General features: G+C 41.0%; 122 protein-coding genes, 2 tRNA genes and 3 pseudogenes (2 of these 127 cut by a window edge). 93 read left to right on the top strand and 34 right to left on the bottom strand.

The genetic code is table 11. The features are described 5' to 3' along the window. A protein-coding gene (locus tag OFO12_RS02105) for a saccharopine dehydrogenase family protein (protein WP_270869285.1) crosses the window boundary here: on the top strand, positions 1-963 show its 3' portion. Its footprint begins 252 nt before the window's first position; the window shows 963 of its 1,215 coding nt (coding positions 253-1,215); its start codon lies beyond the left edge, outside the window; its stop codon occupies positions 961-963. A 56-nt stretch (positions 964-1,019) separates the two neighbouring features. Here the strand turns inward: OFO12_RS02105 and nuoN are convergent, their stop codons facing one another. Genes nuoN through OFO12_RS02035 form a run of 14 tightly spaced genes read right to left on the bottom strand, consistent with a single transcriptional unit; the run spans position 1,020 to position 14,494 of the window. Continuing rightward, a complete protein-coding gene (nuoN, locus tag OFO12_RS02100) occupies positions 1,020-2,501 on the bottom strand; it encodes an NADH-quinone oxidoreductase subunit NuoN (RefSeq protein ID WP_270869284.1) in 1,482 nt (493 codons plus the stop codon). Beyond that, entirely contained in the window at positions 2,491-4,014 is a 1,524-nt protein-coding gene (locus OFO12_RS02095; protein WP_270869283.1) for an NADH-quinone oxidoreductase subunit M, read from the bottom strand. The genes nuoN and OFO12_RS02095 overlap by 11 nt, the downstream gene beginning before the upstream one ends. A gap of 8 nt (positions 4,015-4,022) precedes the next feature. Further along, complete coding sequence (gene nuoL, locus OFO12_RS02090) at positions 4,023-5,870, bottom strand: NADH-quinone oxidoreductase subunit L (protein WP_270869282.1); 1,848 nt, start codon at positions 5,868-5,870, stop codon at positions 4,023-4,025. Continuing rightward, positions 5,863-6,183, bottom strand: coding sequence for an NADH-quinone oxidoreductase subunit NuoK (gene nuoK, locus OFO12_RS02085; protein WP_270858447.1), 321 nt, complete (start codon positions 6,181-6,183; stop codon positions 5,863-5,865). Before nuoK ends, nuoL begins: the two co-directional genes overlap by 8 nt. Continuing rightward, a complete protein-coding gene (locus tag OFO12_RS02080; RefSeq protein WP_270869281.1) occupies positions 6,180-6,719 on the bottom strand; it encodes an NADH-quinone oxidoreductase subunit J in 540 nt (179 codons plus the stop codon). The genes nuoK and OFO12_RS02080 overlap by 4 nt, the downstream gene beginning before the upstream one ends. Beyond that, on the bottom strand, positions 6,716-7,327 hold the full coding sequence (nuoI, locus tag OFO12_RS02075) for an NADH-quinone oxidoreductase subunit NuoI (protein ID WP_270869280.1): 612 nt from the start codon (positions 7,325-7,327) through the stop codon (positions 6,716-6,718). Before nuoI ends, OFO12_RS02080 begins: the two co-directional genes overlap by 4 nt. 8 nt (positions 7,328-7,335) lie before the next feature. Continuing rightward, positions 7,336-8,331 carry an NADH-quinone oxidoreductase subunit NuoH gene (nuoH, locus tag OFO12_RS02070; RefSeq protein WP_270869279.1) on the bottom strand — a complete coding sequence of 332 codons (996 nt, stop codon included), beginning with the start codon at positions 8,329-8,331 and terminating at the stop codon, positions 7,336-7,338. Then, a complete protein-coding gene (locus tag OFO12_RS02065; protein ID WP_270869278.1) occupies positions 8,324-10,660 on the bottom strand; it encodes an NADH-quinone oxidoreductase subunit G in 2,337 nt (778 codons plus the stop codon). Before OFO12_RS02065 ends, nuoH begins: the two co-directional genes overlap by 8 nt. After that, positions 10,660-11,367, bottom strand: coding sequence for a hypothetical protein (locus OFO12_RS02060; RefSeq protein WP_270869277.1), 708 nt, complete (start codon positions 11,365-11,367; stop codon positions 10,660-10,662). Before OFO12_RS02060 ends, OFO12_RS02065 begins: the two co-directional genes overlap by 1 nt. Then, positions 11,364-11,594, bottom strand: coding sequence for an NADH-ubiquinone oxidoreductase subunit E family protein (locus tag OFO12_RS02055; protein WP_270858441.1), 231 nt, complete (start codon positions 11,592-11,594; stop codon positions 11,364-11,366). The genes OFO12_RS02060 and OFO12_RS02055 overlap by 4 nt, the downstream gene beginning before the upstream one ends. Continuing rightward, complete coding sequence (gene nuoD, locus OFO12_RS02050; RefSeq protein ID WP_270869276.1) at positions 11,591-12,817, bottom strand: NADH dehydrogenase (quinone) subunit D; 1,227 nt, start codon at positions 12,815-12,817, stop codon at positions 11,591-11,593. The genes OFO12_RS02055 and nuoD overlap by 4 nt, the downstream gene beginning before the upstream one ends. Continuing rightward, positions 12,817-13,614: an NADH-quinone oxidoreductase subunit C gene (locus OFO12_RS02045; protein ID WP_270869275.1), complete on the bottom strand. Its 798-nt coding sequence runs from the start codon at positions 13,612-13,614 to the stop codon at positions 12,817-12,819. The genes nuoD and OFO12_RS02045 overlap by 1 nt, the downstream gene beginning before the upstream one ends. Further along, complete coding sequence (locus OFO12_RS02040) at positions 13,614-14,123, bottom strand: NuoB/complex I 20 kDa subunit family protein (protein WP_270869274.1); 510 nt, start codon at positions 14,121-14,123, stop codon at positions 13,614-13,616. The genes OFO12_RS02045 and OFO12_RS02040 overlap by 1 nt, the downstream gene beginning before the upstream one ends. Continuing rightward, a complete protein-coding gene (locus OFO12_RS02035; RefSeq protein ID WP_270864801.1) occupies positions 14,105-14,494 on the bottom strand; it encodes an NAD(P)H-quinone oxidoreductase subunit 3 in 390 nt (129 codons plus the stop codon). The genes OFO12_RS02040 and OFO12_RS02035 overlap by 19 nt, the downstream gene beginning before the upstream one ends. Positions 14,495-14,701: 207 nt before the next feature. On the opposite strand from OFO12_RS02035, the gene OFO12_RS02030 reads away from it, so the two are divergent. Further along, positions 14,702-16,264, top strand: coding sequence for an inorganic phosphate transporter (locus OFO12_RS02030; RefSeq protein ID WP_270869273.1), 1,563 nt, complete (start codon positions 14,702-14,704; stop codon positions 16,262-16,264). 574 nt (positions 16,265-16,838) lie between these two features. Here the strand turns inward: OFO12_RS02030 and miaA are convergent. Beyond that, the gene (gene miaA, locus OFO12_RS02025) at positions 16,839-17,717 is read right to left on the bottom strand and encodes a tRNA (adenosine(37)-N6)-dimethylallyltransferase MiaA (RefSeq protein WP_270869402.1); all 879 of its coding nucleotides are present in this window, start codon (positions 17,715-17,717) and stop codon (positions 16,839-16,841) included. 127 nt (positions 17,718-17,844) lie between these two features. On the opposite strand from miaA, the gene mqnP reads away from it, so the two are divergent. The 18 genes from mqnP to trxB all read left to right on the top strand — a co-directional run bounded on the left by mqnP (position 17,845) and on the right by trxB (position 30,527). Further along, entirely contained in the window at positions 17,845-18,714 is an 870-nt protein-coding gene (gene mqnP / locus OFO12_RS02020) for a menaquinone biosynthesis prenyltransferase MqnP (protein ID WP_270869272.1), read from the top strand. Between the two features lie 9 nt (positions 18,715-18,723). Then, positions 18,724-19,083: a hypothetical protein gene (locus OFO12_RS02015; protein WP_270864803.1), complete on the top strand. Its 360-nt coding sequence runs from the start codon at positions 18,724-18,726 to the stop codon at positions 19,081-19,083. 82 nt (positions 19,084-19,165) lie between these two features. Continuing rightward, positions 19,166-20,131: a GTP 3',8-cyclase MoaA gene (gene moaA, locus OFO12_RS02010; protein WP_270869271.1), complete on the top strand. Its 966-nt coding sequence runs from the start codon at positions 19,166-19,168 to the stop codon at positions 20,129-20,131. Positions 20,132-20,133: 2 nt separating this feature from the next. After that, positions 20,134-20,883, top strand: a complete 750-nt coding sequence (locus OFO12_RS02005; protein WP_270869401.1) for a 7-carboxy-7-deazaguanine synthase QueE — start codon at positions 20,134-20,136, stop codon at positions 20,881-20,883. Further along, the gene (locus tag OFO12_RS02000) at positions 20,880-21,461 is read left to right on the top strand and encodes a 6-pyruvoyl trahydropterin synthase family protein (protein ID WP_270869270.1); all 582 of its coding nucleotides are present in this window, start codon (positions 20,880-20,882) and stop codon (positions 21,459-21,461) included. The genes OFO12_RS02005 and OFO12_RS02000 overlap by 4 nt, the downstream gene beginning before the upstream one ends. Continuing rightward, positions 21,461-21,646: a hypothetical protein gene (locus tag OFO12_RS01995; RefSeq protein ID WP_270858431.1), complete on the top strand. Its 186-nt coding sequence runs from the start codon at positions 21,461-21,463 to the stop codon at positions 21,644-21,646. The genes OFO12_RS02000 and OFO12_RS01995 overlap by 1 nt, the downstream gene beginning before the upstream one ends. Further along, positions 21,646-22,143: a hypothetical protein gene (locus tag OFO12_RS01990; RefSeq protein ID WP_270869269.1), complete on the top strand. Its 498-nt coding sequence runs from the start codon at positions 21,646-21,648 to the stop codon at positions 22,141-22,143. Before OFO12_RS01995 ends, OFO12_RS01990 begins: the two co-directional genes overlap by 1 nt. After that, positions 22,143-22,799: a 16S rRNA (uracil(1498)-N(3))-methyltransferase gene (locus OFO12_RS01985; RefSeq protein WP_270869268.1), complete on the top strand. Its 657-nt coding sequence runs from the start codon at positions 22,143-22,145 to the stop codon at positions 22,797-22,799. The genes OFO12_RS01990 and OFO12_RS01985 overlap by 1 nt, the downstream gene beginning before the upstream one ends. A 71-nt stretch (positions 22,800-22,870) precedes the next feature. Next, the gene (gene rpmE / locus OFO12_RS01980) at positions 22,871-23,071 is read left to right on the top strand and encodes a 50S ribosomal protein L31 (RefSeq protein WP_270858428.1); all 201 of its coding nucleotides are present in this window, start codon (positions 22,871-22,873) and stop codon (positions 23,069-23,071) included. After that, positions 23,072-23,887 (top strand): 16S rRNA (cytidine(1402)-2'-O)-methyltransferase, encoded by an 816-nt coding sequence (gene rsmI, locus OFO12_RS01975; protein WP_270869267.1) that lies wholly within the window; start codon positions 23,072-23,074, stop codon positions 23,885-23,887. Positions 23,888-23,922: 35 nt separating this feature from the next. Continuing rightward, positions 23,923-24,603, top strand: coding sequence for a 23S rRNA (guanosine(2251)-2'-O)-methyltransferase RlmB (gene rlmB, locus OFO12_RS01970; protein ID WP_270864809.1), 681 nt, complete (start codon positions 23,923-23,925; stop codon positions 24,601-24,603). Continuing rightward, positions 24,596-25,546 (top strand): hypothetical protein, encoded by a 951-nt coding sequence (locus OFO12_RS01965; protein WP_270869266.1) that lies wholly within the window; start codon positions 24,596-24,598, stop codon positions 25,544-25,546. The genes rlmB and OFO12_RS01965 overlap by 8 nt, the downstream gene beginning before the upstream one ends. Continuing rightward, positions 25,540-26,295, top strand: a complete 756-nt coding sequence (locus tag OFO12_RS01960) for a hypothetical protein (protein ID WP_270865859.1) — start codon at positions 25,540-25,542, stop codon at positions 26,293-26,295. The genes OFO12_RS01965 and OFO12_RS01960 overlap by 7 nt, the downstream gene beginning before the upstream one ends. A 1-nt stretch (position 26,296) precedes the next feature. Beyond that, on the top strand, positions 26,297-27,508 hold the full coding sequence (locus OFO12_RS01955; protein WP_270862213.1) for an LL-diaminopimelate aminotransferase: 1,212 nt from the start codon (positions 26,297-26,299) through the stop codon (positions 27,506-27,508). Continuing rightward, a complete protein-coding gene (locus OFO12_RS01950) occupies positions 27,505-28,770 on the top strand; it encodes a homoserine dehydrogenase (RefSeq protein WP_270869265.1) in 1,266 nt (421 codons plus the stop codon). Before OFO12_RS01955 ends, OFO12_RS01950 begins: the two co-directional genes overlap by 4 nt. Then, positions 28,770-29,108, top strand: a complete 339-nt coding sequence (locus tag OFO12_RS01945; RefSeq protein WP_270864814.1) for a YraN family protein — start codon at positions 28,770-28,772, stop codon at positions 29,106-29,108. The genes OFO12_RS01950 and OFO12_RS01945 overlap by 1 nt, the downstream gene beginning before the upstream one ends. Before the next feature lie 78 nt (positions 29,109-29,186). Beyond that, positions 29,187-29,504 carry a thioredoxin gene (gene trxA, locus OFO12_RS01940; protein WP_270862210.1) on the top strand — a complete coding sequence of 106 codons (318 nt, stop codon included), beginning with the start codon at positions 29,187-29,189 and terminating at the stop codon, positions 29,502-29,504. A gap of 81 nt (positions 29,505-29,585) precedes the next feature. Next, positions 29,586-30,527 (top strand): thioredoxin-disulfide reductase, encoded by a 942-nt coding sequence (trxB, locus tag OFO12_RS01935; protein ID WP_270862209.1) that lies wholly within the window; start codon positions 29,586-29,588, stop codon positions 30,525-30,527. Positions 30,528-30,704: 177 nt separating this feature from the next. Here the strand turns inward: trxB and OFO12_RS01930 are convergent. The 4 genes from OFO12_RS01930 to OFO12_RS01915 all read right to left on the bottom strand — a co-directional run bounded on the left by OFO12_RS01930 (position 30,705) and on the right by OFO12_RS01915 (position 34,637). Further along, positions 30,705-30,802: transfer RNA gene (locus OFO12_RS01930), tRNA-Sec, on the bottom strand. A 38-nt stretch (positions 30,803-30,840) separates the two neighbouring features. Next, entirely contained in the window at positions 30,841-33,333 is a 2,493-nt protein-coding gene (locus OFO12_RS01925) for an efflux RND transporter permease subunit (protein ID WP_270869264.1), read from the bottom strand. A gap of 3 nt (positions 33,334-33,336) precedes the next feature. Further along, entirely contained in the window at positions 33,337-33,924 is a 588-nt protein-coding gene (locus tag OFO12_RS01920; protein WP_270869263.1) for a Tgt2/MlaC family protein, read from the bottom strand. Positions 33,925-33,926: 2 nt separating this feature from the next. Continuing rightward, positions 33,927-34,637, bottom strand: coding sequence for an MlaA family lipoprotein (locus tag OFO12_RS01915; RefSeq protein ID WP_270865865.1), 711 nt, complete (start codon positions 34,635-34,637; stop codon positions 33,927-33,929). 186 nt (positions 34,638-34,823) lie between these two features. On the opposite strand from OFO12_RS01915, the gene OFO12_RS01910 reads away from it, so the two are divergent. From OFO12_RS01910 to OFO12_RS01810, 22 genes and pseudogenes are all read left to right on the top strand, one after another. Beyond that, positions 34,824-35,600: a TOBE domain-containing protein gene (locus OFO12_RS01910; RefSeq protein WP_270869262.1), complete on the top strand. Its 777-nt coding sequence runs from the start codon at positions 34,824-34,826 to the stop codon at positions 35,598-35,600. 52 nt (positions 35,601-35,652) lie between these two features. Then, the gene (gene modA, locus OFO12_RS01905) at positions 35,653-36,420 is read left to right on the top strand and encodes a molybdate ABC transporter substrate-binding protein (RefSeq protein WP_270869261.1); all 768 of its coding nucleotides are present in this window, start codon (positions 35,653-35,655) and stop codon (positions 36,418-36,420) included. Then, complete coding sequence (locus tag OFO12_RS01900; RefSeq protein ID WP_270869260.1) at positions 36,417-36,800, top strand: hypothetical protein; 384 nt, start codon at positions 36,417-36,419, stop codon at positions 36,798-36,800. Before modA ends, OFO12_RS01900 begins: the two co-directional genes overlap by 4 nt. Then, positions 36,793-37,656 carry an ABC transporter ATP-binding protein gene (locus OFO12_RS01895; RefSeq protein ID WP_270869259.1) on the top strand — a complete coding sequence of 288 codons (864 nt, stop codon included), beginning with the start codon at positions 36,793-36,795 and terminating at the stop codon, positions 37,654-37,656. Before OFO12_RS01900 ends, OFO12_RS01895 begins: the two co-directional genes overlap by 8 nt. Continuing rightward, entirely contained in the window at positions 37,649-38,338 is a 690-nt protein-coding gene (modB, locus tag OFO12_RS01890; RefSeq protein WP_270869258.1) for a molybdate ABC transporter permease subunit, read from the top strand. The genes OFO12_RS01895 and modB overlap by 8 nt, the downstream gene beginning before the upstream one ends. A gap of 49 nt (positions 38,339-38,387) precedes the next feature. Further along, complete coding sequence (locus OFO12_RS01885; RefSeq protein WP_270869257.1) at positions 38,388-42,509, top strand: sensor domain-containing diguanylate cyclase; 4,122 nt, start codon at positions 38,388-38,390, stop codon at positions 42,507-42,509. Further along, complete coding sequence (locus OFO12_RS01880) at positions 42,506-43,363, top strand: ATP phosphoribosyltransferase regulatory subunit (protein WP_270869256.1); 858 nt, start codon at positions 42,506-42,508, stop codon at positions 43,361-43,363. Before OFO12_RS01885 ends, OFO12_RS01880 begins: the two co-directional genes overlap by 4 nt. Positions 43,364-43,365: 2 nt before the next feature. Further along, positions 43,366-44,614: pseudogene (locus tag OFO12_RS01875) on the top strand (adenylosuccinate synthase). Between the two features lie 12 nt (positions 44,615-44,626). Then, on the top strand, positions 44,627-45,178 hold the full coding sequence (locus OFO12_RS01870) for a DUF507 family protein (protein ID WP_270858407.1): 552 nt from the start codon (positions 44,627-44,629) through the stop codon (positions 45,176-45,178). Beyond that, positions 45,175-46,293, top strand: a complete 1,119-nt coding sequence (gene carA, locus OFO12_RS01865; RefSeq protein WP_270858406.1) for a glutamine-hydrolyzing carbamoyl-phosphate synthase small subunit — start codon at positions 45,175-45,177, stop codon at positions 46,291-46,293. Before OFO12_RS01870 ends, carA begins: the two co-directional genes overlap by 4 nt. After that, complete coding sequence (locus OFO12_RS01860; RefSeq protein ID WP_270869255.1) at positions 46,290-46,952, top strand: sulfite exporter TauE/SafE family protein; 663 nt, start codon at positions 46,290-46,292, stop codon at positions 46,950-46,952. Before carA ends, OFO12_RS01860 begins: the two co-directional genes overlap by 4 nt. 65 nt (positions 46,953-47,017) lie before the next feature. Beyond that, positions 47,018-47,365, top strand: a pseudogene (locus tag OFO12_RS08065) (response regulator transcription factor); the annotation flags it as partial. Between the two features lie 90 nt (positions 47,366-47,455). Continuing rightward, positions 47,456-47,704, top strand: a pseudogene (locus tag OFO12_RS08060) (helix-turn-helix domain-containing protein); the annotation flags it as partial. 182 nt (positions 47,705-47,886) lie between these two features. Then, a complete protein-coding gene (gene ccoN, locus OFO12_RS01850; RefSeq protein WP_442867883.1) occupies positions 47,887-49,338 on the top strand; it encodes a cytochrome-c oxidase, cbb3-type subunit I in 1,452 nt (483 codons plus the stop codon). A 10-nt stretch (positions 49,339-49,348) separates the two neighbouring features. Then, positions 49,349-50,041, top strand: coding sequence for a cytochrome-c oxidase, cbb3-type subunit II (gene ccoO, locus OFO12_RS01845; RefSeq protein WP_270858402.1), 693 nt, complete (start codon positions 49,349-49,351; stop codon positions 50,039-50,041). A gap of 9 nt (positions 50,042-50,050) precedes the next feature. Continuing rightward, positions 50,051-50,269, top strand: coding sequence for a cytochrome c oxidase, cbb3-type, CcoQ subunit (locus tag OFO12_RS01840; protein ID WP_270858401.1), 219 nt, complete (start codon positions 50,051-50,053; stop codon positions 50,267-50,269). A 1-nt stretch (position 50,270) separates the two neighbouring features. Beyond that, complete coding sequence (locus tag OFO12_RS01835) at positions 50,271-51,122, top strand: c-type cytochrome (protein WP_270869254.1); 852 nt, start codon at positions 50,271-50,273, stop codon at positions 51,120-51,122. 10 nt (positions 51,123-51,132) lie between these two features. Further along, positions 51,133-51,354, top strand: a complete 222-nt coding sequence (locus OFO12_RS01830; RefSeq protein ID WP_270862192.1) for a DUF4006 family protein — start codon at positions 51,133-51,135, stop codon at positions 51,352-51,354. A 103-nt stretch (positions 51,355-51,457) separates the two neighbouring features. Next, positions 51,458-52,057, top strand: coding sequence for a TPM domain-containing protein (locus OFO12_RS01825; protein WP_270869253.1), 600 nt, complete (start codon positions 51,458-51,460; stop codon positions 52,055-52,057). Beyond that, positions 52,044-52,580, top strand: coding sequence for a 4-hydroxy-3-methylbut-2-en-1-yl diphosphate synthase (locus OFO12_RS01820; RefSeq protein WP_270869252.1), 537 nt, complete (start codon positions 52,044-52,046; stop codon positions 52,578-52,580). Before OFO12_RS01825 ends, OFO12_RS01820 begins: the two co-directional genes overlap by 14 nt. After that, positions 52,561-54,951 carry a PD-(D/E)XK nuclease family protein gene (locus OFO12_RS01815; RefSeq protein ID WP_270869251.1) on the top strand — a complete coding sequence of 797 codons (2,391 nt, stop codon included), beginning with the start codon at positions 52,561-52,563 and terminating at the stop codon, positions 54,949-54,951. The genes OFO12_RS01820 and OFO12_RS01815 overlap by 20 nt, the downstream gene beginning before the upstream one ends. Continuing rightward, complete coding sequence (locus OFO12_RS01810) at positions 54,944-57,874, top strand: RecB-like helicase (protein WP_270869250.1); 2,931 nt, start codon at positions 54,944-54,946, stop codon at positions 57,872-57,874. Before OFO12_RS01815 ends, OFO12_RS01810 begins: the two co-directional genes overlap by 8 nt. 28 nt (positions 57,875-57,902) lie before the next feature. On the opposite strand, the gene OFO12_RS01805 is transcribed toward OFO12_RS01810, so the two are convergent. The 4 genes from OFO12_RS01805 to OFO12_RS01790 all read right to left on the bottom strand — a co-directional run bounded on the left by OFO12_RS01805 (position 57,903) and on the right by OFO12_RS01790 (position 62,542). Continuing rightward, a complete protein-coding gene (locus OFO12_RS01805) occupies positions 57,903-58,523 on the bottom strand; it encodes a LutC/YkgG family protein (protein ID WP_270858394.1) in 621 nt (206 codons plus the stop codon). Next, the gene (locus tag OFO12_RS01800; RefSeq protein ID WP_270858393.1) at positions 58,516-59,943 is read right to left on the bottom strand and encodes a LutB/LldF family L-lactate oxidation iron-sulfur protein; all 1,428 of its coding nucleotides are present in this window, start codon (positions 59,941-59,943) and stop codon (positions 58,516-58,518) included. Before OFO12_RS01800 ends, OFO12_RS01805 begins: the two co-directional genes overlap by 8 nt. Beyond that, a complete protein-coding gene (locus OFO12_RS01795) occupies positions 59,940-60,677 on the bottom strand; it encodes a (Fe-S)-binding protein (RefSeq protein WP_270858392.1) in 738 nt (245 codons plus the stop codon). The genes OFO12_RS01800 and OFO12_RS01795 overlap by 4 nt, the downstream gene beginning before the upstream one ends. 236 nt (positions 60,678-60,913) lie before the next feature. Further along, the gene (locus tag OFO12_RS01790; RefSeq protein WP_270869400.1) at positions 60,914-62,542 is read right to left on the bottom strand and encodes an L-lactate permease; all 1,629 of its coding nucleotides are present in this window, start codon (positions 62,540-62,542) and stop codon (positions 60,914-60,916) included. A 316-nt stretch (positions 62,543-62,858) separates the two neighbouring features. Here OFO12_RS01790 and rplM point away from each other — a divergent pair, with 316 nt between their 5' ends. The 6 genes from rplM to OFO12_RS01760 all read left to right on the top strand — a co-directional run bounded on the left by rplM (position 62,859) and on the right by OFO12_RS01760 (position 66,327). Further along, the gene (gene rplM / locus OFO12_RS01785; protein WP_270858390.1) at positions 62,859-63,284 is read left to right on the top strand and encodes a 50S ribosomal protein L13; all 426 of its coding nucleotides are present in this window, start codon (positions 62,859-62,861) and stop codon (positions 63,282-63,284) included. A 2-nt stretch (positions 63,285-63,286) separates the two neighbouring features. Continuing rightward, a complete protein-coding gene (rpsI, locus tag OFO12_RS01780) occupies positions 63,287-63,676 on the top strand; it encodes a 30S ribosomal protein S9 (RefSeq protein WP_270858389.1) in 390 nt (129 codons plus the stop codon). A 118-nt stretch (positions 63,677-63,794) separates the two neighbouring features. Continuing rightward, complete coding sequence (locus OFO12_RS01775) at positions 63,795-64,796, top strand: OmpA family protein (RefSeq protein WP_270865880.1); 1,002 nt, start codon at positions 63,795-63,797, stop codon at positions 64,794-64,796. Positions 64,797-64,849: 53 nt separating this feature from the next. Further along, positions 64,850-65,500 carry an HAD family hydrolase gene (locus OFO12_RS01770; RefSeq protein ID WP_270858387.1) on the top strand — a complete coding sequence of 217 codons (651 nt, stop codon included), beginning with the start codon at positions 64,850-64,852 and terminating at the stop codon, positions 65,498-65,500. 7 nt (positions 65,501-65,507) lie between these two features. Continuing rightward, positions 65,508-65,581, top strand: a tRNA-Gln gene (locus tag OFO12_RS01765). Between the two features lie 152 nt (positions 65,582-65,733). Continuing rightward, a complete protein-coding gene (locus OFO12_RS01760; protein ID WP_270862183.1) occupies positions 65,734-66,327 on the top strand; it encodes a hypothetical protein in 594 nt (197 codons plus the stop codon). Between the two features lie 545 nt (positions 66,328-66,872). On the opposite strand, the gene OFO12_RS01755 is transcribed toward OFO12_RS01760, so the two are convergent. Both OFO12_RS01755 and OFO12_RS01750 read right to left on the bottom strand, forming a co-directional pair. Continuing rightward, positions 66,873-67,334, bottom strand: a complete 462-nt coding sequence (locus tag OFO12_RS01755) for a DUF411 domain-containing protein (protein WP_270858385.1) — start codon at positions 67,332-67,334, stop codon at positions 66,873-66,875. 91 nt (positions 67,335-67,425) lie between these two features. Continuing rightward, the gene (locus OFO12_RS01750; RefSeq protein ID WP_270869249.1) at positions 67,426-67,860 is read right to left on the bottom strand and encodes a hypothetical protein; all 435 of its coding nucleotides are present in this window, start codon (positions 67,858-67,860) and stop codon (positions 67,426-67,428) included. Positions 67,861-68,066: 206 nt separating this feature from the next. Between OFO12_RS01750 and rplU the strand changes: the two genes are divergently transcribed. The 25 genes from rplU to OFO12_RS01625 all read left to right on the top strand — a co-directional run bounded on the left by rplU (position 68,067) and on the right by OFO12_RS01625 (position 87,332). Then, complete coding sequence (rplU, locus tag OFO12_RS01745) at positions 68,067-68,375, top strand: 50S ribosomal protein L21 (protein ID WP_270858383.1); 309 nt, start codon at positions 68,067-68,069, stop codon at positions 68,373-68,375. Positions 68,376-68,385: 10 nt separating this feature from the next. Then, positions 68,386-68,643 carry a 50S ribosomal protein L27 gene (gene rpmA, locus OFO12_RS01740; RefSeq protein ID WP_270858382.1) on the top strand — a complete coding sequence of 86 codons (258 nt, stop codon included), beginning with the start codon at positions 68,386-68,388 and terminating at the stop codon, positions 68,641-68,643. A gap of 101 nt (positions 68,644-68,744) precedes the next feature. Next, positions 68,745-69,791 carry a GTPase ObgE gene (obgE, locus tag OFO12_RS01735; RefSeq protein WP_270869248.1) on the top strand — a complete coding sequence of 349 codons (1,047 nt, stop codon included), beginning with the start codon at positions 68,745-68,747 and terminating at the stop codon, positions 69,789-69,791. Further along, complete coding sequence (fmt, locus tag OFO12_RS01730; protein WP_270869247.1) at positions 69,788-70,708, top strand: methionyl-tRNA formyltransferase; 921 nt, start codon at positions 69,788-69,790, stop codon at positions 70,706-70,708. The genes obgE and fmt overlap by 4 nt, the downstream gene beginning before the upstream one ends. Continuing rightward, complete coding sequence (locus OFO12_RS01725; protein WP_270869246.1) at positions 70,699-71,334, top strand: biotin--[acetyl-CoA-carboxylase] ligase; 636 nt, start codon at positions 70,699-70,701, stop codon at positions 71,332-71,334. The genes fmt and OFO12_RS01725 overlap by 10 nt, the downstream gene beginning before the upstream one ends. Further along, on the top strand, positions 71,331-72,113 hold the full coding sequence (locus OFO12_RS01720) for a ParA family protein (RefSeq protein WP_270858378.1): 783 nt from the start codon (positions 71,331-71,333) through the stop codon (positions 72,111-72,113). The genes OFO12_RS01725 and OFO12_RS01720 overlap by 4 nt, the downstream gene beginning before the upstream one ends. Continuing rightward, positions 72,110-72,976: a ParB/RepB/Spo0J family partition protein gene (locus OFO12_RS01715; protein WP_270864843.1), complete on the top strand. Its 867-nt coding sequence runs from the start codon at positions 72,110-72,112 to the stop codon at positions 72,974-72,976. The genes OFO12_RS01720 and OFO12_RS01715 overlap by 4 nt, the downstream gene beginning before the upstream one ends. Positions 72,977-73,047: 71 nt before the next feature. Next, on the top strand, positions 73,048-73,470 hold the full coding sequence (locus OFO12_RS01710) for a F0F1 ATP synthase subunit B family protein (protein ID WP_270869245.1): 423 nt from the start codon (positions 73,048-73,050) through the stop codon (positions 73,468-73,470). 9 nt (positions 73,471-73,479) lie between these two features. Further along, entirely contained in the window at positions 73,480-73,992 is a 513-nt protein-coding gene (locus OFO12_RS01705) for a F0F1 ATP synthase subunit B (RefSeq protein ID WP_270858375.1), read from the top strand. Beyond that, positions 73,992-74,522, top strand: coding sequence for a F0F1 ATP synthase subunit delta (locus OFO12_RS01700; RefSeq protein WP_270858374.1), 531 nt, complete (start codon positions 73,992-73,994; stop codon positions 74,520-74,522). The genes OFO12_RS01705 and OFO12_RS01700 overlap by 1 nt, the downstream gene beginning before the upstream one ends. A 13-nt stretch (positions 74,523-74,535) precedes the next feature. After that, positions 74,536-76,050 (top strand): F0F1 ATP synthase subunit alpha, encoded by a 1,515-nt coding sequence (gene atpA, locus OFO12_RS01695; protein ID WP_270869244.1) that lies wholly within the window; start codon positions 74,536-74,538, stop codon positions 76,048-76,050. Between the two features lie 12 nt (positions 76,051-76,062). Then, a complete protein-coding gene (atpG, locus tag OFO12_RS01690) occupies positions 76,063-76,974 on the top strand; it encodes an ATP synthase F1 subunit gamma (protein ID WP_270858372.1) in 912 nt (303 codons plus the stop codon). Positions 76,975-76,992: 18 nt separating this feature from the next. Then, on the top strand, positions 76,993-78,390 hold the full coding sequence (atpD, locus tag OFO12_RS01685) for a F0F1 ATP synthase subunit beta (RefSeq protein ID WP_270858371.1): 1,398 nt from the start codon (positions 76,993-76,995) through the stop codon (positions 78,388-78,390). Between the two features lie 9 nt (positions 78,391-78,399). Continuing rightward, positions 78,400-78,804 carry an ATP synthase F1 subunit epsilon gene (gene atpC / locus OFO12_RS01680; RefSeq protein WP_270858370.1) on the top strand — a complete coding sequence of 135 codons (405 nt, stop codon included), beginning with the start codon at positions 78,400-78,402 and terminating at the stop codon, positions 78,802-78,804. 2 nt (positions 78,805-78,806) lie between these two features. Next, the gene (locus OFO12_RS01675; protein ID WP_270862173.1) at positions 78,807-79,373 is read left to right on the top strand and encodes a MotA/TolQ/ExbB proton channel family protein; all 567 of its coding nucleotides are present in this window, start codon (positions 78,807-78,809) and stop codon (positions 79,371-79,373) included. Positions 79,374-79,379: 6 nt separating this feature from the next. Beyond that, positions 79,380-79,778, top strand: a complete 399-nt coding sequence (locus OFO12_RS01670; RefSeq protein WP_270858368.1) for an ExbD/TolR family protein — start codon at positions 79,380-79,382, stop codon at positions 79,776-79,778. Next, a complete protein-coding gene (locus OFO12_RS01665) occupies positions 79,771-80,703 on the top strand; it encodes a TonB C-terminal domain-containing protein (protein WP_270869243.1) in 933 nt (310 codons plus the stop codon). Before OFO12_RS01670 ends, OFO12_RS01665 begins: the two co-directional genes overlap by 8 nt. Before the next feature lie 53 nt (positions 80,704-80,756). Then, positions 80,757-82,004 (top strand): Tol-Pal system protein TolB, encoded by a 1,248-nt coding sequence (tolB, locus tag OFO12_RS01660; RefSeq protein WP_270869242.1) that lies wholly within the window; start codon positions 80,757-80,759, stop codon positions 82,002-82,004. A gap of 51 nt (positions 82,005-82,055) precedes the next feature. Further along, positions 82,056-82,526 carry an OmpA family protein gene (locus OFO12_RS01655; RefSeq protein ID WP_270858365.1) on the top strand — a complete coding sequence of 157 codons (471 nt, stop codon included), beginning with the start codon at positions 82,056-82,058 and terminating at the stop codon, positions 82,524-82,526. Between the two features lies 1 nt (position 82,527). Beyond that, positions 82,528-83,358 carry a hypothetical protein gene (locus OFO12_RS01650; RefSeq protein ID WP_270869241.1) on the top strand — a complete coding sequence of 277 codons (831 nt, stop codon included), beginning with the start codon at positions 82,528-82,530 and terminating at the stop codon, positions 83,356-83,358. Positions 83,359-83,396: 38 nt separating this feature from the next. Then, positions 83,397-84,029, top strand: a complete 633-nt coding sequence (locus tag OFO12_RS01645) for an FKBP-type peptidyl-prolyl cis-trans isomerase (protein ID WP_270858363.1) — start codon at positions 83,397-83,399, stop codon at positions 84,027-84,029. 3 nt (positions 84,030-84,032) lie between these two features. Further along, positions 84,033-84,962 (top strand): ACP S-malonyltransferase, encoded by a 930-nt coding sequence (fabD, locus tag OFO12_RS01640; protein ID WP_270869240.1) that lies wholly within the window; start codon positions 84,033-84,035, stop codon positions 84,960-84,962. Continuing rightward, a complete protein-coding gene (locus tag OFO12_RS01635; RefSeq protein ID WP_270869239.1) occupies positions 84,959-85,642 on the top strand; it encodes a 5'-methylthioadenosine/adenosylhomocysteine nucleosidase in 684 nt (227 codons plus the stop codon). Before fabD ends, OFO12_RS01635 begins: the two co-directional genes overlap by 4 nt. Continuing rightward, positions 85,639-86,388 carry an ATP-binding protein gene (locus OFO12_RS01630; protein WP_270865892.1) on the top strand — a complete coding sequence of 250 codons (750 nt, stop codon included), beginning with the start codon at positions 85,639-85,641 and terminating at the stop codon, positions 86,386-86,388. The genes OFO12_RS01635 and OFO12_RS01630 overlap by 4 nt, the downstream gene beginning before the upstream one ends. Positions 86,389-86,486: 98 nt before the next feature. After that, positions 86,487-87,332 (top strand): thiamine-phosphate kinase, encoded by an 846-nt coding sequence (locus OFO12_RS01625; RefSeq protein ID WP_270869238.1) that lies wholly within the window; start codon positions 86,487-86,489, stop codon positions 87,330-87,332. A 235-nt stretch (positions 87,333-87,567) separates the two neighbouring features. Here the strand turns inward: OFO12_RS01625 and OFO12_RS01620 are convergent, their stop codons facing one another. From OFO12_RS01620 to OFO12_RS01600, 5 genes are all read right to left on the bottom strand, one after another. Further along, positions 87,568-88,497, bottom strand: a complete 930-nt coding sequence (locus tag OFO12_RS01620) for a hypothetical protein (protein WP_270869237.1) — start codon at positions 88,495-88,497, stop codon at positions 87,568-87,570. Between the two features lie 359 nt (positions 88,498-88,856). After that, positions 88,857-89,642 carry a DUF817 domain-containing protein gene (locus OFO12_RS01615; RefSeq protein WP_270869236.1) on the bottom strand — a complete coding sequence of 262 codons (786 nt, stop codon included), beginning with the start codon at positions 89,640-89,642 and terminating at the stop codon, positions 88,857-88,859. Next, positions 89,639-90,292 carry a tRNA threonylcarbamoyladenosine dehydratase gene (locus OFO12_RS01610; RefSeq protein ID WP_270869399.1) on the bottom strand — a complete coding sequence of 218 codons (654 nt, stop codon included), beginning with the start codon at positions 90,290-90,292 and terminating at the stop codon, positions 89,639-89,641. The genes OFO12_RS01615 and OFO12_RS01610 overlap by 4 nt, the downstream gene beginning before the upstream one ends. Next, complete coding sequence (gene surE, locus OFO12_RS01605) at positions 90,289-91,062, bottom strand: 5'/3'-nucleotidase SurE (RefSeq protein WP_270869235.1); 774 nt, start codon at positions 91,060-91,062, stop codon at positions 90,289-90,291. Before surE ends, OFO12_RS01610 begins: the two co-directional genes overlap by 4 nt. Then, a complete protein-coding gene (locus OFO12_RS01600; protein ID WP_270869234.1) occupies positions 91,062-91,544 on the bottom strand; it encodes a hypothetical protein in 483 nt (160 codons plus the stop codon). The genes surE and OFO12_RS01600 overlap by 1 nt, the downstream gene beginning before the upstream one ends. Positions 91,545-91,628: 84 nt before the next feature. Between OFO12_RS01600 and lpxB the strand changes: the two genes are divergently transcribed. The 19 genes from lpxB to serC all read left to right on the top strand — a co-directional run bounded on the left by lpxB (position 91,629) and on the right by serC (position 110,346). After that, the gene (gene lpxB, locus OFO12_RS01595; RefSeq protein ID WP_270869233.1) at positions 91,629-92,759 is read left to right on the top strand and encodes a lipid-A-disaccharide synthase; all 1,131 of its coding nucleotides are present in this window, start codon (positions 91,629-91,631) and stop codon (positions 92,757-92,759) included. A 32-nt stretch (positions 92,760-92,791) separates the two neighbouring features. Beyond that, positions 92,792-93,274 carry a transcription elongation factor GreA gene (greA, locus tag OFO12_RS01590; protein ID WP_270859711.1) on the top strand — a complete coding sequence of 161 codons (483 nt, stop codon included), beginning with the start codon at positions 92,792-92,794 and terminating at the stop codon, positions 93,272-93,274. A 9-nt stretch (positions 93,275-93,283) separates the two neighbouring features. After that, positions 93,284-94,291 (top strand): N-acetyl-gamma-glutamyl-phosphate reductase, encoded by a 1,008-nt coding sequence (gene argC, locus OFO12_RS01585; RefSeq protein ID WP_270869232.1) that lies wholly within the window; start codon positions 93,284-93,286, stop codon positions 94,289-94,291. Positions 94,292-94,294: 3 nt separating this feature from the next. Continuing rightward, complete coding sequence (locus tag OFO12_RS01580; protein ID WP_270869231.1) at positions 94,295-95,011, top strand: UDP-2,3-diacylglucosamine diphosphatase; 717 nt, start codon at positions 94,295-94,297, stop codon at positions 95,009-95,011. A 39-nt stretch (positions 95,012-95,050) separates the two neighbouring features. Then, a complete protein-coding gene (serB, locus tag OFO12_RS01575) occupies positions 95,051-95,674 on the top strand; it encodes a phosphoserine phosphatase SerB (RefSeq protein WP_270868836.1) in 624 nt (207 codons plus the stop codon). Further along, positions 95,667-96,677 (top strand): transaldolase, encoded by a 1,011-nt coding sequence (locus tag OFO12_RS01570; RefSeq protein WP_270869230.1) that lies wholly within the window; start codon positions 95,667-95,669, stop codon positions 96,675-96,677. The genes serB and OFO12_RS01570 overlap by 8 nt, the downstream gene beginning before the upstream one ends. Beyond that, positions 96,677-97,897, top strand: a complete 1,221-nt coding sequence (locus tag OFO12_RS01565) for a type IV pilus twitching motility protein PilT (RefSeq protein ID WP_270869229.1) — start codon at positions 96,677-96,679, stop codon at positions 97,895-97,897. Before OFO12_RS01570 ends, OFO12_RS01565 begins: the two co-directional genes overlap by 1 nt. A 103-nt stretch (positions 97,898-98,000) precedes the next feature. Next, positions 98,001-98,537: a 50S ribosomal protein L25/general stress protein Ctc gene (locus OFO12_RS01560; protein WP_270865240.1), complete on the top strand. Its 537-nt coding sequence runs from the start codon at positions 98,001-98,003 to the stop codon at positions 98,535-98,537. A gap of 7 nt (positions 98,538-98,544) precedes the next feature. Beyond that, the gene (pth, locus tag OFO12_RS01555) at positions 98,545-99,102 is read left to right on the top strand and encodes an aminoacyl-tRNA hydrolase (protein ID WP_270869228.1); all 558 of its coding nucleotides are present in this window, start codon (positions 98,545-98,547) and stop codon (positions 99,100-99,102) included. Next, a complete protein-coding gene (locus OFO12_RS01550) occupies positions 99,099-100,145 on the top strand; it encodes an LptF/LptG family permease (protein ID WP_270859695.1) in 1,047 nt (348 codons plus the stop codon). Before pth ends, OFO12_RS01550 begins: the two co-directional genes overlap by 4 nt. A gap of 47 nt (positions 100,146-100,192) precedes the next feature. Further along, complete coding sequence (lysA, locus tag OFO12_RS01545) at positions 100,193-101,398, top strand: diaminopimelate decarboxylase (protein WP_270866703.1); 1,206 nt, start codon at positions 100,193-100,195, stop codon at positions 101,396-101,398. Beyond that, positions 101,398-102,474 carry a prephenate dehydratase gene (gene pheA, locus OFO12_RS01540; protein WP_270869227.1) on the top strand — a complete coding sequence of 359 codons (1,077 nt, stop codon included), beginning with the start codon at positions 101,398-101,400 and terminating at the stop codon, positions 102,472-102,474. Before lysA ends, pheA begins: the two co-directional genes overlap by 1 nt. Then, entirely contained in the window at positions 102,474-103,574 is a 1,101-nt protein-coding gene (gene hisC, locus OFO12_RS01535) for a histidinol-phosphate transaminase (RefSeq protein ID WP_270869226.1), read from the top strand. The genes pheA and hisC overlap by 1 nt, the downstream gene beginning before the upstream one ends. Continuing rightward, complete coding sequence (gene dxs, locus OFO12_RS01530; RefSeq protein WP_270869225.1) at positions 103,574-105,424, top strand: 1-deoxy-D-xylulose-5-phosphate synthase; 1,851 nt, start codon at positions 103,574-103,576, stop codon at positions 105,422-105,424. Before hisC ends, dxs begins: the two co-directional genes overlap by 1 nt. Positions 105,425-105,479: 55 nt before the next feature. Beyond that, entirely contained in the window at positions 105,480-105,890 is a 411-nt protein-coding gene (locus tag OFO12_RS01525) for a Fur family transcriptional regulator (protein WP_270859690.1), read from the top strand. Positions 105,891-105,938: 48 nt separating this feature from the next. Next, positions 105,939-107,357: a CYTH and CHAD domain-containing protein gene (locus tag OFO12_RS01520; RefSeq protein WP_270869224.1), complete on the top strand. Its 1,419-nt coding sequence runs from the start codon at positions 105,939-105,941 to the stop codon at positions 107,355-107,357. Positions 107,358-107,365: 8 nt separating this feature from the next. Continuing rightward, positions 107,366-108,082 carry a bifunctional demethylmenaquinone methyltransferase/2-methoxy-6-polyprenyl-1,4-benzoquinol methylase UbiE gene (gene ubiE / locus OFO12_RS01515; RefSeq protein ID WP_270869223.1) on the top strand — a complete coding sequence of 239 codons (717 nt, stop codon included), beginning with the start codon at positions 107,366-107,368 and terminating at the stop codon, positions 108,080-108,082. Then, positions 108,075-109,244: an exodeoxyribonuclease VII large subunit gene (xseA, locus tag OFO12_RS01510; RefSeq protein WP_270869222.1), complete on the top strand. Its 1,170-nt coding sequence runs from the start codon at positions 108,075-108,077 to the stop codon at positions 109,242-109,244. The genes ubiE and xseA overlap by 8 nt, the downstream gene beginning before the upstream one ends. A 16-nt stretch (positions 109,245-109,260) precedes the next feature. Beyond that, complete coding sequence (gene serC / locus OFO12_RS01505; protein ID WP_270869221.1) at positions 109,261-110,346, top strand: phosphoserine transaminase; 1,086 nt, start codon at positions 109,261-109,263, stop codon at positions 110,344-110,346. 274 nt (positions 110,347-110,620) lie between these two features. Here the strand turns inward: serC and OFO12_RS01500 are convergent, their stop codons facing one another. The 4 genes from OFO12_RS01500 to OFO12_RS01485 form a co-directional block, all read right to left on the bottom strand. Further along, positions 110,621-110,794 (bottom strand): hypothetical protein, encoded by a 174-nt coding sequence (locus OFO12_RS01500; RefSeq protein ID WP_270869220.1) that lies wholly within the window; start codon positions 110,792-110,794, stop codon positions 110,621-110,623. A 19-nt stretch (positions 110,795-110,813) separates the two neighbouring features. Next, positions 110,814-111,407 carry a hypothetical protein gene (locus OFO12_RS01495; RefSeq protein WP_270869219.1) on the bottom strand — a complete coding sequence of 198 codons (594 nt, stop codon included), beginning with the start codon at positions 111,405-111,407 and terminating at the stop codon, positions 110,814-110,816. 8 nt (positions 111,408-111,415) lie between these two features. After that, entirely contained in the window at positions 111,416-112,033 is a 618-nt protein-coding gene (locus OFO12_RS01490) for a hypothetical protein (protein WP_270869218.1), read from the bottom strand. Positions 112,034-112,498: 465 nt separating this feature from the next. Further along, positions 112,499-113,077: a PAS domain-containing protein gene (locus OFO12_RS01485; RefSeq protein ID WP_270869217.1), complete on the bottom strand. Its 579-nt coding sequence runs from the start codon at positions 113,075-113,077 to the stop codon at positions 112,499-112,501. Between the two features lie 148 nt (positions 113,078-113,225). On the opposite strand from OFO12_RS01485, the gene OFO12_RS01480 reads away from it, so the two are divergent. After that, positions 113,226-114,246, top strand: partial view of a hypothetical protein gene (locus OFO12_RS01480; protein ID WP_270869216.1) — the 5' portion only. It continues 887 nt past the right edge of the window; the window shows 1,021 of its 1,908 coding nt (coding positions 1-1,021); it begins with the start codon at positions 113,226-113,228; its stop codon lies off the right edge, out of view.

The raw sequence follows: 114,246 nt of genomic DNA, 5'->3' as shown, positions 1-114,246 counted from the left end.
TTGCCGTATCAGGATCTCACACTAATGGACGCTTGTTTGAAAGCGGGAATCCCATATATCGATACCGCAAACTACGAGCACCCGGACACCGCACACTTTGAATACAAACTTCAATGGGCGAAAAATGACGATTTTAAAAACGCAGGAATTCCCGCACTTCTTGGAAGCGGATTTGATCCGGGCGTTACAAATGTATTTTGCGCTTATGCACAGCAAAATTTATTTGATGAAATAAACGAGATTGATATACTTGATTGCAACGCAGGAGACCACGGATACGCGTTTGCGACAAATTTTAACCCAGAAATTAATTTGCGTGAAGTCTCAGCCAATGGCAGATACTGGGAAAATGGCTCGTGGATCACCACAAAACCGCTTGAAATAATGATGAAATGGGACTATCCGAAAGTCGGCGTGAAAGATAGCTATTTGCTTTATCACGAAGAAATGGAAAGTTTGGTTAAAAATATCAAAGGCTTAAAGCGAATTCGCTTTTTTATGACCTTTGGGCAAAGTTATCTTACGCACATGCGTTGCCTAGAAAATGTCGGTATGCTTCGCATTGACGAAGTCGAGCATAACGGCGTGAAAATCGTGCCGATTCAATTTTTAAAGACGCTTTTGCCTGACCCGGCAAGTTTAGGACCACGCACCAAAGGCAAAACAAATATCGGCTGCGTTATTAAAGGCGTCAAAGACGGAAAGCCACGCAAAGTTTATATCTACAATGTCTGCGACCACGAAGAGTGCTACGCAGAGACTGGCGCACAGGCTGTTAGCTATACCACAGGCGTGCCTGCGATGATAGGCTCGATGATGATAGCAACTGGCAAATGGAGCGGAAAAGGCGTATTTAATATGGAAGAATTTGATGCCAAACCATTTATGGACGAGCTAAATCGCCAAGGCTTACCATGGGAAATCATCGAAATGAATCCAAACGAAACTAGGGTGGCAGAGTAAAATTTGCCCGTAAATACACTAAATTTTGGCTCAAATTTGAGCCAAAATTTTAAAATTTAAAGCAAAACCTTACCCATACTACTACTTATAAAATCCACAAGAAACGGCATTATAGCGCACAAAACCGCACACAAAGCCACGGCGAAATTTATCGGCGCGCTACTTTGGCGCAGTGCGGCGCGAAATTTGGCCGAGCGAAAGTCCGCTTCGCACAAAAACATACACACGATTAAACGCAGATAATAATACAGCGCAATCGCGCTATTTACCGCCATTATCACAGCCAAGCCGTAAAATTCGCCCCTAATAGCAGAGCCAAGCAAATATAATTTGCCCCAAAATAGTCCAAACGGCGGAATCCCAGCGAGGCTAAGCATAAAAATAGCCAGAGCAATCGCGCGCAGTGGAAATGTGTGGATAAGGCCATTAAATTTCTCGTATGGATACTCGAAACGCGCCCAAATTTCGCTACCGACGCCGTGCAAATCCCTTTTTTCTCTCGCGCTCCAAAGCACGGCAAATGCGCCTAAATTCGCCATTGCGTATAAAACCCAATAAACAAAAAGGCTTAAATTTGCTTCCGTCGTGCCGATAACTATGGCACAAAGCCCAAATCCAGCGTGGCTAATCGCGCTGTAAGAGAGCATGCGTTTGACATCGTGCTGGACTAGTGCCATGACATTTGCTACGCTCATTGTAAGCACGGCGATTGCGTATAAAACCGAGTTAAGCCACGCTACGCCTATGTTTTGCAATGCTTCAAAAAGTCTAATGGCCACAATGAAGGCCGCGATTTTAGGCGCGACGGACATAAAGCCACTAAGGGCTGAGCTAGCGCCCTCGTAAGCGTCCATAATCCATGCGTGAAATGGGATAAACGATAGCTTGAAGCCGATAGAAGCTATCATAAATGCACTTGCGCCAAACAGAGCCGCGCTCGTGCTAAGGCCTGAATTTTGCGCAATCATAGCGATTTGCGAAATTTCAAACGAGCCTGTGATTAAGAAAAATAGCGCCGCGCCAAATGCGTAAAACGCTGAACCCAGCGCGCCCATTACGAAGTATTTGAGCGCAGCCTCAGCAGAGCGCGCGCGGTTGTGCATGGCAATGAGTGTATAAAGTGCCAGCGATGAGGTCTCTAATCCAACGAAAATCATCATTAAATTTTCGCTTGATACCATAAATTCATACCCTAAAATCATAAAAAGAAAAATGGCGAAAAACTCCGCCACGCTGTATTCGTGCGCGCTTTTTGCGCCCAAAGATAGCCAGATATAAAACACGCTACAACCCAAAATTATGAGGGTTGCAAGAATTGCTAGATTATCAACTAGCATAATATCGAAAAAGCCTCTTGCGCCGCCGCTGTATCCAAAAACGAAGCCAAAGTCCAAAATAAGGGCTAAAAGTGTGATTATGGCGTAGAAGTTTTGGGGTAATTTGCGCCCAAAAAGGCAAAGTGCTAAAATCAGTAGCGCAAATACGCACAAAATCGCCATTGGCACGATTACGGCTAAATTTAAAAGACTATTTTGCATTTATCACCGCCTTGAAATTTGCTTTTTCTATATAGTTTTTGGTGGCTAAATTTTGGGCGTTGTGCGCCATGAGAGCGATATTTTCGCTCACACTTGGCGAAATGCGGTTAAGCATAAAATTTGGCGCGACACCTAGAAAAATGCACAAAACACAAATCGGAACAATGCTCGAAATTTCACTAAATTTCAAATCTTTTAAGCTTCTGTTTTGTTCGACGCAAATTTTGCCAAAAAATGTTTTTTTGTATAAATTTAAGCTATAAATCGCCCCCATAACTATACCAAATCCGCCAAAAAGCGTATAGCAAAAGCTGATTTTATAAATGCCAAGCAGGCTTAAAAACTCGCCCACAAATCCAATCGTAAGCGGAAGTCCAATCCCGCTAAATAAAACCACGCCAAAGCAAAACGCATAAACTGGCATAATTTTGGCAAGTCCGCCAAACTCGCTTAGTAGCTTTGTGTGGCGTCTATCATAGATAAATCCCACAAGCATAAAAAGCCCGCCAGAGGTGATTCCATGGCTAATCATCAAAAATATCGCCCCGCTAACACCCTCGCTTCCAAGCGAGAAAATGCCTAGTATTATCACGCCCATGTGGGCAACTGAGCTGTAAGCGACGACTTGTTTTATGTCTTTTTGCGCAAATGCGATGAAGCTGGTATAAATCACCATAATTACCGCTAAAACGCACATTAAAGGGGCAAAATGCACGCACGCATCAGGGAAAAGTGGCAACGAAAATCGCACGAAGCCGTAAGTTCCCATTTTTAGCAAAACAGCCGCTAGCAAAACAGAGCCGATTGTAGGGGCTTGTCCGTGCGCGTAAGGTAGCCAAGTGTGAAATGGAAACATTGGTGTTTTTATGGCAAATGCGATCCCAAAAGCCAAAAATAGCAAATTTTGCGCATTTATTGGCAAATTTAGCCCCTGCCACGCAATGAGATTAAAGCTAAACTCGCCCGTGGATTTGTAGTATAAATACGCCATTGCGATTAGCCCCACGAGCAAAAACATAGAGCCAAAAAATGTGTAGATAAAAAATTTCACCCCAGCATAAATCCTGCGCCCGCTTCCCCACGCGCCGATGATATAGAGCATTGGGATAAGTGAAAGCTCCCAAAATATATAAAATAATATCGCATCAAGCGCGACAAAAACCCCAATCATCGTCATTTCTAAAAACAAAACCGAGATGATTAAATTTTTAACCCTCTCCCTTATGCTTAGGCTAATTAGGGCTAAAAATGTCATTAGCGTGCTTAAAATCACCAAAAATAGGCTAATCCCATCTACGCCGATAAAATAGCTTATCCCATACGCGCTAATTATGCTAGCCGAGGTGCTAAACGAGGTCCCGCCCTCGTAAAAAGCCAGCAAAAAGAGCGAAAGCGCAAATTCTATCAGGCTCATCATCACAGCATAAGTTTTTATGCTCCTCTCATCGATAAAAACCCCAAGCGCCCCAGCAACGGCCGGGAAAAATATAATTAAACTTAAAAAATGCTCCATAATCTACCTTAAATCAAAAATACTAAAACCAAAAGCGCAAAAAAGCCAAAAATCATCAATCTCAAATTTGCGCTCAAATTTGTCCCGTCGTTTGCGCCTTGGAGCGCAAAGCCCATTTTTAGTAGCACTTTGGCGATTAAATCTACAATGCTATCAATGATCGCGCTATCTATTTTGGCGCAAATTTGGCTTATGATTTTATAGCTTCCTACTATGAAAATGTCGTAAAATTGCGGTATGAAATACTGCGCACTTAAAATTTTGTAAATTTTAGAATTTCTCAAATTTGGGCTAAATTTTGCGTTTTTATATGCAAAAATTGTAGCGATTGCCACAAGGCTAATAGCACCTAGCGTTAAGGCGATTAGCAAAATTTCGGTGTTGTGCGAAATTTCATTATGAAAGCTTGGCAAGACATAGCCCACAAAGCCGTAAAACTCAGCCGCGAAAAAGCCGCAAATTATCGCCAAAACTGCCAAAACGCTCATTGCAAGCAGAGCATAAGACTTCGCCTCGTGCGGGTGGTGGTCGTATTTTTTCTCGCCAAAAAAGACAAACATTAAAAGCCTAAAACTATAAAATGTAGTCAAAATCGCGCCAAAAAACAAAACCGCCCAGATAAAGTGCGCCCCGCTAGCAAAGGCAGTTTCTAAAATTTTATCCTTTGAGAAAAAGCCAGAAAATGGATAAAATCCGCAAAGTGCTAGCGAACCGATACTCATAAGCGCAAGGCTAGGTTTCATAAATTTGGCCAGCGCGCCCATTTTTTGGATATTTAGTTTGCCCGCCATAGCGTGCATTACATTTCCAGCCCCAAGGAAAAGAAGCGATTTAAAAAACGCGTGAGTTACAAGGTGAAAAAGCGCGATAGCATACGCCCCAAGCCCTGCTGCTACGAACATATAGCCAAGTTGTGAGAGCGTAGAGTAGGCTATGATTTTTTTAAGATCATTATGCACGCACGCCATTGAGGCGGCAAAAATCGCCACAAATGCCCCAAGATAGGTGATAGCTTGCGCCACATCAGGGGCGAGCGCAAAGATAGAATTTGCCCTAATCACCAAATAAACGCCAGCCGTAACCATAGTCGCAGCGTGGATTAGCGCAGAAACTGGCGTCGGTCCTGCCATAGCGTCAGCTAGCCATGTGTGAAATGGAAACTGCGCGCTTTTGCCCATGGCGCCGATGAAAAGCAAGGCTGCAATCAGTGCAAGCGCGCCCCTATCGGCACTGCTAGCGTTTGCTAGGACATCATCATAGGCAAATGAGCCGAAATTTAGATAAATCGCAAAAATTCCAAGTAGCATGGCAAGGTCGGCTACGCGGTTCATGATAAAGGCTTCGTTCGCGCACCAGGCATTATTATCCTTATCGTGCCAAAAGCCGATTAGTAGCCACGAGCAAAGCCCCACGCCCTCCCAGCCGATAAAAAGCCCGATGAAGTTGTCGCTTAGCACTAAAACTAGCATTGAAAAGACAAAAAGCCCAAGGTAAGCGAAAAATTTGGCAAATCCCGGGTCTTTTTGCATATAATAAATCGAATAAATATGCACCACGGAGCTTACAATCCCCACGGTAATCGCCATAATCGTGCTAAGAGCGTCGATCATCACGCCGTATTTTATGTTTAGTTCGCCCGCGCTTATGAAATTTGCTAGCGCAATGTCCATACCGCCGTTTTGCAGGACAAATTCCACTAGCCACAGCGAAGCGATTGTGCCAAGCACTATTAGGCACGAGCAGATGATACCCACGAATAATTTATCCCTAAATTTGATAAAAATCCCAGCGAAAATCGCCGAAACTAGCGGGGCAAAAAGTGCGATTAATAGCCAAAAAAACATAGTATCAAGCATTTTTTTCTCCGCGTGGAATTTTAAAATTTACAAAACTATCTATTTCGATACTGCCTGTTTTTTTATACCACAAAATCAAAAGCGCTAACCCCACGGCAATCTCGCTAGCAGCGATTGCGATGATAAAAAGGGCGAAAATTTCGCCATTTAAATTTTGGTGAAATTTAGCGATTGCCACAAGGGCTAAATTTGCCGAATTTAGCAAAATTTCGGTTGAGAAAAATAGCATTATTAAATTTTGTCTTTTCATAACCCCCACAAGCCCCAAAACAAACATAAGACTTGCCACGATTAAATAGTGATTTAGGCTCATGCTTCCTCCTTTATCGCGCTCTCTTCGTAGCTTTGGCAAATATCCATTTGCTTGTGAGTTAGCACGATAGCGCAAATCATCGCCACAAGTAGCATTATGGCGACCACCTCGAAAATCAGCAAATATTTCGTAAAAAGCAGAGTTCCGATAGCTTGGATATTGTCGCTATTTGGGATTTTTAGGCTTGGCGCGTCATTTGCGATGAGCGCACCTGAGATGATTAGCACTAGCAAAAGCGCGATAAAAACGGCTAAGGTGTAGAAAATTTTGGCATGTTTTGTGCTCTCTTTAACATTTTTGCTAGCGTCAAAAAACATAAGCGAAAATCCATACAGCACCATTACAGCGCCCGTATAGACTATGATTTGCACTACGCCTAAAAATTCAGCCCCGAGCAAAAAGAAAAATCCGCTCAAAAATATCATGCCACCAGCTAGCGCGCTCATAGCATAAAGCAAATTTCGCGAAAACACGCTCACGCTAAAAAGCCCCAAGGTAAGGATTGCGAAAAAATAAAACGCAAAAGCCTCTATCATAAGCTCTCCTTTTCATCGCTAAAATACGCAGTAGGCGTGCGCTTCACGCGCGCTCCTGCGTTCGCGTCCAAGCTTCCATAGCCCTCAAATTCTTTATTTGATTCTACCAAGCACAAATCCTCGCCCCTGCTTAAAAAATCCTCTTTAAACCCATAATACGCCCGCTGTTCGCTTGCTAGCTCGTATTCGCTACCATGGACGATTGCGATTTCTGGGCAGACATCAGCGCACAGCCCGCAATACACGCACCTGCCTAAATTTATGGAGTAGTTTTCGACCTTTTTGCGTCCGTCGCTTCCAAGGCTAGTTTGCATGGCGATACAGTTTGAGACGCAGATTTTTTCACACAGCCCACAGCCAATGCAACGCTCATTTCCGCTTTCTAGTAGTCTCATTAGCCTATGCACGCCACGATACCTTAATCCCAAATCAAATTTTTCTTGCGGATAGATTAGAGTGTGTGTATTGCCACGGGCAAGCATTTGGCGAAGCACGACCCAAAGCCCCACAAAAAGCTCGCCCCTAAATGTGCGAATTAAAAATTCTCTAAATTTATCTTTGTTATTTAAAAGCGGTTTTCGTTTGTCGATTTCTTTGTAAATTCCCATAATCTTTCCTATAAAATCACAATGCCGGTGATTAAAATACTAAGTAGCGCTAGTGGCATGCAAACCTTCCAACAAAGCGCCATTAGCTGGTCTGGGCGCAGGTGCGGAAATGCTGCTCTACTCCATAAAAACAAAAAGAAGAAAAAGCCCGCTTTAAGGGCTATCATCACCCAGCCAGGAATAAACCAAAAGCTATTGTATCCGCCAAAAAATATGAGCGAGATTACGATAGAGTAGGTTATCATATTGGCGTATTCGCCGATGAAAAACATACCGCCCCTTAGCCCAGAATACGCTGTGCTAGCCCCTGCTAAAAGCTCGGTTTCGTTCTCAGTAAGGCAAAGTGGCGTGCGGTTACACTCCACAAACGAAGCGATTAAAAATAGCGCGAAGCATACCGGCTCTTTCCACACGAACCACTTCTCAATTCCGCCACTTTGGGTATTTACGATATCAATTAGCGAGAGTGAGCCCACAATCATAATAATCGGAATTAAGCTTAAAGCATTAATAACCTCAAAGCTAATTAGTTGCAAAAATGCGCGAAATGAGCCGATTAGGCCGTATTTATTATAGCTTGCCAAACCTCCGATCACTAGCCCATAAATGCCAGCAGCACTAGCCCCAAGCAAAAACAAAAGCGCGACATTTATATCAGCGATAATCGGGCGAATAGTGTGCCCAAAAAGGCTAAATTCAGGCAAAAGTGGCACCACGCTAATAGCTACAAGCGCAGCTGCCGCTGAGATAATCGGCGAAATTTTATAAAGAAACTTATTTGCATGCGTTGGAATCGTATCTTCTTTGGTGATTAGTTTAATCATATCGGCTACGACTTGAAGCACGCCAGCAGGCCCCACGATAGCAGGACCTAATCGGCGCTGCATATAGGCGATGACCTTGCGCTCGATATATGTCGCAAAGCCCGCCATTGTGGCGATTAGAGCGATGATGATTAGACATTTGGCAAAGGTAAATGCGAAATTTAGGGCAAACTCACTCATTATTGCCTCCGATTTTTTCGATTTTTACGGCTTTGTAGCGCGAATTTACAAAAATATTTTGCGTAGAGATTTTTGCGTCAAAATATCCTAGATAAATCCCGTGAAATTTATCATCAAATTTGACTTTAATTACGATTTTTTCGCCATCGCACTCGATTTTTACCATATCATTTAGAGCTAAATTCAGCTCTTGCGCGATTTGCGGGTGCATAAATATCGCGCCACTTTCGCCAAGACCTGCGCTAATGCCAGTAAATGCGTTAAAGTGGTGAAGCGGGTTTGCTTCATATATTAAAATTTCGCCGTTTTTAGCGCAAATCTCATCTGAAACAAAGATGTCAAATTTATCAGCATTTGGCGAAATTTGGCGGTTTTGCAGAGTGTATCCGCGGTGATTTTCCCCGCAGTTGTCGTAAAAATTCTCTAAATCATCAAATTTGATTTTTTCAAAATACTCGCCCAAATTTGGCGTGTATGAAATCGCAAAAGTGGCATTAATGCCAAGGGCATTTGCGATATCGTTTAGCTCGTATCCGTCGTATGCCAATGCCGCATTTGTCGGCACTACGCGCTTGTCGTAGTTGGTAAATGTGCCCTCTTGTTGCACTAGGCTAGGCGCATCGAGATCTGCTTCAATCACACCAAATTTAAAATCGCCGTCCTCGTTGTATCCTAAAATCTCGCCAGCTACCTTCTTACTAAGGTTGCAGATTAGCGCCACGCCAAGGCTATTTGTGCGAGGCGGTATGATTAAGACGCTAAAATTCGTGTATCGCTCGATAAGCCCAAGCAATTTCGCAAGGGTGCCAGCGCGCGGATGTTTGATAAAATCCTCGCCGATGATTAGGGCGGGATTTTGGGCGTTTTGGCAAATTTCGCGGAGGGCGTTTTCGTCTAAATTTAGGTTTTTTGCGAAATTTGAAACTTTATTTTCGCCTGAAATTTCAAAATTTGCGCCCAGTTTTTTATCCAGCCACTCTGGCATTTGCGCGCCAAAATTTTGCAAAATCCATAGCAGAATTTGCGCTTCCAAACCCGCCTTGTGCTGGCATGAAATGAGATTTTTGCCAAATGCGTCTAGCCCGCTATCACGCACGGCGTGAAAATACAGAGCGCGCGATTTTCGCACTTTTAGGGCGTTATTTAGCGCGTAAGCCAAATTTGGCGCGTCCGAGCGTAAAAAACTGCCCGCACACACGATAAAATCGCTATTTCGCACGGCTTGTTCGCTCCCGCTGTATAATTTCATACCGCTATATTCGCTAAAATTTCGCAAAAAATCTTGATATCTTTTGGCTTCGAAGTTTATCAAATTTAGGTCAAATTTTTCGCGCAAAAGCTCTAAAATTCGCGCTTCTTCGTTTGTTATGAAGCTGTTAAATTTGATATTTTTTATCGCGCCAGTTTTTATTTTTTCTACAATTTCATTAAATTTGACTTCATTTTTAACTGCATTTTCGTTCGAAAAATCCCAGCCAAAGCGCGCCCCAGCGTGAAGAGGGGCAAAATTTATATCGCTAGTAACTCTGTAAATTTTCTCGCCCCCATCTCTTATGGATTTGCGTTTTACCTCGTAAAAAAGCAGTTCGCAATCGCTCGTGTGCGGGTTGGAGGCTGGTATTTTGCGAAGCTCCCAAGCATTTGAGCTGTATTTAAAGGCACTCACGCTTAGTGCGCCAGTAGGGCACGCAGCCGCGCACTCGCCGTAATTTACGCAATCATCATCATCGCTAACGCGCGCGATTAGGCTTTTTTGCATTTTATTTAGCACGGCGTAGGCGTCTTTTGGCATGCTATCTTTTAAATTTGGACTTAGTGGCTCACCCTCACGCGCTACTAGTTTAAAAGCCTCAAATCCAAGGCGATCTTTGGCGGTTTTTATGCAGCGTTCGCATACAATGCAAAGGCTAGGATCGTAGCTCAAAAACCCCCAATCCTCGATTTTTTTCGCGCTATCAACTACGGCGAAGGATTGAGTGCTAACGCGCATTTGCTGGGTTAGGTTTTGCAATTCGCACTCGCCACTTTTATCGCATACACCGCATTCTAACGGGTGATTTATACAATAAACCTGCATTATGGCGTTGCGCTCTTTGCTTAAATTTGGCGAGTTTGTGATCACGCTCATGCCCTCTTTTGCCTTGGCGTTACAGCTATATACTACTTTTTCATCGGCCTCGACCATACACAGCCTGCACGCTAGCGTGGGCGACGCGCCATGCAGGTAGCATAGAGTTGGGATATAAATCCCGTTTTCGCGCGCGATTTCTAAAATGCTCTGCCCTTCGCTAAATTCGCAAATTTGCCCGTCGATTGTAATTTTTGTCATTAAACCCTGCTTATTTTGGCTATTTCGTAGTCATAGCCACTGAAATTTTCTCCCCCAAAACCAAGTCTTGCGACCGTGCCTTTTAAATTTGCGTCTAATTCAAATTTGCGTTTTACGCTAAAATTTGGCGTGCTTATCTCGCACATATCGCCGTCTTTGATCTTTGCGACCATGCTAAAATACGCCCCACCGACGAATTTATCGTCGAGGCTGTGTTTGAAAACCACGGCACCGTCGAAGTTTTCAAGCTCTTTTAGCTCGCTCAAATTTTGCTTTTGTGGGCAAAATTCCTCGCCATTTAGGCGCAAAATTTTAAATTTATACTCATCTTGCAAAAGCGATAAAAATGTTTGGATATTTTCTTTGTCGCTGTGAGTGTCGATAAGAGCGTCATCTATAATGAGGATTTCGCAACCACTCAAAAATTCGCTCAAAACCTCGATTTCCTCGTCTCCGACATTGCTCTCTGCACTCATAAACGCATCATCTAAATCCTCAAAAAACGCCTTTTGCGTGGCGTCCAAATTTGGCAAATTTATACACAAAAGCGCCAAAACATAGCCCTGTGCGCCGATTTCGCATTTGATTAAATTTTCATAGCCCTCATCTTGCAGGGCAGAAAGGGTTAAAATTTCATCATCTTTAAATTTTTCCCATAAATTTGGTGCTTGCAATCTTAGCAACGAAGCGCAATTTAGTATTTTCATTTTTTTCCTTTTCTAGCGACTATCATCCAGTCAGCTTGGTTGTATCTAAGTGAGTTTAAAAGTGTCGAATTTAGCCCTTCCACGAGGTTTGCACTGGCTTTGATTTGGTCGAATTCGCCCATTTCAAAGATAAAAATCATAGTCTCGTTTGGGGCAGAGTTTTTTAAAATTTCCCCCATGCGGTTTAGGAAATTTCCCCTTAAATGGCGCAAATCGTATCGTTTCATCGATCCACCTCGCCAAGAAGTATGTTTGAACTACCGATTATCGCAGCTGCGTCGGCTAGGTAGTGGCCTGGCAGTATCTCCTCATACAGCGCGCAGTGCCAAAAGCTAGGCGTGCGCACTTTGAGCCGATACGGGCGCGAATCCCCTGTGGAGTAAATGTAGTATCCAAGCTCGCCCTTTGGGGTCTCCGTAGCGTGATAAATCTCGCCAGCAGGGGGTTTTAACCCTTGCGTAATTAGGACAAAATGTTGCATGAGCGAATAGTTTTGCGTCATAATCTGCTCTTTGCTAGGGCTTACAAATTCCGGATTATCGGCTAAAATTCCAGCTGGTGAGCTTTTATACAGCCCTGCACACTGGCGCAAAATTTTAAGACTTTCCTTCATTTCGGCGATATAGCATTTATACCTAGCGTAGCAATCCCCAGCGTTCGCGTAAGGCACATCGAAGTCTAGCTCATCGTAGATGAGATAAGGCTCCTCTTTTCTGATATCCCATTTATGCCCGCTAGCCCTTAGCATGACGCCAGAACAGCCCAAATTTAGGGCGTCTTCTTTGGAGATTACACCGACATCTTGGGTGCGCAAAAGCCAAATTCTATTATTATCTAGCAAATCTTCAAATTCTTTAATATCATTTGGGAAATCATCGCAAAAGCTAAGCATTTCCTCGCACCAAAGCTCAGGCAAATCCACAAAAACGCCACCGATTTTTATGCTGTTGTGCGTTAGCCTTGCGCCGCAGTATTTTTCTATCAAATCCAATACATGCTCGCGCGAGCGAAAGCAGTATAAAAACACGCTCATAGCCCCGATATCTAGGGCGTGCGTGCCCAAAAAAAGCAGGTGAGAGCTAATGCGATTTAGCTCTAATAAAATCGTGCGAATAATCTGCGCTCTGCGTGGCACCTCGATACCGCACAACTTCTCCACAGTAGCGCAAAATCCGTAGTTATTCGCGCTTGCTGCGATATAATCCATGCGATCAGTTACTGGCACAAACTCGCTATAAATCATATTTTCTGCCATTTTTTCCACGCCTCGGTGCATGAAGCCAACCTCTGGGCGCGCGCGCACGATTAGCTCGCCGTCGAGTTCTAAGACTAATTTTAGCTGACCATGCGCGCTAGGGTGTTGGGGGCCGAAATTTAGTATCATATTGCCTCCAACGCGTGTAAATTCGGTATTTTCAAAAAATGGTCTAAGTTTGGTCGGTTTTTGCATTATTTTCTCTCTGTTATGATTTTGTGTGCGCCGCGTTTGGCCTTTTTGATGAAGCGCACTCCGCCAGCTTCTTGGTATTCTTGCGCGCTAGCTTTGCTCGGTCTAGCCTCGCCGTAAGGGGTCTCGTGGTTTATGCGCGAGAAATTAAATGTATCTTTGTCATCAACCATAGCCGAATCGCGGTTTTCCTCGCCGATTAATTCTCGCTTTTCGCGCCCGAAAATTTTATCCACCTCATACCATTTGGCAAATTCATCGCCTTGGAGTGGATATGATTTTAAAAGTGGGTGGCCAAACCAGTCATTTGGCATTAAAATTCGCCCCAAATTTGGGTGGCCCGCAATCCATACCCCCATCATATCGTATAATTCACGCTCCGCCCAGTTCGCGCTTTTAAAAATACCTGTCGCGCTTGGCAGATACTCGCCGATTTTTACGAAGCATTTTGCTCTCATACGGCGGGTTCTGTGTATGTCAAGTAGCTGATAAAAAACCTCGATTCCGCCACTTTTGGCTATGAAATCAACCCCGCTTAGCTCGCATAAAATTTCATATCCTAGCTCTTTGCATGCTTGAAGCGCTGGCAAAATTTCATCTTTTTGTGTGTAAATTACAAGAGTGTCGAATTCGACATAAGCGTTTAAAATTTCAAATTTGGCTAAATTTGATAAATTTTCAAAATCATCGCTAAATTTGGAATTTTTCGGGTCAAATTTTTCACTTTTTTTGGGGACGAAAAATCTATCGTTGTAGTAGTTTTTCGCGCTTTTATCGCCCTTTGGTGTGTATTTTCTCATCAAATCAGCCTTTTTGGTTTTTGCGTTCTACATGCTCTTTCGCGGCGGATTTTTTTCTGCAAAATCATCAGCGCAAACTGCAATGTCTCTGGTCTGGGCGCACAGCCCGGCAGATAGATATCCACAGGCACCACTCTATCGCAGCCCTGAACCGTGGCGTATGTGTTAAACATACCGCCTGTATTGGCGCAAGAACCCATTGAAATCACCCATTTTGGCTCAGGCATCGCGTCATATAGTCTGCGGGTGAATTCTGCGTGTTTTTTCGTAAGCGTGCCTGCTATTATCATCACATCGGCTTGTTTGGCTGAGGCGCGAAAAATCGTCCCAAACCTGTCGAAATCATACCTGCCAGCACCTGCGGCCATCATCTCTATCGCGCAACACGCTAGCCCATAGGTCATAGCCCACAGCGAATTTGACCTGCCCCAATTTATCAGCTTATCGGCAGTGGTAAGCAAGATAGGAAGGCCATTTTCTTTGGTGTAGTCTATTTTGTGCTCTGCCATGAAAGCGCTCCTTTTTTCCACGCATAAACAAATCCCACGCCAAGCAATGCGATGAATAAAATCATCTCGGCAAACCCAAACGCGCCTAAGAGTTTGAAATTCACAGCCCATGGAAACATAAAGATAATCTCAACATCAAAAAGTATAAACAAAACCGCGACTATGTAAAAGTGTGAATTTATCGAATTTGGCTGTTTTACGGCCTCTGGGCCTGCTTCGTAAAAATCATTTTTCAATCTCTCATCATTGCGATTGGCGAGTTTTTTACTGATAATCGAGCTTAATTTCACGGTGAGTGAAAACACGCAAAACGCCAAAATAAACATAATAAAAATGCCTAAATATGACGAATCGTTTGGAAGTCTTGACATTTTTTACCTTAAATTTGAAAATTTGGCTTAATTTTATCATTTTATGATTTATAAAATCTTACTTTGCGTTTTAAATAAGCTTTTTCATAAAAATTTAAGAAAAAAGATAAAAAATGTCAATATAAATTTTGCCCCCGTTTTTTAGTTTTTTTTAAATGGATAAAGGGTAGAATTGAAAGGTTATTTTTAAATTTTTGGGGATAAATTTTGAAAACACAAAAAATCAACCTCCTTTTAATCGGCATAACTCTTGGCGCACTGATTTATTTTTTTATTTGGGGTTTTGGATTTATAGGAAATGCTAATAAACTAATCTTCGTAATCTCCGTATTTTTGGGCGTTTTCATGGCGTTTAACATCGGCGGAAACGATGTGGCAAATAGCTTTGGCACAAGCGTGGGAAGCGGGACGCTGACTATCACGCAGGCTCTTTGTATCGCGGCTGTGTTTGAAGCAAGTGGCGCAATCATCGCTGGTGGCGAGGTTACGGCGTCGATTAGAAGCGGGATTATTGATTTTGGCGGTTCTCACATACACCCGAGCGATTTTATTTATATTATGATGAGCGCGCTTTTTGCGGCTGGAGCGTGGCTGCTTTTCGCTAGCAAGCACGGACTTCCGGTTTCGACTACGCACGCAATTGTAGGCGGAATCGTGGGTTCTGGCGTAACGCTTGGATTTTTGATGAATAATCCTGAAATTTCAGCCCTAGGTTTAGTCCAATGGGGCAAAATCGGCAAAATCGCCAGCTCGTGGGTGCTATCTCCGCTTCTTGGAGGGCTGATTTCGTATGGGGTGTTTTGGCTGATTAAGCACTATATTTTGGATTATAACAAATACGCGCAAATTCGCATTGACCGCATAAAACGCGAAAAAAAGGCACTCCGCAAACTACACAAAAAAACATTTGAAACGCTCGATGATATCCAAAAAATCGCCTACGCAGAGGCTGTCAATCACGATATCTACGCTATGAAAGACCCTGATTTTGATCCGAGCGAGCTAGATAGCGATTATTATAAAAAAATCGTAAATTTGGATAGGAAAAAAGAGGGCTTAAAATCGCATAGAGCGCTAGAATTTGGAATTCCAGCCGTGGCAGGGATTGGGGCGTTTGTAATCTCATCAATGCTGATTTTTAAAGGACTTCAAAATTTAGACTTAGGATTGAGCGATATTCACAACTACCTAATTATCGGCATGGTCACGGTGGTAACTTGGCTTTTGATGTTTATTTTCGCCAAGACTTTGCGCAGGTCCGATCTGCATAAATCGACATTTTTGATGTTTAGCTGGTTGCAGGTCTTAACAGCGTGCGGATTTGCCTTTTCGCACGGCTCGAACGATATCGCAAACGCCGTAGGGCCGTTTGCTGCGATACTTGATACGCTTGCGAGCGGTTCGATTAACGGCGATAGCCCTGTGCCGCCACAAATCATGGTAATGTTCGCCGTAGCGCTTATCGTAGGGCTTTGGTTTGTAGGAAAAGAGGTAATCGCTACCGTGGGGACGAATCTGACCGAGATACACCCTGCCTCTGGATTTAGCGCGGAGCTAGCTAGCGCAATCGTAGTCATGGTAGCCTCTGTGTTAGGGCTTCCGATTTCATCGACGCATGTGCTAATCGGCGCGATTTTGGGAATCGGCGTGGTCAATGGCAACACAAACTGGTCTTTGATGAAGCCAATAGGGCTAGCGTGGATTATCACACTTCCTGCCTCATCGTTTTTAGCCGCGGTGATGTTTATAGTTTTAAGGCATGTGATTTAAGATTTGCATTTCTCGCAATGGCGCATGATTTGTCATTGCGAGGCGACGCAGTTGCCGTGGCAATCTACGAGCAAAAACCACCAAAACGCTAAACTCTCTGTCATTGCGAGAATTTGCGTAGCAAATTCGAAGCAATCCAGAAAATTCAAATTAAAAATTCAACCTAAATTTAGCATTGAACGATTTTTTTTAAAATTTAGGCAAAATTTTGCTTTTCTCGTAAGGGGGAAGGGGGCTTGAATTGCGAGGTCGCGCCCCTTCCCCCTTACAATCCCCCAACCCCCGACGACGCTTTTAAGGTGGCTAAATTTTAAAAAGCGTTGCTTTTTAAAATTTAGCTGGTTTTATTTAACTGAAATGCTTCGCATTTCTCGTAATGACAAATTATGCAAAATTTGCTTGCCAGTGTCATTGCGAGCGAGCTTTGCTCGCGTGGCAATCTACGACTTCAAAATTTCTTGTGCTAAAATTGCAGAATTTTAAAATTCTATAAATTTTTATCAAAACTCTGACTTTAAATTTTACACTCATAGCTTACGCCACATTTTTTACAACGACAGATTTGGTGCTAAATTTAGCCGTTTTTACCCAAAAATTCTAAAATTTCTCTCTCTAAAATTTCGCTTGGGGCGTGTATTTTGCCCTCAAACTGCGATTTGTTAAATGTGCGCTGGCGTTTGGCGAGCTGGCGCGTGTGGATTGTGATGAGCTCCTCGCAACTAGCCCTTGAAATCTCGCCCCGCAAATACTCTCCACACTCTTTCAAACCCACGCAGGATAGGGATTTGCACTCATATCCATATCGCTCAAACAAAAATTTCGCCTCATCTAAAATCCCCGCTTCAAACATTTTTTTGGTTCGAAGTGCGATTCGCTCGTTGATTTCGTCCTTTTCGCGCAAAATTTCAAAAATTTTGAGATTTTTTATCACGGGCTGGGCAGTATTTTTGCGCAAAAATTCGCTTGGAATTTCGCCAGTAGCGAGATAAATGCTATACCATTTGCGCAGTCTAAATGTATCAAATGCGCTAAATTTGGCGCAAAACTCACTATCAATTTTTTGCGCAAGCGCGAAAATTTCGCTATTTTGCGGGAAAATTTCGGCGTCTGGGATTTTAGGCGCAAGGCCTGAGAGCATGGATTTTAGGTAAAATCCGCTTCCGCCTGTGATGATGAGTGGAATTCGCGATTGCGCGGCAAATTCGCGCGCTTTTTCGTATTCTTTGATAAACTCGCCCACGCTAAAATATTCGTTTGGTTCTATCAAATTTATCCCAAAATACGGCACCTGCGCTAGTTCATCAGGGCTAGGTTTTGCGCTAGCGATGTCGATTAGCTTATAGACACAAAGTGCGTCGAGGCTTAAAATCACAGCGCCCGTTTTTAGGGCGATTTTGTGCGCTAAATCCGTCTTTCCGCTGGCTGTCGTGCCGATGAGTGCAAGTTGTAAAATTTCGCTCAAATTTTGCCTTTAATTAAATTTTGGGGCTAATTTTAGCAAATTTAAGATAGAAAAATTTAATTATAAATAGATTTTTTGCCAAATTTTTGCTAAAATACCGCCCGAAATAAGGGAATTTATGGAAAAATTTAAACAAATTTTAAAAGATATCAACGAATTAATAGTTTTCAAACACTCGGTTTTTGCCCTGCCGTTTATTTTCGTGGCGATGATAACAGCCTCAAAGGCGCAAAACGGCTCAATGTGGTTTGGTTTTGGACTTTTTGTTTTGGGTATTTTGTGCGCCGTGAGTGCTAGAAGCTTCGCAATGGCCGTAAATCGCTATTTGGACGAAGAAATCGACCGAAACAACCCTCGTTGCGCTTCAAGACCTAGTGTCGATGGGCGCATAGGTCGCAAAAATATGCTAGCTTTCATCGCGGTAAATGCCGTGATTTTCGTGGTTGTAGCCTATTTTATCAATAGCCTTGCCTTTGGGCTTAGCGTGCCGATTTTGCTCGCGCTTGGCTCGTATTCGTATTTCAAGCGATTTAGCGAAACTGCGCATTTAATGCTAGGTCTTTGCCTAGGCCTTGCGCCGATTGCCGGAAATATCGCAGTAGCAGGCGCGATTTCGATTTGGTCTGTGGTGCTGTGCCTGGGCGTGGTGTTTTGGGTAGGGGGATTTGATGTGCTCTACTCGCTCCAAGATATGGAGTATGACAGGCAAAATGGGCTATTTAGCATACCGTCGCGTTATGGCAAAGAGGCTTCGATGTTTATTTCGAAGCTTTTTCATGCAATTTGTGTGATTTTTTGGTTTTTATACTGCGCGCTGGCAAATTTAGGCACATTTGCCTATATCGGCGTGGCTGTGTGTGCGCTGATTTTATACAAAGAGCATAAAATCGTCGAGAAAGATTTTAGCAAAATCGATAGAGCGTTTTTTACTTTAAACGGATATTTGGGTATTATATTCTTTATATTTGTTTGGATAAGTTTGTTTTAAGGAGATAAAGTGGATTTAAATATGCTTATTATTTTGGGACTTTGTGTAGTTATAGTTTTGATTTTAATCGTTATGTTTATCAAGGACAAACAGACAGATAAAAAATTCGAACGCTTCGATCAGGTCATCACCGATAGCATGCAAGAAAACTATATGTTAAAGAAAAAGCTCGAAGAGCTTCACGCTATGGTTGAAAATGGAGGCAATGGCGTAGCCAGCCTAGATATCAACGCAGTCGCTGATGTCATCGATGAGGTGATCGAGCAAAGACTAAGCGGGGTTTCATCTTTGGTCGATACTAGGGTCGAGGCGCAAATCCGCCCGCTTTTAGAGCAGTTAAAAGAGCTACTTGTAAGCGTGAAAAAATAAACCAATCAATATAAAAATAAAATTTTGCAAAAAGAATTTTATTTATATATAATCGCTGAATTTTAGAAATTTAAGGTTTATAATGCTAATCGACAAATTTGGTAGAAATATTAATTATTTGCGAATTTCAGTTACCCAAAAGTGTAATTTCAGGTGCCGTTACTGCATGCCAAACACCCCATTTGAGTGGGTGCCTAGGGAAAATCTTTTGAGTTTTGAGGAGATGTTTAGCTTCGTCAAGGTTGCAATCGATAAAGGCATAGAAAAGATCCGTATCACAGGCGGCGAGCCACTAATCAGGCGCGATATCGCAAAATTTGTCAAAATGATAAGCGATTATGCGCCCGGCATTGATTTAGCCCTTACCACAAACGGATATTATCTCAAAAATTACGCCAAAGATTTAGCTGAGGCTGGACTAAAACGCATAAATATGTCGCTTGACTCACTTCGCCCAGAGCGCGCCAAATACGTCGCTCAAAAGGGCGTTTTATACAATGTCTTAGAAGGGCTTGAAGCGGCACTGGAAGTGGGGCTGAAAGTCAAATTAAACACCGTCGTTTTGCGCGGGATTAACGATGATGAAATTTGCCATTTAATCGAATTTGCCAGAGAAAAAGGGGTGCAAATTCGCTTTATAGAGTTTATGGAAAACACTCACGCGCAAAATTTAAAAGGTGTGAAATCAAATGAAATTTTAAAAATCATCGGCGAAAAATACCAAATTTTACCACTTCAAAAGCAAGCCACCTCCCCAGCTTCGCTTTATGCGTTAGATGACGGCTACACTTTTGGCATAATTGATCCGCACAAACACGATTTTTGCGCTAGTTGCAATAGGCTAAGACTGAGCGCAGAGGGGCATTTGATACCGTGTTTGTATTTCGAGGACGCCCTAAGCATAAAAGAGGCTGTGCGCGCCGGCAACATCGCAAAAGCTAGCGAAATTTTAGCGCAGGTCTTAGAAAACAAACCAGAAAAAAATCGCTGGGAAATCGGCGCTCAAAACGAAATTTCAAGCCGTGCATTTTATCAAACCGGTGGTTGAGATTGCGCCTAGTAGAGAGCTTTTTAAGTATCCAAGGCGAGGGCAAATACTCAGGCAGACTTGCGCTGTTTATGCGTTTTGCGGGGTGCAATCTAAAATGCGCTGGATTTGGCGTGAGCGCTCGATCCCCTAAAACTGGCGAAATTTTGGTTGGGTGCGATACGATTCGCGCGGTGCAGACGGGGCATTTTGAGAGTGAAGAAGTAGTTTCGGCGAAGTATTTAATAGAAAAAATCAATGGCGAAATTTCAAATGCAAATTCGCAAAAACCCATTATAATCATCACTGGTGGCGAGCCACTTTTGCACCACAAAAACGAAATTTTTATCGAATTTATCCAAAATTTACAAAGGTTAAATTACCAGGTGCATTTCGAAACAAACGGCACGATTTTAATCGATTTTGAAAAGTTTGCGTTTTACAAAGATTGCGTTTTTGCTATCTCGCCGAAGCTCTCAAATTCGGGCGAACCGCGCGAAAAACGGCTAAATTTTGAGGCTTTAAAAGCGATTAAAAAAAATGCAAAAGATAGCTTTTATAAATTTGTAATTTCGCCTGAATTTGACGCCAAAGCCGAAATTTGCGAAATTTTAGCAGAGTGCGAAAATGATGTTTTTTGTATGCCTCTTGGCGCAAACAAGGCGGAGTTGGAGCAAAACGCAGAATTTGTCGCTAAATTTTGCATAAAAAATGGTTATAATTACTCCGATAGAGCGCATATTAGAATTTGGAACGATAAGGAAAGTGTATGATAATCAGAAAAATGTATGAGTTCGAAAACGCCCATATAGTGCGCTTTTGCGGGTCGCAAAGGTGCAGACAGAGTATCCATGGGCACTCGTATAAATGCGAGGTTTTGCTTAGCTCAAACTACCTTGACAATGCTGGCATGGTCTATGATTTTGGCTATATGAAGCTTGGGATTAGGAATTTAATCGATAGTTTCGACCACGCTACGACGATATTTTCTGGCGAGAGCGACGAGTATAAAAACGATTTGAAAAAATACAGCGCGCGCTGGATAGAGATCCCGCAAAATGCGAGTGCGGAGCAGTTTGCGAGAATATTTTTTATCTTAATTCGCAGACTTTTAGAACTAAGCGAAATGAAAAACGGCGAGCGCGAAGTAAGGCTTCATAGCGTCATCGTGCATGAGACTTCCACGGGCTATGCGCAGTGCTTCGAAGAAGACGCCGATAACGAAAATATGGGCAAAATCGAGCTAGAAGAGATTAAATTTTCCCCTGGCGTAATAGCTGAGTGGAGGGATAAAAAAATGTTTGAAAAGCTCGTAAATGGCGTGAAATTTAGCTACGAAAAGGATTGCTAGTGAGAGCGAAAATTTTGGGTATTTTTGCGGTTTTAGCACTTTTTACGGGGTGCAAAGAAGAGGAAGAAAAGGTGCTAGAAAAGCCGCCTGTATCTAGCGAGGTGCCTAGTGATGTGAGCATCGCAAACCCTGACCCGCTCCCGCAAATCAACCCCCAACTCCCGCCAGAACCAGTGGTAGAGTAATGGAGTATATGTTTGCTAGCGCGCTAGGCTTTCATAAATTTTTCGCCTTTGTCTTTGGCGCGCTTACGATTGTGTATTTTGCTCTAACGCGCCTTAAAATCGATAAAAACATTAAATTTTACACTTTAAATTCAGCCGAGAAAAACGGCGTCGTGAAATTTCCTGCTTTGCGAAATTTAAGGGGGATAAAAGCGCGCAAAAAGCTTTTTAATGGGCGAAAATATTTGGCTAGAATTCGCAAATTTTTGCCCGTGTATTACGCTGTTTTGGCAGCGATTGTAACAACTGGGGCTGTAATGTTGCCAGTAATGGCTAGCGTGAGCGTGAGTGTGGGGCTGATGTGCGTGGGCACAGTGTGCATAATGGGGCTGTGCGCGGTGGGATACAAACGCCTTAAACGCGCATTTTTGGGGCAAAAATTTGAAATTTACCGCGCGCAAATAGCTAAAATTTTGGGCGTAATTTTTGCGATAATTTTGATAGTGAGTTTTATATAATGGTATTTTTTTATGACAAAAACGCAGGAAGCGAGATTTTGGAAATTTTGGGGGAAAATTTTTCGCATTTGCGCGCTAGACGCCTTAGCGTGGGCGATAGAGTGGATTTTAGAAATTTGCGCGATGAGAGCAATTATATCTATGAAATTACCGAGATTTCACGCAAAACCGCGGTATCAAATTTGGTTTTTAAAAACTCCGTTATCTCTCCAAAGCACGAATTTTGCCTTGCTTGGGCGGTGGTCGAGCCAAGCGTAATCGAAAAAACGCTTCCTAGCCTAAATGAAATGGGCGTGGCAAAAATCATTTTTGTTTATAGCGATTTTTCGCAAAAAAATGTTAGGCTGGATTTGGAGCGCATGGGGCGAATTTTGATAAATTCGTCGTGTCAGTGCGGGCGAAATTCTATCATAGAGCTTGAAATTTTATCTAGTTCGGACGAGCTTTTGGCTAAATATCCAAATTCGGTTTTGATCGATTTTGAGGGCAAAAGTTTGGAGATTTTTGATAAAAACGAGATTCCTTTTATAGGCCCAGAGGGTGGATTTTCCGAAAATGAACGCAAAAAATTTAGCAAATCTTACGAGCTAAATTTGCCATATATTTTGCGCTCAAACACCGCGATAATGACTGCTTGCGCAAGGCTTATTTTCTAAAAAAGTCAAATTTGATTTTTTAAAAATTTTATTGTATAATTGCAACCTTTTAAAATTTGCAAGGAGTTAAAATGAAAAAAGATATTCACCCAAATTATGTTGAAACAACCGTAACTTGCGCTTGTGGCAACACTTTTAAAACACGCTCAAACAAAGAAGAAATCCGTGTAGATATCTGCTCAAACTGCCACCCATTTTTCACAGGTAGCGAAAAAATCGTAGATAGCGCGGGTCGTGTTGAGAAATTCAAACAAAAATATGGAATGAAATAATTGCTTTATTTCGTTCCTACGCCGATAGGAAATCTCGCTGACATTTCAACCCATGCCCTTGAAATACTCACCAAATGCGAGATTTTTATCTGCGAGGACACAAGATTTAGTAAAAAACTTCTAAACTTACTTAGCGAAAAATATCAGATAAATTTCACTCCAAAAGAGTTTTATTCGCTTCACACGCACAACGAAAGCGAATTTTTCGCCAAATTTGACACCTTAAATTTCACCCAAAAAAATTGTGCATTTTTAAGCGACGCTGGCATGCCTTGCATTAGCGATCCAGGGATTGCGCTTGTGAAATTTGCCCAAAATAACGACATCGAATACGAAATTTTAAGCGGGGCAAACGCGCTTTTGCTAGCAGTTGCAGCCAGCGGGATAGTGGAAAAGGAATTTTGCTTTTTAGGCTTTTTGCCAAATACTGGCAAAGAGCGCAAAATCGCCATAGAAAACATGCTCAAAAACCCATATCCATGCGTGATTTACGAATCGCCAAAGCGGATTTTAAGCCTTGTTTGCGGTATCGAAAATTTAGACGAAAATCGCCAAATTTTTGCCATAAAAGAGGCGAGTAAAAAGTTTGAAACCAAATTTTTTGGCAGCGCAAAAGAGCTGGCCCTCACCCTAAAAACTGCGAATTTAAACGGCGAGTGGGCTGTGGTGGTAGCTGGTGCAAAAGAGGCAAATTTCGAAAAAATCAGCGAAAACGACATTAAAAGCCTTGAAATTTCGCCCAAAATCAAGGCAAAATTGCTTGCTAAAATCACCGGAAAATCTGTCAAAGAAATCTACAACGATTTGATAAAATAAGGCATCTCTTAACCATTTTTTGCTAAAATCGCAAAATGATTATTTACGGAAAACAATTATTTTTACATATTTTAGAACACCATAGCGAAAAATTTGTTCGCATTATGCTTGCCAAGGAGTGCGAGAGCGATATTTTTCGCCGTATTGCGCGCACTGGTGTCAAAGTCGAGCGCGTAGATAGCAAAAAAGCCCAAGCTTTGGCGCATGGTGGCAATCATCAAGGTTTTTTAGCCGAGGTTAGCGAGTTTGAATTCGCTGAGTTTGCGAGTGTGAAAAACGATGAATTTTTGGTCGTTTTATACGGGCTGACCGATGTGGGAAACATCGGCGCGATTATGCGCACGGCTTACGCTTTGGGCGCAAATAGCGTGATAATTGTCGCAAATAATCTAAACATCGAAGGCATTTTAAGGGCTAGTTCGGGTGCTGCGTATGAGCTAAATGTAGTTAGGCTCGCTGACGGGCTTAGCGCGCTAAACGAGCTAAAACAATCTGGGTTTGAAATCTGCGCTGCCAGTGCGGACGGAGAGAATTTCAAAGAGCTTAAATTTGCCAAAAAAAGGGCGCTTGTCATGGGTAACGAGGGGTTTGGAATCCCTGCAAAAGTGCTTAAAAAATGCGATAAAAAAGTATCGATCAAAATGCGCGAGGGCTGGGATTCGTTAAATGTAAGCGCCGCTTTTGCGATACTTTGTGATAGGATTTTAAATGGATGAGAAGGAAAAAAAAGATCTAGATTTAGAGCGTTTGCGAGGCATGGATTTAGGCGAGGTCGCCAATGTAACGCATATCGAAGTGGAAAATTTAAAAGCGATTTTAGATAAAGATTTTCAAAAACTTGCGAATTTCAATGTCGCTGGATATATTAAAATTTTAGAGCGCGAATTTGGGCTGGATTTGAGCGAGTGGTTGAGCGAGTTTAGGGCCGCAAAGGCTAGTTTTGAACCAAATAAAAGAGCCCATGTCGAAAAGGTCTATGCGCGTGCAAGTGGCAGCAAAAGAGAGGGTGGAGGCTGGATAATATGGCTAGTGGCGATATTTTTGATAATCGCTGCGATTTTTTATTTCGAGCTTCATAAGAAATTTAATGAATTTTTAGGCTCCATGCTAAATGAAGAAACTAACGCCACATACTCCGATAATAGCGTGGTTAGCGATACGCAAAAACAGCTAGAAGATGTAGGTATTAGGCCTTATGAATCGCCGCGCGCATTGGAATTTAACGCTAGCGATTATAATACAAGTGATTACAACGCAAGTGCGCCAAATGCGCTAGATCGAAGCATACAAATCATCAAAGCAGAGGCTAATGCAAGCGACGCAAACGCAAGTGATAGCAATGCTAGCGATAATAACACAAGCGCGAAATTTAGCCCAAGCGATGAGCTTAAACTCACACCGCATGTTAAAATTTGGCTAGGAATAATAAATTTAACTACTGGCAAAAAACGAGAATTTGTTACAAGCGAAAGCTATACGCTAAGTGCTAGCGACGAGCTTTTAATCGCTACGGGGCATGGTATGTTTGACATAGGAAAGCCGGGCGATCCGGTGAAATTTAGCGAGAAAAACACAATCAAACTCCACATCAAAAACGGCGAAATAAACAAAATTTCAAACGAAGAGTTTATTCGGCTAAATAAGGGCAAAAAGTGGTAAAAATCGTTTTCGCGCTCGCGTTTTGTTTGGGGCTGGCTTTTTGTGCGAGCCCTAGCGAAATTTTGGCGCGTTACGATATCAACGCAAGTGAAGATTTGAGCGATAAAAACGGCTTTGCCGACCTTGCAAAGATAAGCAAAATTTTAGAAAAAAACCAAATTTTAAATTTCACTCCAAGCGATAGGGCGCGCGGGATTGAGATAAAATTTCTTACAAAGCAAAATTCAAAATTTCTTTTAAAACCGCTAAATTTGGTCTTTGACAGGCTAAATTTAGAGAATTACAAAAATTTAGCTTTTTTAAATTTAGACGAGGGCGAAAAGCTAAGAAGCATACTTTTGCGCACAAACCGTATGGTCGATCCTGGCGCGATTTATACTGAGCTTAAAAAGCATAAAATTTATGTCGAGGATTTTATGATTTTAGGCGATGTAATGCTGTTTCGCCTAAATTTTGAGAGTATGAATTTGCTCACAAACAAAGAACAAAACGAGCTAAAAAGTAGCTATTTTATAAATATCGCAAACACCAAAAAAGCAGTTGTTAAAACCAAAGGCGCGCAGGTTTGGTATCCAAACATAGCCTTTTATGACAAAAATTTAGACGAAATTTCAAACAAAATCAGTGAGGCAAAAGTAAAAGAGTTGGAGATTAAATTCCCGCCAAATGCGCATTATATGCACCTTTGCGACGCATTTGCTGGGGAAAATATCAAACAAGGCTTAGAAATCAAACTTATAGGAGGATGAGATGTTTGACGAGATTAGATTTGGCAAAATAGAGCGATTGCCTAATTATGTTTTTGCTGAGGTCAATGCGATTAAAATGGCAGCACGCCACAAGGGCGATGATATAATCGACTTTTCTATGGGTAACCCAGACGGCCGCACGCCACAGCACATCATTGACAAGCTTTGCGAAAGCGCGCAAAAGGACAAAACTCATGGTTACAGCGTAAGTCAGGGCATTTACAAGCTCCGCTTGGCATGTGCTAACTGGTATAAGCGCAAATACGGCGTCATGCTTGATCCTGATAGCGAAATCGTCGCGACAATGGGCTCGAAAGAGGGTTTTGTGCATTTAACAAGCGCGATAATCAACCCTGGCGATGTAGCCGTAGTCCCAGATCCTGCCTATCCGATCCACACCCAAGCCTTCATTATCGCAGGCGGAAATGTGGTGAAAATCCCTTTGCCTTACGATACGCAAACTTTGGAATTTGATGAGAATAAATTTTTCATCGAACTTCAAAAAACATTTGATGAGAGTATTCCTAGACCAAAATATGTCGTGGTAAATTTCCCGCACAATCCAACAACCGTAACCGTCGAAAAGAGCTTTTATGAGCGCCTTGTAGCAATGGCGAAAAAAGAGAGATTTTATATCATCAGCGATATCGCTTACGCTGAGATTAGCTTTGATGGATACAAAACTCCAAGTATCTTTGAAGTCGATGGCGCCAAAGATGTCGCAGTCGAGGCATACACGCTATCGAAAACTTACAATATGGCTGGCTGGCGCGTGGGATTTGTGTGCGGAAATAAACGCCTAGTTGCTGCGCTTAAAAAGATAAAATCGTGGTTTGATTATGGTATGTTTACCCCAGTCCAAGTCGCCGCTACAATCGCGCTTGATGGCCCACAAGAGTGCATTGATGAGATAAGGGCGACTTACCAAAAACGAAGAGATGTCTTGCTAGAAGCCTTTGGCAACGCAGGCTGGGAGATCGCTACCCCGCAAGCTAGCATGTTTGCATGGGCAAAACTACCTCCGCAATGCGCTGGATTAAAGAGCATGGAGTTTTCAAAACAGCTTCTAACACAGGCTTGCGTGGCTGTAAGTCCTGGAATTGGCTTTGGAAGTGCGGGAGATGATTATGTGCGAATTGCCTTTATCGAAAACGAAAATAGAATCCGCCAAGCAGCGCGAAATATCAAAAAATATCTTAAAGAGGTCAAATGAGAGTAGCGATTTTAGGCGTCGGAACCGTCGGTAACGAGGTAGCAAACATACTCATCGAAAACGAAAAGCTAATCACTGCGCGCGCTGGGGTTAAAATCGAGCCAGTTATCGGCGTGGTGCGAGATCTAAGCAAAAAGCGCAGTGCTAAAATCCCGCTAAGCGATGATTTAAATTCAGTCATAAACCGCGATGATATCGATGTTTTTGTCGAACTCATGGGCGGAGTCGAAAAGCCTTATGAGATAGTTAGTGAAATTTTAAAACGCAAAAAGGCTGTCGTTACTGCAAATAAGGCACTTTTGGCTTATCATAGATATGAGCTTGAAAATTTAGCCGGCTCCACGCCTTTTGGTTATGAAGCTAGCGTAGCTGGCGGAATTCCGATAATCAAAGCTTTGCGCGAGGGTTTAAGTGCGAATAAAATCGAAAAAATCATCGGTATATTAAACGGTACTAGCAATTATATCCTCACAAATATGATGCAAAAAAACGAAAATTTCGAAGACGCACTCAAAAAAGCGCAAGAGCTAGGTTACGCCGAGGCTGATCCGACCTTCGATATAGGCGGATTTGACGCAGCACATAAACTGCTAATTTTAGCTAGCATTGCTTATGGGGCGCAGGGCAGACCTGAGGATATTTTGATTAAAGGTATTGATAGGATTAGCAAAGAAGATATATATTTCGCGCACGAATTTGAGTATGTAATCAAGCTCTTAGCGATTGCCAAACGCATAGATGATGGGCATATCGAGCTTCGTGTTCATCCTGCACTTATCCCGCAAGATGCAATGCTCGCAAAAGTAGGCGGGGTAATGAACGGCATTAGCGTTTTTGGCGATTGTATGAGCGAGAGTATGTTTGGCGGACCAGGAGCTGGTGGTAGGGCTACTGCAAGTGCTGTTATAAGCGACTTAATAGATATTGCACGAGGCAACAAAAGCCCGATTTTAGGCTATAAAAAAGAACTTGGAAATAATATTGAAATTTTGCCTATGCGAGAAATTCGCACGAAGTATTATTTGCGAATTCGCGTCAAAGACGAAAAGGGCGTTTTGGCTAAAATCACAAATATATTAAGCGAAAACAACCTCTCAATTGATAGCTTTTTGCAAAAACCAAAGCAAAAAACAGAAGAGTGCGTTACGCTGTTTTTCACCACTCACACGAGCTTAGAGGCCGATGTCAAGCGCGCTATGGGCGAGCTAGACGCGCAGGAGTTTATCATACAGCGACCATTTATGATTAGAATCGAAGAGTAATGGGGCTAAAAAATTATCTCTTTGGATTTTCTGCCGAGGATAGGGCTGCTGGGTGGTTAGAGCAGAATAAATTTAAGATAATCGCGCGAAATTTTCACTCGCGATTTGGCGAGATTGATATCATCGCGAGCAAAGATGAAATTTTGCACTTTATCGAGGTTAAGGCGACTAGTGGCGATTACTGCGCTGCTAGCCGTGTAACGCCTGCAAAGATGAGCAAAATTTTAAAGGCGATTGATTATTACATTTTGACAAACGAAATTTGCGATGATTGGCAGATTGATTTAATTGAAATTTATCCGCAACGGATAAATTTTATCAATAATATTTCATTATAACCCAAATTTTTACCTTTCATTAATATTGTAAAACTATAATAGTCCGATTTTCAACCAAATTTATTTAAAGGAGAATTTATGGGAAAATATATCGAACTTACATCTGCAAATTTCAAAGATGTAGTAGGCGAGGGCGTTGCGTTAGTTGATTTCTGGGCTCCATGGTGCGGACCATGCCGTATGATTGCCCCTGTCATCGACGAGCTAGCAAACGAGTTTGAGGGCAAAGCTAAAATTTGCAAGGTAAATACCGATGAAGCGCAAGATTTGGCAGTAGAATTTGGCGTTCGCTCGATCCCAACTATGCTATTTTTCAAAAACGGCGAAGTTGCAGCTCAACTAATCGGCGCGCAATCAAAACAAGTAATCACCGATAAAATCAACTCATTACTTTAAAATTTAAGGGCGAAAGCCCTTTTTATTTTTCACTGAAATTTAGCCCTAAATTTGATTAAAAAATAAAACAAAGGAGAAAAAATGTTAGATTTAGCAATCATCGGTGGCGGTCCAGCTGGGCTAAGTGCGGGACTTTACGCCACAAGGGGCGGACTTAAAAATGTTGTAATGTATGAAATGGGTATGCCAGGAGGTCAAATCACAAGTAGCTCCGAAATGGAAAATTACCCTGGTGTAGCGACCGTGATGGACGGCATGAGCTTCATGGCGCCATGGCAGGAGCAGTGCTTTCGCTTCGGGCTCAAACACGAAATGATAAGCGTCGAGCGTATCAAAAAGGACGAAGACGGCGCATTTAGCATATTTTTAGAGGGCGGCAAAACCGCTCGTGCCAAGGCTGTAATCGTAGCCACCGGCTCGAAACCTCGCAGAGCAGGGGTCAAGGGCGAAGACGAGTTTTTCGGACGCGGGGTTAGCACATGCGCTACTTGCGACGGATTTTTTTATAAAAATAAAGAAGTAGCGGTGCTTGGCGGTGGAAATACTGCGCTCGAAGAGGCGCTGTATCTAGCAAATATCTGCTCGAAAGTCTATCTAATCCACAGAAGAGACGGTTTTCGCGCTACGCCAAACACTATCGAAAAGGTCAAAAATAACGAAAAAATCGAGCTTATCACAAATGCAATCGTCGATGAGATCAAAGGCGATAATAGCGGAGTAACGGGCATTGTCGTTAGCGATAAAAACACAGGTGCAAAAAGAGAATTGAGCCTGCCTGGGATTTTTACCTTCGTGGGGCTTGATGTGCGAAACAGCGTGCTAAGGGACGAAAACGGCGATTTTATCTGCAATATGAACGACGAGGGCAAGGTTGTGGTAAATCTAAAAATGCAAACAAGCCTGCCAGGTCTTTTTGCGGCGGGTGATTTGCGCATAGATGCGCCAAAACAGGTCGTTTGCGCAGCCGCTGATGGCGCGACAGCCGCCCTTGGCGTGATTTCATATCTAGAACACTCAAATTAATCAAATTCTAAATTCTTAAATTTCAACCCCCAGCCACGCTTTGTGGTTGGGGGTTTATGTAAATTTAAAATTTTTCAAAAATACTAAGTTTAAATTTTTAAATTCGTATAAAATTTGCAGAATTGTGAATTTTGGAAAATTTTGCGCTAAGAATTTGAAATTTTGAAATTTAAATTTTGGCGAGAGAGTGAGGGAATCGAACCCCCCAGAAAGCGGTCAACCGCCCTCTTATCGGATTTGAAGTCCGCAGACGCCACCAGGTCATCATCCTCTCCAAAACTCGCCATTATAGCAGGCTAAATTTGATTTTAGATTAAATTTTTAACCTAGATTTGCTCATTAAGAGTGAAGGCAGGATTATGAGCGCGCCAAGCAACAAAAGCGCCATTACAAGGCAGATCAAAAGCCCAAAATAAATCGTCGGCCAAAAATTGCTTATCATCATAACGCTAAATCCCAGAATTATTGCAAACGAAGTATAATACATCGCATACCCGATACTAGCGTGGCTTGCGCGGATTGCCTCTGCGCTATCTTGCGTGCGCGCGAACTCGCGTCGGAAGCGAAATAGATAGTGTATGACATCATCTACGCCGATACCGATACTAATCGCGGCAATCGTAATACTCATAATATCTAGCGGAATGCCTAAAATCCCCATTATCCCAAAGCATACGCAAAGCGGGATTAGATTTACCACAATCGCGATAAATGCGTAGCTTAGCGAGCGGAAAATCAAGCAAAACAGCACAAACAAAACCCCAACCGTAATGCCAAGTGTGCCGATTTGCGAGCTCATTAGGGTTTGGAGCATGTTGTTATAAAGCACCATTATACCGCTTACCTGCGCGCTTACGCCGTCATTTGCGAGCAATTTATCTAAATCATTTTGCAAATTTTGCAAAAATTCATTTCGGCGTAAATTTGGGTCGCTATCAATCGTGCGAATGCTAAAATGCGCCTCGTTTTCTTCTATGCTAACATAGGGTGAAAGCACCATTTCTCGGTAGTTCGCAGGCAGTTCAGAGTAAATTAGCGCTAGCATTAAATCATCTAGCTCCTCGCCTGAGTTTATATCGCGCCCGACTTGCAAAAGAGAGCTAAGAGAGCTTACTTGCCCGATAAATTTGTGATCGCTAATGTTTTGGTCTTTTAAAAATGCGTGAGTTTTGCCTATAATTCGCATTTTTTGGGAGCTAAACCAGTATTTTGGGTCGTTTTCGTTCGCGGCGTATTCAGCCTCGAATTCGTCCATTTCCTCGCTTGGCGCGCTCTGCGATTTTGGGAATTTTATCACGATATCGAGTGGAATCGTGCCACCAAGCTTGGTGTCGATGACCTCCATACCGGCATAAATCGGGGTATTTTCCTTAAAATAGCCAATGAAGCTATTTTCCACACGCAATTTGCTAATCCCAAAAATCCCAGCCAAAACAGCTAGCGCGCAAACTGTGTAAATTTTGCCTCTGTGATTTAGGGCTAAATTCGCACAAAAATGGGTGAAGCGAAACTGCTTCTCAAAACTGCGATTATTATGCGTGCGCCTAGATATGCTCATCACCGCGCCAAAGAGGCAAAACACCACGACTAGCGAGCACGCAATTCCCACGCTCATCATAATTCCTAGCGAAATCACAGGCTTAATATCGCAGAAAATTAGCGACATAAATCCCACTATTGTGGTAAAAATCGCAAAAAAGCATGGCTTAGCCCGCTCGCGCAAGACCGCATATACTAGCTGGCGTTGCGAAAAGCTAGGAAATCTGGCGCTGTATTCGCGGTAAGCTACGATTAGGTGGATACACACAGAAACCGTGATGATTAGCACAAGGGCGATGAAATTTGAGCTAATTACGGTGATTTCAAAGCCCAAAAGGCCGAAAAGCCCGCTACTGATCATTACCGAGTAAGCGCAAATGATAAGCGGAAGCACTATGAATTTCGCTTGCCTAAAAAAGAGCCAAAAGCACGCTAGCAAGAGCACCAGCGCGCCCACACCATAAGTGCTAAGGTCGTTTCTGACATAGCTTATCATATCATCGGCTATCATATTTATACCGCCCAAAAACAGCCGCTCGCTAGGGTGCGCGCTAGAAAATTCGGCGATTATGGCTCGAAGGTTTTGTAAATTTTCGTGGTCTTTGATACGAAGTTCATCTCTGTAAGCTTTGAAATTTTGCTCGGCAAGTTTTAAATTTTGCTTTAAATTTGAAATTTCGGAATTCGCCAAATTTGATTTTTTTGCCAAATTTAGGGCGTTTTTCGCACTATCTCGCGCACGAAGTAGCTCTTCGTATTTTTTCTCTGGTTTTAAATTTATCAAAATTCCAGTCGTGCCAAAATCTGCGCTGACTAAATTTGAAGCGTAAAATGGGCTAGTTAGTAGCTCACGCTTAGCAGCGGCTAGGTCGATATCTGCGTCTTTTAGCGTGGGGATATGTTTTAAAAGCTCGCTCAAATCGCCCTTTTTGTTTAACAAAAGTGGCACATTTCCCAAATCCACCACGCTATCAACGAAATCTAGCGCGCTAAATTTGGCGTTAAGCTCTGCTATGTTTGATAGTGTCTGTTTGCTTAGCAAGTCTTGCGAGGGGGTGTATGCTACGACGAAAAAATTCGGTGTAGCATATCGCGCGCTAACTTCGCGCCAAATCTCTAAATCCTTGTCGTTTTCTAAAAGCAGGGTTTGACTCGAAGCGTCGATTTCTAAATGTGTGCAAAAATAACCAAAAAAGAGCGCAAGAGCGCTAAATATAGCTAAAACGCTCTTTGGAAATTTGACAATTAAGCGAAAAATGCGTTTCAAGCGTTATTTGCCACTTTCGATTACGGTCGCATTAAGGCGTTTTAATAGCTCGTCAAAGCCCAAATTTTGCGCGACATCGCCAAATTGTGAGCGGTAGGTTTGGATTAGGCTAACACCCACGATATCGACATCGTAAATGCGCCAATCGCCGTTATTTGGGAAAAATTTAAAATCTATTGCGTAATTTTTCTCTTCGCCGATGATTTGCGTTTTTAGCACGCGTCTTTTATCGCTTGGAGCTTCTTTGCTTAAAATTTTCATATCTTGGTCGGTATAAAGCGAGAGTTTATCAATAAATGAGCGTTTCAAATGCGCCTCGTAAGCTTTGTTAAACTCGGCGATTTGGGCGTCTGAAAGGTTCGCATAATGCTTGGCAAGGGATAGTTTTGCCATTTGTTTATAGTCAAAATACTCGTCAAATAGGGCGAAAATTTTGGCTGGTTTTGCGTCCTTTGCGAGCGCGCCGTCCCTCATAATCGAAACTGCTGTGGCGACCTTTTGGCTCATTACTGGCTCGATATCAGCGTCGCTAATAGCGTGTGAAAAACTAAAAAGCAAAAACGCCAAAGTTAAAATTTTAAAAAATTTCATTTTTATTCCTTTATTTTTTGTTCTCTGCTTTGCTCATAAGCATCGCGTAAAAATGGGTATAAATCCACAGCCCCGCTTGTCATTTTCTCGTAAAATTCAGGATCGCGAGAGTAATCGTTAAAAATCCTAAACGCATTTACCGACATACTTACGGTGTTATCATCGATGTAATTTACCGGATTGGTGAAAAAGTCGCCCACAAGCCCGAAAGTATCGCGCAGGTTGCTAGACCCTAGTATCGGCCAGACGATATGTGGTCCTGCTGGCACGCCCCAGTATCCTAGTGTCTGCCCGAAATCCTCATCGTGGCGCGGTATGTTAAAATGTAAGGTCGCTGCGTCGCTAAGCCCAGCAAAACCGATTGTAGTGTTTATCAAAAATCTCTTTGTCTCGTCCCATGAGTTTTCGAATTTGCCCTGTAAAAGGTTGTTTGTCAGGCGCATTGGATACATTAGATTGTGGAAAAAGTTCGCAAACGCCCCTTGTATGGGATCTGGCATGACATAATCATAGCCTGTGGCCACAGGTGTCACCAAATAGCGGTAAAACACATCGTTAAAGCCCGTCATTACGCGGTTATAGCCACTTAGCGGATCAAAAACTTCCTTTTGACTATACTCGGCGTCAAACTCATCAATCTCAGCGCTAGTATCGGTGGCATACAGCGCACAGCTACATGCAACGGCGCATAAAAAAGCTCTATGAAATTTCAACCCTTATCCTTTTAAATTTAATCGAAAGGGCGATTTTACAAAATTTAAGTAAATTTTTGTCTATGTGTGAAATTAAAATTAAAATAATGAAATAAAATCCCATAAAAAGGTATTTTTAAGCTTTTTAAATATATTATTTTATACAGACAAAATCACAAAAAGTAAATGAAATAAAAAGGAAAATTTATGAACGCTAAATTTGCGCTAGAACTTTATCTTAGCAAGGATACGACGCTGATTTCACGCCATATCGCCTTGCTAAAAGCTGTCGATGAGACTAAATCAATCACCAAAGCCGCCCAAAAAATCGGCATTAGTTACAAAAACTGCTGGGATAGCCTAAATTTGATAAACAACGCCAGTAAAAAGCCTCTGATTTCTCGCGCGCAAGGCTCGAAAAAAAATAGTGGCTCGGAGCTCACTGACTACGCTAAAAGCCTAATTCGCTCCTATGATATCATCAGCAGGGTCGGCGATAGCTTTTTGGAGCAAATTTTAAAGGCCGATGATATCAGCGATGAAAATTTAATCGCCTTGGAGCGAATTGGCATAAAACTCTCAGCCAGAAATCAATTAAACGCCGTAATTAGCGAGATTAGCAGAGGCGCGGTCGATAGCATAATCACGCTCACGCTCTCAGGTGGCCAGAAGCTAGATGCACAAATCACAATCGAAAGTGAAAAAAACCTAGAATTAAGGCCTGGCAAAGAGGTTTTGCTAATATTCAAAGCCCCAAGTGTGAAAATTTTAAAAGGCGAAAATTTGGGCGAGCGTAGCGGCGTGAAATGCAAAATCAGTGATGTCAAAATCGGCATTAAAAACGCTCAAATTTGCCTTGATACCGCAGGTCATCAAAACATAATCGCCATAATTTCGCGCAAAAGCGCAAATGAGCTAAATTTGGGCGTGGGCGATGAGGTGATGGCGTGCATAGAGCCCGATGATATCATTATCGGCGTGTGATTTTAAAGCTTATATTTTAAAATTTAATCAATTTCATTTTAAAGGAGAATATATGAAAAAAAAGTTTTTTTTGTGCGCTCTTGCGCTATGTGGCGTGCTAAATGCGGGCGAGGTATCTATCGCAGCGGCTGCGAATACGACTTACGCTTTTGACGAGATTAAGGCTGAGTTCGAAAAGCTAAACCCAGATACTAAGCTAAATGTGAGTCTTGGCGCAAGTGGCGCGCTAAATACGCAGATCAAAAACGGCGCACCATTTGATATTTTTATGGCAGCTGATATGAAATTTGCCGATGATTTGTTTGAGGCTGGTTTTGCTACGGCAAAGGCGCAAACTTACGCCAAGGGCAAAGTAGCGATGTTTAGCGTGCGTGGCGTGGATCTAGGGAAAGGGCTTGACGCGCTAAAAGACGAAAAGGTAAAAACGATTTCTATCGCAAACCCAAAAACAGCCCCTTACGGCACTGCTAGCGTGGAAGCTATGCAAAAGGCTGAAATTTTTGATAGCGTAAAAGGAAAAATTGTCGAGGCTAAATCAATCGGTGAAGCCCTAACTCAGGCGCTAAGCGCGGCAGATATCGGCTTTGTGGCAGCAAGTGCGATGTATGCGCCAAAAATGAAAGAGGGCGGTTGCGCAGGTGCGCCGTGCGAGGAGGGCAAACATTTCGTGCTTGTGCCTAGCTCGCTTTACGAGCCAATCGCGCAAGGCATGGTAATACTTAAAAAAGCCCAAAACAACGCCGAAGCAAAGGCATTTTATGACTTTATTTTAAGCGATAAGGGCAGGGAAATTTTCGCCAAATACGGATATGAGTTTTGAGAGTTAGGGTAGAGCAAATTTTAGCGAGCGAGGGAATTTATAAAATTCTTTTCTCTCACGGGCTTTGTGGAGTTTTTTTAGAACTCCCAAAGCCCATTAGTGTGGGATCTGGCGTAGAAATTGGCTTGAAAGCGACGCAGGCTTTTTTGGCGCGCAAAAAATGCGAAATTTCGGCAGAAAATGAAATTTGCGCCAAAATTTCAGATATTAAATTTGGCGAAATTTTATCAAATTTAAGCTTTTGCAAAAGCGGGCAAAATTTAGAATTTGACATTATCGCAACCACACAGAGCGTGCGAAATTTAGGGCTTTGCGTGGGCGATAAAATTTACATTTATGCAAATGCAAGCGCGATTTTTATAGAGAAAATTTATGATTAAGATTGATTGCGAAAAACGGCTAAACGAAAATTTTAAAATCAGCGTGAATTTAGAGATAAAAAAGGGCGCCTTTGTCTGTCTGTATGGGGCTAGCGGATCTGGTAAAACCACGATTTTAAGGCTACTTGCTGGCTTTATGAAAATAGATAGCGGGGCGATTACAAACGGCGAAATCACGCTAGATAATGGGCGAAAATTTATGCATGCTAAGCAGCGAAAAATCGGCTTTTTGTTCCAAGACTACGCGCTTTTTGAGAATATGAGCGTGATAGAAAATCTACTTTTTGCCAAAAAAGATTTGCAAAAAGCGGGCGAAATGCTAAAATTTTTAGAGCTTGAAAAATACGCAAATTTCGCTATTTCGCAGCTCTCTGGCGGACAAAAACAGCGCGTGGCACTGGCTCGCGCGCTCATGCAAAGCCCAGAAATTTTGCTACTTGATGAGCCGTTATCGGCGCTAGATTATAAAATCCGTGAAAAAATCCAAGACTATCTCAAAAAAATCCATGAGAAATTTCGCCCTACAATTATCCTTGTCAGCCACGATATCAGCGAGATTTACAGGCTGTGCGAGCGTGTGTATGAGCTAAAAAATGGAAGCCTTGTGCGCGAGGGTTCGCCAAGTGAAATTTTCTTGCAAACTAGCGGTTCGCAAAAATTTAGCTTTCGTGGCAAGGTGGTTGCTTTGCGCGAAGCAGGTGGCGTAAATATCGCTATAATCGCTGTTGGAGCTCAGCTTTGCGAAGTGGTTTTAAGCGTGAGCGAGGCTAGGGATTTGCGCGTGGGCGATAGCGTGAGCGTGGGCGCAAAGGCCTTTAATATAAATTTGAAAAAAATCGAGGAAAACAATGATTGAAGCTTTACGAAATTTAGACCTCACGCCGTTTTTGATTTCGCTTAAACTCTCGGTGGTGACGACATTTACTCTGTTTTGGATTTGCCTGTTTTTGGCATATTTTATGGCGTATAGGGAGTTTCGCGCCAAAAGCGTGATCGAAAGCGTCATTTCGCTTCCACTCGTGCTTCCACCAAGCGTGCTTGGATTTTATCTGCTTGTGTTTTTATCGCCGTATTCGACGCTTGGCAGGTTTTTCGATGAAAATTTTGGTGTGCGATTTGTCTTTAATTTCAGCGGTTTGGTGATTGCAAGCTGTATTTACTCTCTACCATTTATGTTTTCGCCAATGCTTAGTGGCTTTCGTTCGCTTCCAATCTCGCTTCGCCACGCTTCGTGGTCGCTAGGCAAGGGCTTTTTTGCTACGCTTTTTAGGGTGCTACTACCAGCGATGAAGCCGTCCTTGATAAGTGCTGTGGTGATATGCTTCGCGCACACTATGGGAGAGTTTGGCGTGGTGCTGATGATAGGGGGCTCTGTGAACGAGCAGACCAAGGTAGCTTCGATCGCGATTTATGAGGCGACTGAAATTTTGGATTTTACCAGCGCGCATTTATACTCGGCGATTATGCTGATTTTTAGCTTTTTGGTGCTTTTGGCTATGCATTTTTTGGGAGAAAGGTCAAATAAAATAAGACTTTAATCACTTTTTTGCTAAAATGGCGCGAAAAATTTAAATTTTTGGCATAAAAATGGAAGATAAAAGAGTAATAACCAAACGATTTTTTATAGCTTTGATTCTTGGAATTTTGGCTATTTTCGCGCTTGTTTTTTGCATTTTTGGCTTTGTGGGCTCAAATATCCAAGCCGAGCTTTCTACCAAATTAAGCGTAGCAAAAAACGCTGTAAAAGACCGCAACGCCGAGCTTTTTAGCGAACTTCAAATTTTATCTGAAAACCTCAAAACCTATCAAGGTTTAAAAACCGAAAACGAGTATGCAAGAAGAACCTTGTATTTCCGTCTTATCGAGCATACAGCCTTACAAAAGCAAAATTTCGACGCGATTTTTTATGTCAGGGCTGTGGGTAATCAAGACGAGGTTATAGCTTCGTATTTTAATGATTCGGCTATGTCAAATTTGGGCGAGATTAGGCTTGATAATTTTATCTCAAAAATCAAAGACAACCGCTATATATCGCGCTTCATGCCGATTAATGGCGCAAATAGATATTTTTTGATCCAAAAGGTCGAGGCAAATACATTTTTGATAGCCTTTGTAAACACAACCTCGCTAAATGACAAATTTACCGGCCTTGGCGAAATTTTGCTTTTTAACAAAGATGGCGAAATTTTTAATATCACAAACGATATTTTCGCACTTTATACAAATAGATTTGATTTTGAAGGCGAGAAAAAACTCAAAATTTTAAAAAGCCTTGGCGAGCGCAAATTTGTCTATTTTGAGAAATTTGACGATTCTAACAATTTCATAATGATAAGCAAAAATTTAAAAGAATATCTAAGCCTAAAAAACCTTTTGGTTTTGCTAGCGCTTGGGTTTTTGTTTTTGTATTTGCTAATCACTTTGTTAAATTACAAATTTTTAAAACGCCGAATTTTCGATCCTTTGCACCTGCTTCACAGCTCGGTTTCAGGCGGTGTGTATAAATCCACAGCGACCAAAATCGAAACCATGGGCGCACTAGATCAAATTTTAGAAATCGCGCAAAAACTCGATGAAAGCGTGCAGTATTCGGGCAGGGCTAGCAAGGTGGATTTCACATTTATCGACGCGCTGAAAAAAAGCTCGCTAATGATTTTTAGCGTCGAAAACACAAATGGCATGATAAACAACGCTAGCCTTAGAGCCAAGGAGCTTTACGGCGATGATATCGTGGGCAAAAATATCTTTACGCTAGAAGCGACTTCGCTGTATGAAAACGCCCGCCAAAGCCAAATTTCACTTTACACCAAAGAAAATTATGTTATCCACACGCACGATACCCCAAACGGCAAAAAGGATATGTATATCAAAAAGACCTTTGTGCGCAATGGCGAGGATATTTTGGTGCTTTATGTCCTACTTGATGCTTCAAAATACCGCAAATTTTACACCGATACCAAAGAAAAGTATAAATATCTAAATGACGCCCCAATCGTAACCGTAGTCATCAAAGGTGGCGAAATAATCGATGTCAGCGCTAGTTCGCGTGAAATTTGGGGATATGAAAATACTCAAATTTTAGAGGGCAAAACATATTTTTGGAGCTTATTTCAAAAAAGCGACGCCGATTCTTTGCAAAACGAGCTAAGAAACCTTATGAGTGATACTAGGCAAAATAACGAGGTTACTAAGCGGGTTTATCCGATTTTGCATAGAAATTCGATTAGAGCGTTTTATGAGATTACGATTTGTCTGTATAAAAAAGAGCGCAAAGTCGTTATGTATTTTACCAACATACACGATAAGCTCATGGAAATCAACAAACTTAAATCAGATATGAAAAGCAACGAAGAGCTTTTAAAAACCAGATCGTATAGCCCATGCACGATTGATTTGCTAGCTAAAAAAATCATGCTTAGCAAAGAGTATATGGAGATTTTAGGTAGTAAGGAAGCCAGCGTCGATACAGAGATGAGTATAGGCGATTTCGTAGCGAAAATTTACTATGTGGATTTGAAGAAATTTAACGACGAACTTAACAAATGCAAGCTAGGCATAAGCGATGAGATTTCATGCGAAATCAGAATCAAGCTAAATGACGAGCTAAGCGATAGCGATCAAGGAAATGCTGAGCTAAAATACGCGTGGATTAGCCTGCAAGGATATGCTAGCAAAAAAGAAAAAAGAAGTGGCGGTGCCGAAGAAATCGTCGCTACTATCGAGGATATCACCACTAAAAAAGACATTGAAGCTGAGCTAAATTTAAATTCAAATGTATTTTTAAGGTCGTTAGAGGCGATTGTCATCACAGATGATATTGGTAGGATTATCCGCGCAAATAGGGCGTTTTATACGATTATGCAATTTAGCGAAACCGATGTCGTGGGCGAGGTGCCAGAGTATTTCAGAGTAGATCACGACGGCGGTATAATGGGCGAAATCAAGGAAAAGCTTGACAAAGAGAGCCTAAGCTATACAGATGAAATTTACTGCGTCAAGAAAAACGGCGATGATTTCCCTGCGCTGTTTTCGGCTATCGCGATAAAAGATGAATTTGGCGTGGTAAGCAACTATATTTTAATGTTTAACGAAATTTCTGAGATTAAGAAAAAAGAGAGCGAGCTTGTCAAAATCGCTCACCACGACGCGCTCACAGGCTTGCCAAATAGAATCTACATTATGAACGCAGCGGGCGAGTATCTAAGCGCGGCAAAGGAACAAAACAGGCTTGCGGCTGTGCTATTTATAGATTTTGACGGATTTAAGGCGATTAATGATAATTTCGGCCACGATGTGGGGGATTTGTTTTTGCAAGAAGTCAGCAAGACTATGAATAACCTACTTCGCAAGGGCGATATTTTAGCCAGACTTGGTGGAGATGAGTTTGGCGCGATTATCGGGGATTTGAAAGACGAAAAAGCAGCGCACGCGCTATTAGAGCGACTTTTAGGAATTGCGAATAAAAAATTTAATCTTGACGGCAACGAGGTAAGTGCGAGCGTGAGCGTGGGTGCGGCGTTTTACGACGGAAGCGAAGAAATCGATTTTAACGAGCTTTTAAGCAGGGCAGATCGGGCGATGTATCGCGCTAAAACGAGCGGAAAAAATAGATATTGTATCTTTGATAAAGAGAATTTCGATGATTTACAAATCAGCGAGGAAAGGCTGAAAAAATCTATCGAAAATAACGAATTTTTCATGCTTTATCAGCCTATCATCGATGATAAAGACAAAATTTATGGCTACGAACTTTTGCTTCGTTGGCGACGCGAAAATTTGGGCGTTTTGCTACCTAGCGACTTTTTATTTGATATCAGAGAGCCGAAACTTGAAATTTTAATCTCTAAATTTTCATTTACGCAAATGTTGAAATTTAACAAAGAGACAAATTCTCTCTGCTCGATAAATATCAGCCTAGAAGTGCTAAAAAGCGATGAATTTTACCATTTTGCTTCGCGCGCGATAGAAAAATACGCGCCAAAGACTGAGCTATTTATGTTTGAAATCACCGATTTTAACGACAGAACCGCGACTGATTTCAAACTCATTAGACAAAGATACGCTGATTTTGGCATTAAATTTGCTCTAAATAATGCAAATCACCAAAATTCAAAATACCTAAAAGGTATGCCTTTTGATATCATTAAAATCGATATGAGGCTCTGCCTAGATGTCGCCAAAAAGCGTGAAGGTATAAAAAATCTGCTAGATTTGGTGAAATACTTGCGCGGCGAGCTGAAATTTGAAAAACTAGGCGCACAGGGTATCGAAAATGCGCTCTCACGCCGTTTGCTTAAAAATTTCAAATTTAATTTTATGCAAGGAAATTTCCTCGGAAAGGCCGTCGATAGAAGAGAAATCACCGCTATCATCGCCAAACTAAAAGAGGCCAAGGGTGCTAAGCCAATCACAAAAGATGAGTTTGAAAACTTTTTGATTGCCCTTGATTACAAAAATATCGCGCTTGAATTTTTAGAAAACGCAGAACACGGCGATATCACCGATCTTCGCTTTGAAGTTTTCCAAGAAGAAATCAAAGAGATTAAAACCAGAATCGAAAAATCCACAAGCCATAAATTTATGCTAAATACAGAAATTAATAAGCAAATTTTGGATATTCTTGCGCTTGAATTTGAAGATTTACAAAACTTCATTACAAAATACAAAGCGCGAGTAGATAAGTTTATACTAAATTTGGAGGAATCATGATAAATAGCGTCAGTGCGGACTTTGATCACGAAATACCAAATGGTTCGCGCCTATATTTTGGCACAAGCGCAAAACTAAAAAGAGAACTCGAAAACAAAGCTAGTAAAATTTTAGAAAATCACGGATTTAGCGAAATTCTCACGCCATATTTTTCGTATCATCAGCATTTAAGCGTGGCTGGGGCGAAGCTTTTGAAATTTTCTGATCCTAGCAACCACGAAATCGCACTCCGTGCCGATAGCACGGTCGATGTCGTGCGAATCGTGCGCCGAAGACTAAAAGATGAAAGCCTAAAAAGACTTTTTTATATCCAGCCTACATTTAAATACCCTAGCGAGGAATTTTACCAAATCGGCGCAGAGTTAATAGATGAGAGCAACCTAGCCTTGGCGATAAAAATCGCAATAGAAATTTTTAGAGAATTTAGCTTAGAACCTGTTTTGCAACTAAGCAATATCGAAATTCCAAAGCGAATTTGCGAAATACTAAATTTACCGATTAGCGTTTTTGAAAAGGGCGAGATCGAGACGATTTTGGCTCAAAACTGCGACTGGCTATCTAAAACAGCGCGTGCGACAAATTTGGACGATGTGGAGAATTTACGAAAAATCGTCCCAGAGGAGATCAAGCCTTGTTTAGATGAAATTTTAAATTTAGGCGTAGAGTATAAAAATATCAGAGTTTCACTTTTGTATTATTCAAAAATGCGCTATTACAAGGCGCTATTTTTTAGATTTTTAGACGAAAATAGCGTGCTTTGCAATGGCGGAAATTATGAGATTGACGGATTGAAGTCGAGTGGTTTTGCACTTTTGGTTGATGCATTGATAGAAAAATTAATGATAAAGGATTAAACATGAGTAAGGTTGATGTAATCGTAGGCGCTCAATGGGGCGATGAGGGAAGGTAAAATCGTAGATATGATTAGTGCTAATTACGATTTCGTATGCAGAAGCTGCGGCGGACACAACGCCGGTCATACAATCATCGTAAATGGCGAAAAATACGCGCTTCACCTAGTCCCAAGCGGTGTTTTGCACAAAAATATCATAAATATCATCGGAAATGGCGTGGTCATTAACCCTGATGTTTTAATCACTGAAATGGCGCAATTTGGGGATTTGAAGGGTAGATTTTTTATTAGCGAAAAGGCGTTTTTAAATTTAGAGTATCACTCACTAATCGACCAAGCTAAGGAAAAATTAAAAGGTGATAAGGCTATTGGCACCACAGGCAAGGGTATCGGACCTGCGTATGCGGATAAAATTTCGCGCACAGGACACCGCATAATCGAGCTTTTAGAGCCAGAGAAATTAACAGAAGCCCTAGTTAGGGATTTTGCGAGCAGGGCGCAACTTTTCGAGAGTTTAAATATCAAAATTCCTGATAAAATGGAAATTTACGAGGAAATCAAACGCTACAAATCTGTGCTAGAACCATATATCGCAAACACAACTAATATGATTTGGAAGGCGCTTGATTATGATAAAAAAGTCCTTGTAGAGGGCGCACAAGGAAGCTTGCTAGATATCGATCACGGCACATATCCGTATGTGACTAGCTCTTCGACTATCGCAGCTGGGGCTTGCACAGGTCTTGGCTTAGCGCCAAAAGATGTTGGCGAGGTCATCGGAATCGTTAAAGCCTATACTACGCGCGTAGGAAACGGCGCTTTCCCAACAGAGGCCAAAGATGAGTATGGCGATAAATTATGCGAAATCGGACATGAGTTTGGCACTACGACAGGTAGAAGACGCAGATGTGGGTGGTTTGACGGCGTAGCGGCGAAATACACATCTAGAATCAACGGAATTGATAAATTTGCCCTTATGAAACTAGATGTTTTAGACGGATTTGAGAGTATTAAAATTTGCAAAGCATACAAAATAAATGGCGAAGTGATTGATTATTTCCCAATCGAGCTTGGCGTGGTAGAGCCTGTATATGAGGAAATGCCGGGCTGGGATAGCGTAAAAGGAATTAATAAATTTGAAGATTTGCCACAAAATGCGCAAAATTATATTAGAAAAATCGAGGAACTAACAGGCACAAAGGTAGGATTTATCTCTACTAGCCCTGAGCGAACAGATACAATTATATTATAAGAAAGGCGGATAATGCGAATACAACTAGCACATGTTCCATACATAGCGCAAAAAATTGCGATAGATATATTAAATTCTGGCATGGTTACGCTTAGCTCTGGCGTCGAGCCCATAGCCAAGGTAGCCTCAGAAATCATCAAAACTGATTTGCAAAAAGAAAAAGCCATAGACGAGCGCGCAAATGAGCTAATGGACGAGAGAATCGATGAATTTGACGAAATGAATGTAAATAAAAAAGATATGTTTTGGCTCATCAAGCGCAAACTCGCCGCACAAGAGAATTTCGAGCTGATTTTCGAGGATAGATACTCAAATATCTCGCATGAAATTTTAGAGACGATTTGGAAGAAAAATTTAGTAGATTATCAAGTGAGCGAAAACCGCATCAAAACTATCATTTACAACTCAATCGAGGGGTATTTGAAAATTTACAAAAAAATCGAAGAAGATGTCTATGAACTCATGCAAGGACATGGCAAAAAGCTAATCCCAGGCACCGAGGAATACGAGCTTGTGTTTGCGCAAACTTACGAAAAAGAGCTTAAAAAAAGAGGTATGCTGTGAAAGCGTATGTTTATTTAGAAAACGGCGTGTTTTTGGAGGCAAAGGCGTTTGGCAAGGGTGGAAGTGCCTTTGGTGAGCTTGTATTTAACACCTCTATTACAGGATATGAAGAAATCATCTCAGATCCTAGCTATGCTGGGCAGTTTATAGTATTCACTATGCCAGAAATCGGCATTGTAGGCACGAACAGCGACGATGAGGAGAGTGGCAAAATTCACGCTAGTGGAATTTTCATCCGCGAGTTTAACAACACTCCCTCAAATTTCAGATCCGAGCAAAATTTAGAAGAGTATTTCATCAAAAACGGCAAATTTGGCGTATATGATATAGATACGAGGTATCTTACAAAAATGCTCCGCGATGAGGGAAATTTGCGGGTTTTTGTCTCGACTGAAATCAGCGACAAGGAAACCTTGAAAAAAGCTCTCCAAGACTCAGCTAGGATTGAAGAGGTCAATTATGTCAGCATTGTAAGCACCAAAACCCCATATATCCACGAAAAAGGTCATTGGGACGCGAATAAAGGCGCTTATAGCACGCCGAAAAAAAATGGCAAAAAAATCGCCGTAATGGATTATGGTGTGAAGCGAAATATCCTAAATGAGCTTTGCGATTTGGGCCTTAGCGTGGAAGTTTTCCCGTATAATACTAAGGCAAAAACGCTGATTGATAAATTTAACTCTGGCGAAATTCACGGCGTATTTTTATCAAACGGTCCTGGCGAGCCAAAAATGCTAAAAGATGAAATCGCGCAAATCAAAGAGATAATCGAGGCTAGGATTCCGATTTTTGGCATTTGCCTTGGTCATCAGCTTCTCTCAAACGCTATGGGCTATGAGACATACAAACTCAAATTTGGCCAGCACGGCGCAAATCACCCTGTGCAAAATTTGTTTAACAAATCTATCGAAATCACAGCGCAAAACCACAACTACAATGTGCCAGAATCCATAGCTGAGATTTGCGATATCACGCACAGAAATCTATTTGACGGCACAATCGAGGGCGTGAGATACAAAAACTACCCTGTTTTTTCAGTCCAACACCACCCAGAAGCGAGTGCCGGACCAAACGAAAGCAAATACATTTTCAAAGAATTTTTAGAAATTTTATGATTAGTTTTTTTGCTATCATACCCGCCACGCTAATGCTGAGCTTGACGCACTGCATTGGCATGTGCGGGGGCTTTGTGATAGCTTATAACGCAAAATTATCTAGCCTTAGCCCTGCTAGGGCGTTTTTTTTCTCGCTTGTTTATCAAATTTGTAGAATTTGCGCTTATATCATGCTTGGCGCACTTGGTGGGGCATTTGGCTCGGTCATAGTTTTTGGCGATAAAACGGCTGGTTTTATGCAGTTTGGCGTGGGAATTTTGCTAATTATTTTTGGGATTGCCCTACTAAAACGGGGCGCACTTTTAAAATTTATCGAAAATCAAAAAATTTATAATCTTTTTTTAGCCAAACCTATGAAATTCGCCCTTGGCAGGGAGGATATTTTGGGGTTTTGTCTGCTTGGGTTTTTAAACGGACTTTTGCCATGCGGGCTAGTATATACCTACCTAGCCATGGCGATAATGAGCCACGATGCCATGCAGGGCGCGCTTGTAATGGCAGTTTTTGGATTATCTACCTTGCCTGCGCTATTAGCTTTTGGTGGCGTGGCGAATTTCATCAGCGCAAAATTTTCGCGCGCTATGCTTTATATCTCTTCATTTATCATAATTATTTTTGGAATTTATTGGGCTTATTGTGGATTTATTCTCACAAGATAAATTTTTTAAGTCTTATATAAGTTAAATTTTGAAAAAATGACAAATTACATTTTAAGGGGCGTTTTATGAGTGATATTTTAAAAAATTTAAGCATATTGTTGGTCGAAGATGAGAGTAAGATGAGAAACTCTCTAAGAAATACATTTGAAGGAATTTTTAAAAATGTCTATGAGGCCAAAGACGGCGTAGAGGGACTTAAAAAATTTAAAAAATACAATCCAAATTTGGTCGTTACAGATATTTTGATGCCTATCGAAGACGGGCTTGAAATGACACGCCAAATCAAACAAATCTCCCCAGATACCCCAGTTGTCGTGCTTAGCGGATTTAGCGAGAAGGCTCAGCTTCTAGGGGCAATCGAGGCAGGTGTAGCCAAATACTTCATAAAACCTGTTGATATGGAAGAATTTAAAGAAGCGATAAAAAGCCTAATGAGCGCGAAACTTAGCGTCAGCAGCGTGGTAGAAATTTCAGGCGGATATAGCTTTGATCCGCTAAAAAGGGTCTTAACTCACGGCGAAGAGGAAATTTCACTTACGAAAAAAGAGTTAGCCTTTATTTCGCTTTTGGTCTCGCGAATCGATACTTTGGTCTTGCACGAAGAGATTAAACGATATGTCTGGGCGAACGACAACTCGGTCTCAGATGTGGCAATCAGAACTTTTATCAAACGAATTCGAGATAAAATCGGCGCAGATGTTATCAAAAATATCCCAAGTTTGGGCTATAAAATCGAATCTAAAAAAGAGTAAAATTTTTGTTGATAAAAATGTCACATCTTTAAAACTTTTGCAAACAAAAAGTTAATAAAAAGTCAAATTTAAGCTTTTTAAAACTTATTAACTCTTATAATCCTCCATAAAGTTTCTCGACTTTTAACCAAATTTTAAAGGAGGGTTTTATGAATCCTGAACAGGCATTACGCAGTGGCAAGATGCTAAGCTACGATTATACAGTGGCGAAATTGTTTTTGTATTCTACTCTTGCATTTGGTATCATCGGTATGCTTATAGGCACGCTTATAGCATTTCAGCTAGCATATCCAGATCTTAACTACTTGCTTGGAGAGTATGGTACATTTGGCAGACTTAGACCATTACACACAAATGGTGTCATTTATGGTTTTATGCTATCTGGAATTTGGGCTACATGGTATTATGTAGGACAGAGAGTTTTAAAAGCATCGATGAGCGAATCAAAATTTTTGATGTGCGTGGGTAAATTGCACTTTGTGATTTATATCCTAATCATCTTACTCGCTGTGGTTTCGCTTTTGGCTGGCGTTACGACATCAAAAGAGTATTCTGAGTTAGAGTGGCCTATCGATATTTTGGTTGTTGTCGTGTGGGTTTTGTGGGGAATTAGCATTTTTGGTCTAATCGGTATCAGACGCGAAAAAACGCTTTATATCTCTGTTTGGTATTATATCGCTACCTTCCTTGGCGTTGCTATGCTATATTTGTTTAACAACATGGAAATCCCAACTAGATTGCTTACTGGCATGGGTAGCTGGATACACTCTGTATCAATGTATGCTGGCACAAACGACGCTATGGTTCAATGGTGGTTCGGTCACAACGCCGTTGCGTTCGTATTTACCGTAGCGATTATCGCTGAAATTTATTATTTCTTGCCAAAAGAGAGCGGTCAGCCGATTTTCTCATATAAACTATCTTTGTTCTCATTTTGGGGATTGATGTTTATCTACCTATGGGCTGGCGGTCACCACCTTATTCACGGTCCAGTTCCTGATTGGGTTCAGACTATGGGTTCTGTCTTTTCAGTAGTTTTGATTTTGCCGTCTTGGGGAACAGGTATTAATATGCTCCTTACAATGAGAGGCGAGTGGAATCAGCTAAGAGAGAGCCCGCTAATCAAATTTATGATTTTGGCTTCTACTTTTTATCTATTCTCTACTTTGGAAGGTCCGATTCTTTCTGTCAAATCAGTAAATGCCCTAGCGCACTTTACAGATTGGATCCCAGGACATGTCCATGACGGCACACTTGGCTGGGTTGGATTTATGACAATCGCTGCTATGTATCACATGGTGCCTAGAATGTTTAAAAGAGAGCTTTATTCAAAATCTTTAATGACAGCTCAGTTTTGGATCCAAACAACAGGCGTTGTGCTATTTTTCAGCTCAATGTGGATTGCTGGTATCACACAAGGTATGATGTGGAGAGCAACTGATGATTATGGCAACTTGCTATACTCATTTATAGATACAGTTAGCGCGCTAGTTCCTTATTATTGGATTAGAGCGATTGGTGGTTTATTATACTTCATAGGTTTGTGTATGTTTGTATATAATATCTTGATGTCTATTCGCGCAGGCAGAAGCTTAGACCAAGAGCCTAGAAGCGCTTCACCTATGGCTGCGTAAGGAGAGAAAGATGTTTAGTTGGTTAGAAAAAAATCCGTTCTTTTTTGCGGTTGGTGTTTTTGTAGTCATCGCTTATGCTGGTATCGTTACGATTTTGCCAGATTTTGCTAATAGCGCTCGTCCAATCGAGGGCAAACAACCATATACTGTTTTGCAACTCGCTGGTCGCCATGTCTATATACAAGAGAGCTGTAATGCCTGCCACTCACAACTTATCCGTCCGTTTAAATCAGAGACAGACAGATATGGCGATTATTCAAAAAGTGGCGAATTTGCTTATGATAGACCATTTTTGTGGGGTTCGAAAAGAACTGGTCCAGATCTTGCTAGGGTCGGACGCAACAGAACCACAGGCTGGCATGAAACTCACATGAAAGATCCAAAAGTCCTAGTCGGCAAATCAATCATGCCTGCATACAAATCTATGTTTAAGAAAAACGCAGATATGCAAACAGCCTACGCTGAGGCTTTGACGATTAAAAAAGCCTTCAATGTCCCTTATGATACAGCTGGCGCACCAAAGCTCGAAGCTGATCCTAGCAAGGACGCTATGTCAAATTTCGAAAGCTATAAAGCTGAAATGATGGCAGAGGCTGAGGCAATCGTAAATGATATGCGCGACGAAGATGTCAAAGCGGCATTTAAAAACGGCGAAATACGCGAAATCGTTGCGTTAATAGCATATTTAAATAGCTTAAAATAGGGGTTTGCGATGAGTGCTGATTTCATTAGAGAGTTACAAGCTTATGGCTTTATAGCTTTTGTCATATTGGCCTGCCTTGGAGTTTATGGATACTGGTTTCATTTGAAACACTCTGAAAAAACAGGGCGCAGAAACTACGAAAAGTATGCAAATTTGGCGCTTGATGATGAGCTTGGCAGTGAAATCATAGAGTCTCGCACACCTACGAAAGAAGAAAAAGGAAAATGATATGAAATGGCTAAATTTAAGCGATAATGTTAATGTTGCGGCGCTGATAGCGTCGTTTATACTTGTCGCAGTTACGGCTTTTATCGTTAAAAAATATGCTGGTCAAAGTAAAAGCTTAAACGAAACTACCGAGACAACTGGCGAAGATTTTGACGGAATTGCCGAGCTAAAAAATGGCTTGCCAAAAGGCTGGGCTATATGTTTTGTTTTGATGTTTGTCTATGCGTTAGTGTATTTTTTCATCGCTTATCCGCTAAATTCTTACTCACAAATCGGCGAGTATAACGATGAGGTAAAGGCGCACAACGCTAAATTTGAAAAAACCTATGCAAACGCCGATAGCACTACGCTAAAAGCTATGGGCGAGTCGGTGTATTTGGTGCAATGCTCACAATGCCACGGACTTGACGGAGATGGAATCGACGGCGAGTCTGCTGACCTTACTAAATGGGGCAAAGAAGCTGGCATAATTGACGCTATCAACAAAGGCTCAAAAGGACTAAATTATCCACTTGGCGAAATGCCAGCAGGTATGGTTAGCCCTGATGACGCAAAAGCAGTAGCTGCATTTATGGCAAAAGAAATTTCTAGCTTAAAAGCTACAAAAAATGAAAATTTGGTTGAAAAAGGTAGAGAGCTATGGCCTACTTGCGCTGCTTGCCATGGTGATGACGGCAAGGGTATGGACGGAAGTTCGCCAGATCTTAGCAAATATGGCTCGGCTGAATTTAGCGTCGATGTGCTAAATCGTGGCAAAAAAGGCTTTATTGGCACAATGCCAGCCTTTGATGACGGGCGTTTAAACGATGTGCAAAAACGCGCCGTTGGCGAGTATATCAACTCTATCAAATAAAGGGGCGATTATGGAAAATGTAAAAAGATCGGTTTTTGCGCTAAATGGCGTAACTGGAATGCTAATCGCAACTGCGCTTTTGCTATCAATTCTTGCATGCCTTACCTGCCTTGGCATTAAGACACAGCAAGCCGTCATGGATAAGCCTTATGAGCTAAAAGACATTAGCTCTGTAAGCGAAAAAAGCTCAGTCGATACGCAAAAAAAAGTATTTGTGATAAAGGATAAGTGATGAGTGATGCATTGATTGAAAAATTGATTTTACTTGGTTGTATCGCTTTGGCTGTGGCAACTGCTGCCTCTGTTTTGACTAGAAATATCCTATTTATCGGTTAATGAGAGCAATTTTTGCGATTTTTTGCCTGTGCATTTTAGCGCAGGCAAAATTTGTTTTAAACACAGGCGAAATTATCACGCCTATGCTTGCAGAAAAAATCGAAATTTTAGGCGCTGAGACGCAGGATAAAACCGGCGTAGGCGTCTATGTCCTAGCCACGCAGAGCCTTGGGGGCGCAAGCCTAGAAAATTATGCCCTAAATTTCGCTTCGAATTTAAGCTCGCCTTATGCACTTTTAGTCTTTGCCGAGGCTGAGCATAAGGTCGAAATTTACGGCTCGCCTGAGGCGTTAGTACTTTTTGATAGAGAGCAAATTTTAAGTGTGGGAAGCCGTGGCCGTATAATCCCAATCATCGCTTCGCAAAAAAAAGATCTAAACCAAACCCAAAAAATCGGCGTTTATAACGCTGCGCTTTTAAACGGATATGCCGAGATTTGCGACCAAATCGCCGCTTCAAAGGGTGTTGGGTTGGAGAATTCTATCGGCAATACAAACAACAATTTCATAAATTTCTTGCGCTATATTTTTTACGCGACGCTGATTTTCGCGTTGGGCTCATATCTATACAAAAAAGGCAGAAAAAATGGCGCAAAATAAAAAAACTCTCTGGCCCTATGGTATCGCATTTAGCATAGTAGCAATCATCGCAGCGTGCGTAGCGACGATAATTTTCTCGCTAGATTACCCGGTGCATAGCGATAATTTTTACTTCGATAAATACCAAAAAGTCGATGAGAATTACAACGAAATTCAGCTAAAACAGCAAAATTTTGAAAAAAAATATGAGGTAAATTTTGAAATTTCAAATCCGCAAAATACAGAAAAATTTAGCCTAAATTTGCCGATAAAAGTGAAAAATAATGCCAAATTTGATAAAATCTCAGCCGAAATTTTACTTACTAGACCAGATAGCACGGATTTTGATAAAAGGCTTAATACGCAGTTTTTAGATGGTGCGTTACGAAGCGAAAATTTTAGTATCGAAAAGCTTGGCAGGTGGCAGGTAATGGCGAAAATTTCAGATTCCATAGACACAGGATTTTACAAATTTGAATTCAACGCAACCAAAACAACTTCGGGTATTTACGACTTACAGATCCTTGAAGGAGGCCGTAAATAGGGCAGAGGGCGGAATAGTTTTCGCTGAGAGTTTAAGCGAATTTTACAAAAAGGCGGTTTTTGTAAATGGCTTTGATGAGTGCGGGCAGATCGAGCGCACACTTTTTATGCAAGAGGCCGTCAAAAATACCAAAAATGCAAATGAAAAACTCCGTTTCCCAAGTGAATTTTTCGAATTTATGCAACACAAAGATTATCTGTTTAAATTTTTCAAAGAGCTTGCTAGCGAAAAGGTGAGCCTGCAAACTCTCGATTTTAGCGATACTTACGCGCAATACAGCGAACATTTCGAAATCTTAAAAGAGCTTTTGCAAAATTACCAAAATTTTTTGCAAAACGCTAAAAGCTACGATGAAATCACGCTTCCCCAAATTTATGAATTAAACGAAAACTATCTTAAAAGATTTGATAGCATTGAGATTGATATCGACGGAAATCCGAGTAAATTTGAGTTTGAAATTTTAAAGCGAGCTTCGCAGGTTACGCAAATTTATCTAAATTTTAAGGCAAGTAAATTTAATCAAAAAACGCTTCGTAGTATTAGCGAGCTTTGTGGGCTTAGTTTTGAGAGTGGATTTAGCTACAAGCTAAATTTAAGCGAGAATAAAATTTTAGAGCCTTACACCGCGCCAATCCCGCAAAATAGCGAAATTGTGCTAAAAGGATTTGAGCTTAGGGCTTTGCAGGCTTGCTATATTTTTGAGAAAATTTCAAAATTTATTAGTCTTGGAATTAATCCAGAAAAAATCGCAGTAATCTTGCCTGATGAGAAATTTGCTAAAACCCTTAGAGCTTTGGACGAAAAAATTAACAAAAACGCTCCAATGCTGAATTTCGCTATGGGCGAAAGTGTCAGAGATAGCCTATTTGGTGTGAGTTTGGCTAAAATTTCAGAGTGCATTAAAGAAAACATAAGACCAAATTTCAACCCACAATATCTAAATTTGGGCAAAGATACGCCGCGGGATTTGCCAAACGAGTATGATTTGTTTTTTAAAGAGGCCAGGATTAGTGAAGAAATTTTTGATAAATTTAGAGAAAATTTCAACAAAAGTGTAGAATTTGAGGTTTTTGATGCTTGTATAAATGAGCTTTTGCGCGCAGTCAAAACCAAAAACGATGCCCTAACAAACAAGCTAAAATCGCCAAAATTTTTAATCAAAATTCTAAACGAAAAATTTGGCGAAAACCTTACGCTGTCAAATTTGATTGATCTTTTCCTTGGCGAGCTAAAAAATGTCAAACTCGATGATATTAATGGCGGAAAGGTCACTGTAATGGGGCTTTTGGAGAGTCGTGGTGCAAACTTTGAGGCTGTGATAATCCCTGATTTCAACGATGATTTTGTGCCAAAGCGAAGCGAGGGCGAGATGTTTTTAAACAGCACTCTTCGGGCTAAGGCTGGGCTAATTAGCCACAAAGACAGGGAGGATTTGCAGAGGTTTTATTACTCTTGTTTGATTTTTGGCGCAAAAAAAGCGGCGATTTGCTACCACGACACGGCGGAAAAATCGCCGTCTAGGTTTTTGAAAAATTTTAACACGCAAGAGGATATGGACGAGTTTAGCATGCAAGATTATTTGCGCATTTTTAATGGCAAGCTCTATGAAAAGCCAGAATTTAGCGATTTTACGCCAAATATGAAGCATGATTTTTTTGCCGAGCCTGTTTCGCACGCTAGATTTGATACATTTAGCACATGCAAAAGAAAGTATTATTACTCATATATTTTAAATATCAAAGAGGGGCTGAAATTTGGCGAGGATAACGCTTCTATGGGAAATATTTTGCACGAGGCGTTTGAGGAGTATTACGCTAAATACCCTAAATTTGACTACGCAAAATTTGAGGAAATTTACCTTAAAAAGGCCATGAAAAAAAATGCCGATTTTTACAGCATTTATTATGATTTATGCAGGGTTAAATTTTTGGCTAAAACCATAGTTGAACACGAGCAAAAATGGAATTTTTCGCAAAGTGAGGCGAATTTTGATGGCGTTAAATTTAACGAATTTGCCACAATTAGCGGAAAAATCGATCGCATAGACACAAACGAAAGTGGCGATAGATTTATTATTGATTACAAAAGAGGCGATTACAACGCCAAATCAATGCAGCTAAAATTCTACAAAGCTCTTTTGGGTGATGATGAAATGGATGCTGCGTATCTCTCGCTAAGGGATAAAAAATTTGTTTTCGATGAAAACGAAAAAGATGATGCCACAAAAAGCGCGTTTGAAATTTTATCTGAAAAATTTGAAGAAATCAGAGCGCTTTGCGAAAGCGAAATGAGCTTTGAGCGCACGAGCAAGAGCGGTGCATGCAAATATTGCGCGTATAAAATAATCTGTAAAGGCGAAATCAATGATTAAGATGAAAACAAATGAAGGCAAGGACGCAAGATATCTAGCGCTTGAAGCTAGTGCGGGTAGCGGAAAGACATTTTCTTTGGCGGTTAGGTTTGTGGGGCTCGTGCTTTTGGGTGAGAATATAAATGAAATTTTGGCTTTGACCTTTACTAAAAAAGCGGCCGCTGAGATGAAGGTGCGCATAATCGATACATTTTCGCTGCTTCACACGCCACAAAAAGAGGCTGAGCTTGACGCGCTTTGCGTGCTTTTGGGTAAGGAAAAAGAGGAAATTTTGCGCCTTAGAGATGAGCATTTGGCGAATTTTATGGATTGCGCTTTAAATATTTCGACCTTTGATGCGTTTTTTGGCAAAATACTGCGCGCGTTTGCCCTAAATGCGGGGATTAATCCAAATTTTCAAAACGACGATAATATACTAAAAGCCCAAAATGACGCCTTTATCAAAGAAGCTTTCAAAAACGATGAATTATCGGGCAAAATGTATGAATACATAAACGATGCAAATTTAAGCAAACAAGCGTTTTTTGGTGGCATTAGCGAGCTGTGGGAAAATGGAATAAGCGCAGATATTAGCCAAAGCAAAGCTCCGAATTTAGACGAAATCAATGAAATTTTAGCCCGTATGCACGGAATTTTAGTGCGCAATAAAGCGAGCGATAAACAACTAAACTATATGGCTCCAACCAGCAGTATCAGTGAGCTAAGTAACACAAAGACTAGGCCGTGGTTTGATAAACCAAGTTTAGATTACAGAACTTTTGCTAAGGCTTTTTCGCCTGATTTAGATGAGGAATTTGCAAATTTAAAGCGTGCAATGCTTGAATATGCGATAAAATTTGAAAATTACCAAATTTCATCTTTGGCAAAATTTCTAAATTTCTACTCACAAAACAAAAAAGAACTTAGCAAAAAAAGCGCTAAGATGACATTTTCTGATGTTAGCGTGGGCGTGCATGAGCTGTTTTGCAAAACTGGCGAGATTGGAGAGCACAACGATTTGCTCTATTTTAGGCTAGATTCAAAAATCAAGCACCTTTTAATCGACGAGTTTCAAGACACCAGCGTTTTGCAGTATGAAATCATGCTTCCTTTGATCGATGAAATCGTCGCAGGGCTCGGTCAAAGCGGGCTAGGAAGCCTTTTTTATGTGGGCGATAAAAAGCAAAGTATCTATAAATTTCGCGGGGCAAAAAAGGAGCTTTTCGATTCGCTCAAAGATAGGCATAATCAAATAGTTTTGGAAACTATGCCAAAAAATTATCGCAGTTTAAAGCTTTTGGTTCGATTTGTAAATGCGATTTTTGGGGATTTGGTGGCAAATGAAGAAACGGGCGAAAAATACGATTACAAACCGCAAGAAGCAAATAAATTTAATGAGAGCAAATTTAGCGCAGAGGTTTTGGATAAAATTTTAAAATTCCCAAAAGAAAATAAAAATTTATCGTTTTTCACGCCAGATGACGACGATTTTGGCTATATTTGCGCTAAGACATACGAAGATGTTTGCGAGGGCGCTGTAAGCGAGGCTATACGCTTGATTAAAGAGCATAGCGTAAGCCCTAGTGACATAGCGATTTTGTGCTGGACGAATAAAGATGTAGCAAAGATACAAGAGCTTTTGTCGCTAAAAAATATTCCATCTTCGACTGGCGCTACGAAAAAACTAATTGCTACGCCCCAAGTTAAGGCGATTAGCGAGTATGCGAAGTATCTAATTAGCAAAGATGAAATTCACGCTTTAAATATAAAATCGCTTTTAAATTTAAGCGACAAGCCAGAATTTAGCCCAGTTTCGCTAAGCGATGAGCCTGTGAGCGTAGCTAAGACAATCGCTGAAAATTTGGGGCTAAATTTTGGCGATGAAAATTTGCTCATATTTTTTGAAATTTTGCAAAAGTATGATAGTTTCGTGCAGTATCTTTTCGCAGATGATAACAGCGATGCCTATGCCAAGGAGCTTAGTGGGGTCAAGATTATGACAGTGCATAAGTCAAAGGGGCTAGAATTTGCGCATGTGATTTTGTGCGATTTGCTTAGTAAAGGAGGCGGCGATAGGGATAAATTTATGCTAGGTTACGACGGACAGTGGCGCATAAAATACCGCATGACAAATAGAGAAATTTACGATGCAGAGTATGCAAAATTTAAAAAAGATAGCGAAAATTTAGAGCGAGCCGAGGTTTTCAACAAGCTATATGTGGGCTTTACAAGAGCCGAAAAATCGCTGATAATCGTAAAAAAAGGCGGTGTTTTAAACGGAAACAACCCTAGCTATTTTACGCTTTATACTTCAAATAAAGTGGATAAGAAATTTTTAGTTATCGAGGATTTTGAGTATGGCTATATCATACCAAGTAGCGTTACGCCAGCGCTAGTGCAAAAACCAAAAAAGATAAATCTACAACCAGTCGCGAAACAAAATATCACAGAGTATGAAAGAGCCAGCGATAGGGCTGTCGTGGCGGAATTTAGCAAGGTTTATAAGGGCGAGGCGTTGCACTACACGCTTGAAATGCTCGATGATTTTGAGATTTCTAGCTTGGAGAGTGCGCTAAATTTGGCAAAAAATCGCTATGCGAAATATTTGGATTCGAGCGATTTTGATGAGATTAGGCAAAAGGTCGAAAGCTTGTGCGCTAATGAGGAGTTTTTATTATACATATCAGGGTGCGAAATTTACAAAGAAATTTCGATAAAACGGGAAAATGGTGGAGTTTCTAGGGTGGATTTGATGTGCGTTAGAGATGATGAGGTTTTGCTTTTTGACTACAAAAGCTCTCCATATTTTTTAGAAAAAAACAAAAAACAGATTAAATCATACAAAAAAGATTTAATCCTATCAAGCAAAAATCCAAATTTGAGTGTTCGCACATTTATCGTGGTTTTAGAAAATTCTGTAAAAATCGAAGAGGTAAAAGAATAAATTTAACTCCCAAAATGGGAGTTAAATTTTAGTATAGCACTACATGGACATTTCGTGGTCCATGCACGCCAAGAACTGTGATAAGCTCGATATCTGCGGTGCGAGATGGTCCCATGATAAAGTTGATATTTGTAGGCAACTCATCTTTTGTAACCTCTGCTAAGGCTTTATCTAAGCTTTCTACAAGGGCATTTTTTCTAAGCAAAATAATGCAGTTTGTCGGAAGCAAGCTAAGAAGTCTTGGTTGTGCTTTTGAGCTAACTACGCAGCATACGCCAAAGTTTGAAACGCCAAGTTTTGCTTGAATAATCGAAGTATCCGCATCAAAAAGCGCTTCTCTTATCTCATTTACTGGTTTGTCAAACGGCAATTTTTCTGCTTGCAATTTGTCTGTTTTGATTGGCAAATCTGAACCAAACATAACTGTTTTTGCGCCGACTGTTTTGACGATCTCTTCTACTAGCGCTTGAAGTCCTTTTTCGTCTGTTTCATGAACAACGGCTTTATTGTTTGTCAAATTTGTCTTAAAGTTTTCATATTTATCGCCTTCGTTTTCGACAAATTTAGTTATATCTAGTGGTTCGATTTCTGTTCTTTTAGCTACTCTGTTTGACCTAATTTTAGCTAAAATTGTCTCTTTGCTACTCATAGATTACTCCTTCGATTTTTTGGATATCTGCGTGTAGATTTCCTTTTAAGACAGGTGCTGAGCGATGTCTTGTCCATAGTTTTACCACAGGGATTGAATCTGCCTTTTTAACTACGAAATTTGAGAATTTAGAAGCTATGGAAATTCCAGTTCTCCACATAAATCCATTTGTAGCAACTGTTCTAAATCCAGCAAATCCCATTGCTTCGATTTTGCTGTGTTCTAGCAAATCAGAGCCTTTTGCTTTTTTCTTACCTTCACCGACTTTATTGCTTCTTAGCTTTCTGATTGTCTCTGCTAACGGAATTTTAACAGGGCAAACTTCGCTACATCTACCACAAAGTGAGCAGAAATTAAGAATATCTGCATTTTTTTCCATACCAAAAATTTGTGGGCTGATTACTTCGCCGATTGGTCCTGGATATACAGCGTGGTATGTGTGACCGCCGATTTTCTCATAAACAGGGCAGTAGTTCATACAAGCACCGCATCTAACGCATCTTAGAGCTTCGAAGTATTCTTCATTTGTTAGCATATCGGTTCTACCGTTATCTAGTAAGACAACATGGACTTCTTTTGGACCGTCTAACTCGCCCTCTTTTCTAGGGCCTGTGATGATGTTGTTATAGCAAGTGATAGGCGCACCTACGGCTGATGGAGTAACAGGCGAGTGAGCGCTTACTACATCTTCAAATGTCTCTAAAACTTTTTCTATACCACAGATTACGATATGCACATCAGGGGCTGTGGTACACATTCTACCGTTACCTTCGTTTTCTAGCAACCAAATAGCTCCTGCCTTGCTAATACCAAAATTTGCGCCTGAAATTCCGATTTTCATCGTTCTAAATTCGTTTCTTAGGTGGTTTCTAGCGATTGCATTTAGTTTTTCAGGTTCGCTCTCTAATGGCGCACCTAAGCGCTCTTGGAAAATTTTACCGACTTCATTGCGGTTTTTGTGAATCGCAGGGACGACGATATGAACAGGCGGATCTTGGATTAATTGGATAATCAACTCACCAAGGTCGGTTTCTTGGGCTTTGATGCCTCTTTCTTCTAAATAGTGGTTTAGGTGAATTTCTTCACTAGCCATTGTTTTTTGTTTTAGAACTTTATCTCCGTTGTGAGATTTTATAATTCGATAAATTATCTCGTTTGCTTCCTCGCCATTTACTGCCCAATGCACTTTCATGCCGTTTTTTGTAGCATTTGCTTCAAATTCGAGTAGTCTTTCATCAAGTGTCGCAAGAGAGTTATTTTTAACGGTTCTTGCTCTGCTTCTTAACTCATCAAAATTTTTAAATTTTGTAGTGCTAAGTCTGTTTCTGTTACCTTGAAGAGTGTGCATTGCAGAGTCAAGGTTTGCTCTTAGTTGTTTGTCAGCAAGCTTTTGATTTACTAAATTTTCATGATTCATCATAGCGCTGCTCCTTCAATTCTTTTGATTATGAAATCATATAGATGAATACCTTTTACTCTTGAACCATTTTTTTTCATAGTTCCTGCGATATTCATCAAACAGCCGCCATCACCTGAAACGATATAATCAGCTCCGCTTTCTTCTATGAATTTAATCTTTTGTTGAACCATAGCGTTAGAAATTTCAGGCTCTTTTACGGCGAAAGTTCCGCCAAATCCGCAACACTCCTCTTCTCTTTCAAGCTCGATCAATTCTACATTTTTGAATTGAGCTAGCAAATTTTTAGCGTTTTGGATTGATTTTTGGACGCGCAAAGCGTGACAGTTCGAGTGCCAAGTGATTTTTACTTTTTCGCCTTTGTCTTCGTATTTGACATGCAAAACCTTGTCTAAATACTCGCACAAATCATAAACCCTAGAACTAAATTCTTTGACTTTTCCTTCGTATTCTGTGCCTTTGAAAAGCTCGACATAATCGTGCTTCATCATACCAGCACACGAACCAGACGGAACGATAACAGGATAATTTTCGCTAAAAAGATTGATATTGTGTAGGGCTATTTTTTTAGTGTCTTCGAAATAACCTGTATTGTAGCTTGGTTGGCCACAGCAAGTTTGATCTTTTTTGAAAATAACCTCTACACCCTCTCTTCTTAAAAGCTTAACTGCATTTAAAGCGGTATCGGTAAAAACCGCGTTGCCAAGACAGGTTGCAAAAAAATAAACCTTATTCACCTTTATTCTCCTTTCTCGAATAAATTTAAATTTAGACTAGTTATTTTATCACGCTTTTGGAATATTTTGTATTAAATTTGGATTAAAATAACATTAAATTATAATTAAAATGAAATGTAATTTTTTTATTACAATATTTTTTAAGTTTAAAAAAAGAAAAATTTGAAATTTTTAAAATTTAAGCATAAAAAAATAGTGAAATTCTATCCGCAAAGATAGAATTTCACTCATAAAATTTATAGCAATATCACACCGATTATAACGGCTATTATTGCATAAAATACTGCTGGGGCTATATTGTAAGTAAGACATCTAGCCTCACCCTTACCTAGCAAGCCAACAGTCGCACACACAGCAACGATATTGTTGATACAAACCATGTTACCGATAGCACCACCAACATTTTGGAGTGCAACAATAACTTCGGTTTTTAAGCCAACAAGCGTAGCTGTTTCGTATTGAAGACCTGAGAAGAGCATATTTGATACGGTATTTGAACCAGAGAAAAATGCTCCAAGAATACCAACTAGTGGCGCAACAGCAACATAAGCTTGACCTGAAATATCAGCAAAGAATTTCGCCATAAGTTTAATCATAGAGTAGTTAGTTCCATCAACTGTTGTGCCGACATTTAACATGATTTGAACCAAAGCCAAACCAGCTGCTAGTGGAATTGCCGCTGCTGCAACTTGTTTGAAAGTTTTGCTCCAAGCCTCTTTTACATCATTGCCACTCATTCTGTGCAAGAATATAGTAAGGATAGCAACCAAAATAAATGGAATAATACCTGGTAAATAGCCGTAGTTGAAGCTATATGCAGTGCCAGGGACACCAAACATCAAGTTATCAGGAGCAGTAAATAGATTTATTTTCCAGCTTTGTAGAATTGGTTTTAATCCGATTGCAGGAATACGAGTAACAACTAGTATAAATGAAATAAGGATGTATGGTAACCAAGCCATAAACAATGGCATCTCTTTTTTGCTACTTTCTTCTTGTTTAGGTGCATTTTCAGAAGCCTGAGTTGAACCTATCCAAAATTCTTGCCATTGTGCGCGAGGAACGAAATCCCAGTTCTCTTTTGGAGTCATAAATCCAGCTTTTGCAGATGCGATAAGGATACCAAGAGATATAAGACCAGCAAGAAGTGATGGTAACTCAATACCCAAGAATTTTGCGCCTATCAAATAAGGAACGATGAAGCTAACTGAGGCAAGCATAGCAAATGGCAATGCAGGAAGAGCGTCTTTGAAGCTTCTGTTTTTACCGAATAGTTTTACCATTATCATAACAACGATAAAAGGAATAAAAATAGCGCCTACTGAGTGGATGATAGCAGTATTTGTGCTAACGGTAGTTATATACGGTTCTATATTTCCACCGCTTCCTTCTACAAGACTTTGAACGGTAGTTTTAACACCAAATGTTGGAGTTCCAACCGCACCGTAGCTAACAGGCGAGCTGTTTAGCACAAGACATGCAAGAGCTGCACTAAGAGCAGGAAAGCCAAGACCTACTAGAAGTGGAGCAGCCAAAGCAGCAGGTGTTCCAAAACCAGCCGCACCCTCAATAAATGCACCAAACGCCCAACCGATAATCAATACTTGAACACGGCGGTCGGTTGAAATTTTGGTAAAGCCGTTGTTGATTGAGTTCATAGCGCCTGAGTATTTCATGGTGTTTAAGATCAAAATAGCACCAAAAATGATGACTAAGATATCAAACGCCTTCATAAAGCCCAAAAGCACATACGCCAAAACGCTAGTGCCATCGGCATTTACGCTAAACGCAGACAGAGCTATACCAATCGCTAAAAACATGGCAACACTAAGCGAGAGCTTAGAACTAAGTTTAAACCCTATCATCATAACCAAAATGACGACAATAGGTAAAAAGGCCAGCAAGGTATGCATCGTTAGATCTCCTTTGCAAGATAAATTTAGATTATCTTTTGATAATTCTTAAATCGAAAGTCTATACAAAAATAAATAAATAATAAATAAAAAAGAATACTTTAATTATTTTTTAAAAAAATTTTAAAGAAAATGTATTTAAGGTATCAAAATTTCCAAAATTTTGCCCCAAAAAACTTAAATTCTTTAAATTTTACTTAAATTCAGTTTTTTATAAGGTTATTTCTGTAAAATCCCATTTTTCAAAATTTTTAAGAAGGCGGAAATCATGACAGAAATTACAAAGCCTAGCGAAGTCAAACGCGACTGGGTTGTTATTGATGCAACTGACAAAAGATTCGGTAGAATGCTAACCGAAGTCGCAGTTTTATTGCGCGGCAAACACAAACCATGCTACACACCAAATGTTGATTGTGGCGATTATGTCATTATCGTAAATGCTTCAAAAGCAGTTTTTACAGGTGCAAACAAAGGCGAGGATAAGCTATATCATAGCTATTCAGGGTATTTTGGAAGTCTAAAAAGCGTTAAATTTGAGGATATGTTGAAAAACAATCCTGCTAAATTATACAAACTTGCAGTTCGCGGTATGCTTCCTAAAACAAAACTAGGTAAAGCAATGATTAAAAAGCTTTTCGTTTATGAGGGTAGCGAGCACCCACATACAGCGCAAACAACAAGTAAAGGAAAATAATTATGGCAACAATTTACGCAACAGGCAAAAGAAAAACAGCCGTAGCTAAGGTATGGTTAAAACCAGGTAGCGGTAAAATGGTTGTAAATGGTATGGACCTAAATACTTGGCTTGGCGGTCACGAGGCTATTAAATTAAAGGTTATTCAACCGCTTTTAGTTACAAAACAAGAGACATCTATGGATATCACTGCTCAAACACTAGGCGGTGGCTATTCAGCTCAGGCAGAGGCATTGCGCCACGGTATTTCACGCGCACTAGCAGCTATGGATAAGGATTTCAGAGCAGCTCTAAAACCAAAAGGTCTTTTAACTCGCGATTCTCGCTCAGTAGAAAGAAAGAAATTTGGTCGCAGAAAAGCGCGCAGAAGCCCACAATTCTCAAAAAGATAATAGGGTTTTGGCTGTTATTTTTCAAGGTTTTTTTAAACTTAATTGGAAAATTTTAAAAAATTTTAAAAAAAGATTTACTATAATTAAAAGTTTTAAATTCATTTCGAAAGGATGTTTAATGAAAAAAGTTTTACTTGCACTAAGCTTGTGTGCATCAAGTGCATTACTTGCAACAGATGCGGATTATCACTGGGAGATTACTCCTACAATCGGTGGCATGACTCACGAAGGTAACATGGATTTGGATTCAAATTTCATGGCAGGTCTTCGCCTAGCTAAAAATCTTCAAGATTCATTTATCGATCAAATCGAGTTAGGTTTTGACTATTCTCGCGATATCGGTTTAGAGGACCTTGCTCACAGAAATGGTGGCAAAGAGCCAAACGCTAAATACTACCACATCAATTTGGTAAAAGATTTAGTAAATTTCACTGACAACTTCAAACTATATGGCTTAACTGGTGTTGGTTATATGGATTATAGCAAAGATGTATTCAATGACGGCGACCAAGACAGCGGTTTCTGGCAATATGGTCTAGGTATGAAATACTACATTACAAGAAACTTCGCTACAAAACTTGAAGCAAGAGACGCTATCAGATTCGAAGACGGCAACCATGTTCTATTCTACACACTTGGCTTCGCTGTTGATTTCGGTAAAAGATTTGCAGACGCTGCAACTGGCTGCGTAGATTCAGACAATGACGGCGTATGCGATGATATGGACAGATGCCCAGGCACAGCTGCTGGTGTAGTTGTAGATGAATACGGCTGCGAAAAAGTAATCAGACTAAACCTAGGCGTAAATTTCGCTACTGATAGTTCAAAAATTTCAGACGAATACATGAGCGAAATCAAAAATGTAAGCGACTACCTAAATGAGCACTCAGATTACAGCGTAATCCTAGAAGGCCACACAGATAGCACTGGTTCAGACGCTTACAATCAAAAACTATCTGAGAGAAGAGCAGCTGCTGTTGCTGGCGCATTGCAAAACTTCGGCGTTGATGCTGCTAGAATTTCTAGCGTAGGCTATGGCGAGTCTCAACCAATCGCTACAAACGCTACAAAAGAAGGCCGCGCTCAAAACAGACGCGTTGATGCTAAATTTAGAAAATAATCTTTCTAAAAATTTTAAGCGGGGCTTAGGCTCCGCTTTTTTTATTTACAAAAATGCAGAAATTTAACACTACAATTTTATTTGATTTAGACGGGACTTTGATAGATTCGACCTCTGCGATTTTGGAGGGTTTTGCTTATGCTTTTTCTAAAATGGGCGAGGCTTGCCCGGATGATGAAGCGATCAAAAAACTAATCGGCTATCCGCTAGATGAAATTTTCGCTGGACTTGGTGTAGTGGGCGATACGAGCGAATATGTAAGGCTCTATAAAGAAAAATATGTCAAAATTTATCTAGATCAAACCACGCTTTTGCAGAGTGCTTACGAAGCTGTGGAATTTGGTGCTAAATTTGCAAATTTAGGCGTGGTTACCACGAAAACATCGAAATTCTCGAAACTCTTGCTAGATAAACTTGGCGTTGGCGAGTTTTTTAGCGTGATAATCGGTAGAGAAGATGTAGAGCATGTCAAACCGCACGCCGAGCCTATCATAAACGCGATGAAGGGATTAGGTTTGCCTGTGGATAAAAGCGTTTTTATGGTGGGCGATACGAAGCTCGACGCACTAGCTGCGAGCAACGCCGGAGCGCGTAGCGTGGGTGTAATGTGTGGGTATGGCGATGAGGCGCAGCTTAGAAAGCACTGCGAGTTTGTCTGCGAAAACGCTTATGCGGCGGTGAGTTTAATCAAACAAAATTTATAATTCCCCTTGGGCTATCGTCTAATGGCAGGACAACGAACTCTGGATTCGTGAATATAGGTTCGACCCCTATTAGCCCATCCAAATTTTATTTCCACTAAATTTTCCAAAATTTTTATGAAATTCCTTTCAAAGCCCCTATTTTAGCATACTTTAAGATTTTTTTAAGGGGGGGGTATAATGATGAAATTTATCTGAGTTTGAAATTTGGATAAAATTTTTTTGAAAGGATTTTTATGAAATCAAATTTGGCTAAAATTTTCTTAGCAACTTCTTTGGCTTGCGCTTGCAGCTTCGCAGACGAGGGCGCATTTATCGGTATTGGTGGCGGATACAACTTCACTGGCGATGTAGATATCTCTGGCGTAGGCTCACTAGATAGCGTCAAACAAGGCGTAATCAGCGTCAAGGGTGGTTATGATTTCGGCGATTTTAGAGCTTACTCGCAATACAACTACAACACAAAATATTCAGAGGAAGTCTATATGGATAACACCCTCCTAGCCAAAGGCGAGCTTAGCGGACATGAGTTATTAGTAGGCGCGGACTACACGCCAGCGCTTAGCTCAAACCTAAAACTAGCCGTTGGCCCATATATGGGTCTTTCGCTACTAAAAGTCAGCCTAAGCGATGGCGAGTTTAGCGATAGCCAAACTCAAAAAGGCTTCATTATCGGCGGCCATGTGGGACTTATCATTGATAGCGAGATTGGTCAGTTCGAAGCAGGTATCAAGGCTGATAAATCATGGCACAACGGCACTAGCGATTGGCCAGATTTCGACAAATCTACATTTGGCGGATATGCTGGATACAACTACAAATTTAACTAAAACTTCTTGTAACCCTGAAATTTGGCGAATTTGCGTTCGCCAAATTTTGATAAATTTTATATTTTCGCAAATACTGCCTCGAATTTGTTCAATTTGTCATTGCGAGCCAAAAAAAGCGTCAAGACGCTTTTTGCACGGCGTGGCAATCTACGACTTTAAAATTCCTTATGCTAAATTTGCTGTCATTGCGAGAAAACGAAGTTTTCGAAGCAATCTAGGGAAATTTAAATTCAAAATTCAACCCAAATTTAGCATTGAACGATTTTTTAAATTTTAGGCGAAATTTTGCTTTTCTCGTAAGGGGAAGGGGGCTTGAATTACTCTGCTTCGCTTCGCTCGCAAGAAATGCCGGCTGTCGCCGTCGCTACGCTCATTTTGCGAGGTCGCGCCCCTTCCCCCTTACAAACCCCCAACCCCCGACGACGCTTTTAAGGTGGCTAAATTTAAAGCAAAGCTTTAAATTTAGCACTTTATTTTTCGGAAATGCTTCGCATTTCTTTGCAAAGATAGATTGAGTAAATTTTTGCCTTAAATTTCGCCAAAATTTATTTGATTTTTTCCTTGCCTTTGTATGTGGCGACGACCTTTGTGGTGCCATCTTTTTTGATTGCGATGACATCGTAAATCTCAGGCTCGGCGCCCACTTCCATACCCGGGCTTTCTAGTGGCATGGCAGGAACTGCGATTCCTACAATATCGCTTGGTTTTTGATTTAGGATTATGCGGATTTCGCCTGCTGGGACATGGCCTTCGACGACATAGCCATCAATCAGCGCAGTGTGGCAGCTAGCAAGCTCCAATGGGACTTTTTCGTCGTATTTTTTTTGGATAAAAGCTTCATCGTCTAGGTAGATATGTTTGGTCTCAAAGCCATTTTCGCGCAGATAAGCCGACCATTTGTGGCAACATTCGCAGGTTAGGCCCTGATAAATTTCGATGAAATTACCAGCGTGCAAATTCGCGCAAAATGCGCCGAAAAGCGCTGTGGAGAGTAAAATTTTATTCATTATAAATCCTTTGATTACAAAAATTGTGGCGATTATATGACAAAAGATTAAATTTTAAAAATTCCTTGCCAAATTCGGCAAGGAAGGTGGATTATAAGCATTTTGAGATTGCTGATGAGATCGCAGATTTAGGGACATAACCCTCAGAATCGCTAGTCAAAGAGACATCGCAACCTGGTTTGTAGTTTTTCCAAGTGTAGATATTGCCGTTGTTTGCGGTAGTGCGGATAGAATCTGGCTGTTTATTCCACGCTGAAATTACTTGGTTGATATGAAAAGCATCGCTTTTATCGACTACGGCATCGACTGCGCCTGCATCTGGTAGGTTTTCTTCGACCATTTCTACGGTGTCGTTTGAGACCTCTTGGACTTTGTCTGTCACGCCACTTATGCTTGGCTCATTTGCTGGGGCAGTGGTTTGAGAAGCGCTTTGAGTGCGTGCGCCGGTTGGTTGGTTGGCTATATTCCAGTTAGAACAGCCTGTGAAAATAGCGGATAAAAGGATTATCGCAGCTAATTTTTTCATCTAAATTCTCCTAAAATAAATTCAGGCTGATAGTATCACATTTATGTTTAGTTTAAAATTAAAACTGCAAATATCTTAAATTTTATTATGCGTTTCAGTAGGAATTTATGAAATTTAAGATAAAATCCCAAGTTTATTACCAAATCGGGCTATTAAATTTTGCAATGCAAATGCCCTTTTGGCTACCAAATTTTTAAGGAGCTTTGATGTATGCAATCATCAAACACGGCGGCAAGCAATATAGAGTAGAGGAGGGAAACTACCTAAATCTAGATCATTTTGCAGCAGAGCCAAAAAGTAAAGTCGAACTTAGCGAAGTTTTAGCGCTAAATGACGGCGAGTTAAAGGTAGGTGCGCCATTTGTTAAGGGTGCAAAGGTGGTTTTAGAGGTCGTTACAGAGGGTAAAGACAAAAAAGTCGTAATCTACAAAAAACGCAGAAGAAAAGACTCAAAATTAAAACGCGGTTTCAGACGCCAATACACTCGCGTCAAAGTTGTCGCAATCAACGCATAAAGGATAGCTAATGGCACACAAAAAAGGTCAAGGTTCAACCCAAAATAACCGTGATAGTATCGGACGCCGCTTAGGTGTGAAAAAATTCGGTGGCGAGTTTGTTAGAGCTGGCAATATCATCATCCGCCAAAGAGGCACTGCAACTCACCCAGGTAGCAATGTAGGTCTTGGCAACGATCACACAATCTTCGCTCTAATCGATGGCGTAGTAAAATTCGAGCGCAAAGACAAAAATCGCAAACAAGTATCAGTTTATCCTGTTGCGTAATTTTAGGGGCTTTTCGCCCCTTTTCTTCTTAAAATTTCCACTTTAAAAAGTATTTTTAACCGATTTGGCTATAATTGCCGTTTTTAAATTTAAGGATTGTTATGTTTATAGATAGTGCAAAATTTAGTGTAACTTCCGGCAAGGGCGGAGCAGGGTGCGTAAGTTTTAGACGCGAAAAATTTGTCATTTTAGGCGGACCTGACGGCGGAGACGGCGGAGCAGGTGGCGATGTATTTTTTAAAGTAGATAAAAACTCTCACACTCTCTCATTTTACAAAGGCAAACGCGCTTTTAAGGCTAGCAACGGCGCACCTGGCGAGGGTCGCAAAAAAACTGGCAAAAGTGGCGAGGATCTATATCTCATAGTGCCACCTGGAACGGCGGTGTATGACGATGATAGTGGCGAGCTTTTGCTTGATTTGACGATTGACGGGCAAACAGAGCTGTTTTTAAAGGGCGGCAAAGGGGGCCTTGGAAATGTGCATTTTAAAAATTCCGTAAATCAGCGCCCTGAATACGCTCAACCAGGGCTTCCTGGCGAGGCTAAAAATGTGCGATTAGAGCTAAAACTCATCGCAGATGTCGGACTTGTAGGCTTTCCAAATGTCGGCAAATCCACGCTAATCTCTGTCGTTTCAAACGCCAAACCCGAAATCGCAAACTACGAATTTACCACAATCACGCCAAAGCTTGGCATGGTTAGCGTAGATGAGTTTAGCAATTTCGTGATCGCCGATATCCCTGGTATCATCGAGGGGGCGAGCGACGGCAAGGGGCTTGGGCTAAAATTTTTGCGCCATATCGAGCGCACTAAAATTTTGCTTTTTATGCTTGATCTTGCAAATTATCGAAGCCTAGGCGAGCAATACCGCGCACTTCGCGCCGAGCTTGAAAAATTCTCGCCAGATCTCGCAAAGCGCGCCTTTGCGATTGCGCTTACGAAATTTGATGCATGCGAAAATTTTGATGAAAAATGCGATGAATTTTTGCGCGAATTTGGATATGAAAAAAGGCAAGATTACGAAATGTTTGGCAAGCTTGATGAGAGCAAACCAGCCTTTGTTATGGGGATTTCGAGTGTTGTGGGCGCAGGTATAAACGAGCTAAAATTTGAGCTATTTAAACTTGTGAAAAAAGAGGAAAAATGAAAATAGTTTTTATGGGCACGCCAGAGTATGCTACGACGATTTTAAGGGCATTGGTGGCTAAATTTGAGATTGTGGGGATATTTTGTCAGCCAGATCGCCCTGTGGGTAGAAAACAAATTTTAACCCCGCCAAGCGTGAAAATCTGGGCGCAGGAAAATTTAAAAAGCGTGCCAATTTTTCAGCCAAATAGATTGCGCGAGGGTGATAATGAGCGCATTATCAGGGAGCTTGCGCCCGAATTTATCGTCGTGGCAGCGTATGGTCAAATTTTGCCAGAAGGGATTTTAGAGATTGCGCCGTGTATAAATTTACATGCTTCTATTTTGCCAAAATTCCGTGGCGCTAGCCCTATCCAAAGCGCGATTTTGGCTGGCGAAGCACAAACTGGCGTAACTGCGATGCTCATGGACGAGGGGCTAGATACTGGCGATATGCTGGGTTTTGCCCGCACTTCGTGCGAGGGCAAAATGGCTAGCGAGCTTTTTAGTGAGCTTGGCGAGCTAGCAGGTGAGCTCATTGTCAAAGTTTTGCAAAATTTCACCCAAATTTCGCCGATTAAACAAAATTCCGCCCTTGCTTCGCATTGCAAAAAAATCCTTAAATCAGACGGCCTTGTGGATTTTAGTGAGAGTGCAAGCGAGATTTATAATAAATTTCGCGCTCTAACTCCGTGGCCTGGAATTTACACTGCCTCGGGGCTTAAAATTTTAAATTTAGAGTTAGCGCAGGATTTCAAAGACAAAGAATTTGATAAATTTGGCCAAATTTTAAGTATCCAAAAAGACGGATTTTGCCTTTCTTGCAAAAGGGGAGCGATTAAAATCACAGCCTTGCAAGAACCAAGCAAAAAGCCCATAAGTGCGAGTGATTTTATAAATGGCAAACGCCTGGGCGTAGGCGAGTTTTTATGCAGATAGAATTTGCTGGGATTTTGCCCTCGACGCAAAGTGAATTAATCGAAAGATTGAAAAACGCAAGCGCCACTGCGCCCTTTTGTTTAGTGGCGCAGGCGCAAAGTAGCGGTGTGGGCTCGCGCGGAAATGGCTGGGAGAGTGCAAGCGGAAATTTGGCGTTTTCGTTTTGCGTGGAGATTAGCGATTTGCCCCAGGGTGTGCCGCTGCAATCGAGCAGCATTTATTTTGCGATGATAATGAGAGAATTTCTCGCTTCGCGCGGTTCTGAAATTTGGCTTAAATGGCCAAATGATTTTTACATAAATGATCGCAAAATCGGCGGAATTTTGACTAACAAAATCAAAAACACCCTAGTTTGTGGCATAGGTATAAATCTAGTAAGCGCGCCCGAATTTGCGGGTATATTAGACATAAAAATCACTCCAAAAGACGCTGTGGAGGGGTTTTTAAATTTATACAAAAATAAAATCTCGTGGAAGCAAATTTTTAGTAAATTTTCGTTACAATTTCGCCTGTCTCAAAATTTTTGCGCTCATATCGAGGGCGAAAAGGTCCCACTCTCGCAAGCGAGGCTCTGCGACGACGGGGCGATAATAATAAATAAAAAGAGGATTTATAGTTTAAGATGAGCGAGATAATAACGATTGCAAACCAAAAAGGCGGTGTAGGCAAGACAACCACAGCGATAAATTTGAGCGCGTCGCTTGCGATGAAAAAAAAGCGAGTGCTTCTAATCGATGTCGATCCTCAGGCAAACGCCACGACTGGGCTTGGGTTTAACAGAAGCGATTTTGAGTTTAATATCTACCATGTCTTAACTGGTCGCAAAAAACTCTCCGAAGTCATACAAAAAACACAAATGGAGTATATGGATCTAGCCCCTTCAAATATCGGTTTGGTGGGTATCGAGCGCGAAAGTGCTGACGAGGCTGATTTCAAACTAATCCTAAAAAACAAAATCGAAGAGATAAAAGATATATATGATTATATCATTATTGATTCGCCACCTACGCTTGGCAGTATCACGGTAAATGCCCTAGCAGCTAGCAATAGCGTGATAATCCCGATTCAGTGCGAATTTTACGCATTAGAGGGCGTCGCACTCGTGCTAAATACCATAAAGATCGTCAAACAAACCATAAATAAAAATTTGCAAATCAGGGGCTTTTTGCCGACAATGTATTCTGCGCAAAACAACCTTGCTAAGGAAACCGTGGCGAATTTGCAAGAGTATTTTGGCGAAAAGCTATTTTACATCGGCAAGGACAAAAACCTTGTCGTAATCCCACGCAATGTAAAACTCGCCGAAAGCCCAAGCTTTGGCAAACCGGTAATTTTATATGATAAAAAATCGGCTGGTTCGCTAGCGTATCAGGATTTAGCAAAAGCAGTAATGGAGAAAAGATGAGCAAGGTCAAAAAAAGTGTGCTAGGACGGGGTTTAGGTAGTATTTTAGAAGATGTCGAAAAGGCATACACAAAAGAGCTAGAAGATGGACAATCTGAAAATTTAGTCATCGAAATCGATGTGGATAAAATTTCGCCAAATCCATATCAACCAAGGCTAAATTTCAACGAAGAAGCACTTCGCGAACTAAGCGAGAGTATCCTTAGACACGGCCTTATCCAGCCAATCGTAGTCATCGAAAAAAATGGCGCCTATGTCCTAATCGCCGGCGAGAGAAGACTAAGAGCAACCAAGCTAGCAGGTCTAGGCAAAATCAAAGCCGTCGTAGCGGACCTTGGCTCGCAAAATATGCGCGAACTAGCCCTAATCGAAAATATCCAAAGGGAGAATTTAAACCCAATCGAGCTAGCCAAATCATACCGCGAACTAATCGAAGAGTATAAAATCACACAAGAAGAGTTAGCCGATATCATTAAAAAATCCCGCACGCAAATCACAAACACTATGCGTTTGTTAAATTTATCAGCCCCGCTCCAAGATGCTTTGCGCACGGAAAAAATCAGCCAAGGCCATGCTAAGGTCATCGTAGGTCTTAGCGAAGATGAGCAAATTTTGGTTTTAAATACAATCACTGGGCAAAAACTCAGCGTCAGAGAGACCGAGGATTTGATCAAAAAGCTAAAAAGCAAAGAAAATGTCAAAACTGCAAACAACCATAAAGAATTCCAAACCTTTAAGCCAGAACTTATGAAACTGAAAGAAAAATTAAACAAATTTGGAAAAATCAGCGTGAAAGATAAGAAAATTCTCATAGAATTTAGCGAAATTTCACAAATTTCAGACTTTATGAAACAAATAGGTTAAAATTATATTAAATTTTAATCTTAATTATTGTAATATCCCAAGTTTATATAAAATTTAGCCAAGGAGGTGTAATGCTAGAAATTAGTGTATCTGCAATGCTGACGACAATCATTGTGTTTTTAGCGCTAATAGCATTTTTAAATACCAAGCTTTACAAACCGCTTCTTGCGCACATGGAAGCGCGCGAAAAAGCGATTAGAGAAGATGAGGAAAATGCTAGAAAAAACGCACAAGATGTCGATTCTAACAAAGCAGAGATAGCAAAGGTTCTTGACGCTGCGAGGGTCGAGGCAAGTAAAATTAAGCAAGAAGCGGTAGATAGCGCAAAAGAGGTTGCTAGCAAAGAAATTGCTGAGCAAAAAGCTAAATTAGAGGCCGATTTTGCGAAATTTAGCGAAAGCTTAAACGAGCAAAAAGCAAGCTTAAAAAGTGATTTGAGTGCGAAAATCCCTGATTTCAAAGACGAAATCAAATCTGCACTTTTAAAAATTTAAGGAGTCGGCGTGAAAAAATATCTAATTTTCCTTATTTTGCCACTTATCTCGCTAGCTAGCGGACATGACGGCCCCAAAGACTACGATATAGTATGGAGAACGATAAATTTCGTATTGTTTTTCGGCATTTTATATTACCTTCTAAAAGGCCCTGCAAAAGACGCTTTCAAAGCCAGAATCGATAGTATCGCTAAACGCCTTGAAACAAATCAAAGAATTTTAAAAGAATCAAATGAGAAAAAAGAACAAGCAAAAAAAGATTTAGAAGAGGCAAAAGCCCAAGGCGCATCGTTAATCGAAACTGCTAAAAAAGAGGCTGTTTTTGCGGCTGATAAAGTAAAAGCAATGAGCGAGCAAGAGATTAAAAATTTAAACAAATCTTTCGCTGAGCAAAAAGATTTCGAAACACGCCGTATCGAAAAAGAGGTCGTAAATGAAATCTTAGATGAGGTTTTTGCAAAAGATACTATGGAATTCAAGCAAGACAAGCTTCTTGATATCATTGAGAAAAAGGCTGTGTGATGATAGATAATACGGCGAAAAAATATGTAAGCGCACTGATTAAAACTTATAAAAAAGACGAATTAGGCGCTGTTTTAGGCACATTGGAGACTATCTCATCTGCGTTTAAGGTTTCAAAATTTGGCGATATTATAAAATCCCCAACAATCAAAGACGCTGATAAAGTGAATTTAATACTTTCTTTTATCAAAGATCCAAGCGATAAAATCGTAAATTTCATCAAATTTCTTGCCAAAAACAGAAGAATTGGTTTGATTCCTCAAATCACAGATGATTTGCGTAAAAATATCTCTGCTATGGATAACAAATTCCACGGCAAAATTTACTCAAATCAAGATATTAGCGAGGATAAAATCAAAGATTTGCAAGGCAAAATTTCAAAGAAATTTAACGCCGAAATTTTACTCGAACTAGTCAAATGCGACTATGAGGGTATCAAAATCGAGGTCGAGGATTTGGGATTTGAGATTAGTTTTTCAATCGATAGATTGAAACAAAAAATGAGTGAATATATTTTAAAAGCAATTTAATAAGGAGTAAAGTGTGGGTGCGAAAATTAAAGCAGACGAAATTAGTAGCATAATTAAAGAGCGAATTGAAAGCTTTGATCTTAGCGTTGATGTCGAAGAGACAGGTAAGGTTGTATCTGTTGCTGACGGTGTCGCTAATGTTTATGGCCTAAAAAATGTTATGGCTAATGAAATGGTTGAGTTCGAAAACGGCTCTCGCGGTATTGCGCTGAATTTAGAAGAAAGCAGTGTCGGTGTCGTTATTTTGGGCGATACAAGCGGTATCAATGAAGGAAGTAGCGCAAAAAGACTTGGCAAACTTTTGCGTGTTCCAGTAGGCGATGCGCTAATCGGACGCGTTGTAAATGCCCTTGGCGAGCCGATTGACGGCAAAGGCCCAATCGATACAAATACAACAAGATTCGTTGAAGAAAAAGCAAAAGGCATTATGGCTAGAAAATCAGTTCATGAGCCACTTCAAACAGGTCTTAAAGCGATTGACGCCCTTGTTCCAATCGGTAGAGGTCAAAGAGAGCTAATCATCGGCGATAGACAAACAGGTAAAACAACCGTTGCAGTTGATACTATCATCAACCAAAAAGGTCAAGATGTCGTTTGTATCTATGTCGCTATCGGTCAAAAACAATCAACCGTAGCACAAGTTGTTAAAAAACTAGAAGAATACGGCGCTATGGAATACACTATCGTAGTTTCAGCTGGTGCTAGCGAGGCCGCTGCGCTTCAATACCTAGCCCCATATTCAGGCTGCACAATGGGCGAGTATTTCAGAGATAACTCACGCCATGCTTTGATTATTTATGATGATTTAAGCAAACACGCTGTTGCATACCGCGAAATGTCTTTGATTTTAAGAAGACCACCGGGTCGCGAGGCTTATCCGGGCGATGTTTTCTATCTTCACTCTCGCTTACTTGAAAGAGCTAGTAAGCTAAGTGACGCTTTGGGTGCTGGTAGCTTAACAGCGCTTCCTATCATCGAAACACAAGCAGGCGATGTTTCAGCATATATCCCTACAAATGTTATTTCGATTACTGATGGTCAAATTTTCCTTGAATCAGGTCTATTTAACTCAGGTATCCGCCCTGCGATTAATGTCGGTCTCTCAGTTAGCCGTGTCGGTGGTTCAGCACAAATCAAAGCGATTAAAAAAGTTTCAGGCACACTTCGCCTAGATCTTGCTCAATACCGCGAACTTCAAGCATTTGCACAATTTGCAAGCGATTTGGACGAAAGCAGTAGAAAACAACTAGACCGCGGTCAAAGAATGGTTGAAATCCTAAAACAACCACCTTACAGCCCGCTTCCAGTTGAAAATCAAATCGTCATTATTTTTGCAGGTAGCAAGGGATATTTAGACGATATCGCACCAAGCGCAATCGGCAAATTTGAAGCTGAGCTTTATCCATTTATCGAGGCTAAATACCCTGAAATTTTCGAGCAAATCAGAACCAAAAAGACTTTGGAAAAAGATTTAGAAGAAAATTTGGCAAAAGCATTAAATGACTTTAAAGCGACATTTTCGGCATAATAAGGCTAAAAAATGGCAAATTTAAAAGATATTAAGTTAAAGATAAAAAGCGTAAAAAATACAGAAAAAACAACAAAAGCTATGAAGCTTGTTTCTAATGTAAAGCTTAAAAATACCAAAGAAGCTGCTATGCGCTCTCGTGCTTATGCTGTGAAGATCAACGATGTTCTTGGCGAAATTTCAGCACGAATCAAAGACTATGTAGCCGCTAGCGTAGGTGATGATGATAAGCTAAAAATTTTTAACACAAGCAGAGAAGTCAAAGTTGTTGATTTGCTTTTTATCACAGCAGATAAGGGACTTTGCGGTGGTTTTAATATCAATACCATTAAACAAGTAAAAGCCCTAATCGAAGAGTATAAAGCGAAAAATGTAAAAGTTCGCCTAAGAGCTGTGGGTAAAAAAGGTATCGAGTATTTTAACTTCCAAGGTGTCGAGCTTTTAGAAAGATATGTTGGCGTGAGCTCATCGCCAAATCCTGAGAAGGCTAATGATATCGTAAATGCTGCGGTTGCTGATTTTAGAGAGGGCAAAACTGATAAAATCGTTCTTATCCACAATGGATATTTGAATATGATTTCGCAAGAAATGAGAGTTTCTACCCTCGTGCCTATCGGACAGCCGGAGATCGATGAGAGTGCTTTTAAAACTGGTTCTGTAATGGAAGTAGAAGTTCAGTATCCAGAAGATGAAGAAATTTTGATGATGAATTTGGTGCAAAGCTATTTGAGTTATAGTATGTATTATGCTCTGATAGATTCACTTGCAGCAGAACATTGTTCTAGAATGAATGCTATGGAAAACGCGACAAACAACGCAAAAGAGCGTGTCGCTCAGCTAAATTTGGCATATAATAAAGCTAGACAAAGTTCTATTACTACTGAGCTGATAGAGATTATCAGCGGTGTAGAATCAATGAAATAATAAATGAAAGGAGAATTAATGAAGGGAATAATTTCTCAGGTAATGGGTCCTGTCGTTGATGTAGATTTCAATGACTACTTACCTAAAATTAACGAAGCTATCGAAGTCAAATACGATGTCGAAGGCGAATCAAAAAGATTAATTTTAGAAGTTGCAGCTCACTTAGGTGATAACCGCGTAAGAACAATCGCTATGGATATGAGTGATGGTTTGCGCCGTGGTTTGGAGGCCGTGGCACTTGGTGCGCCTATTAGCGTTCCAGTTGGCGAAAAAGTTTTAGGTAGAATTTTCAATGTTACAGGCGATTTGATTGACGAAGGCGAAGAGGAAAATTTCGAAACTCGCTGGTCAATCCACAGAGATCCACCAAGCTTTGAAAACCAAAGCACAAAAAGCGAAATTTTCGAAACCGGTATTAAAGTTGTTGATTTACTAGCTCCTTATGCAAAAGGTGGAAAAGTTGGTCTATTTGGCGGTGCCGGTGTTGGTAAAACCGTTATTATTATGGAGCTAATCCACAATGTTGCCTTCAAACACAGCGGTTATTCTGTATTTGCTGGCGTTGGCGAGCGAACAAGAGAGGGAAATGACCTTTATAACGAAATGAAGGAATCGGGCGTTTTGGATAAAGTTGCCTTAACTTATGGTCAAATGAACGAACCACCGGGAGCAAGAAACCGTATCGCTTTGACTGGTCTTACAATGGCTGAGTATTTCCGTGATGAGCTAGGACTAGATGTTTTGATGTTTATCGATAACATTTTTAGATTTTCTCAATCAGGTTCAGAGATGTCAGCGCTTCTAGGACGAATTCCAAGTGCCGTTGGTTACCAACCGACTTTGGCAAGCGAAATGGGAAAACTTCAAGAGAGAATTACATCGACTAAAAAAGGCTCAATTACATCAGTTCAAGCTGTTTATGTTCCTGCTGATGACTTAACTGACCCTGCTCCTGCAACGGTTTTTGCTCACCTTGATGCGACAACTGTTCTAAACAGAGCGATTGCAGAAAAAGGAATTTATCCTGCGGTTGATCCACTTGATTCAACTTCGAGAATGCTTGATCCTCAAATCATCGGCGAAGAGCATTACAAGGTAGCTCGTGGCGTTCAAGCTGTGCTTCAAAAATATAAAGATTTGCAAGATATTATCGCAATTTTGGGTATGGACGAGCTTAGCGAAGAGGATAAACTTGTGGTCGATAGAGCTAGAAAGGTCGAGCGTTATCTTTCACAACCTTTCTTTGTCGCCGAAGTTTTCACAGGAAGCCCTGGTAAATATATCAGCCTTGAAGAGACTATCGCAGGATTTAAGGGAATTTTAGAGGGTAAATATGATGATTTACCTGAAAATGCTTTCTATATGGTAGGAAATATTGACGAGGTAGTGGCAAAAGCCGAAAAAATGAAGGCATAGGAATCTGCTATGAATAAATTTTTACTATTAGAAATCGTTACGCCAGAGGGTTTGGTATTCTCTGGCGAAGTTGCGTCTGTCCAACTTCCAGGCCAAACTGGCGAACTTGGCGTTTTGCCTGGACACTCTACCTTGCTGACTGGTCTGAAAAACGGCAACGAGGGTGGTATCGTTGAGATTGTAGATAAAGAGGGCAAAAAACAATTAGTCATAGTAAATGGTGGATTTTTAAAAGTCGATGAGGAAAAAACCACTATTTTGGCAACTCAGGCTGTGGCGATAGGTGGCGATAGCGAAAATGCTGTCGCAAAATCGTTGCAAAAAGCCAAAGAATTGCTAAATTCTATCAGCACAGATACTATGGCTACCTCTGCTATCATGGCCAGAGTTGATGAATTTGCAAGGCAAAAATAAGTATGTTGGATCTTATTTTAAGTTATTTTACAAGAAGCACATTTATTACGATATTTGTGCTTTCTTGGCTTTCGATATATTTTATAGTTACATTTACCATTTTAATTTCGCGCTACGCAGGGCTTAGTGCATGGCAAGTCAAAGAAACAAAGGCGCTAGAATCGCTTTTAATGGGTGGCAAGATTGCACTTTCTGGGTCGATTTTTCAAAAAATTACTCCCGAGCGAACTACCAAAGAGGCCCTAAATGTCTATAAAAGCAAGGCTGAGCGCGACGCTACTAGTGGGCTGACTTGGCTTTCTATCATCGCTTCGACATCGCCATTTATAGGGCTTTTTGGAACGGTTGTTAGTATTTTGGATACATTTTCAAAGCTAGGGGGCGGAAATTCGGGAATAGATACTATCGCACCGGCTATTAGCGAGGCTTTGGTTGCGACAGGTTGTGGAATTTTCGTCGCTATTCCTGCATATACTTTTGCTTTACTTATTAAGCGCAAAGCTTATGAGGTTACAAGCATTATAAACCGCACATCTGATATCTTGCTTCATAAAGCAGGCGCAAAGTAGAGTTGTATGTATAATTTCGATGAAAATCCTGAATTAAATATAACTCCGCTTGTCGATATTATGCTGGTTTTGCTTGCCATTTTAATGGTGGCGCAAACCGCGATTATTTATGATGAGAGAATCGAGCTTCCAAGCGGTTCGAAATCGGCTTCATCGCAAAATACAGCCGAATTTATGCTCGTGCGCGTGGATGCAGATAGTAAAATTTATATCGACACTAGCACTATGAGTTTGGCTGAATTTCCAGATAATTTGCAACTCATCAAAAGCAGTGGCAAATACGCTGTGGATAAGCCAGTTTATATCCAAGCCGATAAAAAAATCATTTATGATAATGTAATGTTTGTTTTAAAGACGCTAAAACAAGCTGGTTTTAATAAGGTTGTGCTTCAAACAAATGGCTAGATATTCAAATTTCACCGGGGTTAGATATGATAATTTCAGATCATTTCTAATCGCTTTGGCTCTATATTTTAGCTTGCTTGCTATTTTTCTTTATCAAATTTCAGAATATAAAAACAAAGCGAAAAAATACACCGATGATTTGGGCGCGATTATGGATATCGCAATTCCAATAGATTTTGACGATTCACCGATACCAACAGCCCCAAATATTGCCGAAGAGGACAAAGAGGGCGACCAACACGAGCAAGAAGAAAAGCCAGTCGAAGAAGAAACCCTAAAAACTACGACTGAGGTTACTGCTCCACCTCCACCGCCTGCGCCAAAACCAGAGCCAGCAAAAGAGGAAGTAAAAAAAGAGGAGCCAAAACCAGAGCCTGAGCCAGAACCAATCCCGGAGAAAAAGCCAGAAGAGCCAAAGCCAAAAGAGGAGGCTAAAAAAGAGCCTGAGCCAAATTTGAACGATCTGTTTTCTGATACTACCAAAGATAACAAAAAGCTAAGCGAGAGTGTTTCTAAAAATGACGCCGTGCAAAGTAGCAAAAAATCAGATAAACAAACCCAAACCAAGGCGAAAAATCAGGCGACTTCGCGCAACGCGTTAGTAAAATCAAATGTCGTTACCGGCAAAACCCAGCTTACTGGCGAATACGACGCATACCGTGGCAAGATAAATAAAATCCTCCAACGCCTTTGGAGCAAATACGCAACCACTGTCAATGACGATTCTACCGTCGTTGTAACCTTTGGCGGGGACGGCAGGATTAGCGATTATCAGATCAAAAGACTTGGAGCAAATACCGAATTTAACCAAAAACTAAGAGATTTCCTAGGAAATTTGGAAATGCAAAATTTCCCAAAATCGCCTGACGGAAAGCCTTTTATTTATGAGATAAATTTAAACGATGTAGTTAGAAATAAATTTTAATTTACAAATTTTTACTACAATTGCATTTTTTTAAAATTTTGCAAGGAGAGATAATGAAAAATTTAATGTTGATTTTTGCATTTTGTATGGCTGTTTTTGCGGCAGATGCGACGACTACGATTACAAACGAGGGTGTAAGCCTGCCAAGAATTGTCGTTCAAAATGCATCAAATCTTTCAAACGCTGAGTTTAACAACAAATTTTTTAAACTCATGGTAGGGGATTTAAAGGTTGGCGCTACTTTCGATGTTAGCGACGAGTATTTGGTGAGCGATTATAATGGGGACGCTAATTCAAATTTAGGCGAGCTAGGGGCTGCGCTTATCGTAAGATACGCAGTTAGCGACAAAACATCGCCTATGAATTTAAAGGCCAAAGTCATCGAGGCTGGGACTGGCAGAGTAATGTATGAGAAAAGCTTTTCTCTCTCAAACGCTGAGAAATACCCATTTTTGGCTCATATGGCAGTTTCTGAAATCGTAAAAGAGCTAGGATATTCTGATGTGGATTGGATGAAAGAGATGATTTTGCTCTCTCGATATACTTCGACAAAAGAGAGTGAGATTATGGTGGCTGATTATACGCTGACATACCAAAAGGTAGTTTTGCGTGGCGGATTAAACATCTTCCCTAAATGGGCGAGTGCAGCGCAAAATGAATTTTACTATACTTACTATGTGAATCAAAATACCCCTGCGATTTATAAATACAACCTTTCAAACGGCTCAAAAAGTAAAATTTTCACAGGTAAAGGTATGACAATCGTAGGCGATGTAAGCTCTGATGGTCGCAAACTTCTAATCACAAACGCACCAAAAGACCAACCAGATATTTATTTATATGATGTAGGCTCAGGTTCTGCTAGACAGATTACTGATTATCCAGGAATCGATGTAAATGGAAATTTCATCGACGGCGATTCAAGGGTGGCTTTCGTAAGCGATAGACTTGGATATCCAAATATTTTTGCCACTAGCATAAATGGCGGAAATGTAACACAAATGGTATATCACGGTAAAAATAACAACTCAATTAGCACAAATGGAAACTATATAGTCTATTCTAGTCGCGATGGATCTGGTAGCTTTAATATCTATATGATCTCAACTCAAACAGATATGATTCGCCAGCTAACATCTGGTGGCAAAAATATGTTCCCTAGATTTTCTAGCGACGGCGGCAGTGTTATGTATATCAAACAAGCAGGCGGTGGAAGTTCAGTAGGAATTATCCGTGTAAATGAGAATAAAAGTTTTCAATTTCCATTAAAAATCGGTCAAATTCAATCGGTTGATTGGTAATTTTAAATATTTTTATGCTATAATCTTGTAATTTTTTTTGAAAGGATAAGTATGAAACATTTAGTTTTAACTTCAGTTGCAGTTGCTGCTCTACTTTTGAGCGGTTGTTCTAAAAAGAATCCAGAGGTAGATTCAAATTTAAGCGATGCTGACAGATTGGCTGCATTAGCTGCTCAAATTCAAAGCGAAGTTGGCAATGTATATTTTGATTTCGATAGATTTAATATCCGCGCTGATCAACAAGGTACAATCAACAACAACGCAGCTTTATTCAACCAAGCTGGCGCAGAGGCTTTAACTGTTAAAGTTGAAGGTAACTGCGATGAGTGGGGCACAGATGAATACAACTACGCTCTTGGTCTAAAAAGAGCAAAAGCTGCAAAAGATGCATTGGTTGCACAAGGCGTAAATGGCGACAGACTATCAGTTGTTAGCTATGGCGAGAGCAACACAGTATGCAAAAATGGCACAAAAGAGTGCGACGCTCAAAACAGACGCGACGAATTCAAAGTAGGTTTCTAATTTGAGTTTCAAATCAAATTTAGCTGTGGCGCTTCTTGGCGTTACAGCTTTTTTACATGCAGAGGTTTCGGCATTTGATGCTGGCAATATCGGTTCAGATAGTTCTTATGGTCTGACAGAAAACGAGCAATTCCTACGCGACAATCGTAAAAAAGTAAATGATATGCAAAACAACCTAAATAGTGTTAATGAAAACATGGAGGGTTTGCGCACTGTCGTAGAAGGAGCTAATGAAAAAGTTTCAAATTTAGAAAGCAGAGTGGCTGATTTAGAGATTCGCACGACTGGTCGCAGTAACGGCAGTAGCGAGCTAGATCAGATGAAAAAAGATATCGCATGGCTAAAATCTCAAATTTCTGAAATTAATGCAAAACTTGGAAATTCAAGCGTAAAAAAAAACGCTGAAATAAGCAAAAATACTGGCGCTCAAAGTGCCAAGGGCGCTAGTGCAACTACCACAAATAAATCAAATTTTAGCGCCAAAGACAATGCCTTGGTCGCAAAAGAGGCAGAGGAATTATTTAAGAAAAAAGACTATACAGGCGCCAAAGAGCGCTACGCTTACCTTGCTAGCAAAAATTATCAACCAGCAAGATCAAATTATATGTTAGGCGAAGTGGCGTATTTTTCGGGCTCTTACGGGGACGCGATTAATTACTACAAAAAGAGCATTTCGCACAATCAAAAACAAGACTACACACCAAGACTTTTATATCACACAGCAATTAGCTTCGATAAAATCGGGGATAGCGCAAGCGGAACGAAATTTTACAACGCTCTAAAATCATCTTACCCTGATTCAAAAGAGGCCAAAGCTGCACCAACACGCTAAAATCAAAATTTGATAAATTTTAATTTAAGGAGAATTTTATGGCGCAAAACAGAGTTATAAAAATGTATTATGAGCTAAAAGACGCAAATTCAGGCGAAATTTTAGAGTCAAATTTCAACGCAAATCCGATTGCCTTCATCACTGGCAAAGAGCAAATTATCCAAAAACTAGAAGATGAAGTTCTAAGCCTAGGCGAGGGCGAGAGCAAAATCGTTAGAATTTCACCAAGTGACGGCGTTGGCGAATACAACGAAAACGCTATCCAAATTTTGCCAAAAGAGGAATTCGCAGGTATTGATTTGGTCGTAGGCATGGAGCTTTTCGGTCAGGCAGAAGACGGCGCGACAACTCGCGTAATCGTCAAAGCAATCGGCGAAGAAGATGTTACAATCGACTTTAACCACCCATTTGCAGGCAAAGAGTTGGAATTTAATGTCAAAGTCGTCGAAAACCGCGAGCCGAGCGAAGACGAGCTAATGACAGGCGTGCCAGAGGGCGAGCATACTTGCGGTTGTGGCGGACACGGACATCATCATGGCGAAGACCATGAGTGCTGCGGCGGACACGGACACCACCACCACGGAGATCACGAGTGTTGTGGCGGGCATGGACACCACCACCATGGCGATCATGAGTGTTGTGGCGGACACGGTCATCACCACGAGGACTAAGATATGAAATACGCATTTATTTTCCCGGGTCAAGGCTCACAAAGCGTGGGTATGGGCAGAGAAATTTACGAAAATTTTGCCAGCGCAAAAGAGCTTTTGGACACTGCTAGCGCGCATACTAAAATCGATTTTGCAAATTTGCTTTTTGAGGCAAATGACAAACTTGATATTTCTGAATTTACCCAACCAGCAATCGCGCTAAATTCGATGATGTGTGTTTTGGCGCTAAATGAGCAGATTAAAATTTCGCCTGAGTTTTTGCTAGGACACTCGCTTGGCGAGTTTAGCGCACTTGGCGCTGCTGGTGCGATTGAGGCAAAGGAAATTTTAAGGCTTGTAAATATCCGCGGGAAATTAATGCAAAATGCTTGCGAGGGCAAAAATGCCGGTATGATGGTGGTTTTGGCCCTTAGCGATGAGGTAGTTTGCGCTATTTGCGACGAGGCTAGGGCGCAGGGCAAGCAGGTTTGGGCTGCGAATTTCAACTGCGACGGACAAATCGTCGTGGCTGGCAACCGCGATGATTTGGCGAGTTTGGAAGCTAAATTTAAAGAAGCTGGCGCAAAGCGCGCAATGCTACTTAATATGAGCGTAGCTAGCCACTGCCCAATGCTTCAAAGCGCAAGCGACGAGCTTGCGAGCCATTTAGAACCTGCGTTAAATGAGAGTTTCGCCCCAGTCGTAGCCAATGCAACAGCTAAAATTTACAGCACAAAAAGTGAAGCCCTAGGGCTTTTAAAAGCGCAACTAATTAGCCCAGTGCTATACAAACACAGCGTGAAAAACTACGAAAATAGCGTGGATTGCTTCGTCGAATTTGGCGCAAGCGTGCTAAAAGGGATAAACAAAAAAATCACCGACAAACCGACTTTTAGCATTTCAAATTTAAGCTCGCTAGAAGAATTTGTAAAATTCGCAAAGGAAAACGCTTGAAAATCGCAATTTTAGGCGCAATGCCAGAGGAAATAGAGCCACTTTTGGCGAATTTAGACGCCAAAAAGATTGATTATGCAAACAACGAATTCTACCTTGCAAAATTTGGCGCGCACGAGCTTATCATCGCTTACTCAAAAATCGGCAAGGTAAATTCTACCCTTACTGCCACGCTGATGATAGAAAAATTTGGCGCGGGGAAGCTTATTTTCACGGGCGTTGCAGGCGCGCTTAAAGAGGGTTTGAAAATCGGCGAAATTTTATACGCTACCCGCCTAGTCCAGCATGATTTGGATATCACGGCCTTTGGTCATCCGCATGGATTTGTGCCAGGAAGCCCGATTTTTGTGGATACTGACGCGAATCTTAACGAAATCGCACAGCGCGCGGCAATGGAATTGGGGCTAAATTTAAAATCAGGCATTATCGCAAGTGGCGATCAATTCGTATGCGACGAGGCGCGCAAAGCTTGGATTGGGGCCGAATTCGACGCGAGCGCGGTCGAAATGGAGGGCGCTAGCGTGGCGCAGGTTTGCTATGCGCTAGGTGTGAGCTTTTGCGTGTTAAGAGCCATTAGCGACGAGGCTGGAAACAAGGCCGAGTTTGATTTCGACGAATTCGTCGTAAAAAGCGCAAAAATAAGCGCAAATTTAGCCCTAAAAATGGTCGAACTTCTTTGATAAATATCTCCAAAAAACTTTTGCGCGTGGTCGGTCAAACCAACGCAAAATACAAAATGTTCGAAGAGGGCGATAAAATTTTGCTCGGACTTAGTGGTGGCAAAGATAGCATGTCTTTGGCACACATTTTGAAGCATTTCCAAAGTGTAAGCCCGCTAAAATGGGAGTTCGAGGCCGTCACGATAAGCTATGGTATAGGCGAGAATTTGGGCGAAATTTCAGCGCATTTTAAGAAACACGAAATCCCATATCGTATCATTGAAACCAAAATTTTCGAATTTGGCAAGGAAAAAATCCGCGCAAACACCACATTTTGCAGTTTTTGCTCGCGCATGCGCAGAGGCTATCTCTACACATACGCACTCGAAAACGGCTTTAACAAAATCGCCATAGCGCACCATTTAGACGACGCTGCGGAGAGTTTTTTTATGAATTTCACCTACAATGGCGCACTTCGCACCCTAGCTCCTAAATACACCGCCCAAAACGGCTTAGTAATAATCCGCCCACTAATCCTAGCCAGAGAGCGTCAGCTAAGCGCCTGCGCAGCGCAAAATGAGCTTCCAGTGATGAACGAAGAAGATAGCTGTCCAGCTAAACAATACGGAGGCAAGGAACCAATCGCCAGAGCCCAAACCAAGGAGCTTTTAGCTCAGTATGAAAAGGCTCACCCGAAATTTTTTATCAGCTTAGAAAGTGCGTTTAACAATATCCATGACGATACATTTTTCACACCGAAATTTTAAGATAATGTATAAAATATTTTTTCAGATAGGATAACTTATAAATTTAAGCTAAATTTCATATAATAGCAAAATTTAATTCTCGCGAAAAAGGTTAGCAAATGGACAAAGAGGCCTACATTTACACGAAATTCAAAAGCAAACTAAACGGCGATGATTGCGCTATCGTGGGCGATTTGGCGTATTGCAAGGACCTTTTTGTCGAGGGCGTGCATTTTAGGCGCGAGTGGCTTAGCATGCACGAAATCGGTGCGAAAGCCATGCTGGTAAATATCTCGGACATGATCGCCAAAAACGCTAAGCCAAAATATGCTCTAATCGGGCTTTCGCTGCCTGGGGACATTACCACCGCCCAGATTGACGAGCTGTGCGCTGGGCTAAACGAAACCGCGCAGAAATGGGGCATTGAGATTATCGGCGGGGATACGATTAGCGACGATAAAATTTCCATTAGTATCACGATGATAGGCAAGTGCAAAAAGCCGATTTTCAGAAATGGCGCGAAGTGCGGGCATTTGATTGCGCACACGGGCAAGCTCGGCTATGTGGGAATTGATTTGCAAATTTTGCTAGGTGGGGGCAAAAGAAGCGAAATTTCGCCACATTCTCGCATGCTCCGCCCAGAACTCAGGGCGAAATTTTTCTACAAAGCCGCCAAATATATAAGCGCCTCTATGGATATCAGCGACGGGCTTGGGCAGGATTTGGAGCGCCTTTTGCGTGCGAGTGGCGTGGGTATGAGCTGGCTTGTTAGCCCCAAAGAATATGTGCTAAACTCGGGCGAAGAGTATGAGATTTTATTTGCGTTCGAGCCAAAATTTCTTAGCAAAATTTACGAAATCGCCTCCAAAACCAAAACCCCAATTAGCGTCATTGGCAAGGCAGAGGAACGAAATTTAGACAATACTTGTGAATTTAGGGGCGCAAGGCACCATTTTAGCGAGTAAATTTGTAAATTTTGAAATTTCGCTGTCGCAATACTGCGCCGAAATTTTAGTTATAGAGTGGATATTTTGTCTAGCAAAATTTTGACAACCTTATGGTGAGCAAGGATACCCACCCTACGATACTGCAAAGTTGTCGTTTGCTAAATTTAGCTCAGGGTTTGTTGATGTTCCCATTTTTTATCCTTTTATTGAAATGTTTTTTATTAAATTTTGTTTTTTAAATTTATTAGACTTTTCAGCCACCTTTTGCTTCTCTTGCCATGATAAATTCATTTTCTATATCGTAATTTATATTTCCACATTTATCTATTTTTACATTGGGATAGCTTTTATTGCTTTTGACTAATTTTGATTTTTCCAGTTCATACCTTTCCTTTTCTTTATTGTAAAATATATCTCGTATATAATCGTTATATTTGTTAAAACCATAATCAAATGAAAATTTATATCCACCAATGAGATTATTCTGCTCGAAAATTATGGCATTATCCAACATAATATAGCCACTCCAAAGCCCGTATGTAATAAATAAAATAGGCTTGTCAAATCCTGCTGTTATGTTTCCAAAATTATTGAAATTTATTTTTATGTAATTCATTGGATTAATTTTTTTGATTTTTAGTTTTTCAAACAATAATTTATTTGCACTATCAATTCTCAAATTTGCACCATAATTTCCATTTTTTACTGGTATGTATAAATCCATATAGCTATTTTTAATTTTATCTAACCAATTATTTAAATTTATTTCACTATCTAATTCATAATATCCAATTTCCATTTCGCTTTTCCACCTAGAACCATAATTGTCGGCTCTCCACTCGTCTATTTTTTTATTTATCTCCAACTCTTTCTCTAAATATTCCCCAACGGCTCTCTCATAAAGTTCCTTTTTATCTAAAATCCTATTTTCTGCTAAACAATAACCCTGATTATATTTGTCATAATCCCATAAATGCACTATTTCAAAGCCATATTTTTTAGAATAATTCGGAATTGTTCGTATAAAAATAGCAGATAAAATTATTATTACCACAAAAACAATCCAAGCAAATTTCTTAAATTTGGTATCAAATAACTTTCTAAATATAAGTTTTGTTTGTAAGTTAAATTTATACGACAACTTAAAACACGCATAGAAAAAATTATAAAATATATTTTTCACTTCCAATCCTTTTCATAAAATTTCCTTGCAAATTCGAATTCGGTCAGTATCGTTTATACACGATACGAAAGTTTTTAAATTTACAATTTTGTTTCAATCTTGTCATTGCGAGACGGCGAAGCCATCGTGGCAATCCAGCAACAGCGAAAGCTGTTTTAAAATCAAACATTGTTTCAATTCACTGGATTGCTTCGAAATGCTTCGCATTTCTCGCAATGACACCTAGCTGCAAATTCAAATCGCGCAAAGCTCGCGAAGACTTTCGAATTTAGATGCCACAAGCAAAATTTGCAAAATCAAAAGCCGAAATTTAAATTTTAAATTTCGCGCTTAGTATTTTGGGGTTGCGCTAGCGAAATTTAGCTATTACTCAAAATTTTGCCCTCTATTCGCTTCAAAATCGCCACGATAATAAAGCTAATAATACAAAGCAAAATCCAGCTAGAAATCTTGCCAAAGCCAACTATTTGCCAGCTCTTGGCTTGGTTTGGATAAACCCACGCGCCAAAAAATGTAGCGATATTTTCGGCAACCCAGATAAAAAATCCGATTAGGCAAAACGCAAGCAAAAGCGGCATTTGATATTCTCTTTGGCGTGGGCGAAAATAGACTTTCGCGCGAAAATACAGCGCGCAAACAGCGATTAATAGGACATAGCGAAAATCATAACCTATGAAATGGTGCGTGAAAAAATTCGCATAAATTAGCGCGCAAAGGGCGAAACTAGCGTATGAGCGGGGCATGTGAGCGAGGCGTAAATGCAAAATTCGCCATGCCTGAATCATATAGCTTCCCACAGCCGCATACATAAATCCGCTATAAAGTGGCACGCCATAAATTTTAAAAATTCCCGCCTCTGGGTAGCTCCACGAGCCGATAGCTGGGTGGGTTTTAAAAATCTCTAAGGCTAGCCCAATGGCGTGAAAAAGGCAAATCGCGCAAAGTTCGCGAAGACTTTCGAATTTAAACGCCACAAGCAAAATTTGCAAAACCAAAGCCGAAATTAGCAAAAAATCATAGCGCGCGATGAAGCCCAAATTTAGGTGTTTTGAGGCGAAAAGTAGCACAAAAAATGAGCCAGCAAAAATGCAAGCTCGGATTTGTTTTAGCCCAAAAGCCCAAAATTCGGCGATGAAAAATTTCATTTTTCGCCTATTAGATTTCGCACGACATAGCTGGCGATAAAAAGCCCAAAACTAGCCGTTACACCCATAAAACTGCCAAGCTTTTCGCAGCGCGGAAGCTCGGAGCTAAAAACGCAAGGAAAATCGCCAGAAAATCCCGCTTTTTTGAGTTCGTAGCGAAATTTGCGCGCAAATGGGTCGGTGTGGGTTTTCCACACGGAGGCGATTTCGATTTTGGCGGGATCTAGGCGTTTGGCGGCGCCAAGAGAGCTTATGAATCTTACATTTTTTTCGTGCGCGAGCATGGCAAGCGCGATTTTGGCGCCCACATCGTCGATCGCGTCGATGATAAAGTCAAATTCGCCTATGTCAAAATTTGCCAAAAATTCGCTATCTATTTTGGCGCAGATTGCGCGCACGCCTTCAAATTTACGCGCGAAAACTTCTGCTTTTTTCTGCCCTAAATTTTCGCTTGCAAACTGTCTATTTTGATTGGTGATGTCAAATTCATCGCAGTCAATCACACTCAAATTTACCACGCCACTGCGATACAGCGCCTCGATAACTGCGCCTCCTACGCCGCCACAGCCACACACAAGCACGCGCGCATTTTGCAAAATTTCAAATTTCTCGCCAAAAATCCAGCGCGCTCTGGTGAAGCGATCATTTATTTCATAATCCACTCTTCAAGCCCCTTTAATTGCTCATTTGCGGTCAAATTTAACTGCACTGGCGAGAGCGTAGCATAGCCCTTCATCAAAAGGTCTATGTCGCTACCTGCGTTTTTTTCGCTGTCAAACTCAAAAACCGCATTTCCTAGCCAGTAATACTCCTCTCCGCGCGGATTGCGATTTAGCATGGCGTCGTGTCCGTAAAATTTCTCGCCAAGCCTCGCGCATTTTAACCCCAAAAACTGCGACTCGCTCACAGCCGGGACATTTAAATTTAAAAATTGTTTTGGCGGAAGCGGAAAACCTTGCGAAAAGATTTTTTTAACCAAATTTCGCGCTAATTTGCAAGCTAAGCTAAATCCGTATTTATCCAGCGAATCTGCGCTGTAATACTGGCTGATCGCGATAGATGGAATTCCTTGCAAAACCCCCTCCATAGCCCCTCCGCAAGTGCCTGAGTATGTGATATCCTCGGCTATATTTGCGCCGTGGTTTATGCCAGAAATCACGAGATCAGGTTTGCGCGAATACAGGGCTTGGAGTGCGAGATATACGCAATCGCTAGGCGTAGCATCGTCGAGTTTGTAAAAATCATCGCCGATTGCGATGAAGCGAAGCGGTCGAGTGAGCGTGAGAGAGTGCGAGCAGGCGGACTTTTGCGAGCTTGGGGCTACGATAGTGATATGCGCGATATCCCTTAGCGCGCTTGCAAGTTCTAAAAGCCCCCTAGCTTCGAAGCCGTCGTCGTTGGTGATTAAAATTTCGTGCATTAAAGCCCCTTGCTTAGGCAAAAGCTCTCATCGACATCACTAGATGAGAGTGGCGAAGCTGGGTCATCGTAAAAAAATCTATGGCTAAATTTCACGCCATATCGGAGCAAAATGCGCTTGCTAGGCGAGTTGCAAGCTTGATTTGCTAGGACGATTTGGAAGGATTTGAGATAATTTTCCTTATTTTTTGGGCTCATTTCGCCCCATTTTGAGGATAGTTCGAAGTGATAAACAGCACTTGCTCCCTCGCTCGTAACATCTACTAGCCTTGCGCCGTTAAAATCAGCCTGCGCGCTAGGGTGAGCGCGAAAACTATCGCTGATTTGCCTTGCGATACCCTCTGGGGCGTTGTTTGCGGTCATTGTCTTTGCCACTTTTATGGCACTATCTGGTTCGTCGATTTGCATTTTTTGGTAGCTCGGAGTGGAAGCGCACCCTGCTACAAACAGCGCACAAATGGCGCAAATTAGGGATTTTTGCATAATTTTTCCTTGTGATTAAAATTTAAAAATGTTTAATTTTAGCACATTTTGATATAATTGCCAAAAATTAAAAAAGGCAAGAGTTTGAATTATTTGATTTCGTGTTTGGAGCCGTCTGCAAATCTGCATTTTAGCGAGGTTTTGCGTGAAATTTTAGCCCTCGATAAAAACGCTAAAATTTATGGCATTTTTGGCGAGGAATTTAGCGCGCACGGCGAGCCGTTGTATAAATCAAGCGAATTTTCGGCAATGGGATTTGTGGAGATTATTCCGCTGATTTTCAAGGCAAAAAGGGCGTTAAAGCAAATGTGCGAGCTAGCAAAAAACTGCGATGTGGTGCTATTAATCGATAGCCCAGCCTTTAACCTGCCCCTTGCAAAGGCTCTGAAAAAATCGGGCGCGAGTGCGAGGATAGTGTATTATATCCTGCCCCAAATTTGGGCGTGGAAGCGCGGTAGAGTCAAAGCTTTGCAAGAAAATTGCGATTTTTTGTGTGGAATTTGGCAGTTTGAGAGGCAGTTTTATTCTAAAATTTTGGATCTAAATTTTGAAAATTTGCCAAATTTAAGCGACAAAAGCGGGTTTTGCTTCGTAGGACACCCGCTTTTAGATGAAATCAAAGAGCGCAAAAGCTCGTATGAAAAAAACGGCCTAATCGCCTTTATGCCGGGCTCTCGCAGGGCTGAGATTTCGCGACTTATGCCAGTTTATAGGGAGTTAGCTAAAAAGCTAAAAAGCGAAAATGCAAATTTAAAATTTAGCCTAGTTGTGCCACCATTTTTGGCGGATAAGGTGGAGCAAATTTACGGCGATACGCGCGGTTTTAGCATAGAAACAGATGCTATAAAAACCCTAGCAAAAAGCGAATTTGCCTTTATCTGCTCTGGGACTGCGACCCTGCAAGCAGCGCTTATTGGCACACCTTTTGTGCTTTGCTACAAAGCCAAAGCCCTAGATGTCGCGATCGCGCGCAGGTTTGTGAAGCTAAAACATGTCGGCCTTGCAAACATAATCTTTGATTTTTGCGAAAAAGACGAGCTTCACAAAGAATTAATCCAAGAAGAAGCAAATGTGGCTAATCTCTACGACGCATACGCCCTGCGCGATGATGAGCGATTTGCGCGCGCTTGCGTGGAACTTAGAGAGTATTTGGCTATGCCAAGTGCGAAAAATGTGGCGCGAATTTTAACGACAAACGCGAAATTTAAAGTATAATTAGAAAAATTTGAAAAAGGATTGCTATGAGTATCACAGAACCCATGACCTCTTACGGATACGAAAAAATCACTGCCGAGCTTAAAGAGCTCCAAAATGTCAAACTCCCGCACATCATCAAACAAATCGATATCGCGCGCGATCACGGCGATTTGAAGGAAAATGCCGAGTATCACGCCGCGCGCGAGGAACAGGCGTTTTTGCTCTCTCGCATTGCCGAGCTAAACGACATACTCTCGCGCTCTCGCATAATAGATCCTGCAAGCTACGAGCACGATAAGGTCAAATTCGGCTCTACCGTGACTTTCATGGATGTGGAAACCGAAATCGAGGAAACCTATGTCATCGTGGGGCTTATGGAGGCTGATATTTCAAAAAGACTGCTTAATATCAACACTCCGCTAGCGCGCCAGCTTTTGGGCAAGGCCGAGGGCGATGAAGTGGTGCTAAACCTGCCAAGTGGCACCAGAGATGTCGAGATTATCAGCGTTAGCTACAAACCGATTAAATTTTAAGGCAAAAATATGAAAAGAGCTGGAATTATCGGTGTAGGGGGATATACTGGGCTTGAATTAGTTAAAATTTTATTAGCGCACAAAGGCTTTGAAATTTCGTATCTTGCCGCTACGAGTGAGGGCGAAATTTCTGAGATTTTCCCGCAGCTTGCTGGGATTTTGGATATGAGGGTGCAAATAGCAGATCCAAAAACTGCCGCGCAAAGTTGCGATGTGGTGTTTTTGGCGCTTCCGCACGAAAAGGCAATGGAGTTTGCGAGTGAAATTTTAAAATTTCCTAGCGTCAAAGTCGTGGATTTAAGCGCGGATTATCGCCTATCGCTTGAACTTTACGAGAAAAACTACACCAAACATTTAGACCCACTAAATTTAGCCCATGCTGTGTATGGTTTGGCTGAGCTAAACGCTGAAAAAATCGCCTCTGCAAGGCTTGTGGCAAATCCTGGCTGCTATCCGACATGCTCTATTTTAGCCACCGCGCCGTTTGTGAAATACATGGATAGTAAAATCGGCATTTTTATCGACGCTAAAAGTGGCGTCAGTGGCGCAGGCAAGGGGCTAAAAGCCACTAGCCATTTCGTGAGCGTCAATGAAAACATAAACGCATACTCACCACTCACTCACCGCCACGCAGACGAGATTTGGGAGCAACTTAGCCTAATAAACGGCGCGGAATTTAGCGTATCTTTTGTGCCAAATTTAGCCCCATTTACGCGCGGAATGCTTGCGAGCGTCTTTGGCGTGCTAAAAGAGAGTATTGACGCGGAGAAAATTTTGCGCGAATTTTATGCAAATTCGCCTTTCGTGCGTGTGCGTAGTGAGCCAGTGTCTGTGAAAAATGTCGCAGGAACGCATTTTTGCGATATTTTCGTTAAAACGCAGGGGGATAAAATTTGGATAAACTCGGCAATCGACAACCTGCTAAAAGGCGCGTCAAGTCAGGCTGTGGCAAATGCGAATTTGATGTTTGGCTACGATGTGGGCGAGGGTTTGCCACGCCTAGGAAATAGCATTTAAATCGTGGAAAATCTGCAAATAAAGCCCGGAGCTGTTTTTATCAGCGACGCGCACGATAACGCAAACAAGCGAAATTTCCTGAAATTTTTGCGAAATTTAGGGAGCGCGAAAACACTGCCGCCGCAAATTTTCATGCTTGGCGATATGTTTGATTTCCTCGCAAATACGACATTTGTGCGCGAATTTTATGCCGAATATATTGAAGCGATTAACGAAATTTCGCAAAAATGTGAAATTTATTATTTCGAGGGAAATCACGATTTTAATTTAGAGGCTATTTTCCCGCACGCACGGGTCTTCGCAAACTGCGCCCAGCCAGCAAATTTCAGCTTTAAAGGCGAAAAAATCCAAATCTCTCACGGCGATATTTTTTTGCCAGCTTTGACAAAATTTGCGCTTTTATCACTGCGAAATAGGGCATTTTTGAAATTTATGGATAAAATCGATTGCGCGCTAAATTTTAAAATTTCAAAAATGATTTTAAAAAGCCAAGAGAATAAAATTTTGTATAAAAAGGCTGAGAATTTCAAATCCTATATCGAGCCAAAAATCCACAACTACACCGCGCCTATCGTAATCGAGGGGCATTATCACCAAGATGAAATTTTAGAATTTGAAGGCGTAAAATATATAAATTTAAACTCATTTGCCGTGAGTGAGAAAATTTATGAGGTGCAAAATAGCCAAAATTTTGAGCTCTTTTCAAAAAACTTAAATTAAAACTTAGATATAATTGCTTTTTTTTATAAAGGAAATTTAATGATAAAACTTTGTGTGTTTGATTTCGATTCTACGCTTATGGACGGGGAGACGATAACGAATTTTGCAAAAAGCGTAGGAAAAGAAAAAGAGGTTAAAGAGATTACAAAGCGCGCAATGGCGGGCGAGATTGATTTTTTCGAGAGTTTGCAAGAGCGGGCTATGTTTTTAAAGGGTATGAAATTTTCGGATATGCAAAAAATCGCGCAAAATTTGCCCTTTGTGCCAGGCGCAAAAGAGCTGATAAGCTACCTTAAATCCAAGGGAATTACTGTTGTGGTGTTTAGTGGTGGATTTCATGTGGCGACTGATTGGGCGAAAGAAGTGCTAGGGTTTGATGCGAGTTTTGCCAATATCTTACACCGAAAAGATGGCGTTTTAACCGGTCATGTGGGTGGAGAGATGATGTTTGGCTACTCAAAAGGCGTGGTCTTGCAACAGCTCAAAGCGATTTTGCATTTAAGTGCAGATGAGGTTATGTGCGTGGGAGATGGGGCAAACGATGTGGCAATGTTTAGAGAAGCGGGGCTAAGAATCGCGTTTTGCGCTAATGAAATTTTGAAAAAAGAGGCAACTCATTGCGTGGATAAAAAAGATTTAAGGGAGATAATGCAGTATGTATAATGATGAGATCAAATTTAGCTTGTGGTGCGATTTTATCGAGCGCGATTTTATCGCAAAGGAATTTGGCGAATTTCTCGCAAAAGGCACATTTAACGGCGCGACCTCAAATCCCTCTATTTTCAAAAACGCCATTACCACCTCCCAAGCTTACGGCGCGCAAAAGGCGAAATTTGCGCACAAAAACACAAAAAAGCTTTATGAAATTTTAGCCATAACTGATATCAAAAACGCCGCAAACGCGCTTTTGGCAAACTACGCTAAGGGCGATGACGGCTTTATTAGTATCGAAGTAGATCCTGGTATCTCAGATGATGCAGAGGCTATGATAAAAGAGGGCAAAAGGCTTTACGCGCAAATTGCCATGCCAAATGTGATGATAAAAGTTCCGGCGACCAAGGCTGGATACGAGACGATGAGAGCTTTGACGAGGCGGGGCATAAATGTAAATGCGACCTTGATTTTCTCGCCAGAGCAAACCGCAAAATGCCTAGAAGCGATTAAAGAGGGCACAAGCGAGTTCGCGGCTAAATTTGAAGGCGCAAAACTTCCGCAATCTGTGATTAGCATTTTTGTTAGCCGTTTTGATAGAGCCCTTGATGAGGATATGAAAAAAGCTGGCTTAGAGCCTGCAAAAATCGGCATTATGAACGCTACGAAATGCTATAATATCATCGCCAAAGAAAATTTGCCGTTTGTTAGGGCGCTTTTTGCTAGCACGGGGGTAAAAGGTAGCGAAATCCCTGCGGATTATTATATAAAAGAGCTTTTGTATCCGCTTAGCGTAAATACTGCCCCGCTTGATACAATCAAGGCTTTCATAGGGGCAAAATGTGAGCCAAAAACTCCATTTAGCGATGAGGAAATTGATAAATTTTTCGCCGATGTCGCGCAAAAGGCTGGCATTGATATGGATAAAATTTACAAAAAGCTTTTAAAAGATGGCTTAGTGGCTTTCGAACAAGCATTTGATGAGATTATGACAACACTTGAAAAGGAGAAATAATGGCTGACGCAATTGATTATTCACAATATCAAGTCGATGTAAGCACGCTGGATTTTAAGCAACGCGATAGACTTGATAAATTTTTGAATTTTTTGGTTCAAAACGGCGGTAGCGACTTGCACCTAAAAGCAGGCTCTGTGGTGCGCGGTAGGATTAATGGTGAGCTTGTAAAATTTACAAAAGATCCTTATCTTAAAGAGGATATGATGACTTTGGCAAAAGAGCTTTTAAAAACTCGTTTCCCAGAGATGATTAAAAACAAAAGTGTGGATTTTACATACAAATTAAACGACGAATACCGCTTTCGTGTAAATATCTTTTTCCAAATTGACGGCGTAAGTGCGGTATTTAGAACAATTCCTGTAAAAATTCCTACAATTGATGAGCTTGGACTTCCAAAAAGTATCAAAGAGATCTGTGATACTGCTATGCGTGGCGTCGTGCTTCTAACTGGCCCGACAGGTAGCGGTAAAACAACCACAATCGCTTCTATGCTAAATCGCATAAATCACGCTAGAACGAGCCATATCGTTACGATTGAAGATCCAGTTGAGTTCGTTTTCAAAGATGATAAATGTATCATCAACCAGCGCGCTATCGGCGAGGACTGCAACACTTTCGCTGATTCACTTCGTGCGGCACTGCGCGAGGATCCTGATGTTATCTTCGTGGGCGAGATGCGTGACCTTGTGACGATTGAGACTGCATTGCATGCTGCCGAGACTGGTCACCTTGTCTTTTCTACCGTGCATACAATCGACGCCAAAGAGACAATCAACCGTATCGTTGCGATGTTTGAACAAGCAGAGCAAGAGCGTATCCGTATGACACTAGCTAGCGTTATCGAGGCTGTAATCTCACAACGCCTTGCACGCACAATTGATGGAAAACGCGTGGCGGTAGTTGAAATTTTGCGTAAAAATACCCGTATTAGAGATATGATTTTAGAAGGACGCGACTCCGAAATTCCAGACGCAATCGCCGATGGACGCAATACTTACGGTATGCAAACCTTCGATCAACACCTGCTTGATCTGTATGTCCAAGAGGTCATTAGCAGGGACGAAGCCCTTGATAAGGCCTCTAAACGCAACGACTTAGAGCTAAAAATGAAAAACGCAGACCTAGCGAAAAAACGCGGTATGATGCTCGCAAACGGCGAGGATATCCCAGATCAACTCGCAGAAGAAGTCGTTCAACTCCAAGATATTCGTCGTTAAAATTTATGCTAGCAAGAATTTCTTGCTAGCACCCTTTTATAAAGCTATATTAAAGTTAAATTTTAGTAAAATCAGCCCCTATTTTTTTTTTAAAGGAAAACTCATGTTAGAAGGTATCGTTAGAGATAGTATCGGTAAAAAGGCTTCTAAGTCTTTAAAACGAGATGGTTATCTAATCGCTAATATTTATGCGAAAGGATTAAAAAATATAAATGCTGCGTTTAAAACAAACGATTTTATCAAAGCAGTTCGCAGCAAAAATACTTTGCCTTTCGAGGTAAAAGTGGGCGATAGCACATACAAAGTAGTAGTGCAAGAATACCAAAAACACCCTGTAACAAACGCCCTAACTCATGTTGATTTACGCGTAGTAGATGATAATGTAGTTAGCAAATATCTTGTTCCAGTTTATACAACAGGTGTCGCAAAAGGTCTAAAAAACAAAGGTGTTTTAGTTCAATCAAAACGCCGCTTAGCTGTAAAATGCGCTGGTAAAGATCTACCAGATAGCTTTACACTAGATGTTACAGAGCTAGATTTGGGCGATTTTATCCTAGTTCGCGATATCCCTGTAAAAGATGGCGTAAGCATTATCATGGATGGCTCTGTTGCAGTTGTCGGAGTAACTTCGGCTAAATAGGTGAGCTATGATACTGCTCGTCGGACTTGGTAATCCAGGGGAGAAGTATTCTCACACTAGGCATAATGTAGGATTTATGCTAATCGACGCTCTGCTAAGCAATGGCGGTTTTAGCGATGTTAGCGGAGCGAAATTTCAGGGTGAGCTTTATAAAAAAGGCTCACTTCTACTTCTTAAACCTCAAACTTTTATGAATTTAAGCGGAAATTCAATCAAAGCGGTTTGCGATTTTTACAAACCTGATAGAGTTATCGTAATCCACGACGATATTGATTTGCCTTTGGGTGCGATTAAATTTAAGCTTGGCGGAAGCGCTGGCGGGCACAACGGGCTTAAATCAATCGACAATCTAATCGGAACTGAATATGAAAGAGTGCGTATCGGCGTGGGCAAAAAGCCAGAAGGCTGGGACGCTGCAAATTTTGTCTTGGCTAAATTTGGGGACGATGATACGGAAAAACTAAGCCAAATTTTAGAGTATGCCAAAAAGGCTGTAAATGAGCTAATTCGTAGCGATATAGATGAAATTTCGCAAAAATTCACGATAAAAAAGGTAGTGCAATGAAGCTGTATGCCAAATATGTAAGCCTTGTTTATCTTAAATATTTTTTTATTTTATTTGTAGCTTTGGACTTTTTTTATGTGGGAATCGATGTCTTAACCAATCTCAAAGACTTCCCGCAAAGCGCCAATACAGGGCTTTTATATGTGGCGCTAACAGCTGGCGTGGCGATTACTTATATTTTGCCATTAAGCCTGATTTTTGCGCTGATTATAATGATTTTTAACATGATTCGAAGTAGCGAGCTTATCAGCTTTTACGCCCTTGGCGTGAGCAAAAACGCCCTGATAATCCCGCCGTTTTTGATATCGCTTTTTATCACGCTAGGATATATTTATCTAAATACCACCCCTTTTGCCTATGCTTTGAAATTTCAAAAGAATTTGACGGATTTTACCCCGGTAGGGCCCGAGATGTTTCTCAAATATGAGGGCAAATATGTCTATATCAATGGCCTTCACCAAAACCACGCTGATGAGATGATAGCATTTGATATCAACGCTAGCGAGTTGCAAAGTAGAATTTGGGCTAAAAACGGCGAATACAGCGCGAAAGAGTGGAAATTTAGGGAGGGCGAAAAAACCCAAATTCCTACAAATTTAAGCCTTGGCGAGGCTGGGTTGAAAAGGGAAAGTATCCAAAACGAAGCCATGCTAAGGGGCTTTAACCCAAGCTCGATTGAAAGCGTGTATGATACGAGCAATGTATATTCGATTAAAGACGCGATTCGCTCTATCAAAACCTTCGCAAATCAAGGCGTCAATGTAAATTCAATCAAGGCAAATTTATACAATATGATATTTTTCCCGCTTTTTGCGCCAATTATGATTTTAATCCTTTATTATTATTTCCCGATTACTGGCAGGTTTTTTAACCTAGCTCTTATGAGTTTTGGGTTTTTTATCATTACGCTGTGTGCGTGGGGGCTGTTTTTCGTGTTGATTCGCTTCTCGCTTAATGGCGTGATACTCCCAGAATTAGGCATTATCGTGCCGATTTTGCTACTTTTAGTATTTGCGATTTGGCTGGTTTTTAAGCATCGTTAAGTCCGAATTTGATAAAATGCGCAAAATTTTTTACCGAAAGAAAATATATGAATTACAAAAATTTAGTCTCAAAATACGGCTCTCCACTTTATGTTTATGATTTCGACGAGATTACGAAAAATTATGAATTGCTTAAAGGTGCATTTGCAGCGCGCAAATCGCTAGTTTGCTTCGCTATTAAGGCAAATTCAAATTTAAGCATTTTGCAACATTTAGTAAGGCTAGGAAGCGGGTTTGATTGTGTGAGTATCGGCGAGGTCAGACGCGCGCTACTAGCTGGGGCAAATCCGTATAAAATAATATATTCAGGCGTGGGCAAGCAAGATTACGAGCTAGAAGAGGCGTTAAAAAGCGAAATTTTATATATAAATTTAGAGAGCGAAGCCGAAATGTATCGCCTAGAAAAAATCGCGCAAAATTTGGGCAAAACCGCTAGGATTAGTATCCGCGTAAATCCAAATGTCGATGCCAAAACCCACCCATACATTTCTACTGGACTTAACGAAAACAAATTCGGCGTTAGCATTGATAATGCGCGCGCTATGTATCTTTACGCTAAAAAGTCTGAATTTTTAAATCCAGTTGGAATTCATTTTCACATAGGCTCGCAGCTAACTGACATTTCGCCGATCCACGACGCGGCGAAAATCGTAAGCGATCTTTTGCGCGAACTGCTTGCAGCGCAGATTGAGATTAAATTTTTCGATATCGGCGGAGGGATTGGAATCCGCTATAAAGACGAAAAACAAGTTAGTTTGTATGATTACGCGCAAGGAATTTTGGCTGTTTTAAGCGGGTTAGATGTTACGATTACATGCGAGCCGGGCAGGTTTATCGTAGGAAATGCGGGCGAGTTTATCACTAGCGTTTTATACGAGAAATACAACGGCGCCAAACGCTTTGTTATCACAGACGGAGCTATGAACGATCTAATCCGCCCAAGCCTGTATCAAGCCTATCACGAGGTCGTAGCAGTGCAAAAAGAGGGCGAAAGCTCGCTTTGTGATATCGTAGGGCCGATTTGCGAGAGTGGCGATTTTTTAGCCAAAAATGTAAATTTGCCAAATTTAGACCACGGCGATATTTTGGTGATAAAAAGCGCAGGAGCGTATGGGTTTAGCATGTCTAGCAACTACAACACGCGCCCGCGTCCAGCTGAGGTGGCTATTAGCGAGGGCAAGGATCGCTTAATCAGAGCCAGAGAGAGTTTCGAGGATCTCGTTGCAAACGAAAAAAAATATATGGAAGAGTGATGAAAAGCATAGAAGATTTACGCGTAGGGATTGATAAAATCGACGATGAGATTATTCGTTTGATTGATTTGCGTATGGATTATGTCAAAAAAATCGGCGAATTGAAGCAAACCACAGGAAGCGCCGTGTATCGCCCAGAAAGGGAGCGTGCGATAATTTCTAGGCTCGATGGGGTAAAGCTAAAAAATTTAAACAAAGAGGCGATTGAGGCGATATTTTTTGAAATTTTCTCAGTTTCTAGAAATTTAGAAAAACCGCAAGTCGTAGCGTTTTTGGGACCTTTTGGCACATACACTCACCAAGCAGCCAAGGCTAGATTTGGCGCGATTAGCACCTATGAGCCACTCTCAAATATCGAGGCAGTGTTTAAATCCCTAATCACCAAAGAGGCTAAATACGGCGTCGTGCCCATAGAAAACAACACCGAAGGCGCAGTCGGCGTTACGCTGGATTGTTTGCGCAAATACCAAGAGGTCAAAATCGTAGCTGAAATTTATATGGATATCCACCACTCTTTGGTTACAAACTGCACGCAAACAGCCGAGATTGCGCAGATTTTCTCTCACCCACAAGCCTATAATCAATGCTTGAAATTCTTAGATGATCACGGGCTTAGTGGGGTTAAATTTACAGCCACCAAATCCACTGCCAAAGCCGCCCAAGCCACGCTTGAAACTCCAAATTCAGCAGCGATTTGCTCTAAAATCGCAGCCGAGCTATATGGCGTGCCTGTAATGTATGAAAAAATCGAGGATAATGCAAACAATCGCACGAGATTTTTCGTGCTAAGCGACTTCAAAAACCAAAGAAGCGACCGCAACAAAACCAGCATTTTGGCTAAAACCGATGATAAACCGGGCGGTTTAGTGGAGCTACTTCAAATGTTTCGCAATGAGGGGATAAATTTGACTAAATTAGAGAGCCGTCCGATTAAATCGCACGATTTCAAAAGCGTATTTTATATCGATTTTGAGGGGCATATCGACGATGAGGGTGTAATTAGAGTGCTAGAAAACGCCACTCGCCACGCTCATGAAATAACTTGGCTTGGAAGCTATTTAAATGGAGATGAATAATGAAATTTAACAAATTTTTGGACGATTTGAGTAATTACGAGGCTGGAAAGCCAATCGAGCTAGTGGTGCGCGAATTTGGCGTGAAAAAAAAAGATGTGCTAAAACTAGCTAGCAACGAAAATCCATTTGGATCTAGCAAAAAAGCGCAAAAAGCCATTAAAAAATGCGCCACCTGTGCTCATCTTTACCCTGATGATAGTATGTTTGAGCTAAAAGACGCGCTAGCGGCGAAATTTGGCGTAAAAAGCGAAAATATCATAATCGGCGCAGGTAGCGATCAAATCATCGAATTTGCCCTTCACAGCGTGCTTAGCAAGGGTTTTGCGATACTTCAAGCAGGCGTAAGCTTTGCGATGTATGGCATTTACGCAAGGCACTGCGAGGGCAAAATTTATAAAACCAAAGAAATTTCGCACGATTTAGAGGCGCTAAAATCGCTTTATGAGGCGCATAAAAACGAGATAAAAGCGATATTTTTGTGTATGCCAAACAACCCTCTTGGCGAGTGTTTGGACGCTGAGAAAATTTACGAATTTATCGCTAGCGTGGATAAGGATACCCTCGTCATCATCGACGCAGCTTATAACGAGTTTGCCACATTTAAGGACAAAAACAAGCACCTTGACCCTAAATTTATAGCCACGCATTTCACAAATGCCCTCTATCTTGGGACATTTTCTAAGGCGTATGGGCTTGGTGGTATGAGAGTGGGGTATGGAATTGGCGAGAGTGGAATTATTAGCGCGCTTTATAAACTGCGCCCGCCATTTAATATCACCACGCCGACCTTAGCAGCGGCGATTGCGGCACTTAGCGATGATAAATTTGTGCAAAAGACCTTGCAAAACAACTTTCAGCAGATGAAAAAATTTGAAAAATTCGCCACCAAAAACGGCATTAAATTTCTACCAAGTTATGCAAATTTCATAACATTTATGCTAGGCGATAATCAAAATTCAACCCAAATTTGCGACGCACTTTTGCGACAAGGTATAATTTTACGAAATTTAAAGAGTTATGGATTAAACGCGATTCGCATTACAATCGGGCTTCCGAAGCAAAATTCGCGCGTTTTTAAAGCCTTAAAAGAGTTGTTATAGTGGATATCAAAAACAAAAGCCTAACCGAACTTAGCGAGCTTTGTGAGCAAATTCGCACCAGAATCGTCGAAGTCGTGAGCCAAAACGGCGGTCATCTTAGCTCAAATATGGGTGCGGTTGAGGCGATAGTGGCTATGCATGTGGTTTTTGATAGCGCAAAAGATCCATTTATCTTCGATGTCAGCCACCAAAGCTACGCGCACAAGCTTCTGACTGGGCGTTGGGACGAATTTAGCTCTTTGCGTAAATTTGGCGGACTTAGCGGATATACTAAGCCTAGCGAAAGCGCGCATGATTATTTCGTAGCAGGGCATGCTAGCACCTCGATTAGCCTAGCTGTGGGCGCGGCAAAGGCGATCAAACTCAAAGGCGAGGATAGGGTGCCTGTGGTGCTAGTAGGGGACGGCTCGATGAGTGGGGGCATGACTTATGAGGCGATGAACGAGCTAGGGGATTTGCATTTGCCTTGCGTAATCATACTAAATGATAACAAAATGAGCATTTCTAAGCCAATCGGCGCATTTAGCAAGTATCTTAGCCAAATGATGGCGGGCGAGACATATCAAAAATTTAAATCGCGCATAAGAGAGCTTTTATCTCACGCGCCAGAGAGTGCTACATACATGGCAAGGCGCTTTGAAAACTCGCTAAAACTCATAATCCCTGGCATGTTTTTCGAGGAGCTTGGCCTTGAATACATCGGCCCCGTTGATGGACACAACCTAGGCGATCTAATTAGCGCATTTAAGGTCGCAAAGAGTGCTAAAAAGCCCGTAATCGTGCATATCCAAACAATCAAAGGCAAGGGTTATAAAAACAGCGAAAACGACGACGGCAACTGGCATGGTGTGGGAGCTTTCGACATAAAAAGTGGCGAATTTAAGAAAAAATCGGGCGCGAAATCGGCTACAAAAATTTACCAAGAAGCCCTTTTAGAGCTAGCGCAGGCTCACTCTGATGTAGTGGGCGTAACAGCTGCTATGCCAAGCGGGACTGGGCTAGACGCGCTAATTGAGCGTTTCCCTGATAGATTTTGGGATGTTGCGATTGCCGAAGAACATGCGATAACCTCAATGGCAGCAATGGCAAAAGAGGGTTTTAGGCCATACATTACGATATATTCGACCTTCATGCAACGCGCGGTCGATCAAGTAATCCACGATTTAGCGCTTATGGGCTTAAACGCAGTAATCGCCATGGATAGGGCTGGAATCGTGGGCGAGGACGGCGAGACGCACGAGGGCGTGTTTGATATCAGCCTATTTAACGGGGTTCCAAATTTAAGCATGTGTGCGCCGTGCGATGAGGCGAGTTTTAGGGCTTTGATGAGGTATTCGCACGAGCATAAGGGGATTTTGGCGATTCGCTATCCGCGCGGAAGCTTTACAATGCAAAGTTTGGAGCCAAATTTAGGGCAAATTCCTGAAATTTCGCCATTAAAATCGAGATTTATCAAAGAGTGCGAGGCTAGCCAAATCGCATTTATCGGTTATGGAGATAGCACTGGCAAGGCGTGCGAGGTAGCAAAAATCCTAAATGATAAAATGAGCGTAAATATCGTTGATTTGGTATTTGTGAAGCCGCTAGATAGAGAATTTTTACTAAATTTAGCGAAAAAAACCAAAATTTGGTTCGTGTTTAGCCAAAGTATGAAAAAAGGCGGTGTGGGCGAAATACTAGGCGCGTTTTTACAAGAGGAAAATATTCAAAATGTAAAAATTATTTCTTATGAATTTGAGGATAAGTTTTTGCCACATGGAAGCACCGCAGATGTGGAGAAATCGCTAGGTTTAGACGCGCAAAATTTGGCAAAGGTGATATCAAATACAAAAAATTATCAATTAGTATAATTTTAGTTTAATATTTTTTGCATATAATGAGTAAATTTTATCTAAGGACGACATTATGACACATGTAGATTTGCTCAAAAACTGCGGGCTTAAAGCCACGCCACAACGCCTTTGTATCCTAAAAGTGCTAGACCGCCACGAGCACCCAAATATCGACTCGCTTTATGACGGGATCAAAGAGGATTATCCATCAATCTCGCTTGCTACGGTTTATAAAAATTTAAATAGATTGCTTGATGAGGGCGTGGTTGTCGAGGTAAATACTCCAAACCAAAAGCCAAGATACGATATCTACAACACCCCGCACATGCATGTCGTTTGCGAAAAATGTGGAAATGTCAGCGATATGTTTATGGGCGATATTTTTATGGACGATATGCGCACCAGCGTCGAAAAGCAGCTTAAAAATTTTGTCCGCAAACTAAATATCACAGCCACAGTTGAAGACTGCGAGTTTTGTAGGTAATATAAGCTTAAATTTGCTATCATTACCCATTTTATTTTTGGAGTGGGTATGAAGACAAAGCGCAAATTTCTACTTTATGATAGGGCGATTTTATTTGCATTGCAAGATGCTGGCGTCAAACTTCGCAAAAGCGATGTCAGCTGGTTTTATGCATCATTTTCGCCCGAAATTTACTATGTCTGCGAAAACAATACCTTTACGCTTCATCATAAAAAAGAAGATCTCATCCGCGAGGCTTTGAAATTTAAAATTTCCAAAGACGATTTTAGCGAAGCCAAGGCCGATATGCAGGGCGAAATGGTGCAAAAATGCCGTTATGGTTTTGCGAATTCGCAGGCTGATTTTCACCTAGAAATTTATTCTGGTAGGCTATCTACGCTAATCACGCTAGTTGCGAATTTCAAAAGCGAAGAAGCTAGCAAGAAGTTTGATTTTATCAAAACATTTGGCGAGCACGAATTTTTAGATATCAGCGATGATTTTCGCTATAAAACACGCTATTTAGCGCGTTTTGGCAAGCCTTGCGAAAAGCTAAATTATGGCTTTGCCAAAAGCGTGTTTGAAAAATTTGACGATATGAAATTTCAAATCCCGCCATACGCCGATAGCGCGCAAAGTGCTGGCGTGATTTTTGCTAAAATTTATTCGCAAATTTTAAAATCGCACGATGAATATATGTGCGCCAAAGATGAGGAAGCGCTTCATAAATTTCGTATTGCAATGCGCAAAATGCGGGTTATGGTGAAATTTTTCGCTCCACTTTTCGCGTCAAAAATCACTGATGAAATTTTAACTCATCTCAAAAACATCGTTGGCAAAACAAATCAAATGCGAGATATCGAAGTATTTAGCAAATTTTTGGTGCAAAACTCCGCCCCAGCGCACTTTGGAGCGCAGATGGACGCGCTTGGGCGCAGTATTAATGAGCGCACAAAAAGAGCTTTAAGCGACGCTGAATTTGATAAATTTAAGGCTAAATTTGAGGATTTTTTGAAAAATTTAGGCGGAATTTACCTTAGCCCAGAGTATGAAAAAATCGCCAAAAAATTTATCTCAAATCGCCTAAACAAGGCGTTAAAAGCCCTTAGAGGCGTGATTGGTGAATTAAACGAAAAAAGCGAAATCGCCAAATTTCACGACGCGCGAATTTATCTAAAAAAGGTCCGCTACGAGCTTGAATTTTGCGCTAGGATTTATGATAGCGCTAGGATTAACGAGGCTTACAAGCAGGTAAAAATCGCGCAAGAGAGCTTTGGCGCGCTCCAAGATGTGAGTATTTGGCAAAATTTCATCGCCATGTATCAAAAAGCGAGCGATAAAAACGACGAGAGTTTCAAATATCTTTTGGCTCTAAATAACGAGCTAATTGCCAAGACAAAGTCCCTAAAAAGCGAGATTTTAGCTCACAAAGATGAGTTTTTAAAATCCATAAAAAAAGCAATTGCAAAAATCAAAATATACAGATAGGAAAAATCGTGGAAAAACAAGAAAAAATTATAAAAATGTTCGATGAAATCGCGCCTACTTATGACAAGGCAAACCGCGCAATCAGCCTTGGCGTGGATACTTCGTGGCGCAAAGCAGGCGTGGGAGCGGCGCTTGAATACTGCAAAAACAAAAGCGTAAAAATCGCCGATGTAGCGTGCGGAACTGGCGATATGATTAAAATTTGGGAGGAATTAGCCCCAAAACACGGCGTTTCAATCGAGCAAATCATAGGGATTGACCCAAGCGTGGGAATGCTAGGCGTAGCCAAAGAGAAATTCAAAGACCACACCTTCATCACGGCAACAGCGACGCAAACGACGCTAGAAAACGCTAGCGTGGATATCGTAAGTATCAGCTATGGCATACGAAATGTAGTGGCCTTAGATGAAGCTTTGCGCGAGTTTAACCGCGTGATAAAGCCAGGTGGCTTAGTCGTGGTGCTAGAATTTACCAAAGCCCAAAACGGCGGGCTAGTATTTAAAATGCGCGATTTTTATGTCAGCAAAATTTTGCCATTAATCGGTGGGGCGATTTCGAAAAATAAGGAAGCTTACGAGTATTTGCCAAGTTCAATCGGCAATTTCCTAGACACCGTAAGCTTCAAAGAAAAGCTCATAAATTCGGGTTTTGAGCCACTTGTGATAAAGGGATTTAGCTTCGATGTGAGCACGCTTTTTATCGCCAAAAAGGTGCGTGATGCTTAGCGTCAGCGAAGTCAATGAAAAGGCCAAAGTGCTACTAGAAACGACCTTTGCTGGCATCGAGGTCGAGGGCGAGATCTCGAAATTTAGCGAGCAAAGCATAAGCAAACACTGGTATTTTACGATAAAAGACGAAAACTCAGCCCTTAATTGCGCTATGTTTCGCTTCGCCAATCAAAAGCTAAATTTCACGCCAAAAATCGGCATGCGTGTCGTGCTAACGGGCAAACTTACGATTTATCCAGCCTCAGGTGCGTATCAAATCCAAGTAACGCAAATGCGCGAAGCTGGGGCTGGCGAGCTAGAAATGCGCTTTAATGCGCTTAAAGAAAAGCTCTCTGGCGAGGGGCTTTTCGACGCGTCGCGCAAAAAACCGCTTCCGAAATTTCCGCGCCATATCGCGCTTATTACGAGCTCTGGATCGGCTGCGTGCGCGGATATGCTTAGAGTGGCAAACGATAGATTTCCTATGCTTAAAATCGATATTTACAACTCTTTGGTGCAAGGAACTAGCGCGCCAAGCTCGCTCATATCGGCACTACGCAGGGCTGATAGCGTCCAGTATGACGCGATTATCATCGCAAGGGGAGGTGGTAGCAAAGAGGATTTGTGGTGCTTCAACGACGAAATGCTCGCTCGCGAAATTTACGCAGCGCAAACGCCGATAATTTCGGCTGTGGGGCACGAAATAGATTTTAGCATAAGCGATTTTGTCGCAGATCATCGCTCGCTCACGCCAACAGCGGCTATGGTGGATTTATTGCCTGAAATTTCCACGCTTTATCAGAATTTAGACGGCGCGGAAAATTATTTGAAAAAATTTATAAACGAAAAAATCGCAAATTTGCATAGTGAGCTTAAAATGCGATATTTCGAGCTAAAAAGCAAGTCCGTAGATACCAAAATCACGCAAAATTTATTAAATTTGCAAAATTTAGAGATTAAATTTAAAAACACAATCAACGCCAAATTTGCAAATTTAACTCACCAAATTGAGCTAAAAAACGAAATTTTAAAACAAAAAGCAAGCTATTTTGAGCTTACCAAAGATTTAGTGCAAATCCAAAAAGATGGCAAAAAAATCAGCCTAGAAGAGCTACAAAGTGGCGATAAAATCGCGATTGTATCGCAAAATGCTAAAAAAGTGGCGCAAATATTAGATTAAATTTCAAGGAGGCAAAATGAGTAGAGTTATTAATTTCAGCGCTGGTCCTAGCACGATCCCGCTAAGCGTTTTAGAGCACGCTAAGGCCGAATTTACCGACTACAAGGGTCATGGATATTCGATTATCGAGATTTCTCACCGCACCAAAATTTTCGAGGAAGTCCTACATAGCGCAATGGCGCGCGTAAAACGGCTCTATGGCTTTGGCGAGAATTTCAAAATTTTGTTTTTGCAAGGCGGCGGCAGTTTGCAGTTCGCGCAAGTGCCTATGAATCTCATGACAAAAACAGGCTACGCCGAATACGCAAACACCGGCAACTGGACGAACAAAGCCATAAAAGAGGCGGAAATTTTAGGCATAAATCACCGCGTAATCGCAAGTAGCAAAGAGAGCAAATTTGACCATATCCCAGAGGTGAAATTCAGCGACGACGCCGATTATGGCTACATTTGCTCGAATAATACGATTTATGGCACGCAGTATAAGGCTCTACCGAAGTGCAAATGCCCGCTAGTCGTGGATAGTTCGAGCGATTTGTTTTCTAGGCCTGTGGATATTTCAAGCGTAGGGCTGTTTTATGGTGGTATCCAAAAAAACGGCGGTCCAGCAGGTGTAACAATGGTCGCAATCCGCGAGGATTTGCTAGATAGGGCCGATGATACTCGCACCCCTATGATTTTGCGCTACAAAACCCAAGCAAACGCCGATTCTATGTATAATACCCCAAATACCTTTGGAATTTATATGCTTGATTTGATGTTAGAGTGGATCGAAAACGAAATCGGCGGTCTAGCTAAAATGGCTGAGCGCAACGAGCAAAAGGCTGCGATTTTATACGAGGCAATCGACGCGAGCGGCGGATTTTACGCTGGACATGCGAGAGCAGATAGCAGAAGCCTGATGAATATTAGCTTTAATATCGCAAGCGGGGCTGAGGTTGAGGCGAAATTTATCGATGAGGCTAGCAAGGCTGGTATGATTGGGCTCAAAGGACACCGCGTGCTAGGCGGAATCCGCGCGTCGCTATACAATGCAATCACAGCGCAAAATGTCAAAACTCTCGTGGAGTTTATGAACGAATTCGCCCGTAAAAACGGCTAAATTTTAAAATTTGGGCTAAATTTGGCAAAGGCTAAATTTAGCCATTTTCTCCAAATTCCGCTAGCGCAAACTTCAAAATACTGCGCCGAATTTATTCTTATTGTAAGCGCAACGCGCGAAGTAATTTAAGCAAATTTTGCAAAAAAACTGACTTTAAATTTTTAATTCGTAGATTGCTTCGAATTTGCTACGCAAATTCTCGCAATGACAGATTATGCAAATTTTGCTCGCTATGTCATTGCGAGGAGCGATAGCGACGAAGCAATCTACGACTTTAAAATTTAAAGTATGCAAATTTGCTGTCATTGCGAGGCGTGAAACGCCACAACAAAGTACTTGCTGTGTCAAAATAAATTCCTGGAATTTTCAAAAAATCCTCATCTGTAAGAAATCTTACTTCTTCGTTGTTAGAGTTGTTGTTATTGGTTGTTAAATTGTTTTCTGGCATTTTTGCTCCTTTAAAAAAATTAGTTTTTTATTAACTTGATTTTATTTATTTTGTCAAATTTTGCTTTTTGTTGCGATTTATTATCCCAAGCAAATTGCAATATATATTCATTATGCGAAACAAAGTATAAAGCATTAATAAAATTTAATAACTCGTTAGATTTATCACAATAACAATCTTGTATGTATAAATTTTTATTGTAAAACCCAATAAATGTAAAAAAAGCACTAGATTTGTATAGAAAATATACATTGTCTAACGGAATTTTTTTGCCACCAAAAGTGATTAAATTTTTATTTGTTACATAAAATCCCTGATTTATAAAATTCATTATCTCGTGGTAAATTATTGCTAAAAATATCAAAAAAGAAAAACCAGCACAAATTTGCAAAAAAAGTCTTTCATTTAAAAAAATAACAATAAAAAAATAAAGAAACAAGAGATACCCAATAATTTTAAGCGTAGAAATAAATCTTAACGAGCACTTAAATTTACAAAACACACTCTCATCGCTATCAAGCTTAATATCATATTTTTCTAAAAGTTCTTTTTCTAAATTTTCATCGTTTTCAAATTTTAAATTTTCTATATCTATTTCAGAATTTTCTTCCATAATTTTCCTTATTTAGATAATATCAAAGTAATAATTGCTATAAACAAAACAAAAACAAATACCAAAAATCCATATTTTTGATAAAAATCTTTTTTTATAATGTAGTTTAAATTTGGATTATTGTCCGATAAATTTTCATCATCAACCAAATTTAACAACTCACCATAAGTTGATTTTGTGATTATTTCTTGGTTTAAAATTGTGAATTTAGCGATAAATTCAACAAATTCATTAAAAATTTCTTTTGACAAATCTTGCATATCTAGTGCTAAAATTAATTTTGAATTGTTGTAAAAATTTATTTTACTTTTGCCGTTAATTTCATTTCTAATGATAAATTTTATCGTGCTATAATCGAATTTATACTCTTTATTAAATTTGACGATAGTTAAACTTTTATCATCAAAGATAACTTTATCGGTAAAAAGCAAATTTAATTTTCCCTGCAAAACAAACAAAGACGCCAACATTAAAACTACAAAATAGATATATTTAATGATAAATTCAACTTTTAAAGTAGAAATAAAATATAAAAAAATCAAAAATAAAAAAATTGTTATCAAAAAATTTAACATTAACTTTTTTCTTATTTTTTCTAAATTTAAGATATATATTTCTCTACCCAAATTTAATCCTTTTTATAAAATTCTTTTGCAAATTCAAATTCGGTCAGTATCGTTTAGTTACGATACGAATTTATTTAAATTTGCGATTTTGCAAAATTCTACTTAAATTTAGCATTGAACGATTTTTTAAATTTTAGGCAAAATTTTGAAATTCTCCGTAAACGGGAGGGCGCGCTTGTTTGCTCTGCTTCGCGCGCGCTTCGCTCGCAAGAAATGCCGGCTGTCGCCGTCGCTACGCTCATTTTGCGAGGTCGCGCCCCTTCCCCTGCATTTAATTCGCACGCAAAAGCGCTGTTCGCGCCTTTTGCTCCGTGCGAATTTCCCCTGTAAAACCTTAGAAGTGGCTAAATTTTAAAAAGCAACGCTTTTTAAAATTTAGCTGGTTTTATTTTTCGTTACGGCTTCGCCGTTTTGAATTGCCTTATCGCTATTGTTCCTTACAACGACAATGAATAATGCAAAATTTCAAATTTCGCCGCGGTTAAAGATATTTCTCATCGTGCGGAAAAAATTATCGGTAAATGTATCTTTGCGTAGTGTCAGCTCTAAAATCCACTCTTTGTAAGTTTTGCCCTTGCTAGCTAAAATCTCGTCCAAAATTTTCTTACTAGCCTTGATTCCGCCTGTTTTTTCAGCCTCCAAAAGCTTGGCATAAATCGGCGCGATTGTCTCAATCGCAGAGCGAGGCGGAGCCTTGCGATATGCGGTATGCTCGTAAATCTCGCCACTTAGGGGATCGCGGTATGGGCGAAACTCTGTCATCACCCAATAATACCGCCCGTCTTTGGCTAAATTTTTAACTAGCGCGATAAAATCATGCCCTTGATTTATCTCGTCCCACATCATTTTAAAGGCGAGGCGTGGCATGTCTGGGTGGCGTATAATCGAGTGTGGCGAGCCTAGAAGCTCATCGGCGCTGTATCCGCAAATATAGCAAAAATAGGTGTTGGCAAAGGTGATAAAGCCCTTGGTATCGGTTTTGGATACGATGTAGCGATCGGGTTCTAGGCGAATTTCTTCGTTTTTGGGGGTTGGTTTTTTCATTTCGTCCGTTTTCCTTTTTTATAAAGCGATTATAATTTAAATTTGCTTATAAAACAAAATTTTTATCCTAGTTGCGCCTTGGGGCGAAATTTGAAAAATAATAAAGCAAAATTTGATTATAATTAGGGATTAAATTTGAGGCGATGAAATGGACGAAATATACGAAGCACTGATACAAAAATTACGAAATTTAATCGACAAAAACTCTGCCAAAGCTAGCGATTTGCGAAATGCTAGGGGGGACTTTTTCCCTAGCGAGGTCAAAATTTCCATTAAATGGGAATTTGACGGCGAATTTAGCGATGAGGTCGTAGCCGGTGGAGAAAACGCCTCAATCCATTTTGGCAAGGATAGAGCGGGGTTTGAAGCGCATGCAAGCGAGTGTATGAGTGAGGCCAAAAACAGCCAAAAACTGCATGAAATTTTGCTTAGCTCGCTAAGAGAGGGCGCAAATTCGGCAATCGCAAGCGCGCAAGCACAGCAAAGGTATTATTCATTTAGCCCATTTAGCGTCTATGAGGGTTGCGAAAAATGCGCCCAAGAAGGCAAAATCGCCTGCAAAAAATGCGCAGGTTCAGGCACGCAAGATTGCCCAGCATGCGAGGGTGCGGGCAAACAGCCCTGCTTTGTCTGCGCAGGCGCAGGTCAGATCCCAGCCACATATATTATGGAGCAAAGCGACGGCTCTACCAAAATGGTCGAGGGCGTGCAAACCTGCCAAAAATGCGGTGGCGCGGGCTATGAAGAGTGCCAAAAATGCGCTGGCACGGGGAAATTGAAGTGCAAAGCCTGCGACGGGGCTGGTTGGAGCGATTGCGAAGTATGCGCGGGAAATGGCTTTTTTATCCGCACTAGAAGCGTTTGCGCAAATGCAAGTGCAAGCGCTAGAATCGGACTGCGCCAAATCGCTTATAATGATGAATTTTTGGCGTATTTGTGCGCGCAAAATTTAGAATTCATTGCTAGCAAAATCGCCTTTACCCAAAGCGGGGAAGAGCTTAGCGAAAGTGCGTGCGAGGCCGAATATATCGGCAAATGCAAGGTGGTCGAGCTAAGGTTTGAAATTTTTGATAAAAATTATGTTTTGGTGGGCTTTGGCGATCCGCTTAGTATCTTTATAAAGCCTAAAATTTTCGATGATTTATTCGCCGATGACGCCATAAATTTAG

The organism is Campylobacter sp. JMF_04 NA10, from assembly GCF_027737655.1.
GTDB lineage: Bacteria > Campylobacterota > Campylobacteria > Campylobacterales > Campylobacteraceae > Campylobacter_B.
This window is presented reverse-complemented; position numbering and strand designations above follow the sequence as displayed.

What these genes read in the sequence shown, in the direction of transcription:
- nuoN (WP_270869284.1), bottom strand. Translation starts at nt 2,501, where the DNA reads ATGCAAAATAGTCTTTTAAATTTAGCCGTAATCGTGCCAATGGCGATT.
- OFO12_RS02095 (WP_270869283.1), bottom strand. Translation starts at nt 4,014, where the DNA reads ATGGAGCATTTTTTAAGTTTAATTATATTTTTCCCGGCCGTTGCTGGG.
- nuoL (WP_270869282.1), bottom strand. Translation starts at nt 5,870, where the DNA reads ATGCTTGATACTATGTTTTTTTGGCTATTAATCGCACTTTTTGCCCCG.
- nuoK (WP_270858447.1), bottom strand. Translation starts at nt 6,183, where the DNA reads ATGAGCCTAAATCACTATTTAATCGTGGCAAGTCTTATGTTTGTTTTG.
- OFO12_RS02080 (WP_270869281.1), bottom strand. Translation starts at nt 6,719, where the DNA reads ATGATAGAGGCTTTTGCGTTTTATTTTTTCGCAATCCTTACCTTGGGG.
- nuoI (WP_270869280.1), bottom strand. Translation starts at nt 7,327, where the DNA reads ATGGGAATTTACAAAGAAATCGACAAACGAAAACCGCTTTTAAATAAC.
- nuoH (WP_270869279.1), bottom strand. Translation starts at nt 8,331, where the DNA reads ATGAGTGAGTTTGCCCTAAATTTCGCATTTACCTTTGCCAAATGTCTA.
- OFO12_RS02065 (WP_270869278.1), bottom strand. Translation starts at nt 10,660, where the DNA reads ATGACAAAAATTACAATCGACGGGCAAATTTGCGAATTTAGCGAAGGG.
- OFO12_RS02060 (WP_270869277.1), bottom strand. Translation starts at nt 11,367, where the DNA reads ATGAAAATACTAAATTGCGCTTCGTTGCTAAGATTGCAAGCACCAAAT.
- OFO12_RS02055 (WP_270858441.1), bottom strand. Translation starts at nt 11,594, where the DNA reads ATGAAACGATACGATTTGCGCCATTTAAGGGGAAATTTCCTAAACCGC.
- nuoD (WP_270869276.1), bottom strand. Translation starts at nt 12,817, where the DNA reads ATGCAAAAACCGACCAAACTTAGACCATTTTTTGAAAATACCGAATTT.
- OFO12_RS02045 (WP_270869275.1), bottom strand. Translation starts at nt 13,614, where the DNA reads ATGAGAAAATACACACCAAAGGGCGATAAAAGCGCGAAAAACTACTAC.
- OFO12_RS02040 (WP_270869274.1), bottom strand. Translation starts at nt 14,123, where the DNA reads ATGGCAGAGCACAAAATAGACTACACCAAAGAAAATGGCCTTCCTATC.
- OFO12_RS02035 (WP_270864801.1), bottom strand. Translation starts at nt 14,494, where the DNA reads ATGTCAAGACTTCCAAACGATTCGTCATATTTAGGCATTTTTATTATG.
- mqnP (WP_270869272.1), top strand. Translation starts at nt 17,845, where the DNA reads ATGGAAAAATTTAAACAAATTTTAAAAGATATCAACGAATTAATAGTT.
- moaA (WP_270869271.1), top strand. Translation starts at nt 19,166, where the DNA reads ATGCTAATCGACAAATTTGGTAGAAATATTAATTATTTGCGAATTTCA.
- OFO12_RS02000 (WP_270869270.1), top strand. Translation starts at nt 20,880, where the DNA reads ATGATAATCAGAAAAATGTATGAGTTCGAAAACGCCCATATAGTGCGC.
- OFO12_RS01990 (WP_270869269.1), top strand. Translation starts at nt 21,646, where the DNA reads ATGGAGTATATGTTTGCTAGCGCGCTAGGCTTTCATAAATTTTTCGCC.
- OFO12_RS01985 (WP_270869268.1), top strand. Translation starts at nt 22,143, where the DNA reads ATGGTATTTTTTTATGACAAAAACGCAGGAAGCGAGATTTTGGAAATT.
- rpmE (WP_270858428.1), top strand. Translation starts at nt 22,871, where the DNA reads ATGAAAAAAGATATTCACCCAAATTATGTTGAAACAACCGTAACTTGC.
- rlmB (WP_270864809.1), top strand. Translation starts at nt 23,923, where the DNA reads ATGATTATTTACGGAAAACAATTATTTTTACATATTTTAGAACACCAT.
- OFO12_RS01965 (WP_270869266.1), top strand. Translation starts at nt 24,596, where the DNA reads ATGGATGAGAAGGAAAAAAAAGATCTAGATTTAGAGCGTTTGCGAGGC.
- OFO12_RS01955 (WP_270862213.1), top strand. Translation starts at nt 26,297, where the DNA reads ATGTTTGACGAGATTAGATTTGGCAAAATAGAGCGATTGCCTAATTAT.
- OFO12_RS01950 (WP_270869265.1), top strand. Translation starts at nt 27,505, where the DNA reads ATGAGAGTAGCGATTTTAGGCGTCGGAACCGTCGGTAACGAGGTAGCA.
- OFO12_RS01945 (WP_270864814.1), top strand. Translation starts at nt 28,770, where the DNA reads ATGGGGCTAAAAAATTATCTCTTTGGATTTTCTGCCGAGGATAGGGCT.
- trxA (WP_270862210.1), top strand. Translation starts at nt 29,187, where the DNA reads ATGGGAAAATATATCGAACTTACATCTGCAAATTTCAAAGATGTAGTA.
- trxB (WP_270862209.1), top strand. Translation starts at nt 29,586, where the DNA reads ATGTTAGATTTAGCAATCATCGGTGGCGGTCCAGCTGGGCTAAGTGCG.
- OFO12_RS01920 (WP_270869263.1), bottom strand. Translation starts at nt 33,924, where the DNA reads ATGAAATTTTTTAAAATTTTAACTTTGGCGTTTTTGCTTTTTAGTTTT.
- OFO12_RS01910 (WP_270869262.1), top strand. Translation starts at nt 34,824, where the DNA reads ATGAACGCTAAATTTGCGCTAGAACTTTATCTTAGCAAGGATACGACG.
- modA (WP_270869261.1), top strand. Translation starts at nt 35,653, where the DNA reads ATGAAAAAAAAGTTTTTTTTGTGCGCTCTTGCGCTATGTGGCGTGCTA.
- OFO12_RS01895 (WP_270869259.1), top strand. Translation starts at nt 36,793, where the DNA reads ATGATTAAGATTGATTGCGAAAAACGGCTAAACGAAAATTTTAAAATC.
- modB (WP_270869258.1), top strand. Translation starts at nt 37,649, where the DNA reads ATGATTGAAGCTTTACGAAATTTAGACCTCACGCCGTTTTTGATTTCG.
- OFO12_RS01885 (WP_270869257.1), top strand. Translation starts at nt 38,388, where the DNA reads ATGGAAGATAAAAGAGTAATAACCAAACGATTTTTTATAGCTTTGATT.
- OFO12_RS01880 (WP_270869256.1), top strand. Translation starts at nt 42,506, where the DNA reads ATGATAAATAGCGTCAGTGCGGACTTTGATCACGAAATACCAAATGGT.
- OFO12_RS01870 (WP_270858407.1), top strand. Translation starts at nt 44,627, where the DNA reads ATGCGAATACAACTAGCACATGTTCCATACATAGCGCAAAAAATTGCG.
- OFO12_RS01860 (WP_270869255.1), top strand. Translation starts at nt 46,290, where the DNA reads ATGATTAGTTTTTTTGCTATCATACCCGCCACGCTAATGCTGAGCTTG.
- ccoN (WP_442867883.1), top strand. Translation starts at nt 47,887, where the DNA reads ATGCTAAGCTACGATTATACAGTGGCGAAATTGTTTTTGTATTCTACT.
- ccoO (WP_270858402.1), top strand. Translation starts at nt 49,349, where the DNA reads ATGTTTAGTTGGTTAGAAAAAAATCCGTTCTTTTTTGCGGTTGGTGTT.
- OFO12_RS01840 (WP_270858401.1), top strand. Translation starts at nt 50,051, where the DNA reads ATGAGTGCTGATTTCATTAGAGAGTTACAAGCTTATGGCTTTATAGCT.
- OFO12_RS01835 (WP_270869254.1), top strand. Translation starts at nt 50,271, where the DNA reads ATGAAATGGCTAAATTTAAGCGATAATGTTAATGTTGCGGCGCTGATA.
- OFO12_RS01830 (WP_270862192.1), top strand. Translation starts at nt 51,133, where the DNA reads ATGGAAAATGTAAAAAGATCGGTTTTTGCGCTAAATGGCGTAACTGGA.
- OFO12_RS01825 (WP_270869253.1), top strand. Translation starts at nt 51,458, where the DNA reads ATGAGAGCAATTTTTGCGATTTTTTGCCTGTGCATTTTAGCGCAGGCA.
- OFO12_RS01820 (WP_270869252.1), top strand. Translation starts at nt 52,044, where the DNA reads ATGGCGCAAAATAAAAAAACTCTCTGGCCCTATGGTATCGCATTTAGC.
- OFO12_RS01810 (WP_270869250.1), top strand. Translation starts at nt 54,944, where the DNA reads ATGATTAAGATGAAAACAAATGAAGGCAAGGACGCAAGATATCTAGCG.
- OFO12_RS01805 (WP_270858394.1), bottom strand. Translation starts at nt 58,523, where the DNA reads ATGAGTAGCAAAGAGACAATTTTAGCTAAAATTAGGTCAAACAGAGTA.
- OFO12_RS01800 (WP_270858393.1), bottom strand. Translation starts at nt 59,943, where the DNA reads ATGATGAATCATGAAAATTTAGTAAATCAAAAGCTTGCTGACAAACAA.
- OFO12_RS01790 (WP_270869400.1), bottom strand. Translation starts at nt 62,542, where the DNA reads ATGATAGGGTTTAAACTTAGTTCTAAGCTCTCGCTTAGTGTTGCCATG.
- rplM (WP_270858390.1), top strand. Translation starts at nt 62,859, where the DNA reads ATGACAGAAATTACAAAGCCTAGCGAAGTCAAACGCGACTGGGTTGTT.
- rpsI (WP_270858389.1), top strand. Translation starts at nt 63,287, where the DNA reads ATGGCAACAATTTACGCAACAGGCAAAAGAAAAACAGCCGTAGCTAAG.
- OFO12_RS01775 (WP_270865880.1), top strand. Translation starts at nt 63,795, where the DNA reads ATGAAAAAAGTTTTACTTGCACTAAGCTTGTGTGCATCAAGTGCATTA.
- OFO12_RS01770 (WP_270858387.1), top strand. Translation starts at nt 64,850, where the DNA reads ATGCAGAAATTTAACACTACAATTTTATTTGATTTAGACGGGACTTTG.
- OFO12_RS01760 (WP_270862183.1), top strand. Translation starts at nt 65,734, where the DNA reads ATGAAATCAAATTTGGCTAAAATTTTCTTAGCAACTTCTTTGGCTTGC.
- OFO12_RS01755 (WP_270858385.1), bottom strand. Translation starts at nt 67,334, where the DNA reads ATGAATAAAATTTTACTCTCCACAGCGCTTTTCGGCGCATTTTGCGCG.
- OFO12_RS01750 (WP_270869249.1), bottom strand. Translation starts at nt 67,860, where the DNA reads ATGAAAAAATTAGCTGCGATAATCCTTTTATCCGCTATTTTCACAGGC.
- rplU (WP_270858383.1), top strand. Translation starts at nt 68,067, where the DNA reads ATGTATGCAATCATCAAACACGGCGGCAAGCAATATAGAGTAGAGGAG.
- rpmA (WP_270858382.1), top strand. Translation starts at nt 68,386, where the DNA reads ATGGCACACAAAAAAGGTCAAGGTTCAACCCAAAATAACCGTGATAGT.
- obgE (WP_270869248.1), top strand. Translation starts at nt 68,745, where the DNA reads ATGTTTATAGATAGTGCAAAATTTAGTGTAACTTCCGGCAAGGGCGGA.
- fmt (WP_270869247.1), top strand. Translation starts at nt 69,788, where the DNA reads ATGAAAATAGTTTTTATGGGCACGCCAGAGTATGCTACGACGATTTTA.
- OFO12_RS01725 (WP_270869246.1), top strand. Translation starts at nt 70,699, where the DNA reads ATGCAGATAGAATTTGCTGGGATTTTGCCCTCGACGCAAAGTGAATTA.
- OFO12_RS01720 (WP_270858378.1), top strand. Translation starts at nt 71,331, where the DNA reads ATGAGCGAGATAATAACGATTGCAAACCAAAAAGGCGGTGTAGGCAAG.
- OFO12_RS01715 (WP_270864843.1), top strand. Translation starts at nt 72,110, where the DNA reads ATGAGCAAGGTCAAAAAAAGTGTGCTAGGACGGGGTTTAGGTAGTATT.
- OFO12_RS01710 (WP_270869245.1), top strand. Translation starts at nt 73,048, where the DNA reads ATGCTAGAAATTAGTGTATCTGCAATGCTGACGACAATCATTGTGTTT.
- OFO12_RS01700 (WP_270858374.1), top strand. Translation starts at nt 73,992, where the DNA reads ATGATAGATAATACGGCGAAAAAATATGTAAGCGCACTGATTAAAACT.
- atpG (WP_270858372.1), top strand. Translation starts at nt 76,063, where the DNA reads ATGGCAAATTTAAAAGATATTAAGTTAAAGATAAAAAGCGTAAAAAAT.
- atpD (WP_270858371.1), top strand. Translation starts at nt 76,993, where the DNA reads ATGAAGGGAATAATTTCTCAGGTAATGGGTCCTGTCGTTGATGTAGAT.
- atpC (WP_270858370.1), top strand. Translation starts at nt 78,400, where the DNA reads ATGAATAAATTTTTACTATTAGAAATCGTTACGCCAGAGGGTTTGGTA.
- OFO12_RS01675 (WP_270862173.1), top strand. Translation starts at nt 78,807, where the DNA reads ATGTTGGATCTTATTTTAAGTTATTTTACAAGAAGCACATTTATTACG.
- OFO12_RS01670 (WP_270858368.1), top strand. Translation starts at nt 79,380, where the DNA reads ATGTATAATTTCGATGAAAATCCTGAATTAAATATAACTCCGCTTGTC.
- OFO12_RS01665 (WP_270869243.1), top strand. Translation starts at nt 79,771, where the DNA reads ATGGCTAGATATTCAAATTTCACCGGGGTTAGATATGATAATTTCAGA.
- tolB (WP_270869242.1), top strand. Translation starts at nt 80,757, where the DNA reads ATGAAAAATTTAATGTTGATTTTTGCATTTTGTATGGCTGTTTTTGCG.
- OFO12_RS01655 (WP_270858365.1), top strand. Translation starts at nt 82,056, where the DNA reads ATGAAACATTTAGTTTTAACTTCAGTTGCAGTTGCTGCTCTACTTTTG.
- OFO12_RS01645 (WP_270858363.1), top strand. Translation starts at nt 83,397, where the DNA reads ATGGCGCAAAACAGAGTTATAAAAATGTATTATGAGCTAAAAGACGCA.
- fabD (WP_270869240.1), top strand. Translation starts at nt 84,033, where the DNA reads ATGAAATACGCATTTATTTTCCCGGGTCAAGGCTCACAAAGCGTGGGT.
- OFO12_RS01625 (WP_270869238.1), top strand. Translation starts at nt 86,487, where the DNA reads ATGGACAAAGAGGCCTACATTTACACGAAATTCAAAAGCAAACTAAAC.
- OFO12_RS01615 (WP_270869236.1), bottom strand. Translation starts at nt 89,642, where the DNA reads ATGAAATTTTTCATCGCCGAATTTTGGGCTTTTGGGCTAAAACAAATC.
- surE (WP_270869235.1), bottom strand. Translation starts at nt 91,062, where the DNA reads ATGCACGAAATTTTAATCACCAACGACGACGGCTTCGAAGCTAGGGGG.
- OFO12_RS01600 (WP_270869234.1), bottom strand. Translation starts at nt 91,544, where the DNA reads ATGCAAAAATCCCTAATTTGCGCCATTTGTGCGCTGTTTGTAGCAGGG.
- argC (WP_270869232.1), top strand. Translation starts at nt 93,284, where the DNA reads ATGAAAAGAGCTGGAATTATCGGTGTAGGGGGATATACTGGGCTTGAA.
- serB (WP_270868836.1), top strand. Translation starts at nt 95,051, where the DNA reads ATGATAAAACTTTGTGTGTTTGATTTCGATTCTACGCTTATGGACGGG.
- OFO12_RS01570 (WP_270869230.1), top strand. Translation starts at nt 95,667, where the DNA reads ATGTATAATGATGAGATCAAATTTAGCTTGTGGTGCGATTTTATCGAG.
- OFO12_RS01565 (WP_270869229.1), top strand. Translation starts at nt 96,677, where the DNA reads ATGGCTGACGCAATTGATTATTCACAATATCAAGTCGATGTAAGCACG.
- OFO12_RS01560 (WP_270865240.1), top strand. Translation starts at nt 98,001, where the DNA reads ATGTTAGAAGGTATCGTTAGAGATAGTATCGGTAAAAAGGCTTCTAAG.
- pth (WP_270869228.1), top strand. Translation starts at nt 98,545, where the DNA reads ATGATACTGCTCGTCGGACTTGGTAATCCAGGGGAGAAGTATTCTCAC.
- OFO12_RS01550 (WP_270859695.1), top strand. Translation starts at nt 99,099, where the DNA reads ATGAAGCTGTATGCCAAATATGTAAGCCTTGTTTATCTTAAATATTTT.
- lysA (WP_270866703.1), top strand. Translation starts at nt 100,193, where the DNA reads ATGAATTACAAAAATTTAGTCTCAAAATACGGCTCTCCACTTTATGTT.
- pheA (WP_270869227.1), top strand. Translation starts at nt 101,398, where the DNA reads ATGAAAAGCATAGAAGATTTACGCGTAGGGATTGATAAAATCGACGAT.
- hisC (WP_270869226.1), top strand. Translation starts at nt 102,474, where the DNA reads ATGAAATTTAACAAATTTTTGGACGATTTGAGTAATTACGAGGCTGGA.
- OFO12_RS01525 (WP_270859690.1), top strand. Translation starts at nt 105,480, where the DNA reads ATGACACATGTAGATTTGCTCAAAAACTGCGGGCTTAAAGCCACGCCA.
- OFO12_RS01520 (WP_270869224.1), top strand. Translation starts at nt 105,939, where the DNA reads ATGAAGACAAAGCGCAAATTTCTACTTTATGATAGGGCGATTTTATTT.
- xseA (WP_270869222.1), top strand. Translation starts at nt 108,075, where the DNA reads ATGCTTAGCGTCAGCGAAGTCAATGAAAAGGCCAAAGTGCTACTAGAA.
- serC (WP_270869221.1), top strand. Translation starts at nt 109,261, where the DNA reads ATGAGTAGAGTTATTAATTTCAGCGCTGGTCCTAGCACGATCCCGCTA.
- OFO12_RS01500 (WP_270869220.1), bottom strand. Translation starts at nt 110,794, where the DNA reads ATGCCAGAAAACAATTTAACAACCAATAACAACAACTCTAACAACGAA.
- OFO12_RS01495 (WP_270869219.1), bottom strand. Translation starts at nt 111,407, where the DNA reads ATGGAAGAAAATTCTGAAATAGATATAGAAAATTTAAAATTTGAAAAC.
- OFO12_RS01485 (WP_270869217.1), bottom strand. Translation starts at nt 113,077, where the DNA reads ATGAAAAAACCAACCCCCAAAAACGAAGAAATTCGCCTAGAACCCGAT.